A 112438-nucleotide genomic window follows, 5' to 3' on the forward strand; every position below is an offset into this window, starting at 1 on the left:
CTGAAGATCGTCCGCGAGTCCGACGGCGGCGTGCCGAGCCTCGGCGAGTGCGCGCTGCGCTGGGTGCTGCTCATCGTCGACGGCGCGTTCGCCGGCATCGTCGGGCTCATCATCATGTCGACGTCGCAGCGCAAGCAGCGGCTGGGCGACATGGCGGCACACACCCTCGTCGTCAAGGCCTGACCGGACGCCACGCGGGCGGCGTGTCCACTCCTCCGCCCGCGTGCGCACCCCCGGGGCGCCGGTGGGTGACGACTACGCCCGATCGGGCGGTGGTGACGCCGTTACCCGTCCGTAGCGAAACGGACACGCGCTCCGTGACGACGACGGAGACACCAGAGCGCGGCGTGGCGCCCTCGTGGGTCAACGGTCGAGGCCGGCGGGTCGCCGGCGCGAGGAGAACGAATGCACACGGGACAGACGGGCGCAGCAGCAGGGCCGGACCGGTCGGCGCCGGCCGGGGGATACGCCTCGTGGGTCGCGTGGATCGACGCGTTCCGGCGGGGCGACGACGGCGGCCTCGAGGCCCTGACCCCGATCGACGGCCGGATGGGCACCTACGTCGAGGCCCGGCTGCTCGAGCGGTTGTCGGCCGCGTTCTCCGAGCGGGTGCGGGTGTGGCAGAGCGCGCTCGGCGAGCGCATCGTCACCCGACCGCCCCGCGACGAGGCCGACGTGGTCGCCCTCCTCCGCGACGCCGACCCCGGCCTGGAGCCGCTCGCCCGGGTCGCCACGTCGCCGTTGCTGCCCCGGACGATGGCGGTCGCGATGCACGACCTGGTCGCCCAGACCCGGGCCGGGGCGCGGGACGCCGTCCGGGAGAGCGCGCGACGGCTGCGGGAGCCGGAGCTCCAGCCCCGCCTGCAGCGGTCCTCGCGCACGCGGCCGGAGCCCGCGGCCGCGACCGTGCCCGCCGCCCGGGCCTCCACCCCGGTGCCCGCGCCCCGCACGCCCGGCGCGGTCGGAGCCGTCCGGCCGTCGGCGCGCCCGCAGGAACGCGTGTCCTGACCGTCGTCAGCCGGAGCCGATGCGCGCCAGCACCGCGCGGTGGTCGGTGCCGGCGACCCCGACCACCTCGAACCCGAGGGGCTCCGGGCCCCCGGCAGTGAGGACGTGGTCGATCTGCGCGCCGAGGAACCCGGGGGCCCACGACGGCCAGGTGCCGGTCAGTCCGTCCCCGGTCGCGGCGCCGGCGTCCGAGCAGTTCGCGGTCGAGGACCGGAAGAGCGCGTGGTCGAGCGTGGCGTTCATGTCGCCCGCGACGACCGTGGGCCGGCCGGCGTCGCACCACTGCGCGAGCCGGCCGACGTCGCGCACCCAGCCGAAGGTGTCGCCGGGCTTGGGTGAGCGCGGGTGGTCCGCGACGAAGCGCAGCCCGGACGCGACCCCCGGGGCCGACCGCGGGAGGTCCACCACGATCGCGGGGTAGGTCCCGGCGCGGTCCTGGGTGACGCTCGGGCGCCCCAGCGAGGAGCGGACGAACACCGTCATCCCCGAGGCGTCGTCGGCGTCGTCCGCCGAGTAGGAGCGGTACCCCGAGCCACCCTGTCCCTCGTCGAGCCGGGACTCCAGCCGTCGCCGCAGGTCACCCCGGGCCTCCGGCAGCGAGATCAGGTCCGGGTCGCGGTCGCGGACGAGGTCGGCCAGCGCGTCGGGGTCGGCGTCGCCCGCGTAGGTGTTCAGCGCGAGCACCGTCAGGCCGCCGGACGTGCCGGAGACGCTCGCCGAGCCGACCGCGCGCCCCGCGGTGTCGACGACCCCGGTTCCCCCGACGAGGCCGAGCGCCAACGCGACCACGAGGAGCCCGGACGCCGCCCGGCGCCACGCCCCGAGGGCGGTCAGCGCGGCGACGACCAGCGTCACGGCCGCGAGCTGCGGGCGGAAGGCCACGACCTGCACGAACGGCGAGCGCGTGTCGAGGTCGAGCGCCTCCGGGAAGAGCACGACGCCGACGATCCCGGCGAGGACGAGGGCGCCGACGATCGCGGGTGCCCCGGGCACGCGCCACCGGGAGGTCGGGCGGGGTCGCCGCGGGGCGGGTGGCGGACCGCCGCGGGGCGGGGCCTGCGGCGGGACGTTCCAGCCGGGCGGGCCGTCGTAGCGGGCGGTCGGGGCCGGGCGGGGCGGGGGTCGTCCGGGTGCGCCCGGTGGTCGTCCGGCCGGGCGGGGGCCGGGGGGACCGTGCGGTCCCCGGGGGCCCCGGGCGTCGTCCGGCCCGGGCCCCTGCTCCCACCAGGCGGGCCGGGTCACCCTCGGCTGACGCGCAGGACGACGTCGTCGTCGCCGTTGTCCGTGGTCAGGTACAGCGCCCCGTCGGGCCCAGTCCGCACACCACGGATGCGCCCGAACTCGCCGTCGAGCTCGGGCGGGGTGGAGACCGACACGATGCGCTGCGCGTCGGCGCCGCTGCCGGGGCGCATGAACAGCAGCTTCTCATCCTTCTGCACCCCGACGGCGAACGCCCCGTCGAGGTCGCCCCACGCCGCGCCGGAGACGAAGTCGCCGCCGCTCGGCGCGATCGTCGGGTCGCCGGAGCTCCACGCGGCCGGGACCGCGTCCGGGTAGCGGTCCAGGTCGGTCATCGGCACGGACTCGTCGTACCCGCCCGGCGTCTCGCCGCCGCGCGCCGGGTCCCAGCCGTAGTTCCGGCCGGGGATGACGACGTTGACCTCGTCGTCGACGTCGGAGCCGTGCTCGACGGTCCACCCGGTGCCCGTGCCGGGCTGGAAGGCGACCGCCTGGACGTTGCGGTGCCCGTACCCGGAGATCAGGCGCTCGGCGGCGCTGCCCGAGCTCGCGAACGGGTTGCCGGGCGCGGGGCCGCCGCTCTCCGGGTCGACCCGCAGGACCTTGCCGCCGAGGGCGGTGCGGTCCTGCGCGATCGTCGCGCGGGCGGTGTCGCCGGTGCCGACCCACAGCGCGCCGTCCGGACCGAAGGTGGGCCGGCAGCCGCTGTGGCGCCCGCTCGGGTTCAGCGGCAGCCCGCCGACCAGCGGGTCCTTCGTGCGGGTGGCGCTCGCGCCGTCGGCGGAGAGCTGCCAGGCCACCACACGGACGTCGACGGGGCGGCCTCCCTCCTGGTGGGTCTGGCACGTGACGAACCGGCCGGAGTCGTCGGGATAGGCGGCCATGCCCATCAGGCCGCCCTCGCCGCGCGCGTACACGTCCCCCAGTTCGGCCGAGACGGGCCGCACCTGCCCGTCCGCGATCGTCGAGATCGACCCCTCGCGCTGGGTGACCAGCATGCGGTCGCGCACCCAGGTCACGTCCCAGGGCTTGTCCAGGCCCTCGGCGATCCGTTCCACCCGCAACGCCCCGGTGGCGGGAGCGGCGGTCGGGGCGCTCGAGCTCGGCGCCGAGGTCCCCGTCGCCGCGCTGGGCGAGACGGGCGCGGACGAGCAGGCGGAGAGGACGACGGCGGCGAGGGCCACCGACGTGAGCAGGGGAGCGGCACGCACGGGTGGATGATGCCCGCTCGGGCGTGGGCGTCCGGTGTGGGCGGGTCAGCGACCCGACGAGCGGTGGGCGAACACCGGCGGGAGGGCGGACAGCGCCGCCGCGACCTCCTCGGGGCGCCGGTACACCCCGGCGGGCAACGCCACGATCGCGTCCCGGCTGACGAGGTCGACGCCCTGCTCGTCCGCGCGGGCGAGCAGCTGCCAGACCCGGGCGGGCCACGGCGCCTCGTGGAAGAGGCGATCGAACCAGGCCTCGATCTCCCGGACCCGCCGCCCGGCGGGACCGACCTGCACCCACCCGACGTCGGGGACCTCGCGTCGCTCCGGGCGCCGGCGCCAGGGGGCGGTCTCGGGGGTGAACAACAGCCCACCGCGGGGCCCGGGGCGACGGTCCGTCGTGGTGCTCACGACTGCCGGACGCTACGAGCGGCCGGATCCGTCGGCCAGGGACCTGGGACCCGCCCCGGACGGGACCCAGGTCCCGTCGTCGTGGACCGGCCGCGCGTCGTTCTGCCACCCTGCGCCCGTGCGCAGGACCGCCACGGGCGCCCCGACGACGGCGTTGTGGCAGTTGGGTGCCCTCGGTGTGGCGTTCGGGCTGGTCGAGGCGGCGCTCCTGCTGGACGGCTCGACGATCCCGGTCGCCCACGCCCTGTTCTACACCGCGACCGCGTGGATCTATCTGTTCGCCGGCATCGTGGCGTGGTCGCGGCGACCGGCGAGCCGCATCGGCCCGCTGCTCGCGGCCGGGGGCGGAGTCTGGTTGGGCTGCGCCCTGCTGTGGACGACGGTCCCGGTCCTGTCGGGCATCGGGCTGGTCGTGGCGACGATGCCGATCGCGATCGTGCTCCACGTCCTGCTCGCCTTCCCCTCGGGTCGGTTGCGGGGTCGGGCGGACCGGGCGCTCGTCGTCGGGGGGTACGCGACGACGACGGTCCTGCAGGCGCCGCTGTGGCTGTGGTCGCCGTCGTCGCCGTTCCTGGTCGCCGACCGGCCGGACCTGCTGTTCGTCGGCCGCGCGGTGAACTCGTCCAGCGCGTTCGTCGTGATCCTCGCGACCGCGGCCGTGCTGGTCCGGCGGCTGCGGACCGCGCCGCGGGCGGACCGACCGCTCCTCGCGCCGCTCTACCTCTACGGGGGCGGGGCCGCGGTCCTGGTCGTGGTGGCGGGGAACCTGCGGCGGGTCATGACCGTGGATCCGCTCGTGGTCGACCTGGTCCAGGTCGCGGTGCTGGCCGGGATCCCGATCGCGTTCGCCGCGGGCATCCTGCGCGGGGGGTTCGCGCGGACGACGGCCCTCGAGGAACTGGGCGTGTGGCTCGGGAGCACCGAGCGGGGTCGGGGTGAGGTCGGGCCGGCGCTCGCTCGGACGCTCGGCGACCCGTCCCTGGTGCTCGCCTTCCGGGGTGCGGACGGCTCCTGGGTGGACGGCGACGGGCGCCCCGCAGAGGTACCGGAGGGTCGGGAGCTGGTGCCCGTCGAGCTCGCCGGGGAAGCGGTCGGCGCGATCATCCACGACCCGTCGTTGCAGGCCGATCCGGCGACGGTCCGGGCCGCCGGCCGGGTCGTGGCGATCGCGGTCGACCGGGAACGGCTGACCACCCTGCTGCTGGCCGAGCAGGAGCAGCTGCGCGAGTCGCGGACACGCCTCGTCGAGGCCGGGGACCGCGAGCGGCGCCTCCTCGCCCGGGACCTGCACGACCGCCTGCAGAGCCGCCTCGTCCTGCTCGCCCTGCGGGCCGGGACCTCCCGGCCGGAGGCCGCGGACCTGGAGGCGTTCCGGCGCGACGTCGACGAGGTCGCCGCCGAGGTCCGCCTCATCGTCGCGGGCGTGATGCCGGCGCTGCTGATCGAGCGCGGCCTGTCGGCGGCCGTCGAGGACATGCTCGCGCGCACGCCGTTGCGTACCGAGCTCGACCTCCGGGACGAGGCCGAGGGCGCGCGCATCCCGCCGTCGGTGGAGGGCACGGCCTTCCACGTGGTGGCGGAGGCGATCACGAACACCGTCAAGCACGCGGGTGCGACGGCGTTGGCGGTCGGCCTGCAGCGGGACGGCGGCATGCTGCGCGTCTCGGTGCGGGACGACGGGTGCGGCGGGGCCGTGCCCAGCGGAGGGACCGGGCTGCGGGGGCTCCGGGACCGGGTGGAGGCGCTCGGCGGCCGGCTCGTGGTGGAGAGCCCGGGATCCGGCGGGACGACGTTGACGGCGGAGATCCCGTGCGTGTCGTGATCGGCGAGGACGAGGCCCTGCTGCGCGAGGGGCTCTCGCTGCTGCTGCGCCGCGAGGGGTTCGAGGTCGTCGCTGCCGTGGGCGACGCACCGTCCGTCGTGGACCAGGCGCTGCGCCTCGGGCCGGACCTCGTGCTCACGGACATCCGGATGCCGCCGGAGCGGGCCGACGACGGGCTGCACGCCGCGATCCGCATCCGGGCCGCGCGCCCCGGCGTCGGGGTCGTCGTGCTCTCCCAGCACGTGCACGGGCAGTACGCCCTGGAGCTGCTCGGGACGCGGCCGCGCGGGGTCGGCTACCTGCTCAAGCAACGCGTGGCGGACGTCGGGAACTTCGTGCGCGACCTGCGGCGGGTCGCGGCGGGGGACGTGGCCCTCGACCCGGAGGTCGTCACCGCGATGCTCGCCCGCCGCGACGACGGCGTGGAGCGGCTCTCCGCCCGCCGTCGGGAGGTGCTGGGCCTCGTGGCCGAGGGGCGCAGCAACGCCGCGATCGCCCGCCGGCTCGGGATCACGGAGAAGGCCGTCGTCGCCCACGTGTCCGGCATCTACGAGGCGTTGGGCCTCTCCGACGACGCGGACGACCACCGCCGCGTGCTCGCCGTGGTGCGGTACCTGACGCGGTAGCCCCCCGGGGTGGCAGCAACGCGTCGTTGCTGTCATCCAGTGGCAGGTTCGCCGCATCGTCGATCCGCGCAGCCGACCACCTGTTCGGCGCAGCAGGAGGGGACTTGGGTCGATTGTCGATCGCTGCCCGTGATCCGACCCTTGATCACGATGCGGCGGGGTGGTCGGGGGACCGGGCCTGCCGCGAACAGATCACGAGGAGTAGTCGCCGTGGCAGGTCGGCATCGCAGGGGTTCGCGTCGTCGGACGGCAGTGGGGTCGTTGATCGGGGTGCCGGCGGCGTTGGCGCTGGCCCTCGGGGTCGCGCCGTCGCCGGCGGGTGCGGGAGCGGTCGTCGAGGGGCCGGCGCACGCGGTGGCGGTCGACCCGGCGTCGGGGACGGTGTTCCAGGCCGACCCGGTGCTCTCGGCGGTGCGGGTGTTCGTGCCGGACGGGCGGGGCGGCCTGCGTCAGGTGCAGTCCGTGGGCGTCGGCGCGACGCCGGTGGCGGTGGTCTACGACGCGGTGTCGAAGCGGGTGCTGACCGCCGACAAGGGCTCCGGGACGGTGTCGGCCGTCGTCCGGGACTCCTCCGGGAGCTGGACCTCGGGAGGTTCCGTGCCGGTCGGCTTCGCGCCGGCCGTGGTGGCGGTGGACCGGTCGGGGTCGGTGCACGCGTCGGCGCAGGAGTCGGGGACGGGGCCGGTGGCGACGCTGGCCCGCACGTCAGGCACCTCCGGTGCCGGCAATGCGTCACTGCCGGCACCCAGCGCCAGGAACGCCACACCGTCGACGGCCGCGAAGCCCGCATCGGCCGCGAAGCCCGCGCCGGCGCCCGCCCCCGCGCTGCCGGCGGCTCCGCCCGGCTGGCTGCCGAAGTCCTGGGCCGGCTACACCGTGACCCGTGGCGAGGGCTTCGTGAAGTACTCCTCGCGCACCGGGAACACCGAGTTCTGCTTCGGCACGTGCACCGACGTCGCGGTCGGCAAGGCCGGAGTGAACGGCGGGCAGGGCGGCACGGCGTACTGCATCGGGACCTGCACGAACCTGGCGACCGGCGCGAACGGCGGCGCCGGGCAGAACGGCGGGAAGGGCGGGACCGCCTACTGCCTCGGGGTCTGCACGAACGTCGCGGGCGGCGGTCGCGGCGGGGACGCCACGGGCGCATCGGCGCTCGGGGGCAACGGCGGCGCGGGCGGCACCGCGGTCTGCCTGGGTGACTGCCGGTCCCTGGCGGTGGGCGGCCGCGGCGGCGACGCGACCGCGGTCGGCGCGGACGGCCTCGACGGCACGACCACAGCCGCGGACGGCGGTGCCGCGCAGAGCGCGACCGCGGTCGGTGGCCGCGGCGGTGACGGCGGCACGACGGTCACTGCCCGGGGCGTCGGACGGGGTGTCGGCGGTCTGGGTGGCAACGCGACCGCCACCGGAGGCGTCGGCGGTGACGGTTCCGACGTCACCGCGACCGGCGAGGACGGCGACCCGGGCATGGACGGCGAGAGCGTGTCCGCCGTCGGCGGTGCCGGTGGCGCGGGCGGGAGTGCCGCCGCGACCGCGGGCCAGGGCGGCAACGGTGCCGGGGGCCGAGCGGCGTCCGGGACCGCGACCGCGACCGCCGGTGTCGGTGGAACGGGTGGCGACGCGACCGCCACCGGCGGCGACTCCCTCGCCGTGCCGTCCGGCCCGAGCGTCGTCGTCGGCGCCGAAGGCAGCGAGACGGGCGCGAACGGTGGCGCAGGCGGGGCTGCAAGCGCCACCGGCGGGCGGGGCGGTGCCGGCGGCACGGGCACGGCGACCCGGGACGGCGTCACCACCACGACGACCGGTCCCGGCGGGAACGGCGGGACCGCCACCGCCGTCGGTGGCCGTGGCGGCGACGCGAACGACGTCGACGGGACGAACGAGCAGGCCGGTGGCTCCTTCACCGCCGTCGCCGGTGCCGGCGGCACGGGCGGAGCGGCCGCGGCGACCGCGGGCCTGGCGGGTGGCCCGGGCGGACAGGCCGGCACCGCGTCCGCGACGGGTGGTGCCGGTGGCACCGGCGGCGACGCGTCGGCGACCACGGCCGACGGACGAGCGGGGACCGTGGCGTCCCCGGACGGCGGGGCGGCTGGGGCCGCGACCGCGGTCGCCGGGGTCGGCGGCAACGGTGGTGCGGCGACGACCAGCGCCGGCGGATCGGCTACGCAGGGCGTCGGCGGTGTCGGTGGCAGCGCCACCGCGCAGGCGGGCGACGGCGGCGCCGGGCGGGACGTGACGACGGTCGGTGGCACCGGACAGGACGCGTCCGCCACCGGTGGCGCCGGCGGAACCGGTGGCGACGCGACCGCGATCGCGGGCCGGGGCGGCACGGGCGCCGGCGGGACGGCGGCCTCGGGGACGGCCATGGCGAACCCCGGTGTCGGCGGTGCGGGTGGCGACGCATCGGCGACCGGCGGCGCCGGCGCCGGCGGAGCGGGCAGTTCCACCGCGACCGGCACCGTCATCGGCGGCGACGGCAGCGCCGGCGGCGCGGCCGCTGCGATCGGCGGCCGGGGCGGCGCCGGGGGCATGGGCACCCAGACCGGCGAGGGAGGCACGCTGCTGACCCGGGCCGACGGCGGCGACGGTGGCGCCGCCACCGCGACCGGCGGCCGGGGCGGGGACGGCGCCGCCGCGCAGGCCACCACCCCGACCGCGGGCGAGAGCATCGCCGCCATCGGTGGGGCCGGTGGCGCGGGCGGAACGGCGAACGCGACGGCCGGCCTCGCTGGCGGGCCGGGTGGCGGCGACGGCGCGTCCAGTGCGACCGGCGGTGCGGGGGGCCTCGGCGGGGCAGCGTCGGCGACGACGGCCGACGGGCGTGTCGGCGTCGACGGGCTCGGCGACGCCCCCGACGGCGGCGACGCCGGGGATGCGACCGCGACCGGCGGTGCGGGTGGCGCCGGCGGGACGGCCACGACCGGTACCGGTGGCACCGCCACCCAGGGAGTCGGCGGTGTGGGGGGGAACGCCATCGCCCGGGCCGGCGACGGTGGCGACGGCTACTCGGACCTGACCGCCAGGATCGCGGCCATCAGTGGTGACGGCGGTGATGGCGGTGACGCCGCCGCGACGGGGGGCCGGGGCGGCGTCGGAGCCGGTGGTCCCGCCGCGAACGGCATCGCCACGGCGACGGAGGGCGACGGAGGCCACGGGGGCGACGCAGCCGCCGTCGGATACGACGGCGAGTTCTCCCAGGGCCCCGGGCAGGGGGGACCTGGGTACGCACTCGGCGGCGACGGCGGCGACGGCGGCTTCGCGACCGAGGACGGCATGCAGGTGGGTCAGGGTGCTGGTGGAGACGGAGGAGACGCCACGGCGCGGGGTGGCGTCGGTACGCCGGGCTTCGGGCTCGTCCCTGCCGGCCGGGGAGGCGCCGCGACGGCGCTCGGCGGACACGCGGGCTCCGGGGGCACGTCCGGGCGCAGCGGCGATGCGACCGCCGTCGGCGGCGCCGGCGGCACTGGTCTCGACGCTCCTGCCGGTCTCGGCGGGCTGGGCGGCTCCGGGGGCGCCGGTGGAGCTGCGGCGGCCGTGAGCGACGGGAACGCCTCGAGCCGCGGCGGTGACGGCGGTGACGGGGGCGACTCTGGTTACGTCTACATCGACGGGAATGCCATCGGCTCCTCGGGCGGTCACGGTGGTCAGGGTGGTGACGCCAGGAGTTCGGGAGGGCAGGCGAGCAGCCAGGGCGGTGACGGCGGGGACGGCGGCAACGGAGCCGGCGAGACGGGCGGGAACGGCGGGAGCGGCGGCAACGCCACGGGCGGCCAGGCCCAGGGCGGCTCGGGCGGCAGCGGCGGATCGCCGGGCGGCTCTGACGGTGCCGACGGGACCCCGTCGTCCGACGACTGACCGGACCAGCACCCGCCGTCGGGAATCCCCTTCCCGACGGCGGGTGTTCGCGCGTCCGGGGTGCGATCCTGGGCGGGTGACGGCCACCACCACCCTCGCCGACTCGCTGGCTCAGGTCATCGCGGACCCGGAGCGGGTCAAGCGCCGGCCGATCGACCTCGCCGCCCATGCCAACGACGCCAGCCACTACCTGCTGCACCCGCAGGCCGTGGTGCTGCCGGCGGACGCGGCGGAGGTCGCACAGCTGCTGCAGCTCGGCGTGCGGGACCGGCTCAACCTGACGTTCCGCTCGGGCGGCACGAGCCTGTCGGGGCAGGGTGTCACCGACGGCGTGCTCGTGGACACGCGGCGGTTCTTCCGCGGGCTCGAGGTGCTCGACGACGGCCGCGCGGTGCGGCTGCAGCCCGGGCTGACCGTCAACGAGGTCAACGCCCGCCTCGCCCCGTACGGCCGCAAGATCGGTCCGGACCCGGCGTCGTCGGCGGCGTGCACCATCGGCGGCGTCGTCGCGAACAACTCGTCCGGCATGAGCTGCGGCACCGAGTTCAACACGTACTCGACGCTGCGTTCGATGACCTTCGTCCTCGCCTCCGGCACCGTGATCGACACCGGGAAGCCCGACGCGGACGACGAGCTGCGCCACCGGGAGCGGGACCTCTACGAGGGGCTCGCGCGGCTGACACGCCGTGTCAGGGATGACGCGCACTCCGTCGAGCGCCTGCGCCACCTGTTCTCGATGAAGAACACGATGGGCTACGGGCTGAACAGCTTCCTGGACTTCGAGCGCCCGATCGACGTGCTCGCCCACCTGCTCGTCGGCTCCGAGGGGACGCTCGGGTTCGTCGCGGACGTGGTGCTGGAGACGCTGCCGATCCTCCCGCACGCCGCGACCTCGATGCTCGTCTTCGCGAACACGAGCGACGCCACGGACGCGCTCCCGGCCCTGCTCGACGCCGGGGCGAAGACCCTGGAGCTCCTGGACGCCCGCGCGCTCGTCGTCGCGCAGTCCGACCCGCGGGCGCCGTCGACCGTCAAAGAACTCGACGTCCAGAGCCACGCCGGCCTGCTCGTGGAGTTCCAGACCGCCACCGCCGACGAGCTCGACGGCATCCAGGCCGACGCCGAGCCGGTCCTCGCCCAGCTGCCCCTGACCCGCGACGCCGGCCTGACCCGCGAGCCCGCCGCGCGCGCCTCGCTGTGGGCGCTGCGCAAGGGGCTCTACACCGCGGTCGCGGCGGCCCGCCCGAGCGGGACGACGGCGCTGCTGGAGGACATCTCCGTCCCGGTCCGGACCCTGCCGTCGACCTGCGACGGGCTGACCGAGCTGTTCGACCGCCACGGCTACGAGGGCTCGGTGATCTTCGGGCACGCGAAGGACGGCAACGTCCACTTCCTGGTCAACGAGCGGTTCGACGACCCCCGCGAGCTGGAGCGCTACCGCGTCTTCACCGACGAGATGGTCGACCTCGTCCTCGCCCAGGACGGCACCCTGAAGGCCGAGCACGGCACCGGCCGGATCATGACGCCGTTCGTGCGCCGCCAGTACGGCGACGAGCTGTACGGCGTGATGCAGGAGCTGAAGCGCCTCTGCGACCCGACGGGTCTGCTCAACCCCGGGATCATCCTGTCGGACAAGGCCGACGCCCACCTGACCGACCTCAAGACGGTCCCGACGGTGGATCCCGAGGTCGACGCCTGCGTCGAGTGCGGCTACTGCGAGCCGGTCTGCCCCTCGCGACGGGTCACGACGACCCCGCGCCAGCGCATCGTCCTGCGCCGCGCCGCCGCGAAGGACCCGGCGCTCGCCGCGGAGATCGAGGCCGACTACGCCTACGACGCCGTCGACACCTGCGCCGCCGACGGCATGTGCGCGACGGCCTGCCCGGTGCGCATCAACACCGGCGACCTCATGAAGCGCCTGCGCTCCGAGCGGCACTCCGACCGGGCGCAGCAGGCGGGGAAGGCCGTCGCGCTCCGGTGGCAGGGTGTGTCCGGGACGGCGCGCGTGGCACTGCGGGCCGCCTCGGCGGTGCCCGGTCTGGCGTCGGCCGCCTCGGCGGCGGCCCGGAAGGTGCTGCCGACCGACCTCGTTCCGCTCTACTCGCGGGCGGTCCCCTCCGGCGGAGACCACCGGCCCGAGCCGGTCTACCCGGCGAACCCGGACGTCGTCTTCTTCCCGACGTGCCTGCACCAGGTGTTCGCGCCCGAACAGGGAGACGGGTCCGCGCACGCGTTCCTGCGCCTGGCCGAGCGCGCGGGCGTCGTCGTGGCCGTGCCCGAGGGGATCGGGTCGATGTGCTGCGGCGTGCCGTGGGAGTCCAAGGGCTTCACCGAGGGCAGTCGCGCCATGGCCGCGCGGGTCGTCGACGGGCTGTGGAGCTCGACCCAGCAGGGGCGCCTGCCGGTGGTGGTCGACGCGTCGTCGTGCACGCACGGGCTCGAGGGGCTGGGAAAGCTCCTTCCCGACGACGGGCGGGTCGCGTCCCTGCGCTTCGTCGACGCCGTCTCCTTCACCGCCCACGAGATCCTGCCGAAGCTCGCCGTCGGGACGAAGGCGTCGTCGTTGACGCTGCACCCGACCTGCTCGACGACCCACCTCGGCATCGGCGACGACCTGCGGCTGCTGGCCGAGGCGGTGGCGGACGAGGTCGTCGTGCCGAAGGCCTGGGGCTGCTGCGGCTACGCCGGCGACCGCGGGATGCTCCACCCCGAGCTCACCGAGGCCGCGACCGCCGAGCAGGCCGCCGAGGTGCGCGCGCACCCGACGGAGCTCTACGCGAGCTGCAACCGCACCTGCGAGATCGGCGTCTCGCAGGCGACCGGCGCGACGTACCGGCACGTGCTGGAGATCCTGGACGATGTGGCTTCGCCTGGTGAGCAGAAATTGTCGCTATAGCGACACAAAGTGCTCACCTGGCGAACGCCACACGGTAGGTCACCGGCCAGCGCTTGCCGGTGACGAGGAACTCGTCCGTCCCCGGGATCGCCGCGATGCCGTTCAGGACGGCGTCCGGGTCGCCCCGCGTCTGCGCCGGTCGCAGGGCGGAGGCATCCACCACCGTCGTCATGCGGCCCGACGGCGGGTCGATCCCGACGATCTCGTCGGTCTGCCACACGTTCGCCCAGATCGTCGAGCCGGTGCACTCCAGCTCGTTGAGCCGCCTCACCCCGGTGTCGACGGTGCGGCGGGGCGCGAACGTCTCCGGGTCGCGGAACACGAGGGTCGACGAGCCGTCGGAGGTCACCAGGTCGGTCGCGGTGTGGCAGATCCCCCAGCCCTCGCGGTCGAGCGGGAGGGTGCGCCGGACGGCGAGCGTGGTCGGGTCGCGGTCGTACACGACGCCGTTCTTCCAGGTCAGCTGCCAGATCCGGTTCGGCGTGACGGTGATCCCCTCGCCGAACTGGTCGGCCGGCAGGTCCACCGCGCGCCGGACCGCGCCCGTCGTCGGGTCGGTCTCGCGCAGCTGGGACCGCCCGACGAGGCCCGTCCCCTCCCAGAGCGACGCCCCCGCGATCTCGAAGCCCTGCGTGAACGCCGCCGGGTCGTGCGGCACCGTCCCGAGGACCTGCACGGAGAGCCGCGTGACGTCGGACGCCGGGGCCGCCGACGTCGAGCAGCCGGCGAGGACCACCAGGGCCAGCAGGACGAACGGCACTCTCGCGCGCCTCGACGCTGCGAGAGTGCCGTGCGCGCGGACGGGGCGGTGGCGGCGTGGCACGGGGGGAGACTCCCACGCCGGGCGCGGGTCCTCGGTGCGGCACAATCGACGACGTGCAGGACCTCGCTGACACCGCCGTGCCCACCGCCGTGCTCGCCGATGCCGTCGACCTCGCGCGCGCGGCCGCCGTCGAGGCCGCCGACGGCGAGGCGGACCAGGTCGGCGAGCACCTCGAGGTCGTCCGCGAGGACGCCACCGCCGCCACGCACTACTTCGCCGCCGCCAAGCCCGGCTACCGCGGCTGGACCTGGGCCGTCACGGTCATGGGCGCCGACGAGGTCACCCTCGGCGAGGTCGCCCTGCTGCCCGGCACCGGCGCCGTCGTCGCGCCGGAGTGGATCCCGTGGAACGAGCGCGTCCGCGCCGAGGACCTCTCCCCGGGCGACCTGCTGCCGGTCGACGAGGACGACGAGCGTCTCGTCCCGGCCCACGCGTCCCTGGACGACGACGAGCCCGGTGCGGACGAGATCCGCGCGGTCGCGGACGAGCTCGGCTTCGGCCGGCCGCGCGTCATGAGCCCGGAGGGCCGGTTCGACGCGGCCGAGCGCTGGACCGGCGGGGACTTCGGCCCGGCCGCCGAGATGGCGCGCGCGGCATCCGCCCACTGCGGGACGTGCGGCTTCTACCTCACCCTCGGCGGCTCGCTGCGCGGCGCGTTCGGGGTGTGCGGCAACGGCAACGTCCCCGCCGACGGGCACGTGGTGCACGCCGAGTACGGCTGCGGCGGGCACTCGGAGCTGCAGGTCGACACCGGCTCCGTCGTGATGGTCGCCGAGCTGGTCTACGACGACGGCGTCGACATGGAGCCGGCGTCGGATGGGAACGCCTGACCCCTTCGGCACGGCCGCGCTGCGCCGCGCGGTCCTGGACACCTGGGCCGCGTCCCCGGCGCGCTTCCGGGAGGACGCGAACGCCGAGGAGGACCTCGTCCGGGGCGGCTACCGCGGGCGCTGGTTCGTCGAGCTGGCCCAGAACGCCGCCGACGCCGGTGCGGCGGCGGGGGAGCCGACCCGGCTGCGGGTCACCGTGCACGGCGACGAGCTGCGGGTCGGCAACACCGGCGCGCCGCTCGACGCGGCGGGAGTGGCCGGACTCGCCTCGCTGCGGGCCTCGGCCAAGCGCACCGGGGCGACCGTCGGACGGTTCGGCGTCGGCTTCAGCGCGGTCCTGGGCCTGACCGACGCGCCCCGGGTCGTGACACGGGACGGCGGGGTCGCGTTCGACCGCGCCCGGACCGTCGCGGCCGTCACCGAGGCCGGCGGCGAGCTCGCCGAGGAGGCCCGACGACGCGGCCCGGACGGCGTGCCGGTCCTGCGTCTCCCGTGGCCCGCCGATGACGACCTCGACGACGACCTCGTCACCACCGAGGTCCGCCTCCCGCTGACCGTGCCCGCCGACGACGCGCTCCGCGAGGTCCGCGACCAGGCCCGCGACCTGCTGCTGGCCCTGCCGTGGCTGGGCTCGGTCGAGGTCGACGGGCGGACGCTGGAGCGGGTCGACGAGGGCGGCGGCCGGCTCGTCGTCGGGGGCGTCGGCTGGACGACGCTGCCGTGCGCCGGCGACCTGCCCGCGGAGGTGCTGCGCGAGGGCGACGGCAGCGCCGCACTGGGGGTCGAGGACCGGGAGCGCACCACGTGGGAGGGGCTCTGGGCAGTCCGCGACGCCCCGGGAGGCCCGCCCCGCGACACCCTCCACGCCCCGACCGCCACCGCCGAGACGACGACGCTGCCCGCCCGCCTCGTCGTCACCGTCCCCCTCGACGCCGACCGCCGCCACGTCCGCCGGGGACGGGTCACCGACCACGTGCTGCGGGCGGCCTCGGCGCACTACCCGGACCTCGTCGTGCGGCTCGACCCCGACCGCCGCACCGCGCTCGTACCCGCCCCCGGGCTCCCCGCGTCCGAGGTGGACGCGACGCTGCGCGAGGCCGTCCCGGCCGCACTGGGCGGGGCGCCGTGGCTGCCCGGAGCGGCCGGACCCGACGTCGTGCCGTCCCGCGCGGTCGCCCTCGACGACCCCACCCCCGGTCTGCTCGCGGCCCTCGCGGACACCCTCGACGGACTGACCTCGGCGCCGTTCACCTCGGCGCTCGGCGACCTCGGTGTCACCCGGCTCGACCCCGCCGCCCTCGCCGACCGCCTCGTCGGGCTCCGCCGCCCGCCGTCGTGGTGGCACGGCGTGTACGAGGCGCTCGCCGGCCTCGAGGCGCTCGACCCCGCGGAACTCGCCGCGCTGCCGGTGCCGCTGGTCGACGGGCGCCTCGTGATCGGAGCCCGGGGCGTCCTGCTGCCCGGACCCGACGTCGCGCAGGCCGGGCTCGGCGAGGGCCTGGACCTGCGACTGGTCCATTCCGACGCCGCCCACCCGCTGCTCGTCACCCTCGGCGCCCGCCGCGCCGACGGCCCCGGCCTGCTCGACGAGCCGGAGGTGCGCGAGGCCGTCGAGCGGTCGGTCGACGACGCGGACGCGGGCCTCGACGTCGGGCCGATCGCGCGTCTGGTGCTCACCGTCGTCGGCGAGCGCGACCCCGGCGCCGGCCCCGGCTTCGGGGCCCTGGCCCTGCCCGACGACGACGGCGGGTACCGCCGCGCCGACGAGCTCGTCCTCCCCGACGGCGCGCTCCGCGCGGTGCTCGGCGACGACTCGCCGATCGGCGTGCTGGCCGACAGGGCGGTGGCGGAGCACGGCCGGGAGGCGCTGCGGGCGGTCGGGGTGCTGGACGGCTTCGCGATCGTGCTCGACGACGAGCCGACCGGCCCGGACCACGACCTCGACGACGAGGAGACGTGGTGGGCCGAGGCCGTCGACCCGGAGCCGGCGCACCCCGGTGCCGACACGGGGGCGCTCCCCGGCCCGCCGAGTGCGATGACGGCCGTCCGGGACCTCGACCTGGTCGCCGACTGGCCCGCCGCATGGCCCCTGCTGGCCGGCGACCGGGCGGTGCGGGCCGCGCTGGTCGGGCTGCCGGGCGAACCCGTGCCCTACACCGCGTGGTGGCTCGCCCGGCACGGCGACCTCGCGGGCCACCGGCCGGGGCACTGGCGGCTGCCGGGCGCGACCGGACCGGTGGCCGCCCTCGTCGACCCCGTGCCCGTCGACCTCGATCCCGGGTTCCTGACGGCGGTCGGGGTGCGCTCCGACCTGACGGTCGCCGATCCCGACGAGGCCGCCGACCTCCTCGACCGGCTCGCCGACCCGGCGCGGACCGTTCCGCCGGGGGCGGCGCTCGCGGCCCACTCCGCGCTCGCGGACGCGGTCGTCGCCGGGCGGGTCGACGTGGCCGACGTCGACCCGCCGGTGCGGGTGCGTACGGCCGACGGCAGCGTCGTCGACGCCGATCCCGCCCGCGACCCGGTGCCCGTCGTCCTGGACCGGCCGTGGCTGTCGGTGGCGCTGGACCCGGGGCGGGTCGTGCCCGTCGCCCCCGGGGCCGCGGCGACGCTCGCGGACCTGCTCGACCTGCCGGTCGCGTCGGAGACGGTGCACGGCGAGGTCCGCTCGCCGGGCACGCCGACCGCCTGGACCGCCCTCGCGGACGCCGCGGCGTGGGCGGCCGCGGTCGGGTGGGAGCTGCCCGACGGCGAGGTCGTGGTGCACGAACGGCTGCGCGTCGCGGTCAGCGTCGCCGGCGAGGTCCGCGAGGTCTTCGGCCACGTGTGGGTCACCGACGACGGGACCGTGCACACCGACGACCCGGCGCGGGCCCTGCTCGCGGCCCGGTCGCCCTAGAGCTTCTGGGCGCCCTTCGAGCCGCGCGCCACCGCGCGGCGTTGCACCGCGAGCACCGTCAGCCCCACCAGCCCGAGCCCGACGCCGACGACGCAGGCCCACAGCCACGCCGTCGACCCGCCGGCGAGCGCGACGACGACGAGCGCCACGACCCACACGGCCATCCCGACGACGACCGGTCGCACCGGCTCGGTCAGCCGACGCGGCAGGGGCGGGGGCTGCCAGTCCGGTTCGACCACACACCGAGCCTACGACCCCGCTAGCCTGCCGCCGTGCTGCAGCGACTGTTCCGTCTGGACGAGCGGCGGACGACCATCGGAGCCGAGGTCCGCGGGGGGCTCGTCACGTTCGTGACGATGGCCTACATCGTCGTGCTGAACCCGTTGATCCTGGGCAGCATCGACCCGGCGTCGGCCAGCGCGAAGCGCGACGTCCTCGGGGCCACGCTGTCCGTGCCGCAGGTCGCGGCGGTGACCGCGCTGGTCGCGGGCGTCATGACGATCCTCTTCGGCCTGATCGCGAACTTCCCGTTCGCGCTCGCGACCGGGCTCGGCATCAACACCCTCGTCGCGGTGACGATCGCCCCGCAGATGACCTGGCCGGAGGCGATGGGTCTCGTCGTCATCGAGGGGATCATCATCGTGATCCTCGGGTTGACCGGCTTCCGGACGGCGGTGTTCGCGGCCATCCCGGACGCCCTGAAGATCGCGATCGCCGCCGGGATCGGCGCGTTCATCGCGCTGATCGGCCTCGTCGACGCCGGGTTCGTGCGCCGCATCCCGGACGCCGCGAACACGACCGTGCCCGTCGGCCTCGGCATCGAGGGCTCCATCGCGAGCTGGCCGACGGCGGTCTTCTGCGTGGGCCTGCTCCTGACGGCGGTCCTGGTGGCCCGCGGCACGAAGGCGGGCATCCTCATCGGCGTCGTCGCGACGACGGTGCTCGCGATCGTCGTCGAGGCGATCGTGCAGGTCGGCCCGTCCAACGGCACCAACCCGCGCGGCTGGAACCTGGGCTACCCGGGCCTGCCGTCGTCGGTGGTCGGGCTGCCGGACCTCTCGCTGGTCGGCGACGTCTCCCTGGGCGCGTTCACGCGGCTGCCGATCATCGCGGTCACCCTGCTCGTCTTCACGCTGGTTCTCGCCAACTTCTTCGACGCGATGGGCACGATGACCGGACTCGGCCGGCAGGCGGGCCTGGTCGACGAGAAGGGCCAGCTGCCCAACATCGGGCGCGCTCTCGTCGTCGAGGGAGCGGGCGCGGTCGCCGGCGGGGCGGCGTCGTCGAGCTCGAACACGGTGTTCGTCGAGTCGGCCTCCGGCATCGCGAGCGGGGCCCGCACCGGCCTCGCGAACATCGTCACCGGCCTGCTCTTCCTGGCCGCGATGTTCTTCACCCCGCTCTACGAGGTCGTGCCGGTCGAAGCGGCCGCGCCGGCGCTGGTCGTCGTCGGCGCGCTGATGATGGGCGGGGTCCGTGACATCGAGTGGGGCGAGTTCCGGGTGGCCCTCCCGGTCTTCCTGACGATCGTGACGATGCCGTTCACGTACTCGATCGCCAACGGCATCGGCGTCGGGTTCATCAGCTGGGTGGTGCTGCACGCCGCGACCGGGCGGGCGCGCACGATCCACCCGCTGATGTGGGTCGTGGCGGTCGCATTCCTGGCCTACTTCGCGGTCGGACCGATCCAGGCCGCGCTGGTGTGAGCCGGTCGTCCCTCCGGTTGACAGGCCGTCGGGGCGCCGGAACGGTTGTGTCCGATGGGTATCGGAGCCACCACGTTGACGCGCCGCCGGCACGTCGACTTCGGTCTGTGCTCCACCCAGGCGTGTCGAGGCTGAATCTCCACGCCCCCGTCGTCTCGCACCACTCCCGCACGCCTCGAGGAGGCACCCCCATGTCCGTCGGCACCCCGTCCGACCCCCTGAAGTTCGCCTACTGGGTCCCCAACGTCTCCGGCGGCCTCGTCACCAGCGGCATCGAGCAGCGCACCGACTGGAACTGGGACTACAACCGCGAGACCGCGATCGCGGCCGAGAACTCGGGCTTCGAGTACGCGCTCTCGCAGGTCCGCTACATGGCCAGCTACTCGGCCGAGTACCAGCACGAGTCCACGTCGCTGTCCCTCGCGATCATGATGGCCACCGAGCGCCTCAAGGTCATGGCCGCCGTGCACCCGGGCATGTGGCACCCCGGCGTGTTCGCCAACTTCGGCGCCACCGCCGACCACCTCACCGGCGGCCGGTTCGCGACGAACGTCGTGTCCGGCTGGTTCAAGGGCGAGTTCACCGCCTTCGGCGAGCCGTGGCTCGAGCACGATGAGCGCTACCGGCGCACCGAGGAGTTCATCGCCTGCCTCAAGGGCATCTGGGAGTCCGACAACTTCGAGTTCAAGGGCGACTTCTACCGCTTCCACGACTACTCGCTGAAGCCCAAGCCCCTGAACACCCCGGAGCGCCCGCACCCGGAGATCTTCCAGGGCGGGAACTCGACCGCGGCGCAGAAGATGGCCGGCCGCGTGTCGGACTGGTACTTCTCCAACGGCAAGGACTTCGACGGCGTCACCGAGCAGCTCGACGTCATCAACGCCGAGGCCGCCGCCCACGACCGGTCCGTGAAGTTCGGCCTGAACGGCTTCATGATCGTGCGGGACACCGAGACCGAGGCCCGCGACACCCTGCGCGAGATCGTCGACAAGGCGAACGTCGAGCAGGTCCAGGGCTTCCGCGACGCCGTGCAGCAGGCCGGGAAGTCGGCCTCCGACGGCAAGGGCATGTGGGCGGAGTCGTCGTTCGAGGACCTCGTCCAGTACAACGACGGGTTCAAGTCCCAGCTCATCGGCACCGCCGAGCAGGTCGCCGACCGCGTCATCGAGTACAAGAAGCTCGGCGTCGACCTGAACCTCCTGTGCTTCCTGCACGTCAAGGAGGAGATCGAGCAGTTCGGCGAGAAGGTGCTGCCGATCATCCGCGAGAAGGAGGCCGAGCTGGCCGAGCGCCCGCTCGCCGCTCAGGCCTGAGTCGTCGGCCGGGCCGTCCGTCGGGCGGCCCGGCCGAGCCGGATCGCGTAGACCACCGCGCTGCCCAGGAACAGCACGCCGGTGACGAGCAGCCAGTTCTCGAGGATCCCGGCGGTGCCGAGGCCGGAGGTGAACCGCAGCGCGTCCTCGCCGTGGCTCGTGATCGTCGGCAGGTAGATCAGCCCGAGCACCGCTGACCCCAGGACCGGCGCCCGCACGTGGTTGACCGCGGGGACGAGCACCGGCCGGTCGGCCCGTCGCCGGGCCCACCGGGCGAGGCGCAACGGCTGGTCGGCCAGGGCGTACAGCGGGTAGAGCACCAGGTCGTGCCCGATCACGGCGCCGAGGAACCAGATCAGCAGCGCGAGCCAGCTCGGGTCCTCCCACAGCATCGACACCACGTAGCCGACGAGTGCGAAGCACGCGACCAGCACGAGCAGGTGCAGCGGGTTCGCGCCGTACAGACGCCGCCACACCGTCATGCCGTCCTCCTCCTGAAGTCGATCGACGCGACCCACTTCGTGTTGTGCACCCCGGGCAGCGCCGGGACGATCACCCGGGCCGGGAAGCCGTGGTCGGGCGACAGGTCGGCCAGCGGTCCGCCGTCGTCGTCGCCGACCCGCAGCGCGAGCAGCGAGTCGGGGTCCAGGACCTGGTTCGACTGCAACGTCGCGCGGGCGAAGGCCCCGGAGGTCTCCACCGACTGCACGAACGCGTTGTCCGGGGCCGGCACGCCGGCGAGGGCCGCGAGGTCGCGCAGGCGCACCCCGCTCCACGTCCGGGTCGTCGACCAGCCCTCGACGCACGCGATCGGCAGGACCGCGGTGTGCTGGGGCATGGCCGCGAGGTCGGCGCGGCTCAACGAGACCTCACCGGAGCCGCCGGTCAGCCGCAGTCGCCACCCGTCGCCCAGGGCCACCGGGTCGATGCCCGAGCCGGCCAGCGTGCGGTTGATCTGGAAGTCGTTCGGCCCGTCGCCGTAGGACTGCCCGCGCGGGGAGAGCACGGCGAGTGGCCGCAGGGCGTCCCAGGTCTGGCCGATGCTCAGCACCCCGACCAAGGCCGACCCGCCCCCGACGAGCCCGAGCAGCCCCCGTCGGGACAGGGTCGGCCGGCCCGGGGCGACCGGGGCGAGACCGTGCGCGTCCACCGGCTCGGGCTCGGTGGTGGCGGGGGAGTCGTGCAGCCAGCGGTCGAAGGCCCCGCTGCCGTGCGGCCCCCGCCGCAGTGCGCGGACCATCGTCGGGAACTTCAGGACGACGTGGGCGACGAAGCCGCCGATGAACACCCACGCCCCGTAGTAGTGCGCGGTGTAGAAGCCGAAGCCCCACGAGTAGTCGTACTGGGAGTTCATCAGGCCGGTGACGAACTCGAACAGGATGCCGCCGACCAGCGCGAGCAGCGAGACGCGTTCCAGCAGCTGCGCGACGCTGGTCACCGGGGGCCAGGCGAAGAGCTTCGGCACCACCGACCAGAGCTTCGCCAGGACGATCGGCGTCAGCACCATCCCGCCGACGACGTGCAGGCCCTGGGTCAGCCGGTAGAACCACGACGGATCCGTGGGCCAGTCGAAGAACGGCAGGTGCAGTCCGCCGACGTCGGCCGGGATCGCCTGCCCGAACTGCGGGCCGTAGGCGATGTAGGACATCAGTCCGGTCAGGACGACGACCGTCAGCCCGACCAGCAGCACCGCGCCGAACACGGACGTCAGCCACGTGCCGCGCAACGGGCTGCGCCACGTCCTCGGGTGGAACGGCGGGGGCACCGGGATGCGCCCCAACCCGCGCCACAACGCCGTCGGGAACCCGTACTCCGGCTCCGGGGCGCGCCGCTCGTTCTCCCGTCCGTCCCCGTCGAGGGTCTCCGGAGGGTCCGCCCCTGCCGCGGGGCCCGTGGTGCCGGCCGTGGTCATCGGGGGAGCCTAGCGCAGACTGGACCGATCGGTACAATCGACGCGTGACCGTCGAGGAGGCGTCCGGGCCGCCGACCGCCCGCGGCCGGCGGAGCCGGGAGGCCATCGTCGCCGCCGCGGCCGAGCTCATGGAGGCGCGCGGGATCGCGGCCACCGGGATCGGTGACGTGCTGCGGGCGAGCGGGACGGGGAAGTCGCAGCTCTACCACTACTTCGACGGGAAGTCCGATCTCGTGCTGGCCGTGATCGACCACCAGCTCGAGCGGGTCCTCGCCGCCCAGCCCGCCCTCGCCGGGCACGACGTCCGGGCGTGGGCGGCCTCGTTGTGGGAGCTGCACCGGGACGGGGGCGGCCCGTTCCCCTGCCCGCTCGGGGTGTTCAGCAGCCAGGTCGACGACGACGAGCGCTGGCGCGCCCACCAGTCCGGTGCGTTCGCGCGATGGCAGGAGCGGATCGCCGGTCTGCTCGCCCGGGGGCAGGCGGCGGGCAACGTCGACCCGACGCGCGAGCCGGCCGACCTGGCCGTCGTCGTCCTCGCGGCCGTGCAGGGCGGGCTCATGCTCGCCCGGCTCCACCGGGACCTCCACGTCCTCGACCTCGCTCTCGGGGCCGCCGTCGATCTCGTGCGCGCCGGCTGAGACGTCGCTCGCGGCGGGCGGTCACGTGGGTGTCCGGACGAGAACGGGTACCGGTTCGGTGGGTGGACGACCGTGCACTCTCACCGAGCGAGGAGGCCCGCGTGGCGGACAACATCTACCGCAAGACCGAGATCGTCGGGACGTCGGAGAAGGGTGTCGACGACGCGATCTCGGGTGCCATCAAGCGCGCGGCGGAGACCCTCCGTCAGATCGGCTGGTTCGAGGTCAAGGAGATCCGCGGCCACGTGGAGGACGGCAAGATCCAGCACTACCAGGTGACGATCACCGTCGGCTTCGCCCTCGAGGACACCAAGTCGTAGCCGGTCCGGGTCGGCGGTCCCCGGTGTGAATCCGGGGGCCGGACCCAGGATCGTTAGGTAAACTCACGACACGTGATGACCCGGTGACCGCCCCGGCGACGATGTTCGCCTCACTGCGCGTGCGCAACTACCGGCTCTTCGCGGCCGGACAGGTCGTCTCCCTGGTCGGCACGTGGATGCAGCGCGTCGCCCAGGACTGGCTGGTCCTCAACCTCTCGGGCGGGAGCCCGGTCGCCCTCGGCGTCGCCGCCGCCCTGCAGTTCGGGCCGACGCTGCTGCTCTCGCTGGCCGGCGGCGCGATCGCCGACCGCTACGACAAGCGCCGCATCCTCATGGGCCTGCAGCTCGGCATGGGCGCGTGCGCGCTGGCGCTCGGCCTGCTCGACGTCACCGGCACCGCGACGCTCGGCATCGTCTACGTGCTGTGCTTCCTGCTCGGCTGCTTCTCCGCCGTCGACGCGCCGGTGCGGCAGTCGTTCGCCGGGGAGATGGTCGGGCCCGACTCGCTGACCAACGCCGTCGCGCTGAACTCGATGACGTTCAACACCGCCCGGATCGTCGGGCCGGCGGTGGCGGGCCTCATGATCGCGGCGGTCGGCACCGGCTGGGTCTTCCTGGTCAACTGCGCGACCTTCGCCGCGGTGCTGACCGGTCTCGCGCTGATGCGGCCGGCGGAGATGTTCCCCTACGAGCGCGCCGGCCGGGCCAGGGGTGCGGTGCGCGACGGGTTGCGCGAGGTCCGCCGCCGACCCGATCTCATCCTGCTGCTGACCGTGGTCTTCTTCGTCTCCACGTTCGGCATCAACTTCTTCATGACCCTCGCGATCACCGCCCGCCTGGTCTTCGGGCGGGGCGCCGAGTCGTACGGCCTGCTGACCTCCGCCCTCGCCGTCGGCTGCCTGCTCGGGACGTTTGTCGCCGCGCGCCGGGTCGGGCGGCCGCGGATGCGCACCGTGCTGATCGCGGGCCTGTTCTTCGGCGTCGCGGAGCTCTTCACCGGCGTGATGCCGACGTACCTGCTCACCGCGCTGCTGTTGATCCCGACCGGGCTCGGCCAGCTCGTCTTCACGACGGCGGCCAACTCGGCCGTGCAGCTGGGCGTCTCCGAGTCGATGCGCGGCCGCGTCATGGGTCTGTACATCCTCGTGCTGCTCGGCGGGACCCCGCTCGGCGGTCCGGTGCTGGGCTGGATGGCCGACGCCTGGGGCGGCCGCGCGCCGCTGGTGGTCGGCGGGGCGTTGACCGTGCTGACGGTGCTCGTCGCGGCGGGGGTGCTGGTCTGGCAGGCGCGCCGGTCCCGGGTGGCGGCGGAACCGGCCTGACGGCGCCCGTCCGGGGTCGCCGGGACAGCCGGTCCCCCGGTTCATGATCCATATCCGGGCGGCAGAACGCCCGCGTGGTGGGCCACTCTGCCGCCCGGAAGTGGATCATGGTCGTACGAACGTGGATCCGGACGGCCCGGCGGTGCGTCGGACGAGGTGTGAGCACCCGTGAAGCGACCCGACGTCAGGAAGCCCGACTACGCGCCCTGCTGCGCCGTCAGGACGGGGTGATCGCCCTCGCGCAGGCGATCGCCCACGGGATCAGCGCGAAGACCGTCCGGCGACTGGTGGCCTCGGGGCGCTGGCGACGGTTGGCGCACTGCGTCTACCAGGACGCGACGCACGAGAACACCCTCCGAGCACGCGTGCGGGCGGTGATGCTGTCCCTCGGGGACCACGCCGTGCTCGTGGGTGAGGCCGCCGCCTGGTGGTGGGGACTCCAGGACCAGGCGCCGACGCGGATCGAGGTGGCCGTCGGGCACGACTGCCACCGACGGCCGCGGCCCGACACGATCCTGATCCGACGGACCGTCCCGGACCGCGAGTGCGGCCGGCGGGACGGGCTGCGCGTCACGACGGTGGCCGCGACCGTCCTCGACGCCGCCGCCGTGCTCGGCACGGACCGAGGGGCGCGCCTGATGGACCGTGCGCTGCAACGCGGACGGGTGTCACTCGAGACCCTGCGTCGGCTGCAGGTGCGCCGGTCCGGTCGCCGTGGAGCTCCGATCACCGCCCGGTTGATCGCACTCGCGAGCGGTGGTGCCGTCTCCGAGGCCGAGCGCCTCGTACAGAGTGTCCTGCTGCTGGCCGGGATCCTCGGTTGGGTCGCGAACTTCCCGATCGACGTCCCCGGGTACGGGCGGGCACGGGTCGACCTGGCGTTCCGCGAGCAGAAGGTGATCGTCGAGGTCGACGGGTGGGCCTACCACCGGGGCCTGCGCGCGTTCCTGATCGACGGCCCCCGGCAGACCGCGTTGACCGCCGCCGGGTGGGTCGTCGTCCGGACGCACTGGTACGAGCTCACCGAGGACCCGCAGGTGTTCGTCGACGCCCTCGGCAAGGTCCTCGCCGCGCGCTGACGACCTACGTCAGGGGCCAGGCGTGGACCGGGATGTTCTCGCTCATGTGGGACACGTACCGCTCGAGCATCCGGGCCATCGCGGTGGGCCGGGTGCAGCCGTCCTTCTCGAGGGCCTGGACCATCGAGGTCTGCCAGGACGCGCCCGTGCACCCCGTGCGGCACCGGGCCTCGATGACGGCGAGGTAGCGCTCGGCGACGTCCGGGTCGACGCCCCACTCGGCGAGGCCGGCCCGGGCGAGCGGGAGGAGCCGGTCGAGGACGAGCCGGTCGACCGGGACCTTGCCGGCGCCCGGCCAGTGCAGCTCCGCGTCGAGCCCGTGCTGGGCGCCGGCCACGAAGTTCTCGTGCGCGGCCGCGAAGGTCATGGAGGTCCACGGCGGGTGCTCGAGGGCCACGAGGGCCCGCACGAGCCCGTAGAAGAACACCGCGTTCGCGACGGCGTCGATCGCGGTCGGGCCGGCAGGCAGGACGCGGTTCTCGAGCCGGAGGTGGGCCACGCCGTCGGCGACGTCGTAGACCGGCCGGTTCCAGCGCCAGACCGTCCCGGAGTGCAGCCGCAGCTCGTGCAGCTGCGGGGCGCCGCCGGAGTCGAGCACCGCGAGCGGGTCCTCGTCGTCGACCAGGGGAAGCAGGGCGGGGAAGTAGCGGACGTTCTCCTCGAACAGGTCGGTCACCGAGGACGCCCAGCGGTCGCCGAACCACACCCGCGGACGGACGCCCTGGTTGCGCAGCTCGACCGGGCGCACGTCCACCGACTGCTCGAACAGCGGGACGCGGGTCTCGGCCCAGAGCCGGTGCCCGAGCAGGAACGGCGAGTTCGCGGCCAGCGCGACCTGCGCCCCGGCGATCGCCTGCGCGGCGTTCCAGTGCGCCGGGAAGGTCTCCGGCGTGAGCTGCAGGTGCAGCTGCAGCGACGTGCAGGCCGCCTCCGGCGCGATCGAGTCCACGTCGAGCACGAGGTGCTCCTCCGTGGCGGGCGCCGCGATGTCGAGGTGGAACGGTTCGCCGCGGGCCCCGACCATCTGCCGGTTGAGCAGGTCGTAGCGGGGGTCGTCGGTCAGCTGGTCGGAGTCGAGGTGCTCGGCGCCGAGGGTCGGCAGGATGCCGATCGTCACCGGCGTGGCCCCCACGACGGCGGCCGAACGGCGCGCGCACGCGATGGAGGAGACGACGTCGTCCTCGAGGTCGCAGGCCGAGGCGCCGGGCAGGGTGCGCGGCGGCAGGTTGATCTCGAGGTTCCACCGGCCGAGCTCGGTGGTGAGCAGGTCCGAGGCCGAGCGGTCGAGCACCGCGTGGTTCAGCATCGCGGGGCTCATGCCCTCGTCGACCAGCGCGAGCTCGAGCTCGACCCCGGTGCGGAGCTCGTCGGCGGCGAAGCGGCCCTCACCGACCATCCGGCGCAACGCCTCGAGGCAGCGGTGGACCTTGCTGCGGTAGGCGTCGCGGTCGGACAGGACGGTGCGGGAGACGACCCGGCCCATCAGTGGCGGGACCCGGCTCCCGTCGTCGGGCGGCAGGGAGGTGGGCTGCCGACCCGGTCCTCACCGCCGCAGGGAACGTGCGCCGAGGTGGTCGGTACGGCGGTCGGCCCCATCAGTGCCCGGCTCCCTCTCTCGACCCGCACCCCTGAGCGATCGGTCCGCCCGGGGGCCGGGACGCGGTCGTCCCCGACCCGGCAACGGTGACACAGCCGTGTGTCACGCACCAGGGTGCGCCACCGTTCGGCTCGTCATAGCGTCCGTTCAGCGGAGAGACCGGGATCACCCGACCGTCGGGCGCACGTGCAGATGCGGTGGGCGCAGACCGGGCTCAGGAGCCGCGGCCGAAGTCCTCCGGCGAGACGTTGTCGAGGAACGCCCGGAACCGGTCGACCTCCTCCTCGTCGGGCACCCCGGACCCGCTCTCGCCCTCGGTACCGGACGCGGTCTCCGACTCGTCGTCGTCGACCAGCACCCCGGCCTCGACGAGCACCGCCTCGGTGGCGTGGATTGGCACGTCGACGTGCAGGGCGATCGCGATCGAGTCGCTCGGGCGCGCCGACACCCGCAGCCCCCGGTCGAAGACGAGGTCGGCGTAGAACGTGCCGCCGCGCACCTCGGTGATCTCGATCCGCTCGAGGGTGCGGCCGAGTGCCGACACGACGTCGGCGATCAGGACGTGCGTGAGCGGCCGTTCGGGCAACCGCCCCTGCTGCTCGAGGGCGATCGCCTCGGCCTCCGCCAGGCCGATCCAGATCTGCAGGCACCGCTTGCCCGTCGTCTCCTGCAGGAGCACCACCGGATGCCGGTTGGCGTCCGACGCCGCCTGCTGCGCCGCGTCGTCGACGGCCAGGACGCCGACCACCCGCATCTCGCTCACGTCTTCGCCTCCCGTACCCGGAGATCGGTGTGCCCGTCCCCGGTCGAGCTCCGCTGAAGCCTTCCCGGCCGACTCCATCCTGTCAGCCGCGGACCGCGCCGTCAGGGCCGAACGCGGCGGGCCCCGTCCGACGGGCCCGGTCCCGGCATGCCCCGTGCCCCTCCCCGGCACACCACGGACCCGCCCGGCGGCCGGACGGGCCCGTCCCACCCGTCACTCGAGATCACATCTGGAACGATGCGGGCCGTGGCGCGGATCGTGGAACTCGGGGCGGGGGGCCTCCCGGAACCGCCCTCGCTGCTCGACGACTTCCGCGACCTCTCCCGGGCCGACCGCCGCCCCGACCGGCCCGGCGGGCGCGGTCTGGTCCTCGCCGAGGGCACGGTCGTCGTGCGCCGCCTGCTCGCCTCCCCGTACCCGCCCCGGGCCCTGCTCGGGGTCCCCCGGCGGATCGCCGAACTCGGCGCGGAACTCGACGGGCTGGACGTCACCGCCTTCGTCACCGACGCCGACACGATGGCCGGCGTCGTCGGCTTCCACCTCAACCGCGGCGTCCTCGCGAGCGCCGACCGGGCGCCGGCGCCGGACCTGGACGCGGTCCTGGCCACCGCGACGCGGGTCGCCGTGCTCGAGGGGGTCAACGACCACGAGAACCTCGGGTCGCTGTTCCGCAACGCCTCCGCGCTCGGGGTGGACGCCGTCCTGCTCGCACCGGGCTGCGCGGACCCGCTCTACCGGCGCAGCGTCCGGGTCTCGATGGGCCACGTCCTGCGGGTGCCGTTCGTCGCCGGCCCGTGGGAGGCGCTCACGGGGGCGCTGCGGCGCCACGGGTACGTCCTCGGGGCGCTCACGCCGTCCGGCGACGTCGGGCCGTCGACGCTCGCCGACGCCGACCGCGTCGCCCTCCTGCTCGGCGCGGAGGGCCCGGGACTGTCCGACGAGGCCCTCGCGCTCTCCGACCACCGCGTGCGCATCCCGATGGTCCCCGGCGTCGACTCGCTCAACGTGGCGACGGCGGGAGCGGTCGCGTTCCACGCCGTCGGCAGTCCGAGCACGGCGGGGCGCGGGTGACCGTTCTCGAGGTCGGTGCGCGGCGCGGCCGCGCGCTGGTGGGAGGGCACCCGGTCGGCGGGACCCCCGTCGACGAGGGCTGGGGCCACTACGCGCCCGGGGCCGACCTCCCGGCGGGGCTCGTCGAGGAGCTCGACGAGTGGGCCCGCGCCGCGGACGCCGCCGAGCGGGCGAGTGCCGGACCGCGGTCGTCGGAGGCGGTCCGGGTCAGCCGTACCGGTCGGCACCTGGCCGCCCGGGTGTCGGTCGTGCTGGGACGCCCGGTGGACTACCGCGACCCGGTCACCGGACTGCGCATCCCGCTCCGGGCGGTGACGACGGCCCCGCGCGTCCCGGCGGTGCCGTTGCCGACCCGCCGTCGGGGGAAGCGGACCCCGGGCGGCACCGTCTCCACGGTCTTCACCGAGCCCACGCCGTGGGCGACCGGGGTGACCCTGGCGGCGATCGTCGGCGGACTGGTCCTGGCGGTGAACGTCACGCTGGCACTCCCGCTCGTCGCGGGCCTGGGGTGGTTCGGGGTGCTGATCGACCTGGTGGTCGTCGCGGGCCTGGTGCCCGCGCTGTGGCTCAACCGGACCGTGCCGACGTGGCGTTGGGCGGTTTGGGGTGCCTTCGTCGGCATGGGCCTGGCGGTGCCGGCCCTGGTGGTGGCCGCGCTAGCTCCGGGGTGAGCGCACCCCGAGCAGGACGTCCTCCCACGACGGGACGATCGGGTGCGACTTCTGGCGACCCCGCGCGCCTCCGCCGCCGTCGTCGCGACCCGGGTCGGTCCGGCCACGGTCCCGCGGCGCCCGGGGGGTCGCCGAGCGCTCGGGGGAGCGCTGGTCGGGCACGTTGCGCGAGCCCCGCGCGCTCCCGGACCGCTTCGGGGTCGCCGTCGGGCGCGGGGCGGGTCCACCGCCCACGGCGACGGCGGGCTCGTCCTCGACCTCCTCGACGTCCGTGGCCTGCTGGGGAGTCTCCTCGGCCGGCACGTCCTCGACGACGGGGCGGGCGGCGGTCCCGTCCGCGCGCCGCGGCCCGGACGCGGGGGCGAGCCCCATGACGTCCCGGGCCGCCTCGTCCCGCGGTGCCACCGCACCGCCCGACGGTCCCGGCGTGTAGGTCCAGTGCGCGAGGTGGTCGGAGTGCCCCGCGCGCCACGACATGGCCACCACCCAGCGGCCGTCCTCGCCCTTCCAGGCGTCCCAGGAGGCCTCGGAGGCGTCCTGCCCGCGCCCGGACAGCACGGCCGAGATGATCTCGCCGAGGGTGCGCGGATCGGTCGGCCCCTCGGCCGGCGTGTGATGCGCCCGTCGGGCGATCTCCGCGACCCGGGAGCGCTCGAGCAGCACGGGGTAGGCGAACCGCTCGACGTGCGCGACCGGGACCCCCGCCCCGGCCGCGAGGTCGGCGACCGACTCGCCACCGCGCACCCGCGCTTGGATGTCACGCGGACGCAGCGGCGACGTCGTCTCGATCTCCATCTGCCCCAGCCGGCGCACGTCCCCGCGGGCCGCGGCGCGCAGCCGCTCGTCGGAGGGGACGGTGAAGCGTTCGTGCCGGATCGGGTCCTCGAGGATCACCGTCGACGTGTCGTCGCCCAGGCCCACGACCCGGAGCTCGCGCATGGTCAGGCCTCCCCGTCGGCGATGTGCACCCGCGCCGACGACGCTAGGCGAGCGTCTGCCCCCTTCGAGGGAGGCGCGCCGGTCGGGTCGACTCAGACGGGTCGAGCTCCGCTGCGCTCCGTCTCCCTATGCGCCCGTGAGCGCCCCCACGACGTGGTCGATGCACTCGGTCAGCTTCGACACGTCGTCCGGGTCGACCGCCGGGAACATGCCGACGCGCAGCTGGTTGCGGCCGAGCTTGCGGTACGGCTCCGTGTCCACGACCCCGTGCGCCCGGAGGATCCTCGCCACCGCGGCGGCGTCGACGTCGTCGGAGAAGTCGATCGTCCCGACCACCTGGGACCGGTGCGCGGGCTCGGCCACGAACGGCGTCGCGAAGGACGACTTCTCGGCCCAGGCGTACAGCCGCTCCGAGGAGTCCTTCGTGCGCGCCGTCGTCCAGGACATGCCGCCGGCGTCGTTCATCCACTCGATCTGGTCGGCGAGCATGATCAGGGTCGCGACGGCGGGCGTGTTGTAGGTCTGGTCCTTGCGCGAGTTGTCGATCGCGGTCGGCAGCGAGAGGAACCCCGGGATCCAGCGGTCGGTGCCCGCGATCTCGTCCACGCGCTCGAGGGCGGCCGGGCTCATCAGGGCGATCCACAGCCCGCCGTCGGAGGCGAAGCCCTTCTGCGGCGCGAAGTAGTAGACGTCGGCCTGCGACACGTCCACCGGCAGGCCGCCCGCGCCCGACGTCGCGTCGATCGCCACGAGCCTGCCCTCGCTGCCCGCCGGCCGGGCGACGGGGACGGCGACCCCGGTCGAGGTCTCGTTGTGCGCCCACGCGATGAGGTCGACCGAGTCGTCCGAGCGCGGCTCCGGGGCGGTGCCCGGGTCGCTCGACACCACGACCGGGTCGGCGAGGAACGGTGCGCCCTTCGCCACCCCGGCGAACTTGGCGGAGAACTCGCCGTAGGTCAGGTGCAGCGACCGCTCCCGGATCAGCCCGACCGCCGCCGCGTCCCAGAACGCGGTCGACCCGCCGTTGCCGAGCACGACCTCGTAGCCCTCCGGCAGGGAGAACAGCTGCGAGAGTCCGCCGCGGACCCGCGCGACCAGGTCCTTCACCGGCTTCTGCCGGTGCGAGGTGCCCATGACGTCGGCGGCGTCGGCCACCGCGCGCAGCTGCTCCGGGCGCACCTTCGAGGGCCCGCAGCCGAAGCGTCCGTCGGCGGGGAGGAGCTCGGCCGGGATCGTCACTGATTCAGCGGTCACGGGGGCATCCTCGCAAGGTCGGCCGGTCGCTGTCCCCTCCCTCGTCGCGGGTGGTGGGCAGGCTGCACGGTTTGTCGCATCTCTCACGGGCTTCCCGACGACCGCGCACGCTGCCTACCGTGGCCGGGTGAACGCACCAGCAACGGGGTCCATCGCCGATCTGCGCGTCGACTATCGCGAGGGCGAACTGCACGTCGAGGACCTCGCGCCGACGTGGCACGAGCAGCTCGCGGCGTGGCTGGAGGCGGCCCGGGGGGCCGAGGTGCCCGACCCGAACGCGATGGTGCTCGCGACCGTCGACGACGAGTACCGCGTGACCACCCGCACCGTCCTCGCCAAGGACATCGACGCCCGCGGGGTCACCTTCTTCACCAACTACACCTCGGAGAAGTCCCACCAGCTGCGCCAGACGCGGCAGGCCTCGGCGACCTTCCCCTGGTACGGGCTGCAGCGGCAGGCGACCGTGATCGGCACCGTCGAGCTGCTGGGCAAGGAGGAGACCGCCGACTACTGGCGCGGTCGTCCCCGGACCTCGCAGCTGGGCGCCTGGGCGTCCCCGCAGTCGGCGACGGTGCGCGACCGGCAGGCCCTCGAGGACCTGTTCGCGACCGTCGAGGCCCGCTTCGGCAACGACGAGATCCCGCCCCCGCCGCACTGGGGCGGCTGGCGCCTGACGCCGACCCACGTCGAGTTCTGGCAGGGCCGGACCTCGCGCCTGCACGACCGGCTGCGGTTCCGGTTCAACCCGACCCGCGGCGACTGGGTGGTGGAGCGTCTGGCTCCGTGATCGTCAGAGAACGGTGAGCTGGAGAAGCTCGACCCAGCGATCCCGGTCGATGATCGCGAAGATCAGGACGGCATCGCCACCGTCGAAGTCGATCGATCGCATCCCTCGTTCTGGATGTGCGGTGACGTAGGGCCGGCCGACGCTCCAGGGAGAGACCTCGAGGGCGACCCGGATCTCGGCGAGTTCGCTCTGTGCACCAGGACTCAGGAACTCCATCCCGGCGTCGACCACCGGGTCGGAGCGAACCTCGTACAACGCCGTACGCTCAGATCCCGGATCTCGTGCGCGTCCGCTCCACCGGTTCGTCCTCCGGCGGCGCCACGCCCGTCCGGAGCTCGGCGGCCCGTCGCACCGCGTGGCGCCAGCCATCGGGGTCGGACTGGGCGACGGCGAGATGGCGCCAGTCCTCGAGGGTCTCGAACACCGGGGTGAGGTCGAGCGTGTGCTTCGCCCGGTCCAGGGCGTTCGCGAACGCCTGACGGAAGCCGGCGCGGTCCTCGTCGAGGAGGGCGTCGTGGACGGCCTCGGGACCGGCGCCGCGCGACAACGGGTGTCGTGCATGTGACGACGTCCGAGCCTCCTGCGCTGCCATGGGACGACGGTAGCGCGGCACCCGGACGACGTGGGTCGAGTTCGCCGACCCCGGGGCAGGAGGTCCCGCCCGCCCGCCGGCCGATGGCGGATCTGTGCATGGTGGCCGGGCTCGCGGCCGAAGCGGGTGAGATCGGTGCTTACGATCGTTCGGTGAGCGAACCATCCCGGCCGCGCCGCGGCCTCTTCGCCGACACGACTCCGCTGCGGACGCCCGCCTTCCGACGGCTCTGGACGGCGGGGGTCGTCACCGTCGTCGGCGCCCAGCTGACCGTGGTGGCGGTGCCCTTCCAGCTCTACGAGATGACGGGCTCGTCGGCGTGGGTGGGTCTCACCGGACTGTTCGGGCTCGTGCCGCTGGTGGTGTTCGGGCTTTGGGGCGGGGCGATCGCGGACGCGGTCGACCGGCGGATGCTGCTGGTCGTCTCCGGGATCGGCATCGCGGTGACCTCAGCGCTGCTCGGGGTGAGCGCGCTGACCCACATCGGAGGCCCGTGGACGGTCCTGGTGATCTTCGCGGTGCAGACGGCGTGCCTGGCGGTGAACCAGCCGACCCGCTCCGCCGTCCTGCCGCGGATCCTGCCGCTGGACCAGTTGCCGGCCGCGAACACGCTGTGGTTCACGGTGCAGCAGTTGGGCGCGTTCGCGGGTCCGCTGCTCGGCGGGGTGGCGCTGGCGTTCATCGACGTCGGGGTGCTCTACCTCGTCGACACCGTCTGCCTGACCGTCTCGATCTGGGCGGCCTACCGGCTCCCGCGCCTGCCGGTCTCCGACGACGCGCAGGGCGGGGTGCGCGGCGTGCTGCACGCGATCCGGACGAGCGCCGGGCTCCGCTCGGTGATCGACGGGTTCCGGTACGCCGCGATGTCGAAGGTCCTGCTCGTGAGCTTCCTCGCGGACCTCGTCGCGATGGGTTTCGGGATGCCGCGGGCGGTGTTCCCGGAGGCGGCGATCGAGACCTACGGGGGTGGGCCGGCGTACGGCCTGCTGTCCGCGTCCATCGCGGGCGGGGCGGCGCTGGGCGGACTGCTCTCCGGGCGTCTGCACGGCATCGCGCGCCAGGGGGTCGCCGTGACGATCGCGGTCTCGCTGTGGGGCGTCGGGGTCGCGCTGGCCGGGCTGACGTCGATCATCTGGCTCGCCGTGCTCCTCCTCGCGGCGGCGGGCGCGGCCGACCTGGTCAGCTCGGTGTTCCGCTCGACGATGCTGCAGACCGTCGCCACCGACGAGATGCGCGGCCGCATGCAGGGCGTGTTCGTGGTGGTCGTCGCGGGCGGGCCCCGCGTCGCGGACCTGTGGCACGGGTGGGCGGCGGACGCCGTCGGGACCGGGGCGGCGATGACGGTCGGCGGGGTCGCCGTCGTCGTCGGGATGGTTGCGGTCGTGCTCGCCTTCCCGGCCTTCTGGCGCTACCGGGCGCCGACCGCGGGCACCCCGGAGGACGCGACGGCGAGCCAGACGTAGCTGCTCAGGCCGGGGGGAGCCGCCCGGCGAGGGTCCGCGCCAGCGTGAGCGCCTGGCCGCACCGGAGGTCCGCGGGCGACCCGGCGACGGCGGCGGACGTCAACTGGGTCGGCCGACCGGGCGACGCCGGCCCGAGCGACGCCCACACCCGGCAGCCGGTGTCGGTCGCGGACGCCCAGGCGAGACGCCCGTCGGGGGTGGGGAGCCGGCGGCCGTACTCCTTCGGGTCCTGGTCGTCGGTGGCGTAGTACAGGTCGACCTCGCCGCCCCGCCCGAAGGAGCACGACCAGTTCGCGAACCCGGGCGAGCCGCGGGTGACCGGGACGTCGGGGACGGCCCGCGTGAGCTCCTCGGCGGACAGCGCGGTGCACGCGTCGGAGCGGCCGAAGACGAACTGTGCCGGTCGGCCCGGGTCGGCGCGGACGCCCTCCCCGTCGATCGTGCGGGCGACCACCGCGGTCGCCGCCTCCGCCAGGGCGCACGTCCCCGCGGGGATCACGCCCCGGGACGTCGCGGTGATCCAGATCTGCGTGCCGTCGGCGATCGTCAGCACCCGGAGACAGCCGTTCGAGCTCGACGCCGGGGTGTCCGGTGTCCTCGCCAGGGTGGCGCCGCCGAGCACGGTGGTGGTCGTGCCGCCGGGCGGCGGGGTGCGGGGGGCGTAGAAGGCCGCGGAGACCTCGCCCGACCCGGACCCGCCGCGGATCGTGGCGTTGCACCCGGTCGGGGTGAAGGCGCGACCGAACGACACCGTGCCCAGCTCGTCGAGCGCGTCCGCGTCGAGGAGGGCACACGGGTCGGCCTGGTCGGCGGGCACGTCGACGGTGCGGGCCGCGACGGTCGCGGGCATCGTGAGCGGGTCTGGCGCGGCGAGCCGCACCGTCACCAGGACCCCCGCCACCACCAGCAGCACGGCCGCGGCCGCCCCTGCGAGCAGCCACACCCGCCGTCGGGACGGGGCGGGGGCTGTCGCCTCGCCGGTGAGCGTCGGAGTTCCCGACGACGGGTGCGGCTCCGGCCCCGTCCGGACGGTCTCCTCCGACGGGCGCCGTGCGTGCGCCTCCAGCAGCTCGGCGGCGGTGGCCGCGTCCGGCCGGGTCGACGGGTCGTCAGCGAGCAGGCGCAGGAGCAGCGGGGCGAGCGTGTCGGCGTGCTCCGGCGGGCGCGGCGGCTCGGTCGCCACCCGGTACATCAGCCGCAGGGCGTTGCCGTCGGTGCCGTGCGGCGGGGCGCCCTCGACGGCGCGGTAGAGCGTCGCGCCGAGGGAGTAGACGTCGGAGGCGGGCGTGGGCTCCTCGCCGCGGGCCACCTCGCGCGCCATGTAGGCGGGCGTGCCGGAGACGACGTCGGTGGCCGTGAGCTTGGTGGCCTCACCGGTGCCGCGCGAGATGCCGAAGTCGGTCAGCTTGACCGTGTCGTCCGCGCCGAGCAGGACGTTGCCGGGCTTGACGTCGCGGTGCAGCACGTCGTTCGCGTGGGCGGCGGCGAGGGCGGTGGCCACCGCCGCGCCGATGCGGGCCACCTCGACGGGGTCGAGGCGGTCGTCGACCGCGTCGGCGAGCGTCCGGGACGGGACGTACTCGAGGACCAGCCAGACGTCCTCGCCGGACTCGACGACGTCGTAGGTGGCCACCACCTGCGGCACCCCGCGCAGCCGCGCCGCCAGGCGCGCCTCCCGCAGCACGCGCGCCCGGGCCACGGACGCCTCGTCGTCGGGAAGGCCCGCGAAGCCGACCCGCTTCAGCGCGACCGTCGTCTCCAGGGTCTCGTCCCGCGCCTCGTAGACCTCGCCCATCCCGCCGCGGGCGATGAACCGGACGATCCGGTACCGCTCCGCGAACAGCTCGCCCGGTTCCACCTAAGCCTCCAGCAGCCGGAGGTCCGGCGGGACGACCGTGGTCGACACCAGCAGCTCGGTGACGAGGTTGTGGTTCAGCGCGTTGCCCACCGGTTCGCCGACCTCCTCGCGCGTCAGACCCCGCACCCCGGCCGCCGCGAGCCGCTTGCGCACCCCGACGACGCACCACTCCGCTTTCTTCGCGGTCCACCCGGCGTCGGGACGGAGCTCGGCCAGCTCGGCGGCGACCCCGGCCCACGTCTCCGGCCGCGGGTGCGCCTCGTGGCGCAGGTAGCGCTGGCCGAGCGAGACCAGCGCCAGGCGCTCGTCGTCGGTCAGCTGCCAGACCGGCGGCGCGGTGGTCGCGTCCTGCGGCTCCGCCGAGTTCCCGACGACGGGTCGGCCCGCCACGCGGACCTCCACCAGGTGCTCGCGGTCGGGCCCGGTGCGGATGAACAGCGGTGTGTAGACCGCTCCGAGGGGCTCCTCGTGCCCGGCCAGCAGGAGCGCGGAGCCGGGCAGGCGGATCGGGAGCGAGCCGGTGTTGCGCAGCGTCCAGCGGTCGCGGTCGAAGCAGAGCACCCCGTGCCGGCGGCTGACGCGCGGATCGCCCTCGCCGACGCAGACGTGCACCTCCGGCTCGTTGCGGCCGAACACCACCGGGAACCGCGGTCGCGGCTCGACCCGGATGCCGCCGCGGCCACCGAGGACGAAGAGCGTGCCGGGGACGGCGTCGGGCACGCCGCGGGCGAGGCTGCCCGAGCCCGCGGGCAACAGCTCGACCGGTGCCACCAGGTCCCCCCTCATCGCCCCGCCCCCGCCGCGAGCCGTCGCGCGGCGTCGCACGCACCCGCGGGGTCGTCCGGTGACGACACCGTGATCTGCAGCGACTCGGTCACCATTCCCCCGGACGGGGCCCGGTATGCCCGGTGCGGGATCGCCGCGGTGCACCCGTTCGCGAGGCCGTTGTCGGAGTTCGGGACGACGACGGTGCGCCCGTCCGGCTCCGTCGCGGGGCCGAGCCCGCCGGTGCGGTAGATCGCCGCCTGGACGGCGACGCCGCGCGGGTCGCCCCACCGGCAGCCCCAGTCCGCCCAGCCGTGGACGGCGGCGCGGGGGTCGAGGCCGAGCACGCGCGGGTCGACCAGCGCGCAGGCGCTGCGGTGCGTCAGGGCCTCCGGGGGCTCCGGCGCCCGGCGCGGCAGACCGGCCTGCAGCGCGGCGAGCGCCCCGTCGACGGCGGGCTCGACCAGCGCGCACGGCTGCGGGCCCGTCGCCGCGAGGTCGACGGCGCGACCGTCGGGGAGGACGACGAGGCGCTCGCACGCGGCGTCGTCGGTGCCGCGGACGACGACGAGGTCGCCGAGGGTGCGCAGCGGCCGCGCCGCGTGGGACGAGACCTCCGCGAGCTGGGCGGTCACGATCGCGCCGGACTCCTCGATCGTCCCCGCGACCGGTCCGATCACGGCCGCGCACTGCTGCGGCAGCCGGAAGTCGCCGAAGATCGTGGCCGCCGCCCCGAACGTGCTCGCGGCCAGCGGCGCGCACGGGTCCGCGGTGCGGGGGTCGCCGATCGGGTCCTGCGGCGGGCGGCCGCTCCCCGTGAGCGCGACGACCGTCGCCACCACGGCCATCAGCACCACCGCCCCGATCCCGGCGGTCAGCACGATGCCGAGCCGGTGGCGGCGGTGTCGTTCGTCGGGGTCGGGCGCCACGCGCACCGTGGGTCCGTCGTCGATGGCGTTCATGACGGCGAGGGTGGGTGCTCCTGCTCGGGACCCCTCCCGAGCCGTCGTACCCTCCTCCGGGTGACGACCCCGACCGCGCCGGCCCCGTCCGTCGACCGGTGGAGCGTCGGGTTGCTGATCGCCGTGGTCGTCGGCCAGGCGGTCCTCACGTGCGCCGCGATCGCACCGACCCTGAACCTGCCGGGAGCGGTGCTGGCGCTGGTCCTGACCCTCGTCCTGATCGGGGTCCAACTGGGATACGTCAGCCGTCCGGCGGTGCGGCGGACCCGCGAGGGCACGGTGATCGCCCTGCTGCTGCTCGCCTGTCTGGTGTACGTCCCCGCGATCGCGCTGACCGGCGCCTGGATCGCCTTCGCCGGGTTCCTCGCCGGAAGCCTGTCGCTGCTCCTGCCCGGACGCCTCGGGGTCGGCGGGTTCGCCGTCGTGGTCGTGAGCGCCGTCGCGGTGGGGTTCGGACTCGGCGGCGCGTCCGCGCCCGCGAGCCTCTTCGTGGGCCTGTCCACCGGCCTCGCCACGGTCGTCACGGGGCTCGTGATCCACGGCCTCACCCGGCTCGTCGCGCTCACCCGGAGGCCGGCCGTGGTCGCGACCGCGGAGGAGCCGGCCGCGGTGGAGCAGACCGCGGACGAGGCCCTGGACGACGAGGTTCCGCCGGTTCCCGGGGTCGCGGCACCCCTGGCCACCGAACTCGACGCCGCCCGCTCGACGCTGGACGCCGCGGGCGTCGACCTCGCGGTGCTGGGCGAGGACGCCGATCTCCCGGACGAGGTCGGGGCCCTGTTCGCCGACCTGCTGCGGGAGACCGTGGCGAACCTGCAGCGGCACTCCGGACCGACGGCCTGCCAGATCACGATCGCCCGCCGCCGGGAGGAAGCGCGTCTCGTCGTCACCCACGACGGCGCGGACGGGCCGTCGGACGAATCGGCCCTCGAGGGCCTCCGGGAGCGCTTCGCGGAGCACGACGGCACCGTGCTCCTCGAGAAGGACGGCGACGAGTTCACCGTGGCCGGGCGGCTGCCGATCCGGCAGTCGGCGCCCGAGCCCGAGTCGGAGGTAGAGCCCGAGCCGGAGGGCGAGCCTGAGTCGGAGGCCGAGCCCGAGTCGGAGGTAGAGCCCGAGCCGGAGGGCGAGCCTGAGTCGGAGGCCGAGCCCGAGTCGCAGGCCGAGCCCGAGCCGGAGGGCGAGCCGGAGCCCGACGTCGAACCCGAGTCGGACGGCGAGCCCGAGTCGGACGGCGAGCCCGAGCCGAAGGGCGAGCCTGCGGAGGCCGAAGCCGCGGAGGCCGAACCCGGGTCGGCGACCGAGACGCGGACCTGACGAGCGAGCACCCTCGGCGCTCCTCGGCAGGGATTTCCACCGCAGGTGCTCGTTGATCATGGCCCACGATCCGCCAGGATGGCGTCGTGGCGATGGACGACGACGCACGGGCGGACCGGACGGCCCGGGCGGTGGCCGCGGCGCGGGCCGTCGCGGAGGAGCACGGGATCGCGGTCGAGGCCCCGGCGGTGCTCCACGACCTGTTCTCGGTCGTCGTGCACCTCGCGCCCGCGCCCGTCGTCATGCGGATCCCGACGGTCCTCCCGCCGTCACGTCGGGCCGATCCGGCACGCACCCTGGCCGAGCGCCGGGACGAGATCGCGGTCTCCGTGGCGCTGGGTGACCTCGGCTTCCCGACGACGAGGCCGAGCCCCCTGCTGCCGGCCGTCCCGTTCGAGCTCGACGGCTTCGTCATGACGGCGTGGGAGCACGTGGCGGTGCTGCCGGACGCCGAGCTCGACGACTCGCCCGGCTACGTCGCGGACCTGCACGCGGCGCTGCGGGGCATCGACCTCCCGAGCCTGCCCTTCCTGGTGTTCTGGGACGACTGGCTCACCGAGACCCTCGACCTGCTCGCCGACCTGCCGGAGATCCTCGCCCCCGCCGACCTCGCGCTCGCCCGCCGCGAGTACGAGCGCATCGACGAGGTCTTTGGCTCCCCTGAGGCGTTCGCCGCCGCGTTCCCGCACGCGGGTGTCCAGCCGATCCACGGCGACGCGCCCACGCACAACGTGCTGCTCACGGCCGACGGTCCCGTCGTCACGGACCTGGAGCACACCTGCCGCGGGCCGGTCGAGTGGGACCTCGCGATGACCGGGCCGGAGTTCGTGAGCGCCTACGACTCCGCGGCGGTGCTGCGGGGCGGCCGCCCGGCCGACCGCGAGCTGCTGGCGCTGTGCGAGTCGGCCCGGTGGCTGCAGATCGTGTGCTGCCTCGGGCTCGCGCCCTGGTCCCCGCCCGCGCTGGTCGAGGGCATCGTCCCGCTCGTGGCGACCTGGCGGGACTACGTCAGCGCGACGTAGTAGGCCCGCGCCCGGTCGAGGACCTCGGTGTGGTCGGCGCGCTGGCGGGCCGCCTCCTCCGGCTCGTCGGCGAACCGGCCGTGCTCGTCGAGGTGACGTCCGAGGCGGTCGAGGAACTCCAGGCACCACGCGGCGTCCGCCGCCCGGGCGATGCGGGCGCCGTCGACCTCGACGTGCACCGGGGTCGTGTGGGCGAAGACCGGCATCTCCGGCGCGAGCGGGTGCGGGCTTCCCTCGAACGCCGCCGCGAGCCAGCCCGGCTCGTCGACGCGCACCGTCGTGACGAGCTCCGGCTCCTCGGTCTCCGCGATCACGCCGTCCGGCCCGACGAGCCGCAGCACACCGGGGTACCGACCGTGCACCCGGAGCCGGACCGGCAGGTCGCCCCCGACGACGACCGCGCCCGGACCACACCCGGCCACGTCCGCCGTCAGGAACGGGCCGTTGGTGGCGAGGGTGCGACCGGCCGCGACCGCGCCCTGGAACGCGTCGACCGACACCGGGGCGCCGGCGAGGTCGGCGTACATCCGGCCCCAGCCCGGCGGGTTGGACGCCACGCCGGGCCCGTGGGCGAAGGACAGGAACACGTCGCTCCCGGCCGTGGCGGCGAGCCGGAGGCCGCAGTTGAGGAGGCGGCGGTAGAGCAGGGCGGTCGGTCGCGGGTCCCAGCAGTGCACCAGGTCGATCGCGTCGACCAGGCCCAGGGCCGCGTCGACGACGAGCGCCCGGGCCTCCGGCATGCGCGCGATCGCGAACATGTCCTCGACGTCGGCGAAGACCGGGTGGGCGTACCCGACGGTGGCGTCGCGGGCGCGCAGGTCGGCGCACGCAACGGCGTTGGGTGGCCAGTCGTGCGGGTGCTCCGCGCCCTCGTGCCCGGTCTGGTAGCGCCGCGGCGGGCTGGTCGGGCCGAGGGCGTGCACGTGCCCGAGGAGGTCGTTGCGGAACTCCACACCGGCGCGGGCCACGGACCCGTCGTCGTGCCAGAGGTCCTCGCCGACGGTGTGCTCGAGCAGCTCCCGGTCGTAGACCCGGGCGCCGGAGAGGTTCCCGGCGGTGAGGTTCATCAGCGCGAGGTCCTCACCGCGCTGCATCACGCGCGCCTGGCCGGGAGCCACGACGAGGTCGCCGGAGTAGTTGAGGTGCACGTGCAGGTCGGCGGAGCGCCAGCCGTCGGCGGCCGGGTCGTGGGTGCGGGCCAGGGCGGTCTCGACGACGGGGCGCTCGCATGGATCGACGACCGTCGTCTCCGGTGCGAACTCCGGGCCCCGCGCACAGGTGATCGTCAGGGGTGCGGCGGGCACCGTCAGGGTGGCCTCGCGGGCGTGGAAGAACGGGCGGTGCCCGCCGTCCCACTTGGGCGGGACGCCGTCCGGGAACCAGGCGCCGCCGGTCCCGTCGACGACGGACCACCGCGACCCGTCGTCGGCCCGCAGGGTGAGCTCGACCGCCTCGCGCACCTCCACCGCGGGGACCTCGACGCCGTCCACCCGGATCGTCGGGTGCGCACCGTCGACCTCGAGACCGTCGAGCACGATCCCGGACGGCGGGACGGCGACGTCGTCCCCGTCGACGGCGACGACGCTGCCGGGCGGGGCCTCGAGCAGGAGGTCCACCGGGGTCGTCCGCCCGCGGACCGCGAGGCGCCGGGCACCGTCGGGAACGGGCCCGCCCACCACCACGTGCAGCACGCCCGCGTCGCCGTCGCCCAGGACCGAACGGACCGCGGCCGCCCAGTCGCCGGTCTCGGCGGCCGCCGTCATGACGTCGCCGAGACGGGAGAAGCGCGCGCAGCGGAAGAAGTCCGGCAGGTCCTCGCCGCCCCAGTCCCACCCCCGTTCGGCGAGCAGGCTCCGGTAGTGGGCCAGCGCCTCGATCACCGCCGGAGGGAGATCCAGCGCCTCGTCGTCCTGGCAGCACACGTCGTTCAGCCTGGCAGAGCGGGATCGGTGAGCAGGAGCTGCAGCAGCCGCTCCAGCTCGGCGCGGTCGTGCTCGCCGAGCCCCGCGAACACCCGGTCCGCCTCCTGGGCGCGCGCGTGCCGGATCTCCCCGGCGAGGGTCACGCCGGTGTCGGTGACGACGACGAGGGTGGCGCGCCGGTCCGCGGGATCGGTCTCGCGGCGCACGAGGCCGCGCTCCTCCAGCGCGTCGACCACCTCCGTCGCGCTCCGTGGCGCGATGCCGAGGTGTCTCGCGAGAGCGCCGGGGCGCACGGAACCGTGGCGCATCAGCGTCCCGAGGGCGCGCAGCTGCGAGGGCGTGACGTCGTAGGGCGCGAGGGCATCCCGCCAGGAGTGCCGCAGCCGACGGGCCACGGCCCAGAACAGGTCGCCGACCGAGGTGGGTTCGCCGTCCTCCACGGGAACACCCTAGCGGAAGACGCTGTTGTAGCCTCATGATGAGGTTACCTCAGTAACGAAGGAGATGCCCCTTGCCCCGCCCCTCAGAGATCTCCCGTGAGCAGCGCGCCCGCGACCGCGAGCAGGCCAAGCAGGTCTCGCTGCGCCGGATCGCCCGGCTGTTCGCCCCCCACCGGTACTCGCTCGCCGTCGTGATCGCCGTCATCGTGGTGTCGTCGATCGTCGGCCTGGCGTCGCCGTTCCTGCTGCGCGAGGTCATCGACGTCGCGCTGCCGCAGCGCGACGTCCGCCTGCTCGTGTGGCTCGTCGTCGGGATGGTCGCGGTCGCCGCGGTCACCGCCGCGCTCGGCGTCGTCCAGACCTGGATCTCCACCGCCGTCGGCCAGCGGGTGATGCACCGGCTGCGCACGGACGTGTTCGCCCACCTGCAGCGCCTGTCCCTCGGGTTCTTCACCCGCACCCGCACCGGCGAGGTGCAGTCGCGGATCACCAACGACATCGGCGGCATGCAGTCCGTCGTCACCTCCACCGCCACCTCCATCGCGGCCAACCTGACGACGGTGATCGCGTCCGCAGTCGCGATGGTCGCCCTGTCCTGGCAGCTCTCGCTCGTGACGCTGCTGGTGCTGCCCCCGGCCGTGCTGCTCTCGCGGCGCGTCGCCCGGCTGCGGCGCACCATCACCGCGCAGCGCCAGCGCGAGCTCGCCGACCTCAACGTCACCATCGAGGAGGGTCTGTCGATCGACGGCGTCCGCCTCTCGCGCACGCTCGGCACCGGCGACGCCCTCGTCTCCCGCTTCACCGACTCGTCCCTGCGCCTGACCGACCTGGAGCTGCGCAGCCAGCTGGCCGGCCGCTGGGTGATGGCGACGATGTCGATCGTCTTCGCCGCGATCCCGGCCCTGATCTACCTCGGTGCGGGCCTGCCGTGGACGGCGGGCGCGCTCTCGATCGGCACCCTGGTCGCGTTCACGACGCTGCAGGCCGGGGTGTTCCGGCCGCTGTCCGCGCTGCTCGACGTCGGGGTGAACGTGTCGGCCTCGCTGGCGCTGTTCGCCCGCATCTTCGAGTACCAGGACACCGTGATCGAGGTCGAGGAGCCGGAGCACCCGGTCGACCTGCCCGAGCCCCGCGGCCACCTGCGTCTCGAGGGCGTCACGTTCGCGTACCCGGGCGCCGACCGACCGGCGCTGGACGACGTGTCCCTCGACCTCCCCGCCGGCACCACCCTCGCGCTCGTGGGGGAGACGGGCAGTGGCAAGTCCACGCTCGGCTCGCTGGTCGCCCGGCTGCACGACCCGGACGCCGGCCGCATCACGATCGACGGCGTCGACCTGCGCGACCTGCGCCTGGACGACCTCGCCGCGATCGTCGGCGTCGTCAGTCAGGAGACCTACCTGCTGCACGACACCGTGCGGGAGAACCTGCGCTACGCGAAGCCGGACGCGATCGACGACGAGATCGAGGCCGCGGCCCGCGCCGCGCAGGTCCACCACGTGATCGAGGCCCTCCCCGAGGGCTACGACACCGTCGTCGGGCCCCGCGGCCACCGCTTCTCCGGCGGTGAGCGCCAGCGCCTGGCCATCGCCCGCACCCTGCTGCGCAACCCGCGCGTGCTGGTGCTCGACGAGGCCACGTCCGCGCTGGACACCGCCACCGAGCGCGCGGTGCAGGAGGCCTTCGACGCCCTCGCCGCGGGCCGCACCACCCTGACGATCGCCCACCGGCTCTCCACCGTCCGCGACGCCGACACGATCGCGGTGCTCGACCACGGCCGCGTCGTGGAGTCCGGGACGCACACCGACCTGGTGTCCGAGCACGGCCGTTACGCCGAGCTCACGGCGGCGTGAGACCCACCAGCACGTCCACCAGCGGACCCGGCCGCAGCTGGGCCCCGACGTGCGAGGTGGCCAGCTCCGCCGTCGTGAACGGCTCGGCCAGGACGGCGTCGGCCTCGGCGACGAACCGGTCCTGCAGGGCGGGCAGGACCGCGCGGTCGGCCGCCAGTCGCACGTAGGTGTGCGGCAGGCGGCCCCAGCGCGCCGGGTCGACCCGCACCGCGTCCTCGTCGATCGCGAGCGACTCCCGCCGGTCCATCGTCGCGAGGACGGCGAGCAGCTCGGCCCGGGTGCCGTCGGCGAGCAGGGCCTCCTGGAGGGCGTCGAGCGCGCCGGGGTCGGTCGTGCCGAAGTCGACCCGCAGCTCGCCCACCTCACCCGGGTCGGCCGTGAGCAGCCGCGGGGCGAGCGCGTCGAGCGCCGAGGGCTCGGGCGTGACGTAGGTGGACGGCCCGCCGGTGACGCAGCACCACGCGGAGACGTAGACGACGTGGGCCAGCAGCTCGGGGACCTCGTTGGCCACCGCGGTCGCCGTGAGCCCGCCGCGACTGTGCGCGACCAGCACCACGGGCCCGTCGAGCGCGCGGACCACATCGGTGACCGCGGCGACGTCGTCGTCGGTGGAGATCCCCACCATCCCGGTCTCCCGGGCGTCGAGGCCGTGCCCGGGCAGGTCGACGGCGAGGGCCCGGTGCCCGCGCAGCGTGAGCTCGCGCGCGACCGGGCCCCACGCGGCGGCGGTCGAGAACGCGCCGTGGACGAGGACGTACGTGATCGATGACAAGGGGCACTCCCGGGAGGTCGGACGGACGCGACGGCGGGGGCTCAGATCACGGCGCGGACGATAGGGCCTGCGGTGACGACCGGTCCACCGGGTTCCGACCGCTTTCCACCGCCCGGCGGCAACCGGTTGCGTGGACCGTCCCGACACACGCCGCGACCCATTACGGTGCCGCCATGGCGCCGAGCGACTACGAGATCCGCGCCGACGGTGCACGGGCGGTGGTGACCGGTGTCGGCGCCGGTCTGCGCGCGTTCACCGTCGGCGGCGCACACCACGTCGAGACCTACGAGGGCGACCCGCCGATGGGCGCCGGCTGCGTGCTCATCCCCTGGCCGAACCGCACCGCCGGCGCCCGCTTCGACTGGGACGGCACCACCCGCGAGCTCGACGTCACCGAACCCGCCCGGGGCAACGCCATCCACGGCCTCGTCCGGAAGCGGCCGTGGTCTCTCGTCGAGCACGCGGACGACGCGGTCACCCTGGCGATCGACGTCCCCGCCGAGCACGGGTGGCCCCAGCCGCTGCACGTCGAGACCACGTACGCGCTGGAGCCGACGCAGCTCACCGTCACCCACGTCGTCACGAACACCGGCGACGGCGACGCGCCCGCCGGCGTCGGTACGCACCCCTACCTGCGGGTGGGCGACCACCCGAGCGGCGAGTGCACCCTCACGGTCCCCACGGCGACCGTCCTCGATGTCGACGACGCGCAGATCCCCGTCGGCCCGGCCCGCGAGGTGACGCCGGAGGAGTCGCTGCGCCGGCCCCGCCGGGTCGCCGACCTCCGGCTCGACACCTGCTTCGGTGTCCGCCGCGGGGTGGCCGGCGTGCTGGCCGAGCTGCACGCGCCCGACGGCACCGGCACCCGGCTGTGGGGCGACAACAACGTCGGCTGGGTGCAGGCGTTCACCCCGGACAGCCCGTTCGGGCGTCCGGGGAAGGCCGTCGCCGTGGAACCGATGACCTGCCCGCCGGACGCGCTCAACTCGCGCACGGACCTCGTCGTCCTGCAGCCCGGCGCGACCTGGACCGTGCGGTGGGGACTGGAGGCGTTGTCATGATCGTGTCCGGAGACGGAGCGCAGCGGAGCTCGACCATCGTGTCCGCGGGTGAGGCCCTCGTCGACCTCGTGCCCACCGAGCAGCGGCCACTCGCCCCGCTCGCACCGCGGCTCGGCGGCGGGCCGTACAACGTCGCCGTCGGGCTCGGGCGCCTCGCCGTCCCCACGGCGATGCTCACCCGGCTCTCCACCGACGCGTTCGGCGATGCGCTGGCCGTACGCCTCACGGACTCCGGCGTCCGCACGGACCTGCTCCAGCGCGGCGACGAGCCGACCACGCTCGCCGTCGTGACCGTCGACGAGGCCGGCCACGCCCGCTACTCCTTCCACGTCGAGGGCACCGCCGACCGCCTCGTGGCCGATCCGGGCGACCTCGACGCGGCCGCGCTCGCCGTCGGGACCCTGTCCCTGCTCCTCGAGCCGGGTGCGTCGGTCTACACCGAGCTCGCCCGCCGCAGCGCCGAGCGCGGCGTGTTCGTGAGCCTCGACCCGAACATCCGGCCGGCGCTGGTCACCGACCCCGACACCGTCCGGGGCCGGCTGGACGCCCTGGCGGGCGTCGCGGGCCTGGTCAAGCTCTCCGACGAGGACGCCGCCTGGTGGGGCCGCGAGCCGGAGGAGCTGCTGGCGGCCGGTGCCGGGGCGGTGGTCGTGACCCGTGGGGCCGAAGGGCTCCGGGCCTTCACGACGGCGGGTGTGGTCGAGGTCCCGGCCGACACGTCCCGCCCCGTCGTGGACACCATCGGCGCGGGCGACTCGGTGCACGGCGCCCTGCTCGCCCACCTGCACGACCACGACCTGCTCACGCGGGACGCGGTCGCCGACCTGGACGCCGACGGCTGGCGGGAGGCGCTGGGCTTCGCGGCCCGTGTGGCGGGGTGGACGGTCTCGCGGGCGGGCGCCGAGCCTCCGACGCGGGCCGAGCTCGCAGGAGACGGGGCGACCCCGTAGGACCGGGGGTGACCGGTTCCACTGCGGTCGTCGGCGTTTCCCGTGCTGCGGTGATCGCGGCGCGGGCGCTACGGTTCGCGCAGCGTACGACGCCCCACACCCGCGGGAGTTCGCCCCGGGAGTGACGCCGCTCCGGCGCGGTGACCGACCGTCCCCGTGTGCGGTCCGGCGCCGCCCCCTCTCCCGCACGAGAAGCGTGAGAGGGATGCATTCGATGGCCGACGACGGCGAGAAGCGCACCGCGACCCTGTCCTACCCGGGCGGGGAGCACACGATGGAGATCGTCGAGGCCACGGAGGGCTCGTCCGGGATCCAGCTGGGCAAGCTCCTCGGCGAGACCGGTCTGATCACCCTCGACCCGGGCTTCGTGAACACCGGGTCCTGCCGCTCCGACATCACCTACATCGACGGTGACGCCGGCATCCTGCGCTACCGCGGCTACCCGATCGAGCAGCTGGCGAAGAACTCGACCTTCGTCGAGACCAGCTACCTGCTCATCCACGACGAGCTGCCGACGAAGACGCAGCTCGAGAACTTCACCGACCAGATCCAGCGGCACACGATGCTGCACGAGGACCTGAAGAAGTTCTTCGACGGCTTCCCCGCCGACGCGCACCCGATGCCGGTGCTGTCCTCCGCGGTCTCGGCCCTGTCGACGTTCTACCAGCGCTCGCTGGACCCGTTCGACGAGCCGAACGTCGACCTCTCGACGGTCCGCCTGCTCGCGAAGGTCCCGACGCTCGCGGCCTACGCCTACAAGAACTCGATCGGGCAGCCGTTCCTCTACCCGGACAACAACCTGTCCCTGGTGGAGAACTTCCTGCGGATGACGTTCGGGCTGCCGGCGGAGAACTACGACGTCGATCCCGAGATCGCCAAGGCCCTCGACATGCTGTTCATCCTGCACGCCGACCACGAGCAGAACTGCTCGACGTCGACGGTGCGGCTGGTCGGCTCGTCGCAGGCCAACCTGTTCGCCTCGATCTCGGCGGGCATCAACGCCCTGTTCGGCCCGCTGCACGGCGGCGCCAACGCGGCCGTCCTGACGATGCTCGAGAACATCCGCGACAACCACGGCAACACCGACGACTTCGTCGCGAAGGTCAAGAACAAGGAGCCCGGCGTCCGCCTCATGGGCTTCGGGCACCGGGTCTACAAGAACTACGACCCGCGCGCGGCCATCGTCCGCGACACCGCCCGCGGCATCATCGAGAAGCTGGGCGGCGGCGACGAGCTGCTCGAGATCGCGACCAAGCTCGAGGACTACGCGCTCAACGACGAGTACTTCGTCGAGCGCAAGCTCTACCCGAACGTCGACTTCTACACCGGCCTGATCTACCAGGCGATGGGCTTCCCGACGGAGATGTTCACCGTCCTGTTCGCGATCGGGCGCCTCCCGGGCTGGATCGCCCACTGGCGCGAGATGATCGAGGACCCGGACACCCGCATCGGCCGCCCGCGGCAGGTCTACACCGGCCCGACCGAGCGCGACTTCGTGGCGCTGGACCAGCGCGGCTGACCTGAGCGAAGGGCCCCATCGGTCGGATAGACGGGTGGTGGGCGCCCACCGCCCACGGTTGCCGGGTTGAGCGAACGGCCCCATCGGTCGAGTAGATCGACCGGAGGGGCCCTTCGCTCGTGTCCGGACGCTTCCCGACGGCGGGTGCGGGTACCTGGGTCGCATGGCTTCCGAGGACACCGCCGTGGTCTGGTTCCGCCGCGACCTGCGCGTGCGCGACCAGCCGACGTTCCTCGCCGCGCGGGAGCGCGCCGGGCGGGCGCTGGGCCTGTTCGTGCTCGACCCGACGCTCCTGGAACCCGCCGGGCCGCGGCGCACCGCGTTCCTGTACCGCTGCCTGCGGGCCCTCGACGACGACCTCGGCGGGCGGCTGCTGGTCGTCAAGGGCGACCCGGCCGACGTCGTCCCGAAGATCGCGAAGGCCCTGGGCGCGGGCAGCGTCCACGTCGCCGCCGACTTCGGCCCCTACGGCCGGCAGCGCGACGAGGCCGTCGAGAAGGCGCTCGGGGACGTCGAGTTCGTGCGCTCCGGCTCGCCGTACGTGACCGAGCCCGGCAGCATCACCAAGTCCGACGGCGACCCGTACAAGGTCTTCACGCCGTTCTCCCGCGAGTGGGCCAAGCGGATCGGCGACGCGACGCCCGCGGACACCGACGCGAAGACCCTCAGCTGGATGGACCCGTCCGACAAGGACGGCGGACCGCGCGCGGTCAAGGTCCCCGACGACCCGAAGCTCGACGCCGAACTCCCCGAGGCGGGGGAGAAGGCCGCCCGCGAGCAGTGGGAGGCGTTCGTCGACGAGCACCTCACCGACTACGACGAGATGCGCGACCGTCCCGACCGGCCCGGCACGAGCCGGATGAGCGTGCACCTCAAGTACGGCACCGTGCACCCGCGCACCCTGCTCGCCGACGCGCGCGGGAACGGGAAGGGCCCGACGTCGTTCCGCAACGAGATCTGCTTCCGCGACTTCTACGCGCACGTGCTGTGGTGGTTCCCGCGCAGCGCGCGGGAGAACTTCGACCCGAAGTTCGCGTCGATGAAGCTCGACACCGGCAAGGACGCCCAGCAGCGCTTCGCGCGATGGCAGGAGGGGCGCACCGGCTACCCGGCCATCGACGCCGCGATGCGCCAGCTGAGCGGCGAGGCGTGGATGCACAACCGGATGCGGATGGCCGTCGCGTCGTTCCTGGTCAAGGACCTGCACCTGCCGTGGTGGTGGGGCGCGACGCACTTCATGAACCTGCTCGTCGACGGCGACCTCGCCTCCAACCAGCACGGCTGGCAGTGGGCCGCCGGCACGGGCACCGACGCCGCGCCGTACTTCCGCGTCTTCAACCCCGTCACCCAGGGGGAGCGGTTCGACCCCCAGGGCGACTACGTGCGCCGCTGGGTCCCCGAGCTCGCGGGGATCGAGGGCAAGAAGGTCCACCAGCCGTGGAAGGCCGACGAGCCGCCGACGGACTACCCGGAGCCCATGGTGGACCACAAGGCGGAGCGGCAGGAGGCGCTCGACCGGTTCAACGCCCTGTAGGCCTACCGCCCGGTGAGGGCGTCCCGCCACGACACCCGCGCCCCGGTCCGCAGCACCGACCGCGCGTAGATCCGCCCGCCGAGCCACAGCACGAACGCGGTGAACGCGAGCGTCAGCACGAACCCCAGGGCCACCTGCCACACCGGGACGTCGCCCACCGCGATCCGCGCGGGCAGGATCAGCGGCGTCCACGGCGGCACCAGCGACAGCACGGCCAGCGCGGTCGACTCGGGCGCGGAGATGATGAGGTTGAAGCCCGCGACGAAGCCGATCAGCACCACGATCGACACCGGCGTCAGCACGCTCTGGGTGTCCTCCTGCCGGGAGACCAGCGACCCCAGCGCCGCGTAGACCGTCGCGTACAGGGTGAAGCCGATCAGGTACCAGACCAGCACCGACACCAGCGTCGGGACGAGCCCTGCGCCCGCGACCAGCAGGCCGGCGCTCCCCGCGACCGCCAGGCCCACCCCGCCCAGGATCACCAGCTGCGTCAGCCCCACCGCGCCGAGGCCGAGCACCTTGCCCAGCAGCAGCTGCCACGGCCGCACCGTCGCCAGCACGATCTCCACCACCCGGCTCGACTTCTCCTCGACCACCCCCTGGGCGACCATCGCGCCGTAGGTCTGGATGGAGAAGAACAGCAGGAACGCGCCGAACGCGCCGAGCCCGATGCGCAGTCCGGACGCCGGGTCCTCCGGCCGGGCGGCCACGACGACCGGTTCGGCCGCCGCGACGGCGGCGTCCGCGGCGGCCGGGTCGGGCAGCAACTGCTGCTGGGCGACGAGGCTGGTCGCAACGGTGACGACGGAGCCGGTGCCGCCGCCGAGCGAGCGGTCGACGTCGACCCGGGGACGCGTCGGCGGCCCGGACAGCGATGCGTCCGCGTCGCCGGAGGTCACGAGGGCCAGGCCGGCCGCGGCGTCCGGCACGGGCAGGACCTGCACGATCCGGCCCTGGTCGTCGGCCGCGGTCCGGAGGGCCGGGGTGATGGCCTCGGTCTCCGCGGCGACCGCGATCCGCGAGGTCCCGGAGTCGCCGGCCCCGCTGAGCGAGCCGACGAACAGCGAGTAGCCGACGAGGATCAGCAGGATCACCGCGGTCGACACCACGAAGGCCCGTCCCCGGACCCGTGCCAGGTACTCGCGGCGCGTGATGAGCAGGATCGTCCTCATGCCGCGTCCCTCCCGGTGACCGTCTCCCGGAACAACTCGGCCAGCGACGGGCGCCGGCGCGTGAACTCGTGGACCGGCCCCGTCGCGAGGGCGGCGCGCAGCAGGGCCTGGTCGTCGGAGTCGGGCGCCAGGGCGACCACGGTGCGGCCGTGCTCGAGGTGGCTCGCCGTGACACCCGGGACGGCGTCCGCCCAGCCAGCCGGCGCGTCGGGCGCGTGCACGACGACGCTGCCGCTCCCGGCGCGCAGCTCGTCGACCCCGCCCTCGACGACCATGGTGCCGTCGCGGACGATCCCGACCCGGTCGCAGAGCCGTTCGACGAGCTCGAGCTGGTGGGAGGAGAACACCACCGGCGCGCCCGCGTCGGCGCGTTCCCGCAACACCTCGCTCATCACGTCGACGGCCACCGGGTCGAGCCCCGAGAACGGCTCGTCGAGGACCAGCACGTCGGGCTCGTGCACGAGGGCCGCCGCGAGTTGGACCCGCTGCTGGTTGCCGAGGCTGAGCTTCTGGACCTCCTCGCCCACCCGCTCCGCGACCCCGAGCCGCTCGGTCCACCGGGTCGCCGCCGCGCGGGCCTCGGCGGCCGAGAGACCGTGCAGCTCGGCCAGGTAGCGCAGCTGCTCGCCCACCGCCATGCGCGGGTAGAGCCCGCGCTCCTCGGGCATGTAGCCGATCCGCCGGCGGCGGGCGGCGTCGATCGGGCGCCCGTCCAGGCGCACCTCGCCGGCGTCGGCCGCGAGCACCCCGAGGACGATCCGCATCGTCGTGGTCTTCCCGGCGCCGTTCGCGCCGACGAACCCGAAGAGCTCTCCCGGGCGCACGGCGAACGTCATCTCCTGCAACGCCCGGACCGCGCCGTAGTGCTTCGAGACGCCGTCGACCTCGAGCACCTGATCACTGTCCCGGTCGGTCGGGTGGCTGTCCACCGGAGCCGCTCCACCCGATCGTGATCAGGTCGAACCCGCGCGGGGGCTCCCTGATCGCCCCCGACGGAGCAGCATGACGAGCCGGGTCTTCGGCGGAGGGGGTGCGGGTGCGGCTGCTCGTCGTCGGGGTCGTGACGATCGCCCTGCTGGCCGCGGCGGCCCCGCTCGCGATCAGCCAGGCCCCGCGGCTGCACTCGCCGGGGCTCGCGATCGTGGCGTTCGCGGTCGCGGGGCTCGCGCTGCTCGTCGGCCTCGCCCTGCTGCTCCGCGCGGCCGTCCTGCTCCGCCGGGTGCGGCGGGCGGAGGCCGCCGCGGTCGTGGCCGAGGCGCACCCGGCCGTGGTGGCGCTCGCGGGCCAGCCGCCCGCCGACGAGGCGGTCACCGACCCGCGGCCCGGTGCGGACCGGATCGTCCTCGTCCCGACCGCCGGGCGGATCGCCGTCTCGGTCCCCGTCGCCACCGCGCCGCCGCGGCACGCGCGGGCGGACGACCCGACCGATCAGGCTCTGTCCACTCAGCGCGTGTCCGACCAGGAGCCGGTCACCGTGGGCCAGTCGGCCGGGGGTGTCGAGTCCCAGAGCCACGCCCAGGCGAGCTCGGCCGTCGACGAGCCGTCGGACCGCTCGGCGTCGTTCGCCGCGCGGTACACGACCACCCGCTCCCGGCGGTAGTCCGGACCCTCGTAGGCGTCCAGCGCGGGCATCGCGCCGGCCGGGTCGGCGAGCGTGACGACGTGCCCGCGTGCCACCCCCTCGCCCGGGACCAGCGCGGGATAGCCGCGCCCGGTGTCCACGACCAGCCCGGTCCCGACGGCGGGTGCGGTGCCGGTGGCGTGCGGCGCGAGCCGCCACCACGCGGACGCGCCCGGCTGCAGGGTGCCGTAGGTGAAGACGCGGTCCGGCCACGAGCGCGGGTCCGGGCAGCCCTCGACGATCTCCGCGGCGTCGTCGGGCACTCCGCCCGGCATGCCGGCGAGGAGACGGGCCGCGTCCTGCGACACGTCCCGCACCCGGACCGGCGCCCCGTCCACCAGCAGCGGCGACCGGTCGGTGCGCGGGGGCTCACCCGGTCGGCGCGGCGCGGGCCAGTACCCCAGGACCGGGTCCAGCCGCGCCCCGCGCTCGTCGACCACCGTCGCGGTGTGCAGCCACGCCAGGTCGTACCGGGTGCCGCGTCCCTCGCACCGGTCGAGCACCGCGACCTGCTCCGGGGTCGCCAGCCAGAGGTGGTGCACCTCCGGTGCGGCCGTACCACCCACTTGTGTGCCGTCCAGCGTCAGCATGGCCGCACTGCTGACACGTGGGGGAGGGGACGGGACCACGGCGAGCGTGGCCGGGCGGGCGTCGTCCCGGACCCGCAGGCCCGCCGCCCACACCGCGGCGACGCCGTGCACCGTCACCCGCAGCGCCACCACGGGGCCGGGCAGCCCGAGCTCGCGCCGCAACCAGGTGATCTTCGACGGGCACGCGTTCGACCCGAAGGCGAGGACCGGCACGCGGGCGGCGAGCGGCACGTCCACCAGGTCGTCGACCCCGGTGGAGCCGACCCGCCAGCCGCCGCGGGACCCGTCGTCGGGAACGAGCGGGTGGGTCAGACCGTCGGCGTGCAGGAACGAGAAACCCGGCGCGACCCCTGGGTAGGGGTCGGCCGGGTACTCGTGGTCGGGGTGGGCGATCAGTAGCCGCGCTCGCGGTACTCCTCGAGGCGCGCGGCCTCGTCGCCGACCTTCGTCGTGTCGCCGTGCCCGGTGCGCACGATCGTGTCGCCGGGCAGCGAGAAGACCTTGTCGGCCAGCTGCTCGATGAGCACGTCGAAGTCCGAGTACGACGGTCCCGTGGCGCCCGGGCCCCCGTTGAACAGGGTGTCGCCGGAGAACAGGGTGCCGATGTCGGGGGCGTAGAACACCGTCGAGCCGGGGGAGTGCCCCGGCGTGTGGATCGCCCGCAGGTCGATCCCGGCGATGGTGAACGTCTCGCCGTCGGTGATCTCGCCGTCCGGCTCGCGGTCGGGGTAGGTGAGGTCCCAGACCACCCGGTCGGCCGGGTTGAGCAGGATCGGCGCGTCGAACGCGGCGGAGATCGCCGGGGCCGCGTTCACGTGGTCGTTGTGCGAGTGCGTGCACAGGATGGCCACGACGTTCCGGTCGCCGACGGCCTTCTTGATCGCCTCGGCGTCGTGCGGGGCGTCGAGCAGGATCACCTCGGAGGAGTCACCGAGGATCCAGACGTTGTTGTCGACGTCGAAGGAGTTGCCGTCGATCTGGAACTGCCCGGACGTCGTGATGTGCTCGACGCCCTCGCCGATCTTCTCGGCCGGCATCAGAGGATCACCACCGAACGCAGCACGTCGCCGTGGTGCATCTTGTCGAACGAGGTCTCCACGTCGTCGAGCGAGATCCGCTCGGTGACGAACTTGTCGAGCGGGAACCGGCCCTGCAGGGCGAGGTCGACCAGCATCGGGAAGTCCCGGCTGGGCAGGCAGTCGCCGTACCAGGACGAGGACAGCGACCCGCCGTGGGAGAAGAACGGCTGGAAGTCGGCCTCGAGCTTCATGTCCGGCGACGGCACGCCCACCAGGACCAGTCGGCCGGCGAGGTCGCGGGCCTCGAAGGCCTGCTTCCAGGTGGCCGGGATGCCGACCGCGTCGATGACGACGTCGGCGCCGAAGCCGTCGGTGAGGTCGCGGATGCCCTGCACCGGGTCGGTGTTCTTGGCGTTGATGGTGTGGGTGGCGCCGAAGCCCTTGGCCCACTCCAGCTTCCGGTCCTCGGTGTCGACCGCGATGATCGTGGTCGCCCCGGCCAGCGCCGCGCCCGCGATCGCCGCGTCGCCCACGCCGCCGCAGCCGATGACGGCCACGGTCTCGCCGCGCTGGACCTTCCCGGTGTTGATCGCCGCGCCGGCGCCGGCCATGATCCCGCAGCCGATCAGCCCGGCCTGGGCCGGATCGATGTCCGGGTTGACCTTGGTGCACTGCCCGGAGTGGACCAGCGTCTTCTCGGCGAACGCCCCGATGCCCAGGGCCGGCTTGAGCTCCTCGCCGGTGTCCTTGAGCGTCATCGCCTGCGCGGCGTTGTGGGTGTCGAAGCAGAGGTGGTGCTTGCCCTTGCGACAGGCACGACAGACCCCGCAGACCGCGCGCCAGTTGAGGATGACGTAGTCGCCGACCTCCAGGCCGGTCACACCCTCGCCGAGCGCCTCCACCGTGCCCGCGGCCTCGTGGCCGAGCAGGAACGGGTAGGCGTCCTCGATGTTGCCCTCGCGGTAGTGCAGGTCGGTGTGGCAGACCCCGCACGCCTGGATCGCGACCACGGCCTCGCCGGGCCCCGGATCGGGGATGACGATCGTCTCGACGGTGACCGGCTTGCCCTTCTCCCGGGACACCACGCCCCGGACCTCCTGCGGCATTCTCGCCCTCCACGTCGTCGGCTCATGCGCTCATGCGTTCGCGTGCAGGGTTCCACGTGACGCGGGGCACTACGCAAGAGCGCGCCCGGAAACGACCACGGGCGGCCACCCCCGGTGAGGGGTGACCGCCCGTGGCGCGCTCGATCAGACGTGCAGGATCAGACCCGAGCCCTGGCCGCCGCCGCCGCAGAGGCCGGCCGCACCGATGCCGCCGCCGCGGCGCTTGAGCTCGTGGGCGAGGTGGATCGCGATCCGGGCGCCGGACATGCCGACCGGGTGGCCCAGGGAGATCGCGCCGCCGTCGGGGTTGACCCGCGCCGGGTCGACCCCGAGCTCCTGGGTGGACTGCAGCGCGACCGCCGCGAACGCCTCGTTGAGCTCCAGCATCTCGAGCTGGTCGGGCTTCAGGCCCTCGCGCTCGAGGGCCTTGAAGATCGCCCGCGAGGGCTGCGAGAGCAGCGAGTTGTCCGGGCCGGCGACCCAGCCGTGGTGGCCGATGCGGGCGAGGACCTCGAGGCCGAGCTCCTTCGCCTTCTTCTCGGACATGACGACGGCGGCCGCGGCACCGTCGGAGATCTGCGAGGAGGAGCCCGCGGTGATCGCGCCCTCCTTGTCGAAGGCCGGGCGCAGCTTGCCCAGGCCCTCGGCGGTGGTGTCGCCGCGGACGCCCTCGTCCTCGGTGACGACGACCGGGTCGCCCTTGCGCTGCGGGACCGACACCGGCGCGAGCTCGGCGTCGAACCGGCCGTTCTTGGCCGCGTCGGCGGCGCGCTGGTGCGAGGAGGCGGAGAACTCGTCCATCGCCTCGCGGGTCAGGCCGATCGCCTTCGAGAAGCGCTCGGTGGAGGCGCCCATCGACTCCTGGTCGTAGACGTCGGTCAGCGCGTCGTACTCGGTGGCGTCGAGAATCTTGCCGCCGCCGTACTTGTAGCCGCGGCGGGCCTTCGGCAGGAGGTAGGGCGCCGCGGTCATGGACTCCATGCCGCCGGCGACGACGACGTCGTAGTCGCCCGCCTGGATCATCTGGTCGGCGAGCGCGATCGCGTCCAGGCCGGAGAGACAGACCTTGTTCAGCGTGAACGACGGCGTCGACATCGGGATCCCGGCGTCGGTCCCGGCCTTGCGGGCCGGGTTCTGGCCGGCCCCGGCCTGGATGACCTGGCCCATGATCAGGTACTCGACCTGGTCACCGGAGATGCCGGCCTGCTCAAGGGCCTTCGCGATGGCGGTGGTGCCGAGCTGCTGGGCGGTGAGGTCGGCGTACGCCCCGGAGAGCTTGCCGATCGGCGTGCGGGCGCCGGAGACGATGACGGAGCCGGGCATGGACTTCCTCCTGGACGTTGTCGGGGGTTCTCACGATCACGACGTCGGGTGAGGACCACGACGACCGCCGGGTCCTCGAACCTACCCGTGTCGGGCCCCGCACCCCAGGGCCGAAGGTGCCCCCGAGGTGCAGGACCGCTCACGAGGATCGGTTCAGTGCGCGGTGACCCCCGAGTAGCGCGCCACCTCGTCGAGCAGCGGCGGCCACTCCTGGCGCAGCGCCTGGTTGCCCATGAACAGGCCGAGGTGCCCGCCGGGGGCGGTGCGCTTCCAGACCTGGTCGGAGGGGGTCGACACCGCGTCCGCGGCCCGGAAGACCTGGACCGGCGGGGTGATGTGGTCGGTCGCGCCGCCGAGCAGGAACAGCGGGCAGGACAGGTCGGCCATGTCCAGGCGCTTCCCGCCGACCTCGAGCCGGCCCTCGATCAGCTCGTTGCCGGAGAACAGGTGCTCGACGAGCCAGAGGTAGAACGTGCCGGGGACGTCCTGCGTGTGCTTGAACCAGTCCTCGAAGGCCTGGTAGCGCGCGATGGCGGTGGGGTCGTCGAGGTGGCGCAGCAGGTCGACGTGCTTCGCGATCTCGGCGTCCGGGCTCATCGCGATGAAGCCGTTGAGCACGAACTGGCCGGGCATGTTGCCGCGACCCATCGCGACCATGGTGCGGTACGGGAGCTTCCCGTAGCGCCGGGTCAGCACCCGCGACGAGGCGCCGATGGCGGTGTCGCCGGCGTGGAAGTCGATCGGGGCGCCCGCGAGGGTCAGGGTGTTGACGCGCTCCGGGTGCACGCAGGCGTAGATCGTGGAGAGCCACCCGCCCTGGCAGTCGCCGACGAGGTTCACCGTCGTGTGCCCGGTGCCCTCGAGCGCGGAGTCCACGGCACGGTCGACGACCGCGACGTAGTCCTCGATCGTCGTGCCCTTCGTGGCCTGCGTGGCGCCGACCCAGTCGAGGGTGAACGCGCGCGTCAGCCCCGCCTGCCGGATGACCTGCATCTGCGACTGGGTGGGCTGGAAGTCGACGATGCACGAGTCGTGGCCGGCCTGCGGCGGCAGGACCAGCGTCGGCACGACGTCGTCGGTCGCCCCGGCGGTGAAGTCGCGCAGCCGCGCGATCGGGGTCTCCCAGACGACGGTGTGCTCGGTCGACCAGGACGGCTTCCGGCGCCCGAGCACGTGCCGCCACCAGCGGGCGGCGTCGTAGACGGTGCGGTGCGGGGTGGCGGCCTGGGCCAGGGCCCGGGTGGTGACGTAGGCCCCGCCCTCGACGAGCGCGGTGGTCGCCTTGCGCAGCGTCTCGCCGCGGAAGGTCCGCAGGTAGGCGGCGGGGTCGACGGGGTCGATGGCCGGGGCGTCGGGCGCTCCGGTGGCGTCGGTGGCGTCGCTGACGGGGGCGGTGGTCATGGGGGCCTCCTCCTCACCCAGCCCGCGACCGTGGATCGCCGGGCGGCCGGGTCGGCCCCCGGCCACGTCGCCAGGCTGCTAGGCGAACCGTATGTCCGCTAGGGATGGTTCGCAACGCACCCGGCGGAGCGGGGAGGGCCGTGACCTGGACGAACGGTCGGAGTGTCGTCACGGCTGTGTCCCAAGACGCACGAAGGTGTGTGACGGCTGACACCAATGGGCAGGCTGAGGCGCGGGGTGAGCCGCGGCGGACGCGGACGATGACGACGGAGAGGGTGTCGTGATGGCGGACATGACAGGTCAGGTCGCCGTGGTGACCGGCGGTGCACGGGGCATCGGCAAGGCGATCTCGGAGCGACTCGCCAACCGCGGGTGCAAGGTGGCGGTCGGGTACTCGAGCGGACGCGACGCCGCGGCGGAGCTGGCCGAGAAGTACCCCGGCATGACGATCCACCAGGGCAACATCGGCAGCCGCGAGGACTGCGAGCGCGTGGTCCAGGAGGTCTACGACCAGCACGGGCGCATCGACATCCTGGTCAACAACGCCGGCATCACCGCGGACAAGATGCTGCACAAGATGGAGGTGGACGACTGGGACAAGGTCGTCCAGGTCAACCTGTCCGGCACGTTCTACATGTCGCACCTGGTCTTCCAGCACATGCGCGAGCGCGGGAGCGGCCGGATCGTGTCGATCTCCTCGGTGATCGGCGAGCGCGGCAACGCCGGGCAGGCGAACTACGCCGCGACGAAGTCCGGTCTGTTCGGCCTGACGATGTCGCTGGCCATGGAGGGCGCGAAGAAGGGCATCACCGCGAACTGCGTGGCGCCCGGCTACATCGAGACCGACATGGTGGCGGGAGTCCCGGAGTCGGCGCTGGAGAAGATCGTGGCCCAGGTCCCGGTCGGGCGCCTCGGGCAGCCCGATGACGTCGCCCGGGTGGTCGAGTTCCTGTCCGACCCCGACTCGAACTACATCACCGGGCAGGTCTACTCGGTCAACGGCGGGCTCTTCATGTCCTCCTGAGCGGGCCCGAAGGCCCCGCCGAGCTCGTCGCAGATCTCGTCGAGCGCGGCGGTGGCCGCCCGGCACATGCCGGGGAAGGTCATGAACCCGTGCACGGCCCGGGCGTGGTCGGAGTGCCGCGTCGGCACCCCGGCCGCGCGCAGCCGGTGCGCGTAGGCGACCCCGTCGTCGTGCAGCGGGTCGACCTTGGCGGTGATGACGAGCGCCCGCGGCAGGCCGCGGTGGTCGGGCGCCAGCAGCGGGGAGCAGAGCGGATCGGTGGCGTCGCCGTCCGGGCCGAGGTAGTTCGCGCAGAAGACGTCCATGTCCGCCTTCGTCAGCAGCGGCCCGCGCTCGAAGGCGGCCGTCGAGGGCGCGTCCAGGGTCAGGTCCACGACGGGGTAGATCAGCACCTGCGCGTCGATCCCGGGGCCGGACTCCCGCGCCATCATCGCGACGACGGCGGCGAGGTTGCCGCCCGCGCTGTCGCCCATCACCGCGACCCGGTCGGCCCGCCCGCCGAGCGCCTCGGCGTGGCGGACCGCCCAGACCAGCGCCGCGTACCCGTCGTCGCGACCGGCCGGGTAGGGGTGCTCCGGCGCGAGGCGGTAGTCGACGGACAGGACGAGCGCGCCGATCCGCGCGGCGACCTGGGCGCAGAGCCAGTCGGACTGGTCGAGGTTGCCCAGCGACCCGCCCCCGCCGTGGTAGTTCACGACGATCGGCAGCCCGTCCTCCCGGCGGCGCCCCCCGGGCAGCGCGCCGTGCGGGCGGTAGAGCCGCAGGGTGGTCGGATCGGGGTCGGTGCCGCCGACCTGCCGGAGGTCGACCCGCAGGTCGGTCAGCGAGACGTCGGCCGGCATCGGTCCGAAGACCCGGGACGTGACGACGTTGTGCGTCAGACGCCGGCTGCGGGCGCGCGCGAGGGCGGCGGGGTCCATGCGGCTGATCGCGATCACGCCGGCCCGGTCGGTGAACCAGGTGAACAGGCGGGTGCGGACGTCGATGTCGACCGCCGCGTCGTGCCCGCTCACGTCACGGTCCTCCCGCGCCGGGCGGAGGCGGCCGAGGCCCGGTCGGGACGGCGACCGCGGCGGGGTCGGCTGCGCGTCGGGCAGCGTGAACGGCTGCGTCGTCGGACCCGTCATCACGCCTCCTCTCCCTCGCTGGGCGGTGCCACGGGACGTCCCGCCCGTTCGGCGGTCGACGAGGGCATCGCTGCTCCGTTCGAGAACGTGACATCGATCATGGCCGCCGCGGGTTCCCGCCGCCAGGCGATGGCGGTCGCCCGTTCGTGGTCGCTCGGTGACCGGTGTCCGGATGACGTGCGCCCGGGTGGGTGACGGCGCGTCGGGACGACGACATGCCGTCACGGCCGGACGAGCGGGTCGGCCGGCGGTGATCCTCGTCGCGCGGGCGAGCTCGCCCGGCCCGAGCTGCTAGGGTGCTGAATCGAACGAGGGGGAGTAGCTCCCAACACCGCGGTCGACACGCTGATCGCGCCCCGGACCCGTCCGGGGTGTGGATCCGGTCGCGGCGGCCACCGTCCACCGGTGGCGGGCGAGACCTTCGGTACCGATCCGTTGCACGTACGGGTCGGGCCGGAGACCTGTGCCCGAGGCCCTCCGGTCCGTCCCGGAGGACGAGAGGACCCTCGTGAGCCCCATCGTGGCCACGTTCCTGGCCGCCACGGCCGTGAGCTTCGCCGTGATCTTCGTGGCCGAGCTCGGCGACAAGAGCCAACTCATGGCGCTGACCTTCGCCACCCGCTTCAAGGCGCTCCCGGTGCTGATCGGGATCACCGTCGCCACCGCGGTGGTGCACGCGGTGTCGGTGGGCGTCGGCTACCTGCTCGGGGCGGCGATCCCGACCTTCTGGATCAGCCTCGTCGCCGCGGTCGCCTTCGTCGGGTTCGGGCTGTGGACGCTGCGCGGCGACGAGCTCACCGCCGACGAGCAGACGAAGGCCCGCCGCTCCGGCGGGTCCGCGGTGGCCGCCGCCTCGGTCGCGTTCTTCCTCGCCGAGCTCGGCGACAAGACGATGCTCGCCACCATCACGCTGGCCACGCAGTACCAGGGCTGGGGCGGCGTGATCGGCGTGTGGGCCGGATCGACGGTCGGCATGGTCGTCGCGGACGGGCTCGCGATCGCGGTCGGGCGGCTGCTCGGGCGCAAGCTCCCGGAGAAGGCGATCCGGATCGGGGCCGCGGTGCTGTTCTTCGCCTTCGGGATCTGGCTCGCGGTCGAGGCGCTGGTGACGCGCTGACCAGGCGCGTCGTTCAGGAGCCCGAGGCCAGCGACGAGGCCGCGTCGCGGCTCGTCGCGATGACGACGTCGTCGTAGAACACCGAGCCGTCGGCGTCGATGTCGGACGAGCGGTACAGCCCGGTCTTCAGGTAGGAGACCTCGTCCGGGTAGAGCGTGCCGCCCCGCGGCCGGTAGTCCGACACGACCTCGCGGCCGTCCTGGACGACGTCGACGCTGCCCTCGTCCGGGTCGTCGGAGAAGTGGACGCGCAGCACGAGGTCGGTACGCGCCCCGGTCCGTGCCGGGCCGATGTCGCGCGTCCAGTGCTCGCCGATGCCCTCGCCGCCGTCGAGCACGAACCGGCCGCCGCGCACCTGCACCGACAGCGGGGGGCTGCCGTCCCCGGAGTTCTTCCACTGTGCGATGACCTGCCAGTCGGAGGTCCCCGCGGGGAAGTCGGGCGGCAGGTAGACCGCGAACCCGAACCAGTACTCGTCACCCGGGCGGAAGCTGCGGTACGCGGGCTCGAGCTCCGAGCGGGTGCCGCCGGCCGGGACCGAGTACTCGATCGCGGCCCGCCCGGGCACGTCGGGAGAGGAGACGGCCCGTGGGTCGTCTCCGTCGTCGGTGTTCCACGGCGTCACGCGGTAGGAGTCCAGCGCCGAGGCCGTGTCCGTGCCCGACCGCCAGACGACGCCCTGCCCGGTCGGCCCGGAGGACGGGCCCCGGGACGACGAGTACGGCTGCGCGCACCCGGCGACCAGGAACGCGAGGACCACCCCGACCACGAGCGGCAGGGCGGGGACCCGGGACAGGGAGCGCACGTCCCCCAGGCTACGGACGCCGGGGTGAGCGGCCGGTCTCGTCAGGCGGTGCCGGTCACCCGCAGCCGCACGTGCCGCTCCACGAGGATCGGCAGGAACGAGCGGATCCGGGCGCCGGAGAGGCGGGCGGACGCCTCGGCGACGGCGCTGCGGACGGTGTCCGGCGCGACGCCCTCGGCGGACCAGCGGGCGACGAGGCGCTCCTCGGTCTCGGCCAGCTGCGCGCGGTCGTCGGGGGCGGCGGCGGTGGTGGACTGCGGCATTCCCGTATTCAACGACCGGACAGCGGCCGGGCACCAGAGAACGACTCGTGACTCACAGGATCTCCACGCACGGGCGGCGGGAGCACCTCGACACCCACGGAGCCACCCGCGGCGAGGGCCGCTCCGACGGGGTACGAGCGGGCCGCGGCGGGCAGCGGTCCCTCGTCCCCGGACAGCACCACCGACACTCCGGCGGGCTCCGCGTCGGGGGCCGGCTCGAGGCCCAGGCGGCGCAGGGTCTGCCCGGCGACGGCCCCCGCGCTGTCGTAGAGCCGCACCCCGGGGAGCGCCGCGGCGATCAGGTCCGACACCAGCGGGTAGTGGGTGCAGCCGAGCACGATCCCGGTGACGTCGTCGGGCGTCCGGGCGGCCCCGGCGTCGACGGCGGCCGTGATCGCCGCCGGGTCCGCGGTCTCGACGGCCCGGGCCAGCCCGGGGCACGGCACGGCGGTCGCCTGGCCGGGCGCGGCGAACAGCGCGACCAGGTCCGCCTGGTAGGCGCTCGCGCTGGTCGCCTCGGTGGCCCAGACCCCGAACGGCTCGCCCGAGGCGGCCGCCGGCTTGATCGCCGGCACGGTCCCGACGACGGGTCGGGCCGGTTCGAGCTCGGCGCGCAGCGGGACGAGCGCGTTGACGCTCGCGGTGTTGCAGGGGACGACCACCGCGTCGGCGCCCCGGGCGATCGCGAGCCGGGCCGCCGTCAGGACCCGCTCGACGATCCACTCGCCCGGCCGGGCGCCCCACGGCATCCCGTCGGGGTCCATCAGCAGGTCGAGGTGGGCGTCCGGGCGCAGGTGGCGGAGCCATCCCGCCGTCGGGAGCATGCCGAGACCGGAGTCGATGAGCGCGATGCGCACGGCCCCGAGAGTAGCGGGAGCGCTACACCATGGCGGCGCTGCCCACCTCCGGGTGCGCGCGGAAGAACTCGACCATCGGCCCGACGTGGTCGGCGAAGGACGGGCAGGAGACGCCGACCTCGGCCAGGAGCGCCGTCGTCGCCGCGGTGTCGTAGAGCGTCGGGTGGGTGAGGTACTCCAGCGTCGACGAGGGAACCTGGAACAGCCGGCCGACGCCGGGGACGTGGTCGATGGAGAACGCCGCCAGCGGGGTCGGCATCGGCACCACCCGCAGCCGCTTCCCGCCCTGCGCCGCGAACGCCTCGCTCATCTGCGTGACGGTCGGCGGGTGCGGCTGGGCCAGGGCGACGGTGCGCCCGACGGCTGCGTCGTGCCCGGCCAGCGCAGCGATCCCGTCGACGACGAAGTCCGACGGCACGAGGTTGAACGCCACCCGGTCGGCACCGCGGGGCAGCGGCATGAACGCCGTCGAGCCCTGGCGCAGCAGCAGCTGCAGCACGTAGTACGGCCCGTCGAACTTCTGCGTCCGCCCCGTGGTGGAGTCGCCGACCACCAACGGGCGGTAGATCGTGACCGGCAGGCCCGCGTCCCGGGCCTTCGCGACGATGCGCTCGGCCTCGTGCTTGGTGTGGTCGTAGTGGTTCGCGAACGGCTGGCCGAGCTCCAGGTCGTCCTCGAAGAAGAGCCCGTCGTAGCGGCCCGAGACGTAGCAGGTCGAGACGTACTGCAGGCGGCGCAGCCCGTGCCCGTCCGCGGCGCGGCGCGCGAGGTCCACGACGTGGCGGGTCCCGTCGACGTTGACCCGCCAGGCGATCTCGGGTGCGACGGAGAGGTCGTACACCGCGGCCAGGTGGAAGATCTCGAGCTGCTCACCGAGCAGCCGGTCGGTCACCGCGGGGTCGAGCCCGAGACCCGGCGTCGTGATGTCCCCGACGACGAGGTCGGTGCGGCCGGCGATGTCCGGGTCGTCGCGTTCGAGGTCCGCGAGCGCCTCGCGGGCCCGGCCCAGCCAGCGCTGCTGGACGAGCGCGACCGCGCGGGCGTCGGGGTCGCGGCGCAGGGTGCGCGGCAGGAGGGCGGAGCCCAGGAAACCCGGGAACCCGGTGAACAGCACGGCACTCACGCCTGTCTCCTCTCGGACGCCGGGAGGCTATCCGGTACCGGGCGTACCGCGACATGAACTCCGGCACAGCGATCGCGAAGGGTGTCATCGGGCGCGCCGTGGGGCATCTTGGCGCCCAACGGACGTCGCGCACCGCCGCCGGCGTGACGAGGGCGGAGAGAGGGACGAGATGGCAGAGCGGATCGTGGTCGTCGGTGCGGGGTTCGCCGGGCTGGAGACGGTGAAACGTCTCGAGAAGGTCCTGCGGCACGAGATGGCCGACGGCTCGGTCGAGGTCGTCCTCGTCGCCCCGAACGACTACATGCTCTACCTGCCGCTGCTGCCCCAGGTCGCGGCCGGCGTCATCACCGCCCAGTCGGTCACCGTGCCGCTGCCGCGCGCGGTGAAGCGGGCGCACCGGCTGCCCGGGACCGTCGTCGGGGTCGACCTGGAGCGGAAGAACTGCGTCGTGCGCAAGATCTCCGGCGACGAGGTCGACCTGCCGTTCGACCGGATCGTGCTGGCCCCCGGGAGCGTCACCCGCCAGTTCGACATCCCCGGCCTGGAGGACCACGCCCTGGGCATGAAGAACCTCGCCCAGGCCGCCTACCTGCGCGACCACGTGCTGGCCCAGCTCGAGCTGGCCAACGCCGCGACCGACGACGAGGAGCGCGCGGCCCGCTGCCGCTTCGTGGTCGTCGGCGGCGGCTACGCCGGCACCGAGACCGCCGCGTGCCTACAGCTGCTCACCGAGTCGGCGCTCAAGCGGTTCCCGCGGCTCGACCCGGGCATGGTGCGCTGGACGCTGGTCGACATCGCACCGCGTCTCATGCCCGAGCTCGGGAAGCGGCTCGGCGAGCAGGCGCTGGACCTGCTGCGCCGGCGCGGCGTCGAGATCAAGCTGGAGACCGGCGTCAAGGACGTGACCGACGAGGCCGTCACCTTCTCCGACGGCGAGGTCGTCGCCTGCCGGACGCTCGTCTGGACCGCGGGGGTCACGTCCAGCCCGCTGGTGAAGAACCTCGGCGTCGAGCTGAACCGTGGCCGCGTCCGGGTCGGGGCGGACCTGCAGATCGAGGGGCATCCGGGGGTGTTCGCCCTCGGGGACTGCGCCGCCGTCCCCGACCTCACCCAGGACGACGCCGACGCGATCTGCCCGCCGACCGCGCAGCACGCCTCGCGGATGGCGACGACGGCCGCCGACAACGTCGTGGCCTCGCTGCGCGGTGAGCCGCTGACGCAGTACAAGCACCACGACCTCGGGCTGGTGGTCGACCTCGGCGGGACCCAGGCCGTGGCGCACCCGCTGAACCTGGAGCTCAAGGGTGCGCCCGCGCAGGCCGTGACCCGCGGCTACCACCTGTTCGCGCTGCCCCTGATGCGCACGCGGGCCCGCGTGGTGGCGAACTGGATCCTCCACCTGTTCGGCGGCGACGACTTCATCCGCATCGGCTTCCTGTCCGACCGCAAGGCCACCGTCGACGAGTTCGAGGGGACGCAGTCCTACCTGTCCCACGACGAGATCCGGGCGCGCGCCTCCTGAGCCGCCGTAGGCTCGCGGGAATGCCCCGCCTCGACGACGTCGTCAGCGCCGACGGCACCCGGATCCGCTGGTGGGACAACGATCAGGTCGGTCGTCCGGCGCCGGACGTCGTGATCTCCAACGGGCTCGGCGCCTCCCCGGCCGCGTGGCCGTGGCTGGGGGGCGACGGCCGCCCGTCGTCGTCGACGCCGCGGGCCGTGACGTGGCACCACCGCGGTCTCGGAGGCTCGGACCGGCCCGCGGACCCGGAGCGGATCCGGATCGCCGACCACGTCGACGACATGTTCGCGGTGATGGACGCGGCCGGCATCGACTCCGCGGCGGTGGTCGGGTGGTCGGTCGGGGTGGCGGTGGCCTTCGAGGCGGCGCGCCGCGCCCCCGAGCGGGTCTCCTCGCTGCTGGTGCTGGGCGGGGTCGCCGGTGGCGGCTTCCGGGCCGGCCCCTCGTGGGCGCCGGAGTTCCTCTCCCGCGGGCTCTCGACGGCGAGCGCCTGGTCGCTGCGCGTGGTCGGTCCGCCGGTGGCCGGACTGATCTCGCTGCTGCCGCGCAGCCTGGACGCCTCGACGATGGCCGCGTTCGCGCCACCCCCGCTGCAGACCCTGGCCGAGGTCGCGCGGGAGTTCTCCCACCACGACTGGACGTGGTTCTCGCAGATGGTGCTGGCGGCGGGGAAGGAACCACCGATCCCGGTCGACGCGGTCCGGGTGTCGACCACGGTCGTCGCGGGCGAGTTCGACACGATGGCGCCGGTCGAGGACATGGTCGCGCTCGCCGACGCGGTCCCGGGCGCCCGCCTGGTCCGGGTGCCCGGCACGCACTTCGTGCCGCTGCAGTTCCCGGACCTGCTCGCGGCGGAGCTCGACCGGCTCAGATCCTCGTAGCGACGAGGCGCAGCGCGAGGTCGTAGCCGAGCGTGCCCGCCCCAACGATCACGGCGGTGGCCACCGGCGAGACGTAGGAGTGGTGCCGGAACTCCTCGCGGGTGTGCACGTTCGAGATGTGCACCTCGACGACCGGCCCCGGGATCGCGGCCAGCGCGTCGCGGATCGCCACCGAGGTGTGCGTGTACGCCGCGGGGTTGACGACGACGGCGGCGAAGTCGCTCATCGCCTCGTGGATCGCGTCGACGAGCACGCCCTCGTGGTTGCTCTGCCGGGCGTCCACCTCGAGGCCGAGCTCGGCGCCCAGCGCCGTCGCTCGCTCGTTCACGTCGGCGAGGGTCTCCGACCCGTAGACGTCGGGCTCGCGCCGCCCGAGCAGGTCGAGATTGGGCCCGTGGAGCAGGAGCACCCGACGCGGCCCTTGCGCTTCACGATTCTGCGACACGGACACTCCAGACGATCACACAGCGATAACAACAGGTGTGTGATTCGAGGGTCAAGGTCCCGGGCGGGGACGCCGATGGAAGGACAGCGCCCACCGTGGGCGGCCCTGCCGCAGGGGGCAGGACTGGGACGGGAGTCTGTATGAGGACGGTTCTGATCTGCGACGACCGGCGCAGTGTCCGCGAGGGCCTGACCCGTGTCATGTCGGCCGTGCCGGGGGTGCAGCGCATCGACTGCGTCGCCACCCCGGAGGACCTGCTCGCCCGGTACGCGCGCCAACCCGTCGACGTGGTCTTCGTCGGCACGCAGCGCGCGGTCAGCTCGGGTGCGGAGGCCACGCGCCGGCTCGTCGCGGCCCACCACCAGGCGAACGTCATCGTCTTCGGGGCCCCCGACGACGCCGGCAGCATCGCCGCCGCCATCGCCGGCGGGGCCCGCGGCTACCTGCGCTGGGACGCCTCGCGTCCGGAACTGGTCGCCGCGCTCGCGTCGACGACGATGGGCGACGTCTTCCCCGCGCAGCGCCAGTCCTCGGAGCCCGGCGCCGGCATCAACCTCACCGAGCGCGAGATGCAGGTGCTCCGGGGCATGAGCCAGGGCAAGAGCAACGGTCAGATCGGGCGCGAGCTCTACCTGTCCGAGGACACCGTGAAGACGCACGCGCGTCGGCTCTTCCGCAAGCTGTCCGCCTCGGACCGCGCGCAGGCGGTGGCCCAGGGCTTCCGCTGCGGCCTCGTCAGCTGAGGCACCCCCACCCGCGTGCGGTGCACCGGACGACCCGCCGAGTCGGAGGCGGCGGCGTCGGACCCGGAGCGCGACGACGGGAGGTCTCCGCGGGCTCGCGTCCGCGGCGCCGGGAGCACGTCCGACCGGGCAGGGTCCGGACGTGCTTCCTGCTCGGGCCCGCTCAGCCCTGCAGCGGGCCCACCATCGCGGCGATCCGGTCGTCCCGGATCTCCGTGCGGCCGCGACGCAGCGCGCCGAAGCGGTGCCGGATGCCGTCGGGACCGGCCAGCCACCCCTGGTAGGCGTCCAGGCGGTGGTCCTGCCGCCCGCCGTCGTCGTCGGTCACGGTGACGAGGTAGCGGGTGTCGCGCTCGAAGCGGTAGCGCGGCGTGGGCGGGGTCGTCAGTTGCCTGGCCATCGCGGCCGATCGTACGGGCCCGGACGGAGCATGCGGCGCTTCTGAGGTGCGCGTCGCGTGGCGGACGGAACTCGTCCGCCTCCTGCGGCACGATCGGTCCGTGCTCGAGACGTCCGCCCGCCTGCTGCGCCTGCTCTCGCTCCTGCAGAGCCGGCCGGAGTGGTCCGGCCCGGAGCTGGCGGAGCGCCTGGGCATCTCGGTGCGCACCGTGCGCCGGGACGTCGACAAGCTCCGGTCGCTCGACTACCCGGTCGAGGTCGACCTCGGCCCCACGGGCGGCTACCGCCTCGGCGCAGGGGCCGCCCTGCCGCCGCTGCTCCTCGACGACGACGAGGCCGTGGCGGTCGCGATCAGCCTGCAGACGGCGGCCGGGTCGGGTGGCGTGGGCGTCGCCGGGCTCGGCGAGACCGCGGTCGCCGCCCTGGTGAAGCTGGAACGCATCCTCCCCGAGCGGTTGCGTCGGCGGGTCGCGGCGGTCGGGGTGTCCACGGTCGCCCCGCTCCGCCCGACGCCGTCGGTCGAGCCGGCCACGCTCGTCGCGGTCGGCGCCGCGTGCCGCGACCGCCGGGTCCTCGAGCTCGACTACACCGCCTTCGACGGGACCGGTTCCCGACGGCGGGTCGAGCCCCACCACCTCGTCTCCTGGGGCCGGCGCTGGTACCTGCTCGCCTTTGACCTCGGCCGCGACGACTGGCGCACGCTGCGCCTCGACCGGGTCGTCCCCCGCGTCGCCCCGGACGGCCTCGCCACCGGGCCCCGTTTCACCCCGCGTGCCGTGCCCGGGGGCGATCCGGCCGAGTACGTGGCCTCGAAGGTCCGGGACGTCCGCCCGCTGCGCTGCCGGGCCCGGGTGCACGCGGGCGTCGACGAGGTGCGTGCGCGCATCTGGACCGACCAGGTGCGCCTCGAGGACCTCGGCGACGGCACCTGCCGCGTGCACCTGTCCGCGGACGAGGTGCACGGCGCCGCGGTCATCCTGGTCGCGATGGGCCTGGAACTCGAGGTGGAGGCGCCCGACGAGCTCGCCGTCGCGTGCCGCGAGATGGGCGAGCGCAGCCTGCGGGCGGCCGGGGCGCAGAAACTCCCGGCCCGGGGTTGCGCACCAGCGGAGGACTTAGGCTAGGCTCACCTCAACGAGATCGACCGAGAGTCGAATCTCCGCACAGACCGGCCGCGAGGGTGTTGTGGTGGCGCCCGAGGTGGCTGCGCAAGAGGAGGGCGCCGGGCTCGAGGGACGAGCCCGGCGCCGTCCTCGTCATCGTAACCCCTGAGGCCGATGACGGCCCGGTGTGCCGCGAGCGCAGGGTCGGCGGCCCGGAATCCTGCGTCATGTCGCACTCGGTGCGGCATCGAGCCGGCCGGCCCCACCTTGTCGCGGTCTCCTGACGGGCTCGGTTCACCTTGTCACTGGGATTCAGCACGACAAGGTGAGTCGGGACTGCCGGAAACCCGCGACAGGGCGATCGAGGGACGGCCCGTCGCCCCGCCGGGTGTTGCCCGTACCGCGAGTGCGACGTCAGGCAGGGTCGGCGGCCCGGAAACCTGCGTCATGTCGCACTCGCCGAGGATTTCCGAAACCGCACCCACGGCGCGAAGCGCGCTCCTACCGTGAGGACGTCGATCATCCGACGAGCGTGAGGAGCAGCGGATGTCCCAGCCGTTCGACGCCGCCACGGGCGCGATGCAGGGCGGGGCCGCGCAGCTCGAGGCGGCCGGGAGTCAGGTGGGGTCCGCGGGCGGGCAGGCGTCCGGGGCGGCGTCGTCGGCGGGCGGCGGGGTCAACGGCGGAGCGCTCGCGGGCGCGTTGAGCGCGCTGGGCGCCGAGCTCGCGGCGAAGGCGCAGGAACTGGCGGCGGCGGCCTCGGCCACCTCGGCGAACGTGAGCGCCGCGGCCGCGGGCTACCAGACCTCCGACGCCGCGGCGAGCCGTGCGATCGACGGCGCCGTGCCGGGCTAGAAGCGGGCGCCGGCGTCGGCCGCGGCGGCGTAGAGGCCGAGGACCCCGGCCAGCAACGGCAGCACCGCCACGGCGGCTGCGGTCTCCAGGCGGGCCAGCAGCCGCTGCGTGCGGGGCCGGCGCCACCACGCGAGCACCCCCTCGTCGGTGACGGAGGCCGTCCGCAGCGCGCCGCCGAGCCCCACGAGTGCCCCGATCAGCGCGACGCCGACCGCGACCACCACCGCCCGCGCCCCCGGCCCGCCCGTGAGCACCACCGACCAGCCGGTCCCGGCCAGCCCGACCGTCCCCGCGCCGATCGCCGCGGCGGACTCCACCACGAACACCGAGCGCCGGGCCCGCAGCACCGCGGTGACCGACACCGCCGCACAGAGACCGAGGACCATGCCCCCGCCCGACGAGGTCGCGAGGACCCACAGGCCCGCGGCGGCCGCCGTGCCGCCGGCCAGCGCGGCCGTGTCGACGGTGCGCCGGGTGGCCTCGGCGAGCTCGACGAGGTGCTCGGCGTCCGCGCGCGGCTCGATCCACGTGCGGCCGCGGGTGACGAGCCACGGCAGCGCCAGCACGAGGACCAGCCACACCGTGAGCCCGACGGCGATCGCCCGCGGCGTCGGGAGCACCCCGCCCGCGACCAGCGCCGACGGCAGCGAGACCCCGATGCCGAGCGCGCCCGCCCCGGCCCACCAGGGCCCGCGCTCGCCCACGACCAGCCAGGCCGACGCCGCCCCGACGGCGAGCGCGGAGCCGGCCAGGGTCAGCACGAGCGGGAGCCCGCCGCGCGCGACGAGGCCGCCCGCGACCCCCGCCGCCGTCCACGCGGCGAGCGACGCGAGCCCGGCACCGAGCGTCGGCAGGTCGGCGACCGGGTCGGCGTCGAGCGGCGTCGTGGGGCGCGACCGTCGCTGCAGCGCGGCCAGCCCGAGCAGCATCAGCGCGAGCACCAGCGGCACCAGCGGCCCGCCGGGGAGCGCCAGCGACAGCGCGGTGCCGACCGCCGACACCGCCACCAGCAGCGCCGTCACCAGCACCCCGACCCGCCGGGCGGTCCAGCGCGGCACGCGGGCGGCACCCTCGGCGAGTGCGACCAGGCCGTCGTCGACCGGCTGCGCGGGCCGGGGCATGGGCCAGGGCCCGAGGTGCAGGACGTCGCCGTCCCGCACCCCGGCCGCCTCCAGGGAGATCCCCGGCGGCATCGGGCCGGCGCCCGTGCGGTGCAGGTACCAGGGACGCCCGTCCGCGCCGCGGACGAGCGGAGCCCCGGGCAACAGGCGCCCGGCCAGCTCGTCGACGACCTCGGCGACGCTCGCGCCCGCCGGGAGGGCGGCGTCGACGGCCCCCTCCGGCCCCCGGACGCGCACCGTGCACCACGAGCCGTCGGGCGCGTCCCAGGTCGCGGACGGGGAGGGCTGACGGGCCATGGCCATGAACGACATCCTCGTCCACCGACCCCCACGCGGTGGGCCGGTTCGACCAACTCCGGAGCCCGTCCGGCTCGTCGAGCCGCCCGCGAGCACCGGCGGCGGCCCGCCCACGCCGTGGACCTACGCGCTGTTCCCCCTCCTCGGCAGCGGCGGCATCCTGGTCTTCGCGATCGTCAACCGGAACCCGGTCTACTTCCTGGCCGGCGGCATCTTCGTCCTCGGCGCCCTCGGCATGGGCGTCATGATGTTCCTGCAGACGCGCGGGCGGACCACGGAGCAGGGCACGGACGCGCGGCTGCGCTACGTCGCGCACCTCGCCGACGTCCGCGCGCAGCTACGGGCGGCTGCGGACGACCAGCGCCGCGTCGCCGAGGAGCAGCACCCCGACCCGCCGTTGCTCGTGGGGTTCCCCGACCGCGCCGAGCGGCTCTGGGAGCGCCGTCCCGACGATCCCGACTTCCTGGTCCTCCGGGTCGGCCGGGCCCGCGTGCCCGGGGTCGCGGCACCCGCGCCGGGCGAGGCCGACCCGAACCAGCCCCGCGACCCCGGGACCGAGGCGGCGGCGACCCGGCTGGTGGAGCGCCTGGGACCCGTGCCGGACGTCCCGGTCGCCGTCCCCGTGCGCGGGGCGGTCGCGATCGCCGGCGACCCCGTCCGCGGACGGGCCCTCGCCCGGGCGGTGCTCGCGCAGCTCGCGGTGCTGCACGCCCCGGACGACGTGCGGGTCGCGGTGTGCTGCCCCGAGGGACCCGACGCGGCGACGGCCCGCGCCGCGTGGGACTGGGTCAAGTGGCTGCCGCACGCCCGGCACCCGTCCGGCGGGGGCGCGGACGGCACCGGCCTGCTCGTCGCGGAGGACCCCGACGGCCTGCTCCACCTGATCGGCGCCGAGCTCGACCGCCGGCGGGCGGGTGGGCGCTCCCCGTTCCCGACGTCGGGTCCTGCCGGACCCGCGCTGGTCGTCCTCGTCGACGGGCCCCTGCCCGTGCCGGACCCGTTCGACGAGCTGCCCGCGCTCGGGATCGGGGTGCTGCACGTCGTCGCCGACCCGCTCGACCGCCCGGCCGCCGCCGACGTCACCGTGCACGTCGGCGCCCGGCACGGCCTCGAGATCCGCCGCGGCCGGGACGGCGCACCACCGGCGCACCTGGCCCCGCTCGCCGTCGCGACCGACCTGGTGCCCGACGTGCTGGGGCTCGCCGAGGCCGAGACGCTCGCCCGCCGGCTCACCCCGATGCGCCTCTCCCGCCGGCCCGGCCGCGCGGCGCTGTCCGAGGTCAACGGTCTGGCCGACCTGCTCGGCGTCGACGACGTAGCCGCACTCGACCCGGCCGTCACCTGGGCCCGCCGCCCGGAGTCCGAGCTGCTGCGGGTGCCGCTGGGCGTGGACGGCGAGGGCGTGCCGGTGGAGCTCGACCTCAAGGAGGCCGCGCTCTCGGGCATGGGGCCGCACGGGCTGGTCGTCGGGGCGACCGGGTCGGGGAAGTCCGAGCTGCTGCGCACGCTGGTCACCGGGCTCGCGGCCACGCACCCGCCGGACGACCTCGCGCTCGTCCTCGTCGACTACAAGGGCGGCGCGACCTTCGCCGGGATGTCCGGGCTGCCCCACGTCGCCGGGTCGATCACCGACCTGGAGGACGACCCGGACACGGTCGAGCGCTTCGGCGACGCCCTGCGGTCCGAGCTGCGCCGGCGCGAGCAGCTGTTGCGCGACGCCGGGCTCGCGGGCATCCGCGAGCACCGCCGGCTGCGCCTGGCGACCGGCGGGGACGACGTCGGCCGGCTCCCGCACCTGCTCGTGATCGTCGACGAGTTCTCCGAGCTGCTCACCGCGCAGCCGGAGTTCATCGACCTGTTCGTGCAGGTCGGGCGCGTCGGGCGGTCGCTCGGCGTGCACCTGCTGCTCGCCACGCAGCGGCTCGAGGAGGGGCGGTTGCGCGGGCTGGACTCGCACCTGTCCTACCGGCTCGCGCTGCGGACCTTCTCCGCCGCGGAGAGCCGCACCGTCATCGGGAACACCGACGCGTTCGACCTGCCGCCCGTGCCGGGCTCGGCCTACCTCAAGGTCGACACCAGCGTCTACCGGCGACTGCGGGTCTCGACGGTGTCCGCGCCCTACGTCGAACCGGTCCGCGGTCGCGTGCGGCACCCGCACGCCCGGGTCTTCCGCGCCTTCGACGGGCGCGGCGGGGCGGGGGACGAGCTCCCGGCGCTCGGCCTCGACCTATCCGACCCCGGACGACGGTCCACGCTCGACGTCGTCGTCGACCGGCTCCGCGACGCCGCCGAGCCGGTGCACCAGGTCTGGCTCCCGCCGCTGCCCCCGGCGATGCCGCTGACGGCGGTGCTGCCCCGGCCGGAGCTCGTGGCGGGCACCGGCCTGCGCGCCCCGCGGCCGGGGCCGCTCGCGGTCGGCGTGGGGATCGTCGACCGGCCCGATCGGCAGTCCCAGGAACCGCTGGTGGTGGACCTGTCCGGCACCGGCGGGCACCTCGGGATCGTCGGGGCGCCGCGGACCGGGAAGAGCACCGCGCTGCGCACGCTGGTGACGGCGGCCGCGCTCACCCACACCCCCGACGAGCTCGCGGTCTACGCGATCGACCTCGGCGGCGGCACCCTGTCCGGGCTCGAACGGTGGCCGCACGTCGGCGGGGTCGCGGGCCGGACCCGGCCCGACGTCGTCCGCCGGCTCGTCGCGCAGGTGGAGTCGCTCGTGGCCGAGCGGGAGCGCCGGGTCGCGGAACACGGATCCGGGGCCGAGCGGCACGAACCGCCGTCGAGGGACCTCGCCGCGTATCCCCCCGTCGCTCCGCTCGCCCCGGTCGCGGCACCCGAGCCGGACGTCCTGCTGCTCGTCGACGACTGGGGCGCCCTGCGGGCGGAGTTCGAGGACCTCGAGCCGCGGCTGACCGCGCTGGCCGCGCGCGGTCTGGGCCACGGCGTGCACCTGGTGGTCACCGCCGGGCGGTGGTGGGACATGCGCCCCGCGCTGCGCGACGCGCTCGGCACCCGGATCGAGCTGCGCCTCGGCGACGCGGCCGACTCCGTGATCGACCGGCGGGCCGCGCGGACGGTCCCGACGACGCCGGGTCGCGCGCTCGTCGGAGCCGGCTACAAGGCCCAGCTGGCGCTCCCCGTGATCACCGACGACGCCGGGCGCACCGAGGACGCCGCGACGACGGCGGGCCGTGCGGCGGCGGCGTGGTCGGGTGCCGGTGCGCCGCCGATCCGCATGCTGCCCGCGCGGGTGCCGATGGCGGAGCTCCCGCCCGGCGCGATCGGGCGCCGCGAGAGCGATCTCGCGCCCCTGCCCCTGGACCTGCTCGACGGACGCGACCCGCACCTGCTCGTGTTCGGCGACGCCGGGTCGGGCCGCACCGCGACCCTGCGCGCCGTCGTGCACGCGCTGTGCGCCGCGCACCCACCCGAGCGGCTGCGCGTCGTCGTCGTCGACTACCGCCGCGCCCTGCTCGACGCCGTCCCGCCCGAGCACCTCTCGGTGTACCTGGGCTCCGCGCCCGCGGCGGCCCGGACGCTGCCGGCCGCGGCGCAGAAGATGGCGGCCCGCCTCCCCGGCCCGGACGTGACGCCCGCCCGGCTGCGGGCGCGGGACTGGTGGGAGGGCCCGCACATGCTCGTGGTGGTCGACGACCACGACCTCGTCGCGACCCCGAGCGGGGACCCGCTGGCGGCGCTGCTGGACCTGCTGCCGCAGGGCCGCGACATCGGGCTGCACGTGGTGCTGGCCCGCTCGGCCGCCGGCGCCTCGGCCGGGATGATGCAGCCGGTGCTGCGGCGGCTGCGCGAACTGGGCGGGCCCGGCCTACTGCACTCCGGGCCCCGCGACGAGGGGGCGCTGCTGCACGGGGTGCGGGCGAAGGACCTGCCCGTCGGGCGCGCGCAGTACGTCACGCGCCGGGCCGAGCCGGAGACGGTGCAGATCGGGTGGGTGCCGGAGACGGCGGAGTGACCCGCCGTCCCCGGCCCGCCGTCAGACCTGGAACGACTGCATCGCCGCCCGCTCGGTGTCGTTGTAGCCCTGGTTCGCGCCCGCGGTCGACTGCCCGAGCTGCGCGAGCGCGGACTGCAGCTCCTGCCAGCCCGCGTCCCACTGCGCCTGCGCCGCGGCGTACGACTCGCGTGCCGCGCCGTCCCACGTGGCGAGCATCGGGGCGATGTCGGAGCGCAGCTGCTGCATGCGCTGCTCCATCGTCGCCGCGCCGCCCTGCACGTCGGCGACCGCCGTGTCCAGCGCGCCGAAGGAGACCTTGATCCGGTCGGCCATGGTGGTTCCTCTCAGAAGCCGGGGACGGGGACGTCCATGGCGGCCCCGGACTGGTTCAGTCGCGTGCTCGCGTCCGCGTCGCTGGACTCGTAGCCGCCCTGGGCGCGCTGGACGAGGCCCGAGATCGTGTCGAGGGCCGCGTTGAGCTTCTGGTTCGCCGCCTCGTAGCGCGCGTGGGCGCCGGTGAACGCGGTGTTCCCGTCGCCCATCCACTGCCCCTCGAGCGCGCCGAGCTTCCCGCGCAGGGCGGTGAGCTCGGAGCGGATGTCGGCCACACCGGCCACCATGCGCGACTGCGACTGGGCCATCGTCGCGGTCGAGACGTCGTACTGCCCCGCCATCAGGGCCCCCTCCCGGATCGGTACCGCGGACACCCCGAACCATGACCGACCGGATCGGCGCGTGGGTGCCGTTTCGAGAAACTCAGTCCGGGACGGCCAGCCGGGGCCCGGCGGCGAGCAGCGCGAACCAGCCTGGCCTGATCGGCAGCACCTGCTCGCGCGCGTAGCCCAGCGCGCGCAGCGCCTCGTCGTCGTCCACCCCGAACCCGAGCCCGGCGTCCACCAGGACGATGCCCTCGGGGTCGTCCCGCCGTGCCGCCGCGTCGAACCCCGGCGGTGCCAGCAGCGCCCCCCCGCCCGGCGGGACGTGCCAGGTCACCCGCGCCGGCCGTTCCCCGCCGGCGAGCAGGCGTTCCGGACCCGCCGCGAGACCGGGCGAGGCCACCGCCCCGAACACCTGCAGCGTCGGGGAGTCGCCGCCGCGGGTCACGCACGGCACCACGGTGTCCTCGCGCGCCGGCACCACCGGCGGGGCGCTGGGGACGTCGGCGATCCCGGCGACGGGTCCGGCCGGCAGCGCCAGCACCTCGTCCGGGACGACGGTGCGCGCCGGGGTGGGCAGCAGCCGGGCCGTGGTCTCGTCGGCGACGAGGCGGGCGCGGCCCCGGTCGAGGACGTAGCGCGCGCCGTCGGTGGTGGCGACGACCGCGCCCGGGGCCTCGCGCGGCGACAGCGTCCCGCCCCGGGGGAGCAGGCCGAGCCACGGCCCCGGCACCTCGCGCACCTGGGTCGGTGACCAGCCGAGCAGCGGCAGTGCCCCGGGGTCGACGGGGTGCGCGCGCCCCCCGGCCACCAGCACCGTCCCGGCCGTCCCCGACGCCCGGGCGAGGAACCCGGTGAACGCCGTGGCCGGCCCGACGACCGGTCCCGCGTAGACCGCGACCCGGTCCGGGGCGTCGCGGTCCGGGCCGGTGGCGCACGCGGCGAGCGGCACCGGCGCGCCGAGCGCCGGCGGGAGCTGGGGGAGACCGTCCCCGGGCAGCGCCGTGCCCACGGGCATCGTCAGGACCCGGGAGTGCGGCACGAGCACCGGCTCCCCCCGACGACCGCCGGCGAGCAGGGCCGCGGTCAGCGTCGGGGCCGGGCGCAGCAGCCCGTCGGTGGCCAGGTAACGGGCGCCGGTCTCCCGGTCGACGACGACGGCGCCCTCGTCGCGCCAGCCGTCGGGCGGGCGGTCGGTGAGGAACGCGGACGCCGCCGAGATCGCGGCGACGAGCACCACGACGACCACCCCCACCACCAGCGCGGCGTTCGGCCGGCGGGGGACGTCGTCGATCGCGAGGTCGTCCCCGCGCACCAGGGCGGCGACGCCCCGGCGGCGCTGGAAGTCCTCGGACTCGATGAGTTCCCGCCTGCCCGCCACGCCCGTGGATGCTGACGAATCGGACCGCGCGGCGGGGGCGGAACGGGCGAACACAAGGCGTTTGTGACGTTCAGCGTCAGCATGGCCGCACTGCTGACACCGGCGGAGCCGCAGATAAGGTCAGCCTCACCTGACCGACGGGGGCGAGGAGGCATCCGTGCGCGTGGTGTTGTTCGGCTACCAGAAGTGGGGATCGAGGCTGCTCGCCACCCTGCTGGAGAGTCGCCACGAGGTGGTGCTCTGCGTGAGCCACCCGGAGAGCCTCGGGGGGCACGAACCGGCGATCTTCCAGGAACCGGTGGCCGACCTCGCCCGCGAGCACGGCATCCCGGTGCTCTACCGCGACAAGGCCGTGGACGACGAGCTGGTCGCCGCGATCAAGGAACACGACGCCGAGATCGGGGTCGCCTGCAACTGGCGCACCTGGATCTCGCCGGAGGTGTTCTCCGCGCCCACCCACGGCACCGTGAACACCCACGACGCTCTGCTGCCGAAGTACGCCGGGTTCTCGCCGCTGAACTGGGCCCTGATCAACGGCGAGTCGCAGGTCGGCATCACGGCGCACTGGATGGACGCCGACCTCGACCGCGGCGACATCATCACCCAGCGGACCGTCCCGGTGACGCCCACCGACACCACCGAGGACCTGTTCTTCCGCACCGTGGAGCTGTTCGGCCCGCTGACGATCGACGCCCTCGACCGCGTCGAGCACGGCCCGCACGACTGGCTGCGCCAGGACCCGGAGCACGCGAGCTTCTTCCACCGCCGCCAGGACCCGGACAACCGGATCCACTGGGACCGGTCGGCGAAGGACCTGGTCAACCTGGTGCGGGCGCAGACCGGGCCGTACCCGAACGCCTGGTGCGAGCACGAGGGTCGCCGGCTGCGCGTGCTCGAGGCGAGCGTCTCGCGCAACCGCTGCGGCGGCACGAACGGCCGCGTGTTCGCCCGCGAGGGCACCGGCGTCATCGTGGTGGCGGGGCCGGACGCGTGGCACGGCGACCAGCACGGTCTCGTCCTGCAGCGCGTGAAGGACGACAACGACGTCGAGCACGTGGCCGGGGACTACTTCCGGCGGATGGGCGACTACCTCGCCTGAAACATGCGTAACACCATGTGGTGACGCAGCGTCACGAGTCGATCACCCCGGGGTCACCGTCACAAGGACGTGACCGTCACGTCCCCGACGACCTCGGGGGATCGATCTCCTATGACCGCCAACCGCAAGCGACTCGCCGTCCTGGGCGGCATCCTGCTCGTGCTCGCCGGCGCGGGCGTCGCGTTCGCCGCCTACCTCTCGACCGGGACCGGCACCGGGGCCACCGCCTCGAGCGTGGCCGTGAACTCCACCATCACGCCGAACACGCCGGGGGCGCAGCTCTACCCGGGCTCGACGTCGACCTACACGGTGACGATCAACAACCCGAACCCGTACCCGGTGAAGGTCACCAGCATCAGCGCGAGCACCTCGGACAAGACCACCGGCAACTGCCCCGCCGGCACCGTCACGAGCCCCGCCGTCACGAACCCGACCGGGACCATCGCGGCGAACGGGACGGGGTCGTACTCGCTGACCGCGACCATGATCGCGAACCCGGACAACAGCTGCCAGGGGCAGTCGTTCACCATGCCGCTGACCGCCCAGCTCGCCTCCGCGGCGGGGTGAAGGTCGAGTCGCTGCTCCAGCGGGAGGGGCGGGGCCCGGTCGAGCGCACGGGCCCGATCCCGCTGCCGGGCAGGCGTCCCCGCCACTCCGCGGGCGCCGGGCGACCCGCCCACCCGGCGCACCCGGACGCGCTCACCGAGCCGATCGCCGTCGGAGGATCCTTCCCGACGACGGGTGGGGTCGGGTCCCGGGCGGGCGCCGCGTTCGCGGTGCCGTCCGGGGCCTTCCCCGCGGTCGTGGGCATCGACACGGAGTCCGGGACCGACCCCGTCGGCCCGGCGCCCGCGGTGCCCCGCACCCGGGACCCCCGACCGACACCCGCGACCGGGACGCCCGCGGGACCGGCCCTGGTCCGCGCCCGCGGCGCCCGGCCGGCGCCCCCGCGGCGATCCGACGAGGAGCCCCCAGCCGTGCGCCGAGTCCCCGTCCCCGACGACGACGTCGCCCCGGATCCGGACGAGACCCCGCCCCGCCCGATGCGGCGTCGGAGCCGTCTCCGGACCGCGCGCCGGCAGGGGCGGACGACCGTGCTCGTCGTCCTCGCCCTGGTCCTCGCGGCGCTCGCGGCCGCCGGGGTCGCGGTCGCGGCCTACCTCGCGTCCGGGTCGGGCGCCTCGGGGGTGAGCGGCGGGACCGCCCTCGCCCCGACGACGTCGGCCGTGGCCGGCAGCGCCGTCACCACGGGGCTGCTCTCGCCCGGGGCGTCGGGTACGGCGCTGCTCTCGGTGACCAACCCGAACCCGTACAAGGTGCAGGTGGCGACGGTCGCGCCGGCCGGCGCCGCGACCGCGAGCGGGGGCGTCGGCGCGTGTGCCACCACGGGCGTCACGTTCACGGCGCAGACCGTGCCCGACGTCGTCCTGGCCCCGGCCGCGAGCACCACGCTCACGCTCGGCGGGGCCGTCGCGATGTCGAACGCCTCGGAGACCGGCTGCCAGGGGGCGACGTTCTCCGTGCCGGTGACGGTGTCGGTGGTGAGCGCGCCGTGAGCCGCGCGCTGATCGCGCTCGCGACCGTCCTCGGTCTGCTGGTCGGCGGCGGGGTCGCGTGGGCGGCGTGGACGAGCAGCGGGCCCGGCAGCGCGACCGCCCGGGCGAACACCCTCGGCACCCCCACGGCGACCGCGTCCGCGTGGACGTGCGGCACCACGCCCTCCGGCTTCGCCGCGAGCGGGCGCGGGGTCGAGTCCTTCGGCGAGCAGGTGGTGACCACGACGACGGCCACGCCGCGTGCGGCCACGACGACGACCACGACCGCCGCGCCCCCGCCGGCGACCACGACGACGACCACCCCGAGCATCACGACCGCCGTCCCCACCTCGACCAGCAGCGCGGCGCCGACCACGACGACCACGGTCTCGCCGACCACGTCGACCAGCGGCGCGGTGAGCGGGCTGGGCGCGGCGGCCGCGACGCTGCGCTGGTCGGCCGTCCCCGGGGCCGCCGCCTACCAGTTCCAGGCCGCTCCGACGGCCGACTTCGCCGTCCCGAGCACCGGGGGCACGACGAGCGGGCTCTCCTCCACCGTGACCGTCCGCGCCCTCCTGGTGCGGGTCACGGTGTACCTGCGCGTCCGCGCGGTGTCGGGAGCGTGGAGCGGTCCGTGGAGCCCGACGCTGACGACGACCGCCGGGCCCTGCCTCGCCGGATGAACGTCGTGTTGCGGGCCCGACGCGCGGGCGGGCGGCGTGGCAGGGTCGGCCCATGGGTCTCCCGGAGCACGACCGCCTGTCCGCCGGCCGCGAGGTCGTGTACGCCAAGGACGCGAAGGGGCTGAGCTGGCAGCAGCTCGCGGACGCCCTGGACCGCTCGCTAGTGTGGACGACGTCGGCCCTGCTCGGCCAGCAGCCCCTGGACGCCGAGCAGGCGCAGCGGGTCGGCGGGCTGCTCGGGCTCGACGACGACACGGTCGCGGCGCTCTCGCTCCCACCCGTGCGCGGCGAGGCGGCCCTCGACCCGACCGAGCCGGTGACCTACCGGCTGCAGGAGGCCCTGCAGGTCTACAGCGGCGCGCTGCACGAGCTGATCCGCGAGGAGTTCGGGGACGGCATCATGTCGGCGATCGACTTCAGCATGAGCTTCGAGCGCGAGGAGGACCCGAAGGGTGACCGGGTGAAGCTCGTCTGGAGTGGCAAGTTCCTGCCCTACAAGGTCTTCTGAACGGCGTGACCGAGCTCGTCGTCCTCCTCGATCCCGCCGGCTCCGCGATCGGCACCGCCGCCAAGTCCGAGGTGCACCACGCCCAGACCCCGCTGCACCTCGCGTTCTCCTGCTACGTCGTCGACGAGGGCGGGCGCCTGCTGATGACGCGCCGGGCCGCGCACAAGCGCACCTTCCCGGGCGTGTGGACCAACAGCTTCTGCGGCCATCCCGGCCCGGGGGAGGCGCTCGACGAGGCCGTGCGCCGCCGCGGTCGTCAGGAACTGGGTCTCGACGTCGGGGACGTGCGGCTCGTGCTGCCCGGCTTCCGCTACCGCGCCGAGCAGGACGGCGTCGTCGAGCACGAGATGTGCCCGGTGTTCGTCGCCACCGCGTCCGGCGACCCGGCGCCCGACCCCGCCGAGGTCGACGAGGTGCGGGCCGTGCCGTGGCGCACGTTGTCCGACGGGGCCCGGCAGGGGTCGTGGCCGGAGCTCTCGCCGTGGTGTGTCGAGCAGGTCGCCCAGCTCGCCCTGCACGGTGACCCCGCCCGCTGGCCGACCGGCGACCCCTCGGCCCTCCCGCCGGCGGCGCGCCTCAGCCTGTAGCGGGGTGTCCCGGGTAGGTCCCGAACTGCCAGTGGTTGCCCTCCGGGTCGAGCACCGTGCAGTCGTGCGAGCCGTAGTCGGTGTCGTAGGGCTCGGCGATCGGCTTCGCCCCCGCGTCGACGGCGCGGGCGAAGATCTCGTCGGTGTGCGCGGCGTCGCGGGTGACGGCGTAGCCGCCGAACGTGCCCGGGGCGAGCGACCAGTGGCGCCCGGAGGCGTCCTCCCGGTCCTGGCCCAGCATGATCCCGCCGCCGGGCGGCCAGGCCAGCTCGGCGTGGTGGACCACGCCGTCGTCGCCGGTGTACGCGACGGTCTCGGTGAAGCCGAACGCCGAGACGTAGAAGTCGATGAGGGCCCGGGCGTCGCGGGCGCGCAGGGTGGGCCAGACCTGGGGCGGGGGCGCGTTGTCGCTCATGCCGCCGAGGATGGCGTACCGGCGTCCGGCGGTGCTTGGACGAAACCGATCTCGCCCCCGATCTCGACCCCGGTCTCGACCCCCACCAGTCCGGACCGCACCTCCTCCTCGACCCACCGCGTCGCCGAGCAGCCCGCGAGGGCCCGGAACTCGCGGGCCAGGTGGGCCTGGTCGGCGTAGCCGAGGTCGGCCGCGACGCCGGCGAGGTCGAGCGTCCCCGCGACGGCGCGCGCGGCGATCACCCGGCGTGCCCGGTCGAACCGCGCCATGCGGCCGGCCGTCTTCGGGCGCACCCCGACCTCGGCGCGGAACCGCCGCGCGAGGTGGTCGGGGCTCCACCCCACCTCGTGGGCGGTCTCGCGGACGCTGCGGCCCCCGACGATCCGCCGCCACGCGTGGCGTACCTCGTCCTCGGCCCGGCGACGTTCGTCGTGGGCGGCGCGCAGCCGACCGAGGACGTCGTCGATCACCGCGATCCGGGCCGGCCAGGTCCCCGCCGCGTCGACCCGCTCGGCGATCTCCGCCCCGACCCGGCCGAGCACGTCCGCGGCCTCGTACGAGTCTCCGGCCAGCGCGGCGGCCGGCAGCCCGAACAGCGTGCGCGCCGCCAGCGGGTGCACTGCGACGTGGATCCCGGCCTGGTGCCCCGGGTCGATGATGTGCTCGGGAGTGTCGTGCAGGCCGCCGAGGCAGACCCGGAACGGCACCGACCCGCCGTCGGGAACAGCGAGGCGCAGTGGCTCCCCGATCGTGACGACGAACGTCAGGTACGGCGAGGGCAGGCCGCGGTGCACCCCGGGCGCGTCCGAGCGCACGTCGTAGGGGTGGCACTCGACCATCCCGGGCAGCGGCATGGTCCGAGTGTGGCCCGGCGCCGTCCGGACGACCAGGCTCGTGCTGTCCCGGGCGCGGTCGCCGTGCCAGGATCCGGGCCATGATCTTCATCGCCGTGAAGTGGACGATCAAGCCGGAGTACGCGGAGCGCTGGCCGGAGCTGTCGCGGGAGTTCACCGAGGCCACCCGCAACGAGCCGGGCAACATCTTCTTCGAGTGGAGCAGGTCGCTCGAGGAGGAGAACACCTACCAGCTGGTCGAGGCCTTCCAGGACGACGCGGGCGGCGACCACGTCAACTCCGACCACTTCCAGAAGTTCGTCGCCGAGGCCCCGGACTACGTGGCCACCACGCCGAAGATCGTCAGCATCCAGGGTGTCGACGGCAACGGCTGGGGCGAGATGGGCGAGGTGAAGCCCCGCTAGGCACCCGGAGATGCTGAGCCTGGAGCTGTCCGCGCTCGGACTCGTCGACCTCGCGGCGACGATCCGGGCGCGTCGGGTGTCGTGCGTCGAGGTCGCCCGGGTCGCGCTCGCGCGGATCGACCGCGTGAACCCGGCGGTCGACGCGATCGTCGCCCGCCGCGACCCCGAGGTCGTCCTCGCCGAGGCCGCCGCGCTCGACGACGAGGTGGCCGCGGGCCGGTGGCGTGGAGTCCTGCACGGCGTGCCGCAGGCGGTGAAGGACCTCGCCGAGACGGCCGGTGAGCCGTTCGCAGCCGGATCGCCCGTGTTCCGCGACCGGGTCGGGGTGGTCGACGCCCCGCACGTCGCGCGGATGCGGGCGGCCGGGGCGCTGCTCGTCGGGCGGACGAACACCCCGGAGCTCGGCTTCGGCTCGCAGACCTACAACCCGGTGTACGGCACGACCCGCAACCCGTGGGACACGTCGCGCACCGTCGGCGGATCCAGCGGTGGCGCGGCCGCCGCGCTCGCGTGCCGCATGCTGCCCGCGGCCGACGGCAGCGACTACATGGGCTCGCTGCGCAACCCGGCCGCGTGGTCCTCGGTGTACGGGCTGCGCCCCTCGCGCGGCCGGGTGCCGGGGGTCCCGGGCTTCGTCGCGCAGATGGGCGAGGCGGGGCCGATGGCCCGGTCGGTGGCGGACCTCGCGGCGCTCCTGGGGGTCATGACGACGGGTGGCCCGGTCGGGCCGCTCGACCGTGCCGATGCGCTGGATCTGACCGACCTCCGTCCGGCGGACCCGTCGTCGTTGCGGGTGGGCTGGCTGGGCGATCTCGGCGGGCGGTTGGCGTGCGAGCCCGGGTTGCTCGACCTCGCGCGCGCCGGGTCGGTGGACGTGCTCGCGTCGCTGGGAGCGGGCGTCGAGGAGGTCGTGCCGCCGTTCGACCTCGACGCGCTGTGGGACGCGTTCCTGGTGTGGCGGTGGTGGAACGCGTGCGAGATGGCGCCGCTGCTGGAGGCGGGTGCGGAGCTCAAGCCGGAGCTGGTGTGGGAGATCGAGCACGGGGTCGCGTTGACCGCGCTGCAGGTCCACCGGGCGGCCGCGGTGCGGGCGGAGTGGTTCCGGGCGGTCGTGGGCCTGTTCGAGCGCTTCGACGTGCTGATCGCTCCGGCCACGCAGGTGCACCCGTTCCCCGCCGACGTGACGTGGCCCCGGTCGATCGCCGGACGGGAGATGGACACGTATCACCGTTGGATGGAGACGGTGGCGCCGTGGTCGATGGCCGGGGTGCCGGTGCTGGGGGCGCCGGCGGGGTTCACACCGGGCGGCCTGCCGGTCGGCGTCCAGTTCATCGGCGCGCCCGGGGCCGACCGCCGTCTCCTGGAGGTGGCGCTGACCCACGAGGCCGCCACGGGCCACGCCCGCCGAGTGCCGCCGCTCGCGGCCTGAGCGCCAGACGACCGGCTCGGCCGTTGCGTCGCGCACACGGCCGGCCGCGTCGGACCGCCGCGGATCGGCGTTGCGTCACGCACACGTCCGCCCGGAACGGCTCCCGAGCGCATCGTTGCGGCACGCACACGGCTAGTCGCGTCGGACCTCCGGCGGATGGGCGTTGCGTCCCGCACACGGCCAGCCGTGTCGGAGCTCCGGCGGTCCGCCGTTGCGTCACGCACACGGCCGCCCGATACGGCTCACGACCGCATCGTTGCGGCACGCACGACGTCGTCGAGCCCACGGTCGCGCGTGCGCGAGAGGCCGCTGGCCCGCCGGAGTGCCAAGATCGACATCCGGGCGGCGGAGTGCCCCACCACGCGGGCGTTCTGCCGCCCAGAAGTGGATCATGCCTTCGGTGGGCGTGCCGCCGCTCCATCACGGTTGCCGCCACGGGGACGAGGCACCTCCGCCGGCCGTGTGCGCGACGCAACGCCGGTGCCGCACCGTGCGGACTCCGCTGGCCGTGTGCGGGTCGCAACGCTGGTGCCGCACCGTGCGGACTCTGCTGGCCGTGTGCGGGACGCAACGCGGATTCGGTGGGAGGCGACGTCCCCCGGCCGTGTGCGCCACGCAACGCAGAGCGCCCCGAGCAGCGACCGAGGCCGTTCCTGGCGTCGGGTGTCAACAGCGGGCCACGGCGGACGCCGGAGCGGCCGGTTCCTCCACCACCGGGCGCAGGAACCGTGCCTGCCAGGCGGCGTAGGCCAGCACGACGCCCGCCACCACCCCGGCCACGGCGAGTGCCGCGGTGAAGGCGGCACCCGCCGCCGTCGCGGAGCCACCCGCGGCGAGGGTGCCGCCGAGGGTCTCGCCCGGCGTGCCCGCCGGCAGGCCGGCGCGGTAGACCGCCGCCGTGATGCTGCCCAGCACCGCGATGCCCAGCGCCCCGCCGAGCTCGAAGCCGGTCTCGGAGATCGCCGAGGCGGCGCCGGCGCGGTCGGTGGGGGCGGACTCCAGCACGAGGTCCGTCGTCAGCGTCTCCACCATGGCCACGGCCAGACCCGCGACCGCCATCCCGACGACGATGGCCACCGGCCCGGCGCCCAGCGCCAGCAGGCCGAGCGCCGCGAATCCGACCGCGGCCACGGACAGCCCGCCGACCACGAGGCGCCGCACCGCGAACCGCCGTGCGAGCCGGGCCGCGACGAGCGCACCGGCCACGCCCGCGAGGCTCCCGGGCAGCAGCCACATCGCGGAGGTCAGCGGCGACATCCCGACCACCAGCTGCAGGTACTGCGGCACCAGCACGAGCAGGCCGACCAGGGCGAACACGCACAGCAGGTTCGTCGCGACGGACACCGAGAACGCCCGCCGGGAGAACAGCGTGAGGTCGATCAGCGGGTCGGGGAGCGTCCGCTGGCGGTGCACGAACACGGCGCCGGCCGCGAGGCCGACGACGGCCGCCGTCACACCCGCCGTCGAGAACCCGTCGGTGGCGACGGACTTGACCGCGTAGACGACCGGCAGCATCGCCGCGAGGGCGAGGGCCGCGGAGACGAGGTCGAACCGGCCCGGCTGCGGGTCGCGGCTCTCGGGGAGCAGGAACGGCCCGGCGGCGAGCAGCACCAGGCAGACCGGGACGTTGACGAGGAAGACCGAGCCCCACCAGAAGTGCTCGAGCAGCCAGCCACCGATCACCGGGCCCGCGGCGGCGCCCCCGGAGAACATCGCGGCCCAGACGCCGATCGCGCGACGGCGGGCGTCCGACTCGGGGAACACGGTCTTGATCAGCGACAGCGTCGAGGGCATCAGGGTCGCGCCGCCGAGCCCGAGCAGCGCCCGCGCGGCGACCAGGGCGCCGGCCGACGGCGCGAAGGCCGCCGCCACGGACGCGAGACCGAAGGCCGCCGTGCCGATGAGCAGCAGCCGGCGACGGCCGATCCGGTCGCCGAGCGACCCGGCGACCACGAGCAGGCCGGCGAGCACGAACGAGTAGACGTCGACGATCCACAGCTGGGTCGCCGCGCCGGGTCGCAGGTCCTCGGAGATCGCCGGCAGGGCTGCACCCAGGACGGTCATGTCCAGGGTGATCAGCAGGACGGGTGCGGTGAGGACCCCCAGGGCGAGGGCTCGCCTGCTCATGGCGCGACTCCGAGTTTCTCGACAGTCCGGACGGTACAGTTAAGAAACTGTACCAGCTGGACGGTGTACGGTCCCGCCCATGCCCCGACCGTCGCAGCGGGACCGCATCGTGGACGCCTACGTCGACCACGTCGTCACCGACGGCCCGGAGACCGTCACGCTCGACGCGGTGGCCGCACGGGCCGGGGTGTCCAAGGGCGGGCTGCTCTATCACTTCGGGTCCCGCGAGGCGCTGCTCGACGGGCTCCTGGAGCGGGTCCGGGCGCTCACCGAGGCGGACATCGCGACGGCCCGGACCGCCGCGGAGGCGGGGACCGAGTCGATGGCGCACTACTACCTGCGCACCTCCGCCGACGATCCGGCGACCGACAGCGGGTTCTTCCGGGCCATGGTCGCCGTGCTCAAGCTCGCCGGCACCGAGGAGGCCGCCGCCGCGACCGCGCGGGCGTCGATGGCGGCGTGGCAGGCGGTCCTCGCCGAGGAGACCGGGGACGAGCTGACGGCCGACCTGGTGGCCGCCGTCGGCGACGGCATCTACCTGCGCGCCATCGCGGGAGAGCGGGGCACCCCGCTGACCCGGGACTGGGACGTGACCCTGCAGCGGCTCCTCGGGCGTGTGTAGCGCACCCCACGGTGTGGTCATGACGGGCCGGGGGCCACCCTGGAGGGGTGACCCCGTCTGACGAGGACGACCAGCGTCCGGACACCGCGCGCGCCGACGGCGGGAGGGCGCCGGTCGACCGGCGCTTCGCCGCCCTCGTCGGGCACCTGCGCGCGTCCGACCCGCACTTCGCGCGGCGCGTGTCCGAACCGCACCGGCTGCGCAGCGGTCAGATCATGACGCTGCTCGGCTTCGTCGCGACCCTGGTCCTCGGGATCGTCCCGCTCGTCGTGGGCATCCACCTCCAGGCCGCGGGGCTGCTCACCCTGGGCGCGATCGGGACGGCCTTCACCCCGGTGGTCGTGCCGCCGGTGGTCGGCCTGGTGCTCGGGCGGCTCCGTCCGCTGTGGTGACCAGCGGGCTCCCGCTCAGCGCCTCAGGGCGCGGGTGAGCCACGCGACCAGCTCGTCCTCGACGACGTCGCGGTCGAGCTCGTTGAGGATCTCGTGGCGGTCGCCGGGCCACACCCGGAACGTCACGTCGGTCATCCCGGCCGCCTGGTAGCGGTCGACGAGGGCCTGGGCCAGGACGACTGGTCCGCCGACGGGGTCGTGCTCGCCGACGGCGACGTACACCGGCAGGTCCTTCTGCATCGCGTCGAGACGCTGCTTGTCGGCCACGTCCCGGCCTCCGGCGAACATTCCCGCGCCGCCTGCCGGGTCGAGACCGAACCCGCACCACGGGTCCGCGACGTAGGCGTCGACCTGGGCCTCGTCGCGGGAGAGCCAGTCGTAGTCGGTGCGTGCCGGGGCGAACGGTGCGTTGAAGGCGGACAGGTCGATCGGGCCGCTGGTGTCGATGGCGCCCTCGAGCTGGTCGAGCAGCGTCGTCCCGGTGAGGATCGCCGCGTCGACCTCGGCGGAGTGGTCGAGCAGGAACTGCTGGGCGGCGAACGAGCCCATGCTGTGCCCGAGCAGCACCACCGGGACGCCCGGGGCGTCCTCGCGGCCACGTTCGAGGACGCGGCCGATGTCGGCGACGAGCTCGGCCCACCCGCCCTCGCCGAGGACGCCGGGCTCGGTGCCGTTCGCCTCGGCCGTGGCCCCGTGCCCGCGGTGGTCCTGGCCGTGGACGAGGAACCCGAGGTCGGTCAGCCGGTCCGCGAGGTGTTGGTAGCGGCGCACGTGCTCGCCCATGCCGTGGGTGAGCTGCACGACGCCCCGGGCCTCACCCTTCGGCAGCCACCGGAAGGTGGCCAGGGTGTGTCCGCCCGCGGACGGCAGGTCGACTCGGGTCGGTTCGCTCATGCGCGCACTCCTTCGGGCTCGGGCGGACCAGGAGTCTGGCCCGCCCGGTCCCGTGGCGCCAGTGGTGATCTACGACGAGGTCGTGCCCGTCCCGGTCGTGCCCGTCCCGGCGGTGCCGGTGTCGGCGCCGGTCCCGGACTGCTGGCTGGTCCCGGGCGGGCCGCCCGGCCCGCCGTCGCCGGGTCCGCCGGGGCCGCCGCCGAGCAGCGGGCCGGTCAGCATCGACAGGCCGGCGCCGAGCAGGAAGGCGACCACGCCGACGACGGCGGCGATCCGCGCGCTGACGGTGCGCGCGGGCTTCGTGGCGGCCGGGGTCGCCTGGTCGGCCGGGGCGGCGTACACGGCGTGGGTACGGACGGTGTCGGTGTCGGTGTCGTGCCAGGCGGGGGACTGCGGTCCGGTCGGTGCTGTCATGACACGGAGCCTGGGTCCCGGGGCTGGCCGCGCCGTGTGGTGCCGCTGTGCAGCGCGTGTGGCGTCAGCCGGACCGACGCCGGCGCGGCCACCAGCTCCGACGACGCGTTGCGGGAGCGGCCGCCGGCGGCTCCGGCGTGTCGGCCCGGCCCGCGCGCCACCGCTCGACCACCGCGTCGGCCGAGGGCCGCCGGATCGGCACCTGCGGGCCCTGCGGCGACCGCAGGAACGCGATGACCCGGCGGTCGAGGTCGGCGACGACGGCGCGCACGGCGGCCTCGTCGGGGAGGTCGCGCACGTCGTCGTGCAGGCGCTCGATCTGCTTGCGCAGCAGCAGGGAGGGCGGCAGCAGGGCGTCGGGGGACACGCCCTCGGCGCGCATCTTCGAGCGCACCCACCAGTTCTCGTCGTCCCGGGCGGGCAGGTCCAACGGCTTGCCGGAGCCGGGGAGGTCGTCGAACGCCCCCTCGGCCGTCGCTCGGCGGATCTGCTCGTCGATCAGCGACTCGTAGCGTTCCCAGTAGCTCTCGCCCGGCTCCCCCCGCATGCACTCCACGGTGCACGACGGGGGGCGCCGACGCACGGGACTACTCGGCGGTGAGCACCACGGTCTGCACCGCCCAGGCGCCGAGCGGCGCCGAGGGGGTGACCGACACCGGAGCGGCCGGGTCGGCGTCCAGGGCGGGGCGCACGACCAGCGCGGTCGTCGCCTTGACCCGGTCGTCCGCCTTGACCGTCCACGCATCGGCCAGCGGCTCCGGCGGCACGATGTCGGCCACGTTGGTGCCGGCGACGAAGTAGAGGACCTGGGTGGCGCTGTCGGCCGGGGCCGGGGCGGCGGTCACGGCACCGCCGGCGCCGGTGGTCTCGCCGGGTGCGGCCACCGCGGCGACGTGCGACCACGCACCGATCCCGCCGAGGAGCGTGGCGGGCGTGTCCGAGGTGAAGGTGACCGGCCCGGTCGCGCCCTGCGCGGTCGAGGTGAACAGCGACACCGAGCCGACCCCGCCGGGCAGCGCGGTCGTCCGCAGCGCGGTCCAGCCCGCCGGCGGCCGGATCTCGCCGGCGCCGGAGCGGAACACCTGGGCGACCATGACGTCGCCGTCCTGCACCCCCGCGGGCGTCGAGAGCGTCACCTCGGTGGCGGCGTCGGCGGTGGTGTAGCCGACGGCGCGCGACAGCGGCAGGAACGGGACGGTCGCGGCGACGACCACGCCGGCCACCAGGCCGAGGGCGGCGAGCACGGCGGCGGCGCCCCACAGGGCCGCGGGACGCGGCGCCGAGCGGCCGGCCGCGACCCCGGCGACGACCAGCAGGCCGCCGAGGCCGGCGGCGACACCGAGCAGGGCGGCCGTGGAGTCCGTCCGGAACCCACGGACCCCGAACTCCGCGACCGCGACGACGATCGCGACGAGCCCGAGCACCCCACCGAGGCCGACCAGCACCCGCTGCAGCGTCGGGGTCAGCGTGACCACCGCGACGACGGCGGCGGTCACGACGACGAGGACGGCCGCGGCCGCCCAGGCGACCGGGCTCCCGAGCGCCGCGGCGGACACCACCGCCAGCACGGCGACCACCACGGCCACCACGATCGCGACGGTCTTGCGCACGTCCACCCCACTCCTCCTGCAGGGCTCGGTGGCCCTGGTGCCTTCGGCCGAGCCGCGGCGCGGCGATCGGCGGTGACCCTGCGGTCGCTCCCCCTGCGTGTCGTTCCGGGAGGTTCCACCGTTTCGGACGCGCGGAGGTGCACGTGGAGGGCCGAATCAGGTCACGGTTGCATCACGAAGTCGTGCACGGTGGATGGCGGCCCGGACGTCCCGGGCTCCGTCGATCACTGTGCGTAGCAACGCTCTACCGCTCGGTAGAGGACCGTGACCTGCGGTCTTCCGACCTCGGCGGGCGGGCTCGGAACCGGTTACCTCGTGCCGGTGTGACCTCACGGAGATCTGTTCCGCCGCTCACTCGTCCGTTCGGCGGCGTTACGCAACGTGGCTCGACGGCGATGCCTTCCGGGGGACGACGACGAGCGACGGGGGGTCGAGGTGCTGCGGGGCTACGCACGGGTGGCGTCGACGACGGACGATGCGGGGGACCAGGTCGAGCGGCTCGAGGCCGCGGGCGTGGCGGCCGGGACGATCCGGGTGGACACCTCGCTCGGCACCCGCGGTGCCCGGCCGGCCCTGGAGACCGTGCTGGGAGAGCTGCGGCCCGGGGACGTCCTGGTCGTCACGGGGCTCGACCGGCTCGCCTCGTCGGTGCTGCACCTCGTGCAGGTCGGGCAGCGCCTGCACGCGCTGGGAGCGGACCTGCGGTCGCTCGACGAGCGGGTCGACACGGTCGGGGAGGGCGAGGTCGGGGTGCTGCCGACGCTCGAGCTCCTCGCCGGGCTGCAGCGCACGCTCGTCTCGGCCAGCACCCGGGCGGGCCTCGACGCCGCGCGGGCCCGGGGCCGCCGGGGCGGACGCCCGCCGCGGCTGACCGCCGAGTCCGCCGCGGAGGCGCAGCGTCTCTACGACGAGGGCCGCTCGGTCACCGAGATCGCCGAGAAGCTCGACGTCCCGCGCACGACCGTGTACGGCCACCTCCGTCGGCCGACCTGATCTCCCGCCCCCGCGGCGTTAGGGTCGGCGCCGGCGAGTTCTTCGAGGAGGAGGCGGACGTGGAGGTCCTGACCGGGGCGGAGGGGGTGCGCGCGGCGATCGGGCGCGACCTGGGGCCGGGGGAGTGGTTCGAGGTCGACCAGGCGCGCGTCGACGGCTTCGCGGACGACACCGAGGACCACCAGTGGATCCACGTCGACCCCGAGAAGGCGGTGTCCAGCCCCTTCGGCGGCACCATCGCCCACGGCTTCCTGACGCTGTCGCTGCTGCCGCACCTGGCGAACTCCGCCCGCCGCCTCGACGGGGTGCGGATGGGCGTGAACTACGGGCTGAACAAGGTGCGCTTCCCCTCCCCGGTGCGCGTCGGCAGCCGGGTGCGGGCGACCGTGACGATCACCGAGGCGGAGGACCTGCCCGACAACGGGGTGCAGGTCGTCTCGAAGGTCACCGTGGAGATCGAGGGCCTGCCCAAGCCCGCCTGCATCGCCGAGTGGGTCACGCGCGCGTACTTCTGATGTCGCGGATCCACCTGAACGCCTTCGCCATGATGTGCGCGGGCCACCAGTCGCCCGGGCTGTGGCGGCACCCGTCCGACGCGGGGTTCCGCTACACCGACCTGGACCACTGGACCGGCCTGGCGCGGCTGCTCGACGACGCCGGGTTCGACGCGCTGTTCCTCGCCGACGTCCTCGGGGTCTACGACGTCGCCGGCGGCTCGCGCGACGCCGCGGTGCGGGCGGGCATCCAGATCCCGCTGGGCGACCCGATGATGCCGGTGTCGGCGATGGCGGCGGCGACGGCGCACCTCGGCTTCGGCGTGACGGTCTCGACGTCCTACGAACACCCGTACGCGCTGGCCCGCCGCTTCACCACCCTCGACCACCTGACGAAGGGCCGGGTCGGCTGGAACGTCGTCACCGGCTACCTGGCGAGCGCCGCGGCCAACCTCGGGCTGGGCGACCAGCTGCCGCACGACCAGCGCTACGAACAGGCCGACGAGTACCTCGAGGTCTGCCGGCGGCTGTGGCACGAGTCGTGGGAGGACGACGCCGTCGTCCGTTCCGGCGGGACCTACACCGACCCGGCGAAGGTGCACGACATCGCCTTCCACGGGCGCTGGTACGACGTGCCCGGCCCGTTCCTCTGCGAGCCCTCCCCACAGCGCTCGCCGGTGATCTTCCAGGCCGGTGCCTCACCGCGCGGGCTGGAGTTCGCGGGCCGGCACGCCGAGGCGGTGTTCGTCTCCGGGCCCTCGACGGCGGTCGTCGCCGGCCAGGTGGACCGGCTGCGCGCCGCGGTGTCCGACGCGGGCCGCGACCCCGCGTCGGTGACCGTCTTCTCGCAGCTCGCGCCGGTCGTGGCGTCGACCTCGGGCGAGGCGGACGCGCTGTACGCCGAGTACCTGGAGTCGTTCTCCCTGGAGGGCGCACTGGCGCTGTTCGCGGGGTGGACGGGCCTCGACCTCACCGGCATCGACCCGGACGCGCCCCTGCGCTACGTCGAGTCCGACGCGGGGCGGTCCGCGCTCGCGTCGTTCACCACCGACGACCCGTCGCGCGAGTGGACCGTCGGCGAGGTCGCCCGGCACCTCGCGGTCGGCGGCCGCGGGCCGGTCGCCGTCGGGTCCGGCCCCGAGGTGGCCGAGCAGATGATCGACTGGATCGACGGGACCGGCGCCGACGGGTTCAACCTCGCCTACGCCGTCACCCCGGGCACGTTCGCCCAGGTCGCGACGCACGTCGTGCCCGAGCTGCGACGTGCCGGACGGATGCCGGCCGACCCCGTGCCCGGGACGCTGCGGGAGCGGCTCGCGCTGCGGTGAGGATCAGCCGGCCGGACGGACGACGAGGTCCGTCAGGTGGGCGTCGCGCGTCGCCGTGACCGCGGCCAGCACCGTCGCGGCCACCGACTCCGGACGCATGAACCGCGTCCCGTCGTACGTGCCGCCCTCGTACGCCACGACCTGGCGCTGCATGTCGGTGTCGGTGCGTCCGGGGTGCACCGAGCACACCCGCAGGTCCGGCTCCTCGCCGCGTAGCGCGTCGGCGAACGCCCGCAGCGCGAACTTCGAGGCGGCGTAGGCGCCCCAGCCCGGGCGGGCGGCGAGACCCGCGCCCGAGTTGACGCACACCACCGTGCCGCGGGCGGCCCGCAGCGCCGGCAGCAGCAGGCGCGTCAGCTCGGCCACGGCGACGACGTTCACCTCGAACTGCCGACGCCACGTCTCGACGTCGGACTCCGCGACCGTGGCGAGCATCCCCACGCCGGCGGAGTGCACCAGGACGTCGAGCTCGTCGATCCGCTCGGTCGCGGCCGCCAGGGCGGTCGTGTCGGTGAGGTCCACCGGCCAGGGGAGCGCCCGGTCACCGAGTCGGGCGGCGACCGCGGAGAGCGCCGCGGCGTCCCGGCCGCCGAGCAGCAGGTCGTGGGTGGGCGCGAGGGCGGTCGCCACGGCCGCGCCGATGCCGCGCGAGGCGCCCGTGACCAGGGCGAGAGGACGCTGGGAGCTCACGCCGACGACCCTAACGACGCAGCGCGCCTCCGGTTCACACCTGGATCCGGACGATCCACCCCTCCGTGTGCTCCGGGGACGGATCGCGTCACGACCACGGTATCGCCCCGTTGGGCAGGGCATCTCTCCGGAGCACGGAGGGTGACGAGCACCGGCGTGGCGTTTCGTTCCCCAGCTGGCCCACGCCCGCTCGTCGGGGGCTGCCCCGAACGGTCCCCGGACGACCCGGCGCCTCGCCCCACGAGGCGCCGGGTCAGCTCACCGGGTCACGACGACCGTGTCGCCGACCGACAGCGTCCGGAAGAACCGCTTCGCGACCGCGTCGGACAGGTGGATGCACCCGGCGGACTGCCGCGACAGGCTCCCGGTGTGGAAGGCGATGCCGCCGTGGAAGAAGACCGACCACGGCATCGGCGCGTCGTCGAACTCGCTGGAGCGGTGGTCGGCGTCCTTCCACGTCACGTGGAACGTGCCCGTCGGGGTGCGCTCGCCCGGGCGGCCGCTGGTGATCGGGGCGCTCGCGACGACCTCGCCGCCCTGCACGAGCCACGCGCGCTTCGCGGAGAGGGAGACGCAGGCTCCGTCGCCGTCGATCGAGCAGGGCATCGGGTGGGCGGAGGTCGACGTCGACGTGGTCCGCGTGGCGGTTCGCGTCGTGGTCGACCGGGCGGTGGTCGGGCGGGTCGTGGTCGGCCGGGTCGCGGTGGTCGACGGCGCCGAGCCGGCGTCCGCGAGGACCGGCACGACCGGCGGTGCGACGGCGAGCGGCGCGGCCGGCGTCGAGACCGTCGCGGGCCGCTCGAGCGACACGTCGGTCAGCGCCAGGCCCGTCGTCACCCCGAGCGTGCCCAGGGCCATGACGGCCGCACTCGCGGCTCCGAGCCTCGTCATCCGCATCGTGGCCCCCTGACCTCGTCCCGAGCGTTGTGCCCGGGACATCGCAGGACTGGGCCGAGTGCGTTAGCCGCCTACCCCGAAGGGATGATCTCGGTCGACAGAGCGAGGGTGCTGTCGGGCCGGGTCCGTCGCTAGGGTCGGGCCGTGGCGGATCTGGTGGTGGTGGGCGCGTCCCTGGCGGGTCTGCGGGCGGTCGAGGCCGTGCGCAACGACGGGTGGTCCGGGTCGATCGCCCTGGTCGGCTCCGAGGAGCACCTGCCCTACGACCGGCCGCCGCTGTCGAAGGAACACCTCGCCGACGACGAGCCGGGCGACCTCACCTACCGCGAGCGCGAGAAGCTGGCCGAGCTCGACGTGGAGCTGGTCCTGGGCGCCCCGGCGGAGGCGCTGGACCTCGAGGGCCGCACGCTCACCGTCGGCGGGCGCGACCTCTCGTGGTCCGGACTGGTCGTCGCCACCGGCGCCCACGCGAGGACGTTGCCCGCCTCGGTGTGCGACCCGGACCTCCGCGGTGTGGTCACGCTGCGGACCCTGGACGACTCGCGGCACCTGCGGGACCTGCTGCGCGACGGGACCCCGCGCGTGACCGTGATCGGCGCCGGGTTCATCGGCTCCGAGATCGCCGCGGTCGCGCGCAAGCGGGACCTCGAGGTGACGATCGTCGAGGCGCTCCCGGTGCCGCTGGTGCGCGGGGTCGGCGAGCGGATGGGTCGCGCGCTGACGGCGATCCACGAGCGGCAGGGCACGACCGTGCGCACCGGGGTCTCGGTGGAGAAGGTCACCGGGAACGGGCGCGTCGAGTCGGTCGTCCTCGCCGACGGCACGGAGATCCCCACGGACGTCCTCGTCGTCGGCATCGGCGCGGCCCCGAACACCGGGTGGCTCGAGTCGTCCGGGCTCACGATCTCCGACGGCGTGGTCGCGGACGCGACGCTGCGCGCCGCCCCCGGCGTCTACACCGCCGGCGACGTGGCGCGCTGGCCGAATGCCCTGTTCGACGACGTCCTGACGTCGCCGATGCGTCTGGAGCACTGGACCTCGGCCTCCGAGCAGGGCGCCCTCGCGGCACGCAACGCCGTCGACCCGTCGTCCGCGAAGGAGTACACGACCGTCCCGTACTTCTGGTCGGACTGGTACGACAGCCGTATCCAGTTCGTCGGCGTCTCCCGCGCCGACGAGGGCCGCCCCGAGGTGGAGACCGAGATCGTCATGGGCTCCGAGGACGACGGCGCCTTCGTCGCGCTCTACCGCAGCGGTGACCGCCTCGTCGGGGCGCTCGCGGTCGACAAGCGCGCCGAGGTCATGCAGTACCGCCGGCTGATCCTGAACCGGGCGAGCTGGGAGGACGGGCTGGCGAAGGCCGAGGAGCGCCGGGAGCGGGCGGCCAAGAAGGCCGCCGCGTCGTGAGGACGCCGGGCGTCGACCACCTGGTCGTCGCCACCTCCGCGCTCGAGACCGGCGTCCCGTCCCTGACCGACCGGCTCGGCGTGGGTCCCTCGGGGCCGGGCCGACACGAGCGCTTCGGCACCCACAATGCGCTGTGGAACCTGGACGACGGCGCCTACCTCGAGCTGATCGCGATCGACCCGGAGGCCGCCGCGCCCGGCCGCCCGCGGTGGTTCGGGCTCGACCGGTTCGCGGGCCCGACGCGCCTCGTCCACTGGGTCCTGCGCCGTGCCGACCTGCGCGCCCCGTTCGTGCCCGAGCACGGGGCGACGTCGCGCCTGGCCCGCGACGACCTCCGCTGGTCGCTCACCACACCCGTGGACGGTTCGTTCCCGGTCGACGGCTCCGGCGTCTGGCCGTCGCTGATCGCCTGGGACGGCGCGCACCCCTCGTCGGGACTCGGCCACGACGGGCTCGCGCTCCGTCGCCTCGTGCTCTCGACGCCGTCGGCCGACGCCCTGCGCGCCCGGTTGGTCGAGGCCGGGCTGACCGGGCACCTCGGCAGCCGCGTGACCGTGACGCCGGGACCGGTGGGGCTGCGGGCGGAACTGTCGACGCCGGGTGGTCCGGTCGTCCTCTGAGCCGCGAAGCGCGTTGCGTGCCGCACACGGCTGGAGGGTGAAGCGTCGGGCCGCGGGGGCGTTGCGTGCCGCATACGGACGACGGGCGAAGGTCGGCCCGGATCGGCGTTGCGCGCCGCATACGGACGACGGGCGAAGCGTCGGGCCGTGGAGGCGTTGCGCGCTGCACACGACTGGAGGGTGAAGCGTCGGGCCGCGGGGCGTTGCGTGCCGCATACGGACGACGGGCGAAGGGTCGGCCCGGATCGGCGTTGTGCCGCACACCGTCGCGGGCACAGGGTCGGAGCCGCGGTGCGCCGCGACGTCGTGCGGGACGCAACGCGCTTGCCGGGCGGTGCGCCCTCGGTCGGCCGTGTGCGGGACGCAACGCGCTTGCCGGGTGGTGCGGCCCCGGTCGGCCGTATGCGGGACGCAACGCGCTTGCCGGGCGGTGCGCCTTCGGCCGGCCGTGTGCGGGACGCAACGCGTTCGCCGGGTGGTGCGACCTCGGCCGGCCGTGTGCGGGACGCAACGCGCTTGCCGGGCGGTGCGCCCTCGGTCGGCCGTGTGCGGGACGCAACGCGCATGCCGGGTGGTGCGACCTCAGTCGGCCGTGCGCGGGACGCACACGCCGAGCAGCTCAGCGGAGCAGACCGACGACTGCCGCGCCGACGAGGCCGCCGCTGGTGAGCGTGAACGAGACGATGCTGAGCACCTGGAACCACGGCCGGGTCGCGGCACGGGGCGAGAAGGCGAGCGGGAGGAAGAGGGTCGGGTTGACCCAGGTCCCGATCACGATCGCCACGGCCAGCCACGTCGGCAGGCCCGGCACCGCGAGCCCGACCGCGATCAGGATGATCCCCATGATGACGTAGTCGAGGTGCGCCTGGAGGATGCGCCGCGGCTTGCGGACGCCCGCCCGCTCCACCAGCTTCGGCGTGATCATCGTGGCCGCCACCGCCCACCCGAGCACCGCGCCGAACGCCAGCTCCACGAGACCGATCCGCGTCAGTGCGTCCACGGCGGTGATCCTGACCTAGGTCAGACCATTCCGTCGAGCAGTGCCGTCAGACCGGTCCGGAACACCCGGTCGAGGTCGTAGGCGTACGGCCCGGCCCGGCGGATCGCGGGCCCGGCGAGGCGCGACATGCCCCGCGCCGTCGCCGGATCGTGGTCGATCCACCAGTCGGCGTCGACCCCGGTGTCGGCCTCCGCGTCCCGTTCGGCGGCGAGCGTCATGGCCATCCCGCGGACGTACCCGACGAGGACCATGTAGAGGTCGAAGCGGCGCTCGGCGTCGGCGACCACGCTCTCGAGCGCGGTCAGGTCCCACTCCGCGATCGCGAGCAGCGCCGGCACCGGCTGGGGCCGGTGCAGCGAGATCGCCCGCGCCGCCCAGGGATGCCGCGAGTACACCGCCCACTGCCGGTGGGCGGAGACCTCGAGTCGCGCGCGCCACCCGGCGTCCACCGCGACGGACGGCCAGGGCTCGGCGTCGAACACCTCCTCGAGCATGGCCATGACCAGCTCGTCCTTGCCGCGCACGAGCCCGTGCGCACTCATCGTCGGCACCCCCAGCTCAGCGGCGAGGCGCCGCATGGAGACACCCGCGAGCCCGTCCGCGTCGGCGATCTCCACCGCCAGCGCCACGACGTCCGCGCGGTACGGGCCGGTCCCGCGCGGTCGGACCCGGCGTCGGGACGGGGTCCGCGACGCGACCACCGTCCCGACCCGCGGCACGGACTCGACGAGGCCCTCCTCGCGCAGCAGCGCGAGGGCGCGCGAGGCGGTCGCGGAGGCCACGCCGAAGTCGGACACGATCGCGCGGACCGACGGGAGCCGGTCGCCGGGCGCCAGGTCGTCGACGCGGGCCCGCAGCGCGGCGGCCACACGCCGGTACGGCGGCTCGTCGCTGTCCCCGCTGTCCTGCGACACGCTGGTGCTCCTCCCCGTCGGACGGGCACGGTCGCCGTCGTTCGTACACCGTCCGAGAGCACACCGGGAGTCCCCGTGCACGTCCTCGTCTCCGGCGCCGGCATCGCCGGTTCGACCCTCGCCCACTTCCTGACGCGCGCCGGGCACCGCGTGACCCTCGTCGAGGCCGCCGCCGCCCCGCGGCCGGGCGGGCAGGCGGTCGACGTCCGCGGTCCCGCGCTCGAGGTCGTGGACCGCATGGGCGTCGGCGCCGAGCTCCGCGCCGCGGCCACCGACATGCGCGGGATGTCCGTCGTGGCCCCCGACGGCACGGAGCTGGTGAGCACGACGACCACGACCCTCACGGGCGGCCCCCTGGACTCACCCGACGTCGAGATCCTCCGCGACGACCTCACGAACCTGCTCGCCGGCTCGGTCACCGACGCGGAGTGGGTGTTCGGGGACCGGGTGGTCGGGATCGACGACGACCGCGTCCGGCTCGCGAGCGGGCGGACCGAGCAGGTCGACGTCGTCGTCGGGGCCGACGGCCTGCACTCCGGGGTGCGCCGCCTCGTGCTCCCCGACGCCGAGCTGCGCCCGCTGGGCTCGCAGCTCGCCGTCTTCACGATGCCCAACGTCTTCGGTCTCGACCGCTGGCAGGTGTTCTGCCGCTACCCGGACGCGATGGCGGGTGTCTACACGGCGCGCGACAACGCGGAGGTGCGGGTCAACCTGGGGTTCGAGGACGACGAGGTCGACGACCACCGTGACCTCGACGCGCAGCGCCGGCGGGTCGCCGCGGCCTTCGCCGGGAGGGAGTGGTGGATCCCGCGGATGCTCGAGGGGATGGGCGCGGCGCCAGACTTCTACCTCGCGCCGATGACGCAGGTGGTGCTGCCGCGGTGGTCCGCGGGGCGCACGGTCCTGCTCGGCGACGCCGCCTGGTGCACCACGCCGCTGTCGGGCCAGGGCACCACGCTCGCGCTGATCGGGGCGTACCTGCTCGCGCACGAGCTCGGGGCGCGCCCGGTCCCGGAGGCGTTCGCCGCGTGGGAGGAGCGGCTGCGCCCGGTCGTCGAGGCCGACCAGCGCCTGGCGGTGGAGAACGCCGAGCGGGTCGCGGCGATGGCCGAGGACCTGGCGTCGGGCGACGCGGTCGCGGCGATCGGCGGGGGCGACGAGCACTGGTCGGCGACGAGCGCGGCGACCTCGCTCGAGCTGCCGTGATGCCGGTCAGGCGCCCCGGGCGGTGCGGATGTGGTCGAAGATCAGGCTCGTGACGGTGCCCGCGACGTCGCGGTGACCGTTGAGGGTCGCGACCAGGTCGCGCAACGCACCCGTCCCCGCCGTCGCGACGTGGAGGAGGTAGTCGTCCTCGCCGGCGACGAAGTAGACGTCGCGGACGGCGGGGAGGCGGCGCACGAGCGCGGTGAACTCGCCGAGGCGGTCGCGGGCGTCGCTCTGCAGGCGCACCGAGATCATGGCCTGGAGGGGGAGGCCGACGGCCGCCGGGTCGACGTCGGCGTGGAAGCCGCGGATCACCCCGCGTTCGCGGAGCGCCCGGACGCGCGTCAGGCACGTGGACGCCGCGATCCCCACCTTCTCGGCGAGTGCCGCGTTCGTGATGCGGGCGTCGGCCACGAGGTGGGTCAGCAGGGCGCGATCGACCTCGTCCAGCGGCCGCAGATCGTTCGGCGGTGGCTGCGAACGGACCACGGGATCATCGGGAGCTTCACCCACAAGCGCAGGTTACAGAAGCTTCTTCACGTCGCTACCGCCCGAAACGCAGGACGTTCATCATGGTGGGAGGACACGACGACGAACGGAGGACGACCATGAAGGTCGCGGTGCCCACCGAGGTCAAGGACAACGAGTTCCGGGTGGCCCTGACGCCCGGGGGTGTGCGCGAGCTGGTCGCCCACGGCCACGAGGTCACGGTCCAGGAGGGCGCGGGCACGGGTTCGGCCTTCGCCGACCACGAGTACAAGGAGGCCGGGGCCCGCCTCGTCGCCGACGCCGACACGGTGTGGGGCGAGGCCGAGATGGTCGTCAAGGTCAAGGAGCCGGTCGCCTCGGAGTACCACCGCCTGCGCCCCGACCTGACGCTGTTCACCTACCTGCACCTCGCCGCGTCCCGCGAGTGCACCGACGCCCTGCTCGACGCCGGGACCACCGCGATCGCGTACGAGACGGTGACGCGGCACGGCGCGCTGCCGCTGCTCGCGCCGATGAGCGAGGTCGCCGGGCGGCTCGCGCCCCAGGTCGGCGCCTACCACCTGATGCGCTCCCACGGCGGGCGCGGCCTGCTGCTCGGCGGGGTCCCGGGCGCGCCGGCGGCGCACGTCGTCGTCATCGGCGGCGGGGTGTCCGGCGCGGCGGCGACGCAGATGGCCGTCGGGATGCACGCCCGCGTCACCGTGCTCGACAAGAACCTCGACACGCTGCGGGCCCTCGACGCGCGCTACGCGGGCCGGGTGCAGACGCTGTACTCGAACACCGACAACCTCGAGCGCGCCGTGCTCGACGCCGACCTCGTCGTCGGGGCCGTGCTGGTCCCGGGCGCGAAGGCGCCGAAGCTCGTGAGCAACGAGCTGGTGTCCCGCATGAAGGCGGGCGCGGTGCTCGTCGACATCGCGATCGACCAGGGCGGCTGCTTCGCCGACTCGCACCCGACGACGCACTCCGACCCGACGTTCGCGGTGCACGACACGCTCTTCTACTGCGTGGCGAACATGCCGGGCGCGGTGCCGAACACCTCGACGCACGCGCTGACGAACGCCACGATGCCGTTCGCCCTCGCGCTGGCCGACCGGGGCTGGCGGCAGGCGCTCGCCGACGACGCCGGGCTGGCCGCGGGCCTCGCGACCCACGCCGGCGAGCTCTACAGCGCCACCGTCGGCGAGGCCCACGACCTGCCGGTCGCGTCGCTGGGCTGACGCGGGGCGGGCACCGTCCCGCGGTGGGCCCGGGCGCGGCGGTGGTGCGCGTCGGTCATGCCGCGCAGCGCCGCGGCGGTCGCGCTCGCGGCGTCGACCGAGGCGAGGTCGAGCACGGTGACGATGCCCGCGGCGCGGAGGGTGAGGCGACCCAACCGCCCGCCCTCGGCCCGCGCGCGGGTGCTCGCGTCGACCTCGAGGGTGTCGTAGCCGACGACCGTGTGGAACCGGCCGTCGCGCAGCACGACGCGGTCGGGGAGGAACGCGATCTCGCGCCGCGCCCCGGAGAAGGTGGGCACCGGGAGGTCGGCGCGCAGGTGCCGGGGCCCGTCGGTGCGCCGGGCCACCGGGCTGTGCGCGCGCCGGCCGGCCTCGGCCCGGACCTCCCAGACGGCGGGCTCCCACGACGTGGCCGCGCAGCGCAGCCGCTCCCAGGTCGCGACCAGGTGCTCGTAGCGGGCGGTGCGGTCCCGGTCGGCCATCTCGTGGGTGGCGACGACGGTGCGGCGGGCCCGGTCGTGCAGGGCGGTCACCGCGAGGACGACCCCCGTCGCGACCAGGCCGACGAGCAGGGTCAGCACCGGCAGCGGGGACGGCAGGTCGGCGACGGACGGCCCGACGAGCACGGTGGCGACCGCGACCGCGACGAGGGCCCCGGCACCGACGAACGGCGCCCGGGCGCGGGCCGAGGCGGCGAGGTCGAGCCCGCGCCGCAGCCCGTCGAGGCCCGTCGGGCACAGCTCGCCGCGCGCGTCCGGGCTCGCCAGGTAGTGCGCGCCGCCGGCCTCCAGGCAGGCGTGGTGGCGGGCGCGTCGGGGACCGCGCAGGGTCGGTGCGGCGTCCGGGACGGTCGTCACGGTCGGCCTCCGCTCGTCGGGGACTCGTCACCGTGTGTCGCCGTTCAGCCGCAGATCGTTACGGCAGGTGGCGTCACCCGATCGGCTGTTCGGCGCAATCTCCCCGGCCGTGGCCCTCAGACCGAGAGGCGCCAGCCCCGGGTGTCCGGCACCCGCCCGAACTGGATGTCGAGCAGCTCGGCGTGCAGGGCGAGCGTGCGCTCGCCGGGCGTGCCGTCGCCGACGACGACGTCGCCCGCCGTGGAACGGAACGCGACGATCGGGCTGATCACCGCGGCGGTCCCGGTCGCGAAGACCTCGGTGATCGAGCCGTCGGCGCACCCCGCGCGCAGCTCCTCCACCGAGATCGGGCGTTCCACGGCGGTCAGCCCGTGCCCGGCCGCCAGCTCGAGGACGCTGCGCCGGGTGACGCCGTCGAGGATCGTGCCCAGCGGCGGGGTCACCAGCTCGCCGTCGGCGGTCACGAGCAGGACGTTCATCGTCCCGGACTCCTCGAGCCAGCGGTGCTCGCGGGCGTCGAGGAAGAGCACCTGGTCGCAGGCGTGCTCCTTGGCGAGCGCCTGCGCGGCGAGCCCGGCCGCGTAGTTGCCGCCGCACTTCGCGTCGCCGGTCCCGCCGGGGGCGGCCCGCGAGAGCGTGTCGGAGATCCACAGGGTCACGCCGGCCTCGCGCCCGGCGAACAGCGGTCCGGCCGGCGAGGCGGTGACCAGGAAGCGGGCCTCCTCGGCCGGGCGCACCCCGAGGAAGGCCTCGGTCGCGACGGTGAACGGGCGCAGGTAGAGCGACGCGGGCGGCTCGGGCACCCAGGCCTCGTCCGCCCGGACCAGCGCCGTGACGGCCTCGACGAACGACTCGGCCGGCAGCACCGGCAGGGCCAGTCGGCGGGCGGAGTGGGCGAAGCGGGCGGCGTTGAGGTCGGGCCGGAACAGGGCCACGGACCCGTCGGGCTGGCGGTAGGCCTTGAGCCCCTCGAAGATCTCCTGGGCGTAGTGCAGCACCGCCGCCGCGGGGTGCAGCGTCAGCGGCTCGGCGGCGCGCACCGCCGTGTCGTGCCAACCCTCGCCGGCGGTCCAGGTCGCCGTGGCGACGTGGTCGGTGAACACCCGGCCGAACCCGGGGTCGGCCAGCAGACCGTCCCGCTGGGCGGCGGGGGTGGGGTTCGCGGTGGCGACGTGGGGGAACCGGGCCTGGGCGATCGGACGGCTGCTCACCCTCCGGAACGGTGGCAGATCCGTCGCCGCGATTCGACTGGCACGTCCGGGGTAGTGGCAGGAACGTGACCGCCACCGACGACGAGCGCGACCGCGACGCGCAGATCGACCGGTGGCTCGTCGGGCGCGCGCGCGACGGCGACCCGGCGGCCTACGAGGAGCTCATCCGTCGTCATCGGGACCGCATCTACCGCATCGCGCTGCGGATCACCGGGGACGCGGCGGACGCCGACGACGTGACCCAGGAGGTCGTCATCCAGCTCTGGACGGCGCTCGCCGGGTTCGCCGGCACCTCGGCGTTCACCACCTGGCTCTACCGTGTGGTGGTCAACCGCAGCCTCGACCACCGCCGGCGGCACCGTCCGCAGGTCGAACCCCGGGAGTCCGACCTCGCGCCGGTCGCCGGGCCGGAGCGCTCGGTGGTGGCCGGGGAGGCGGTGCGGGCGGGGCTCGCCGCGATCGCGCGCCTCCCCGAGACCCAACGGGTCCCGCTCGTGCTCTGCCAGATCGAGGGCCTGTCCTACGCCCAGGCCGCCGCGATCACCAAGACCTCCGAGGCCACCGTGCGCGGGCGCCTCGCCCGCGCCCGCGCGACCCTGCTCGCCGAGATGAGGAGCTGGACATGACCGAGACCCTCGCGTGCGGCCGCGCCACCGCGCCGCTGGTCGAGCAGGTCGCCGAGGGCCGGGGCCAGGTCCTCGACCCCCACCAGGCCCGCTGCCCGCACTGCCGGGCCGCCCTCGGGGAGATCGAGCGGCTCTGGGCGCCGGTCCGCGCGGTCGCCGCGGAGCGCCCGGAGGCGCCGCCCTCGCTGGTGGAGTCGGCGCTGCGCCGGGTGCGCGGGTCGGGCGGCGACGTCGAGTACGGCCGCATCGAGACCCCGCAGGGGCACACGCGGGTGGCCGCGCGGGTCGTCGTCGCGCTGGCCCGCCACCTCGCGGCGCAGGTCCCCGGGGTCGAGGTCGCGCTCGGTCGGCTGGCCACGGAGGGACACCGCCCGGCCGGCGAGCTCGTGCCCGACGTCGAGGCGGGGGTCGCCGGCGGGTCCACCGCCGTGCAGGTCACGCTCGCCGCCGCGTACGGGCAGGACCTGCAGGCGCTGGGGGAGCGGATCCGGACGGTCGTGGCGCGCGGGGTACGCGAGGTGACCGGGCTGGAGCCGGTCGACGTCACGGTGCACGTGGACGACGTCTTCGACTGAGCCCCGGGTCCGAACGGGTCATGTGGGTGACACCGCCCGCGATCACGGGCAGGATGGGTGAACACTCAACGAGCTCGGAGGGGATCGGGCGATGGCCACGGTCGACGTGCGCCGCGCGACCGCACGCGGCGTGCTGCACGGCGCGCCCGGGGTCGAGTCGCGGCACTCGTTCTCCTTCGGGGCCCACCTCGAGGAGGGCAACAGCCACTTCGGCCTGCTGCTCGCCCACCACGAGGACCGCATCGACCCCGGCGCCGGGTACGACGACCACCCGCACCGCGACACCGAGATCGTCACGTGGGTGCTCGAGGGCGCCCTCGCGCACGACGACGACGCGGGCCGCTCCGCGCGCGTCACGCCGGGGACGGTGCAGCGCCTGTCGGCCGGGCGCGGGGTCGTCCACTCCGAGCGCAACGCCGCCGGTGACGAGCCGGTGCACCTGGTCCAGATGTGGCTGCTGCCCGACGAGGCCGGGACCGAGCCGGTCCACGAGACCGCGGACGTGTCCGCGGCGCTCGACGCCGGCGGGCTGGTCCCGGTCGCCGGGCGGGGCGCCGCGGCCGGGCTCGGTATCGCCGATGCCGTCCTGCACGTCGCCCGACCACCGGCGGGTGATCGTCTGGACCTCCCGGACGCGCCGTACCTGCACGTCTTCGTCGCGCGGGGGGAGGTCGACCTCGGTGATCACGACGACCGGGACGACCTCGCCGCGGGCGACGCCGCCCGCATCGCCGAGTCCGACGCGATGTCCCTGACCGCCCGTACCGACGCCGAGGTCCTCGTGTGGGAGATGCACTCCGACCTCGCCACACCCGAGGAGAGCGCGTGACCACCACCGAGTCCGAGACCCCCGAGCCGACCCGCAACGAGTACGAGCGCACCGAGAAGGCGTCGCTGATCTCCGAGGAGCAGCGCCGCGAGCTCGCCGAGATCCGCGACCGGGTGCGCGCGGAGTTCCTGTTCTCCAAGGAGAAGCGGCCGAAGAGCTACGGCCAGGGCGTGCACCACGTCGCCCTGATCTGCGCAGACGTGCGGAAGACCACGGAGTGGTACCAGAACGTCGCCGGGTTCCCGGTCACGGTGCTGTTCGAGAACCGCGACCTGGCCGGCTCGACGCACTTCTTCTTCGACGTCGGGAACGGCAACCACCTGGCGTTCTTCGACCTGCCGGGCGTCGAGCCGGGGCCGTACCAGGAGGTGCTCGGCGGGCTGCACCACCTGTGCCTGTCGGTGTCCGAGGAGCACTGGCACGAGATCAAGGGCCGGCTCGACGAGCGCGGGATCGAGTACATGCTCGAGTCCGGGACGTCGATCTACACCTTCGACCCCGACGGCGCGCGCATCGAGTTCATCCACGACCCGCTCGGCCGGATGTACGGGCACGACACCATGTGACGGTGGATCCGAGTGGTGAGCGCGCCGCGATCGTGCGGGCCCTGCAACGGCTGACGGCGTCCGCGCGGCACCTGTCCGACGCGTTCGCCGCCCGGCAGGGTCTGCACCCGACCGACCTCGAGGCCCTGCTGCACGTCATGCAGGCCGAGTCGCAGGGCGCGCCCCTGACGGCGGGTGGGCTCGGTGAGGCGCTGGCGCTGACGTCCGGGTCGGTCACCGGTGTCGTCGACCGGCTCGTCGCCGCGGGCCACGTAGCCCGATCGCGCGACGCGTCCGACCGGCGCCGGGTGCTGCTCGTCCACGCCCCGGAGGCCCGGGCGGTCGCCGAGGACTTCTTCTCGCCGATCGCCCGGCTCTCCGGCGCGGTGATGGACACCTTCGACGACGCCGAGCTCGCGACGGTGCGCCGCTACCTCGAGGCCATGACCGACGCCGTGACCGAGGCGCGCCAGGGCTGAGTCACGGGACGATCTGCACCTGGTCGCCGGGCGCGAGGGTGTCGAAGAACCGTTGCGATGCGGCCCGGTTCAGATGGATGCAGCCGTTCGAGGCGATGCCCGGGCTCCCCGCGTGGAATGCGTACCCGGGCTTGAAGAACACCGAATTGGGCATGGGCGCGTCGAATGCCTGGCTCCAGTAGTTCTTCACCTTCTTCTGCACCGTGAAGGTGCCCGTCGGCGTGGCCGCCCCGGACTTCCCGCCCCGCGCCGCGAACGGCCCCGCGATCACATGACCGGCGCCGTCGGTGAGCCACGCCTGCCGGGCCGAGAGGTCCATGCAGGCCTTGGCGGTCGGTGCGCAGGGCGTCGCCGAGGTCGTGGCGTCGGCGATCCCGGTGCCCAGGCCGAGGGTCGCGGCGACGGCGACCGCCGTGGCGCCGAGGCGGGTCAGAATGCGACGATTCCGCGCTGGGACATTCTGCTCGGCCACGGCGATCAGCTCCTCGGTGTGGGGCCCGTTCCCTGAGGAACGTCTTCCCCACCTACCGCGGGACCATTCCACCGGGAATTCCCCACACCTGCGGTGATCGGATCGTTGCGGAATCGTCGTCGATTCTCCGTCACCGGTCCGTCGTCAGGCGACCGCGTGCCGACCTCGGTCCCCGGGGTGGGGCAGGTGGTGGCGGACGACGGTGACCCCGACGTCGTCGAGGTCGCCCTGGTCGAGCTCCTGGCGTCGACGCTCGGCGTCGAACAGCGCGGTCGGGCCGTCGAAGGGCCCGTAGGAGTCCAGCGCCCCGGTCGCCGGGTCGGCGACGAGGACGACGTAGGCATCGCAGGAGTCCAGGCGGTCCTCGAGCCCCTCCTGGTCGGCGAGCACGTCGTCGACGAGATCCTGCACGGTGCGGGTCGCGGTGAACCGGGTGGTGTCGCCGACACGGTCGGGCGCGCGGTCGTCCACGGTTGGAGCCTTCCCCTCGGTCTGACTGCGGACGCTTCCCGACCCCGACATCGTTCGGCATCCTGACGAACGCGGGGCAGGCTAGTAGGCACCCGCAGTACCGCCACAGCCCGCGGACCGGCATCACGAATCGGCCACGGACGGGTGTCGACACGCTTCGTGAACGGCTCCACCGAGGTGGGTGACGCCCTGCCCTGCGTCCGGGGTCTCCGAGCGCGACGAACGGCGAGGGGGCTGCCCGTCGACGCCGGTCCGACCGCCCGTCCTGGTGAGGTGCACGTCACATTGCGCACATCGTGCAGCCGACCACGCGCTGCAATCAGTCGTGACCGGACGTAGCGAAACGTGTCGGCACACCGGCAAATGTCGTGGCGCTCGCCACGGCACGAGCGCACGCTCGGCGTCATGGCCGACCTCGCGCACCCGCCCGTCACGCTCCGGGTCCTCGATCCCGACGACGGGTCCGACGTCGCCGCCGTGGTCGCCGCCGCGGTCGGCGGGGCGCTGCCGGCCGACGTCATGCCGCCGGACGGCGCCTCCGATCCGGAGGAGTGGACCCTGCCGCGGGAGCGGGCCTACGCCCGCTTCCTGCGCGGCCGCCCACCCGCGGAGACGTCGTACCTCGTCGTCGAGGGATGCGCCGTCGTCGGCCTGGCCCGCCTGCGTCGCGACGGTGACGCCGCCGAGACCGGCGTCTGGCTCGCCCGCCGCGCCCGGGGTCGCGGGATCGGCGTGACGGTCCTCGGCCTGCTCGTGGAGCGTGCGGCGACCGCCGGGGCCGACCGCCTTGTCGCGGACACCACCGCCGACAACGTCGCGGCACTCGGGTCCCTGCGCCGCCACGGTGCGACGGTGCAGGAATCCGGGAGCGACGTCTCCGCCGTCGTGAGGATCAGAGCCCGAGGGTCTTCCCGATGATGTCGCGCTGGATCTCGCTGGTGCCGCCGTAGACGGTCGAGACCACGGACAGGCGCAGCAGGCGCTCCATCCCGTACTCGGTGGCGTAGCCGTATCCGCCGAGCATCTGCATCCCCTCCAGCGAGAGGTGCTTCGCGAGCTCGGTGGCCTTGAGCTTGGCCATCGACGCCTCGCGCGGGAACAGCGCCGTGGGGTTCGCGTCGATGGTCGCGGCGGTGTCGTGCACCAGCAGCTTCGTGGCCGCGAGCTCGGTGGCGTTGTCGGCGATCCGGTGGCGCAGGGCCTGGAAGCTGCCGACCGGCCGCCCGAACTGCTCGCGCTCCTTGACGTAGGCGAGCGTGTCGTCGAACGCGCGGCGGGCGAGCCCGAGCATCAGCCCGGCCAGGATCATCCGCTCCAGGTTCAGCCCGGCCATCAGCTGGCGCCAGCCCTGGCCCTCGGTGCCGACGACGGCGTCCGCCGGCAGGTGGCAGTTCGTGAAGTAGAGGTCGTTGACCTCCTTGCCGCCCATCGTCTCGATGCCGCGGATCTCGAGGCCGTCGACGTCGGTGGGGACCACGAACATCGTCAGGCCGTCGTGCTTGCCGCCCTCGGTGGACGTCCGCGCGACGAGCAGGATGTGCGAGGCGATGTGCGCGTTGGAGCACCAGGTCTTCTGGCCCTCGACCAGCCAGCCGTCCTCGGTCTTGGTGGCCTTGCAGGTCAGGCCGCCGACGTCGGAGCCCGCGCCCGGCTCGGACATCGAGATCGCGAGGACGTCGCCGCGGGCCGTCCCGCCCAGCAGCTCCTGCTTCTGGGCCTCGGAGCCGAACTTCTGGATCGCGGCGGCCGTGATGATCGTCGTGCCGAAGCCGCCGATCGGCAGGCGGTGGTAGCTCGTCTCCTCGAGGAAGACGAGCAGGTCCGTCATCGACCCGTCCGCGCCGCCGTAGGACTCGGGCAGCGAGATCCCGAGCCACCCGAGGTCCGCGATCTTCCGGTAGACCTCCTCCGAATGCGGGCCCTCGACGGTGAGGCGGTCCAGCGCGGCCTTGTCCGGCACCTCGCGCCGGGCGAACTCGCCGATCGCCTCGGCGAAGGCGGTCTGCTCCTCGGTGAGCGTGACGGGCATGAGGGGTCCTTCCCGACGGCGGGTCTTTGCGGTCGATCCTGACTGTTTCTGCGCCCGCCGTCGAGACCCTCTTCCCTCAGACCTCCGGATAGCGCTGGTAGCCCGGGAAGTTGCCGAACAGCGACTCGCCCTCCGGGCCCACCGTCACCGCGTGGACCAGCAGCTCCCCGCCGACGAACGCGCCCTTCCACGACGCGCCGCGGCCGCCGAAGGGCTCGTCCTTGTCCCCCCGCGAGCGGAGCTTGTTGATGCCGACCTTGAACGCCTGGACCTGCTCGGCCATGCGCGCGGCGGCGTCGGTGTCGTCGCAGGCGATGGAGGCCACGAGCGCGCCGTTGGAGGCGTTCATCTGCGCGAGCAGCTCGGCCTCGGTGTCGACCACGGTGATCGAGTCGATCGGCCCGAACGGCTCCTCGTGCATCAGTCGGGAGGCGCCCGGAGGTGCCAGCAGGGTCACGGGGGCGTGGTAGGCCGAGGTGTCCTGGTCGGGCAGGAACTCGCCGCCCTCGAGGCCGGAGCGGTACAGCGGGATCGCGCCGTGGCGCAGCGCCTCGTGCACCGAGTCGTCGAGCTCCTTGGCCTTCGCCGCGG

Annotated in this window: 111 protein-coding genes (2 of these 111 running past the window's edge); 56 read left to right on the forward strand and 55 right to left on the reverse strand. The window is 74.8% G+C overall.

Features of this window, described 5'->3' with window-relative positions:
* Together QRT03_RS07240 and QRT03_RS07245 are read left to right on the forward strand one after the other, a co-directional pair.
* Nucleotides 1-183: the 3' portion of an RDD family protein gene (locus QRT03_RS07240; protein ID WP_286051842.1), read on the forward strand. Its footprint begins 618 nt before the window's first position; the window shows 183 of its 801 coding nt (coding positions 619-801); its start codon lies beyond the left edge, outside the window; the stop codon is at nucleotides 181-183.
* Nucleotides 184-405: 222 nt separating this feature from the next.
* A complete protein-coding gene (locus QRT03_RS07245) occupies nucleotides 406-1008 on the forward strand; it encodes a hypothetical protein (protein WP_286051843.1) in 603 nt (200 codons plus the stop codon).
* A gap of 6 nt (nucleotides 1009-1014) precedes the next feature.
* Here QRT03_RS07245 and QRT03_RS07250 read toward each other — a convergent pair whose 3' ends face one another.
* The 3 genes from QRT03_RS07250 to QRT03_RS07260 form a co-directional block, all read right to left on the reverse strand.
* Complete coding sequence (locus QRT03_RS07250) at nucleotides 1015-2001, reverse strand: endonuclease/exonuclease/phosphatase family protein (protein ID WP_286051844.1); 987 nt, start codon at nucleotides 1999-2001, stop codon at nucleotides 1015-1017.
* A gap of 245 nt (nucleotides 2002-2246) precedes the next feature.
* Entirely contained in the window at nucleotides 2247-3458 is a 1212-nt protein-coding gene (locus QRT03_RS07255; protein ID WP_286051845.1) for a PQQ-dependent sugar dehydrogenase, read from the reverse strand.
* Between the two features lie 45 nt (nucleotides 3459-3503).
* Nucleotides 3504-3866, reverse strand: coding sequence for a hypothetical protein (locus tag QRT03_RS07260; protein ID WP_286051846.1), 363 nt, complete (start codon nucleotides 3864-3866; stop codon nucleotides 3504-3506).
* Nucleotides 3867-3984: 118 nt separating this feature from the next.
* Here QRT03_RS07260 and QRT03_RS07265 point away from each other — a divergent pair, with 118 nt between their 5' ends.
* From QRT03_RS07265 to QRT03_RS07280, 4 genes are all read left to right on the forward strand, one after another.
* On the forward strand, nucleotides 3985-5688 hold the full coding sequence (locus tag QRT03_RS07265; protein WP_286051848.1) for a sensor histidine kinase: 1704 nt from the start codon (nucleotides 3985-3987) through the stop codon (nucleotides 5686-5688).
* On the forward strand, nucleotides 5676-6314 hold the full coding sequence (locus QRT03_RS07270) for a response regulator (protein ID WP_286051850.1): 639 nt from the start codon (nucleotides 5676-5678) through the stop codon (nucleotides 6312-6314). The genes QRT03_RS07265 and QRT03_RS07270 overlap by 13 nt, the downstream gene beginning before the upstream one ends.
* A gap of 261 nt (nucleotides 6315-6575) precedes the next feature.
* Nucleotides 6576-10169 (forward strand): hypothetical protein, encoded by a 3594-nt coding sequence (locus tag QRT03_RS07275; protein WP_286051852.1) that lies wholly within the window; start codon nucleotides 6576-6578, stop codon nucleotides 10167-10169.
* 76 nt (nucleotides 10170-10245) lie between these two features.
* Nucleotides 10246-13065, forward strand: coding sequence for an FAD-binding and (Fe-S)-binding domain-containing protein (locus tag QRT03_RS07280; RefSeq protein ID WP_286051853.1), 2820 nt, complete (start codon nucleotides 10246-10248; stop codon nucleotides 13063-13065).
* A gap of 13 nt (nucleotides 13066-13078) precedes the next feature.
* Here the strand turns inward: QRT03_RS07280 and QRT03_RS07285 are convergent, their stop codons facing one another.
* A complete protein-coding gene (locus QRT03_RS07285; protein WP_286051854.1) occupies nucleotides 13079-13825 on the reverse strand; it encodes a glutaminyl-peptide cyclotransferase in 747 nt (248 codons plus the stop codon).
* 116 nt (nucleotides 13826-13941) lie between these two features.
* Between QRT03_RS07285 and QRT03_RS07290 the strand changes: the two genes are divergently transcribed.
* Both QRT03_RS07290 and QRT03_RS07295 read left to right on the forward strand, forming a co-directional pair.
* The gene (locus QRT03_RS07290; RefSeq protein WP_286051855.1) at nucleotides 13942-14718 is read left to right on the forward strand and encodes a DUF3027 domain-containing protein; all 777 of its coding nucleotides are present in this window, start codon (nucleotides 13942-13944) and stop codon (nucleotides 14716-14718) included.
* Nucleotides 14705-17617 carry a sacsin N-terminal ATP-binding-like domain-containing protein gene (locus QRT03_RS07295; protein ID WP_286051856.1) on the forward strand — a complete coding sequence of 971 codons (2913 nt, stop codon included), beginning with the start codon at nucleotides 14705-14707 and terminating at the stop codon, nucleotides 17615-17617. Before QRT03_RS07290 ends, QRT03_RS07295 begins: the two co-directional genes overlap by 14 nt.
* On the opposite strand, the gene QRT03_RS07300 is transcribed toward QRT03_RS07295, so the two are convergent.
* Entirely contained in the window at nucleotides 17614-17856 is a 243-nt protein-coding gene (locus QRT03_RS07300; RefSeq protein ID WP_286051857.1) for a DUF2530 domain-containing protein, read from the reverse strand. The two genes, QRT03_RS07295 and QRT03_RS07300, sit on opposite strands and share 4 nt — an antisense overlap.
* Nucleotides 17857-17889: 33 nt before the next feature.
* Here QRT03_RS07300 and QRT03_RS07305 point away from each other — a divergent pair, with 33 nt between their 5' ends.
* A complete protein-coding gene (locus tag QRT03_RS07305) occupies nucleotides 17890-19323 on the forward strand; it encodes an NCS2 family permease (RefSeq protein WP_286051858.1) in 1434 nt (477 codons plus the stop codon).
* A 191-nt stretch (nucleotides 19324-19514) separates the two neighbouring features.
* Nucleotides 19515-20636 (forward strand): dimethylsulfone monooxygenase SfnG, encoded by a 1122-nt coding sequence (gene sfnG, locus QRT03_RS07310; RefSeq protein ID WP_286051859.1) that lies wholly within the window; start codon nucleotides 19515-19517, stop codon nucleotides 20634-20636.
* Here sfnG and QRT03_RS07315 read toward each other — a convergent pair.
* Nucleotides 20627-21118, reverse strand: coding sequence for a hypothetical protein (locus QRT03_RS07315; protein ID WP_286051860.1), 492 nt, complete (start codon nucleotides 21116-21118; stop codon nucleotides 20627-20629). The two genes, sfnG and QRT03_RS07315, sit on opposite strands and share 10 nt — an antisense overlap.
* Nucleotides 21115-22548 carry a molybdopterin-dependent oxidoreductase gene (locus QRT03_RS07320; protein ID WP_286051861.1) on the reverse strand — a complete coding sequence of 478 codons (1434 nt, stop codon included), beginning with the start codon at nucleotides 22546-22548 and terminating at the stop codon, nucleotides 21115-21117. Before QRT03_RS07320 ends, QRT03_RS07315 begins: the two co-directional genes overlap by 4 nt.
* Before the next feature lie 44 nt (nucleotides 22549-22592).
* Between QRT03_RS07320 and QRT03_RS07325 the strand changes: the two genes are divergently transcribed.
* The 4 genes from QRT03_RS07325 (at nucleotide 22593) to QRT03_RS07340 (ending at nucleotide 25907) form a co-directional block, all read left to right on the forward strand.
* On the forward strand, nucleotides 22593-23186 hold the full coding sequence (locus tag QRT03_RS07325; protein WP_286051862.1) for a TetR/AcrR family transcriptional regulator: 594 nt from the start codon (nucleotides 22593-22595) through the stop codon (nucleotides 23184-23186).
* 101 nt (nucleotides 23187-23287) lie between these two features.
* Nucleotides 23288-23506 carry a dodecin gene (locus tag QRT03_RS07330; RefSeq protein WP_286051864.1) on the forward strand — a complete coding sequence of 73 codons (219 nt, stop codon included), beginning with the start codon at nucleotides 23288-23290 and terminating at the stop codon, nucleotides 23504-23506.
* An 83-nt stretch (nucleotides 23507-23589) separates the two neighbouring features.
* Nucleotides 23590-24828 (forward strand): MFS transporter, encoded by a 1239-nt coding sequence (locus tag QRT03_RS07335; protein ID WP_286051865.1) that lies wholly within the window; start codon nucleotides 23590-23592, stop codon nucleotides 24826-24828.
* A 158-nt stretch (nucleotides 24829-24986) separates the two neighbouring features.
* The gene (locus QRT03_RS07340) at nucleotides 24987-25907 is read left to right on the forward strand and encodes a type IV toxin-antitoxin system AbiEi family antitoxin domain-containing protein (RefSeq protein ID WP_286051866.1); all 921 of its coding nucleotides are present in this window, start codon (nucleotides 24987-24989) and stop codon (nucleotides 25905-25907) included.
* 4 nt (nucleotides 25908-25911) lie between these two features.
* Here the strand turns inward: QRT03_RS07340 and QRT03_RS07345 are convergent, their stop codons facing one another.
* Both QRT03_RS07345 and QRT03_RS07350 read right to left on the reverse strand, forming a co-directional pair.
* Nucleotides 25912-27390 carry a glutamate-cysteine ligase family protein gene (locus QRT03_RS07345; protein ID WP_286051867.1) on the reverse strand — a complete coding sequence of 493 codons (1479 nt, stop codon included), beginning with the start codon at nucleotides 27388-27390 and terminating at the stop codon, nucleotides 25912-25914.
* Between the two features lie 328 nt (nucleotides 27391-27718).
* On the reverse strand, nucleotides 27719-28267 hold the full coding sequence (locus QRT03_RS07350) for a bifunctional nuclease family protein (RefSeq protein ID WP_286051868.1): 549 nt from the start codon (nucleotides 28265-28267) through the stop codon (nucleotides 27719-27721).
* Nucleotides 28268-28513: 246 nt separating this feature from the next.
* On the opposite strand from QRT03_RS07350, the gene QRT03_RS07355 reads away from it, so the two are divergent.
* Together QRT03_RS07355 and QRT03_RS07360 are read left to right on the forward strand one after the other, a co-directional pair.
* On the forward strand, nucleotides 28514-29338 hold the full coding sequence (locus QRT03_RS07355) for a TrmH family RNA methyltransferase (RefSeq protein WP_425604789.1): 825 nt from the start codon (nucleotides 28514-28516) through the stop codon (nucleotides 29336-29338).
* Complete coding sequence (locus tag QRT03_RS07360) at nucleotides 29335-30009, forward strand: DUF2537 domain-containing protein (RefSeq protein ID WP_286051870.1); 675 nt, start codon at nucleotides 29335-29337, stop codon at nucleotides 30007-30009. Before QRT03_RS07355 ends, QRT03_RS07360 begins: the two co-directional genes overlap by 4 nt.
* Here QRT03_RS07360 and sepH read toward each other — a convergent pair.
* Both sepH and serC read right to left on the reverse strand, forming a co-directional pair.
* On the reverse strand, nucleotides 29995-30948 hold the full coding sequence (sepH, locus tag QRT03_RS07365) for a septation protein SepH (protein WP_286051871.1): 954 nt from the start codon (nucleotides 30946-30948) through the stop codon (nucleotides 29995-29997). The genes QRT03_RS07360 and sepH overlap by 15 nt on opposite strands.
* Before the next feature lie 126 nt (nucleotides 30949-31074).
* Nucleotides 31075-32202 carry a phosphoserine transaminase gene (serC, locus tag QRT03_RS07370; RefSeq protein WP_286051872.1) on the reverse strand — a complete coding sequence of 376 codons (1128 nt, stop codon included), beginning with the start codon at nucleotides 32200-32202 and terminating at the stop codon, nucleotides 31075-31077.
* Between the two features lie 127 nt (nucleotides 32203-32329).
* Here serC and pdxH point away from each other — a divergent pair, with 127 nt between their 5' ends.
* Nucleotides 32330-32989: a pyridoxamine 5'-phosphate oxidase gene (pdxH, locus tag QRT03_RS07375; RefSeq protein ID WP_286051873.1), complete on the forward strand. Its 660-nt coding sequence runs from the start codon at nucleotides 32330-32332 to the stop codon at nucleotides 32987-32989.
* Between the two features lie 3 nt (nucleotides 32990-32992).
* Here the strand turns inward: pdxH and QRT03_RS07380 are convergent, their stop codons facing one another.
* Together QRT03_RS07380 and QRT03_RS07385 are read right to left on the reverse strand one after the other, a co-directional pair.
* On the reverse strand, nucleotides 32993-33220 hold the full coding sequence (locus tag QRT03_RS07380; protein ID WP_286051875.1) for a hypothetical protein: 228 nt from the start codon (nucleotides 33218-33220) through the stop codon (nucleotides 32993-32995).
* Nucleotides 33221-33254: 34 nt separating this feature from the next.
* Nucleotides 33255-33581: a DUF6247 family protein gene (locus QRT03_RS07385; protein ID WP_286051876.1), complete on the reverse strand. Its 327-nt coding sequence runs from the start codon at nucleotides 33579-33581 to the stop codon at nucleotides 33255-33257.
* A gap of 152 nt (nucleotides 33582-33733) precedes the next feature.
* Between QRT03_RS07385 and QRT03_RS07390 the strand changes: the two genes are divergently transcribed.
* The gene (locus QRT03_RS07390; protein ID WP_286051877.1) at nucleotides 33734-35044 is read left to right on the forward strand and encodes an MFS transporter; all 1311 of its coding nucleotides are present in this window, start codon (nucleotides 33734-33736) and stop codon (nucleotides 35042-35044) included.
* Nucleotides 35045-35048: 4 nt separating this feature from the next.
* Here QRT03_RS07390 and QRT03_RS07395 read toward each other — a convergent pair whose 3' ends face one another.
* From QRT03_RS07395 to QRT03_RS07405, 3 genes are read right to left on the reverse strand one after another with little or no spacing between them, the layout of a single operon-like run.
* Entirely contained in the window at nucleotides 35049-36902 is a 1854-nt protein-coding gene (locus QRT03_RS07395; RefSeq protein WP_286051878.1) for a protein kinase domain-containing protein, read from the reverse strand.
* Entirely contained in the window at nucleotides 36903-37673 is a 771-nt protein-coding gene (locus tag QRT03_RS07400) for an FHA domain-containing protein (RefSeq protein ID WP_286051880.1), read from the reverse strand. It abuts the gene before it with no gap.
* A gap of 11 nt (nucleotides 37674-37684) precedes the next feature.
* Complete coding sequence (locus tag QRT03_RS07405; RefSeq protein ID WP_286051881.1) at nucleotides 37685-38629, reverse strand: hypothetical protein; 945 nt, start codon at nucleotides 38627-38629, stop codon at nucleotides 37685-37687.
* A 60-nt stretch (nucleotides 38630-38689) separates the two neighbouring features.
* Between QRT03_RS07405 and QRT03_RS07410 the strand changes: the two genes are divergently transcribed.
* On the forward strand, nucleotides 38690-39946 hold the full coding sequence (locus QRT03_RS07410; protein WP_286051882.1) for a sensor histidine kinase: 1257 nt from the start codon (nucleotides 38690-38692) through the stop codon (nucleotides 39944-39946).
* Between the two features lie 92 nt (nucleotides 39947-40038).
* Entirely contained in the window at nucleotides 40039-40968 is a 930-nt protein-coding gene (locus QRT03_RS07415; protein ID WP_286052086.1) for an aminoglycoside phosphotransferase family protein, read from the forward strand.
* On the opposite strand, the gene QRT03_RS07420 is transcribed toward QRT03_RS07415, so the two are convergent.
* Together QRT03_RS07420 and QRT03_RS07425 are read right to left on the reverse strand one after the other, a co-directional pair.
* Nucleotides 40950-42890 carry a CehA/McbA family metallohydrolase gene (locus QRT03_RS07420; protein ID WP_286051883.1) on the reverse strand — a complete coding sequence of 647 codons (1941 nt, stop codon included), beginning with the start codon at nucleotides 42888-42890 and terminating at the stop codon, nucleotides 40950-40952. The two genes, QRT03_RS07415 and QRT03_RS07420, sit on opposite strands and share 19 nt — an antisense overlap.
* Before the next feature lie 5 nt (nucleotides 42891-42895).
* A complete protein-coding gene (locus QRT03_RS07425) occupies nucleotides 42896-43330 on the reverse strand; it encodes a MarR family winged helix-turn-helix transcriptional regulator (protein WP_286051885.1) in 435 nt (144 codons plus the stop codon).
* A 71-nt stretch (nucleotides 43331-43401) separates the two neighbouring features.
* On the opposite strand from QRT03_RS07425, the gene QRT03_RS07430 reads away from it, so the two are divergent.
* Complete coding sequence (locus QRT03_RS07430) at nucleotides 43402-45180, forward strand: ABC transporter ATP-binding protein (protein WP_286051886.1); 1779 nt, start codon at nucleotides 43402-43404, stop codon at nucleotides 45178-45180.
* Here QRT03_RS07430 and QRT03_RS07435 read toward each other — a convergent pair.
* The gene (locus tag QRT03_RS07435) at nucleotides 45167-45952 is read right to left on the reverse strand and encodes an alpha/beta fold hydrolase (protein ID WP_286051887.1); all 786 of its coding nucleotides are present in this window, start codon (nucleotides 45950-45952) and stop codon (nucleotides 45167-45169) included. The two genes, QRT03_RS07430 and QRT03_RS07435, sit on opposite strands and share 14 nt — an antisense overlap.
* Nucleotides 45953-46125: 173 nt before the next feature.
* Here QRT03_RS07435 and QRT03_RS07440 point away from each other — a divergent pair, with 173 nt between their 5' ends.
* The 4 genes from QRT03_RS07440 (at nucleotide 46126) to QRT03_RS07455 (ending at nucleotide 51016) form a co-directional block, all read left to right on the forward strand.
* Nucleotides 46126-47013 carry an aldose 1-epimerase family protein gene (locus tag QRT03_RS07440; RefSeq protein WP_286051889.1) on the forward strand — a complete coding sequence of 296 codons (888 nt, stop codon included), beginning with the start codon at nucleotides 46126-46128 and terminating at the stop codon, nucleotides 47011-47013.
* Nucleotides 47010-47963, forward strand: a complete 954-nt coding sequence (locus QRT03_RS07445; protein WP_286051890.1) for a carbohydrate kinase family protein — start codon at nucleotides 47010-47012, stop codon at nucleotides 47961-47963. Before QRT03_RS07440 ends, QRT03_RS07445 begins: the two co-directional genes overlap by 4 nt.
* Nucleotides 47964-48177: 214 nt before the next feature.
* On the forward strand, nucleotides 48178-49482 hold the full coding sequence (locus QRT03_RS07450; protein WP_286051891.1) for a citrate synthase: 1305 nt from the start codon (nucleotides 48178-48180) through the stop codon (nucleotides 49480-49482).
* A gap of 163 nt (nucleotides 49483-49645) precedes the next feature.
* Nucleotides 49646-51016: a cryptochrome/photolyase family protein gene (locus QRT03_RS07455; protein WP_286051892.1), complete on the forward strand. Its 1371-nt coding sequence runs from the start codon at nucleotides 49646-49648 to the stop codon at nucleotides 51014-51016.
* 2 nt (nucleotides 51017-51018) lie between these two features.
* On the opposite strand, the gene QRT03_RS07460 is transcribed toward QRT03_RS07455, so the two are convergent.
* The 7 genes from QRT03_RS07460 to QRT03_RS07490 form a co-directional block, all read right to left on the reverse strand.
* A complete protein-coding gene (locus tag QRT03_RS07460) occupies nucleotides 51019-52188 on the reverse strand; it encodes an ABC transporter permease (protein ID WP_286051893.1) in 1170 nt (389 codons plus the stop codon).
* Nucleotides 52185-53024, reverse strand: a complete 840-nt coding sequence (locus QRT03_RS07465; protein WP_286052087.1) for an ABC transporter ATP-binding protein — start codon at nucleotides 53022-53024, stop codon at nucleotides 52185-52187. Before QRT03_RS07465 ends, QRT03_RS07460 begins: the two co-directional genes overlap by 4 nt.
* A 607-nt stretch (nucleotides 53025-53631) precedes the next feature.
* On the reverse strand, nucleotides 53632-54636 hold the full coding sequence (locus tag QRT03_RS07470; protein ID WP_286051895.1) for a gamma-glutamylcyclotransferase family protein: 1005 nt from the start codon (nucleotides 54634-54636) through the stop codon (nucleotides 53632-53634).
* 155 nt (nucleotides 54637-54791) lie between these two features.
* The gene (locus QRT03_RS07475) at nucleotides 54792-55436 is read right to left on the reverse strand and encodes an MBL fold metallo-hydrolase (RefSeq protein ID WP_286051896.1); all 645 of its coding nucleotides are present in this window, start codon (nucleotides 55434-55436) and stop codon (nucleotides 54792-54794) included.
* Nucleotides 55436-56524, reverse strand: a complete 1089-nt coding sequence (locus QRT03_RS07480; RefSeq protein WP_286051898.1) for an S-(hydroxymethyl)mycothiol dehydrogenase — start codon at nucleotides 56522-56524, stop codon at nucleotides 55436-55438. The genes QRT03_RS07475 and QRT03_RS07480 overlap by 1 nt, the downstream gene beginning before the upstream one ends.
* A 144-nt stretch (nucleotides 56525-56668) precedes the next feature.
* On the reverse strand, nucleotides 56669-57847 hold the full coding sequence (locus QRT03_RS07485; protein WP_286051900.1) for an acetyl-CoA C-acetyltransferase: 1179 nt from the start codon (nucleotides 57845-57847) through the stop codon (nucleotides 56669-56671).
* A 153-nt stretch (nucleotides 57848-58000) separates the two neighbouring features.
* The gene (locus QRT03_RS07490; RefSeq protein ID WP_286051901.1) at nucleotides 58001-59248 is read right to left on the reverse strand and encodes an alpha/beta fold hydrolase; all 1248 of its coding nucleotides are present in this window, start codon (nucleotides 59246-59248) and stop codon (nucleotides 58001-58003) included.
* Between the two features lie 283 nt (nucleotides 59249-59531).
* Between QRT03_RS07490 and QRT03_RS07495 the strand changes: the two genes are divergently transcribed.
* Nucleotides 59532-60272, forward strand: coding sequence for a beta-ketoacyl-ACP reductase (locus QRT03_RS07495; protein WP_286051902.1), 741 nt, complete (start codon nucleotides 59532-59534; stop codon nucleotides 60270-60272).
* On the opposite strand, the gene QRT03_RS07500 is transcribed toward QRT03_RS07495, so the two are convergent.
* Nucleotides 60236-61399, reverse strand: a complete 1164-nt coding sequence (locus QRT03_RS07500; RefSeq protein WP_286051903.1) for an alpha/beta hydrolase — start codon at nucleotides 61397-61399, stop codon at nucleotides 60236-60238. The two genes, QRT03_RS07495 and QRT03_RS07500, sit on opposite strands and share 37 nt — an antisense overlap.
* Nucleotides 61400-61907: 508 nt before the next feature.
* Between QRT03_RS07500 and QRT03_RS07505 the strand changes: the two genes are divergently transcribed.
* Nucleotides 61908-62516, forward strand: coding sequence for a TMEM165/GDT1 family protein (locus QRT03_RS07505; RefSeq protein ID WP_286051904.1), 609 nt, complete (start codon nucleotides 61908-61910; stop codon nucleotides 62514-62516).
* A gap of 13 nt (nucleotides 62517-62529) precedes the next feature.
* Here QRT03_RS07505 and QRT03_RS07510 read toward each other — a convergent pair whose 3' ends face one another.
* The 4 genes from QRT03_RS07510 to QRT03_RS07525 are packed head-to-tail and all read right to left on the reverse strand — an operon-like array spanning nucleotide 62530 to nucleotide 65564.
* Nucleotides 62530-63321 (reverse strand): polysaccharide lyase family 20 protein, encoded by a 792-nt coding sequence (locus tag QRT03_RS07510; RefSeq protein ID WP_286051905.1) that lies wholly within the window; start codon nucleotides 63319-63321, stop codon nucleotides 62530-62532.
* A gap of 41 nt (nucleotides 63322-63362) precedes the next feature.
* Complete coding sequence (locus QRT03_RS07515) at nucleotides 63363-63584, reverse strand: three-helix bundle dimerization domain-containing protein (RefSeq protein ID WP_286051906.1); 222 nt, start codon at nucleotides 63582-63584, stop codon at nucleotides 63363-63365.
* Between the two features lie 8 nt (nucleotides 63585-63592).
* Nucleotides 63593-64441, reverse strand: a complete 849-nt coding sequence (locus QRT03_RS07520) for a glutamate racemase (protein WP_286051907.1) — start codon at nucleotides 64439-64441, stop codon at nucleotides 63593-63595.
* Nucleotides 64442-64463: 22 nt separating this feature from the next.
* Complete coding sequence (locus QRT03_RS07525) at nucleotides 64464-65564, reverse strand: SDR family oxidoreductase (protein ID WP_286051908.1); 1101 nt, start codon at nucleotides 65562-65564, stop codon at nucleotides 64464-64466.
* A 169-nt stretch (nucleotides 65565-65733) separates the two neighbouring features.
* On the opposite strand from QRT03_RS07525, the gene QRT03_RS07530 reads away from it, so the two are divergent.
* Together QRT03_RS07530 and QRT03_RS07535 are read left to right on the forward strand one after the other, a co-directional pair.
* The gene (locus tag QRT03_RS07530; RefSeq protein ID WP_286051909.1) at nucleotides 65734-67086 is read left to right on the forward strand and encodes an NAD(P)/FAD-dependent oxidoreductase; all 1353 of its coding nucleotides are present in this window, start codon (nucleotides 65734-65736) and stop codon (nucleotides 67084-67086) included.
* 20 nt (nucleotides 67087-67106) lie between these two features.
* The gene (locus tag QRT03_RS07535) at nucleotides 67107-67967 is read left to right on the forward strand and encodes an alpha/beta fold hydrolase (protein ID WP_286051910.1); all 861 of its coding nucleotides are present in this window, start codon (nucleotides 67107-67109) and stop codon (nucleotides 67965-67967) included.
* Here QRT03_RS07535 and aroQ read toward each other — a convergent pair.
* Nucleotides 67954-68376 (reverse strand): type II 3-dehydroquinate dehydratase, encoded by a 423-nt coding sequence (aroQ, locus tag QRT03_RS07540; RefSeq protein ID WP_286051911.1) that lies wholly within the window; start codon nucleotides 68374-68376, stop codon nucleotides 67954-67956. The two genes, QRT03_RS07535 and aroQ, sit on opposite strands and share 14 nt — an antisense overlap.
* A 176-nt stretch (nucleotides 68377-68552) precedes the next feature.
* Here aroQ and QRT03_RS07545 point away from each other — a divergent pair, with 176 nt between their 5' ends.
* Nucleotides 68553-69155, forward strand: coding sequence for a response regulator transcription factor (locus tag QRT03_RS07545; protein WP_286051912.1), 603 nt, complete (start codon nucleotides 68553-68555; stop codon nucleotides 69153-69155).
* 163 nt (nucleotides 69156-69318) lie between these two features.
* Here QRT03_RS07545 and QRT03_RS07550 read toward each other — a convergent pair whose 3' ends face one another.
* On the reverse strand, nucleotides 69319-69555 hold the full coding sequence (locus QRT03_RS07550; RefSeq protein WP_286051913.1) for a hypothetical protein: 237 nt from the start codon (nucleotides 69553-69555) through the stop codon (nucleotides 69319-69321).
* 100 nt (nucleotides 69556-69655) lie between these two features.
* On the opposite strand from QRT03_RS07550, the gene QRT03_RS07555 reads away from it, so the two are divergent.
* Complete coding sequence (locus QRT03_RS07555) at nucleotides 69656-70678, forward strand: helix-turn-helix transcriptional regulator (RefSeq protein WP_286051914.1); 1023 nt, start codon at nucleotides 69656-69658, stop codon at nucleotides 70676-70678.
* Nucleotides 70679-71203: 525 nt separating this feature from the next.
* Nucleotides 71204-71512 (forward strand): hypothetical protein, encoded by a 309-nt coding sequence (locus tag QRT03_RS07560; RefSeq protein ID WP_286051916.1) that lies wholly within the window; start codon nucleotides 71204-71206, stop codon nucleotides 71510-71512.
* Here QRT03_RS07560 and QRT03_RS07565 read toward each other — a convergent pair.
* Entirely contained in the window at nucleotides 71509-72936 is a 1428-nt protein-coding gene (locus QRT03_RS07565) for an EsaB/YukD family protein (protein WP_286051917.1), read from the reverse strand. The genes QRT03_RS07560 and QRT03_RS07565 overlap by 4 nt on opposite strands.
* Here QRT03_RS07565 and eccCa point away from each other — a divergent pair.
* Nucleotides 72929-76903, forward strand: a complete 3975-nt coding sequence (gene eccCa, locus QRT03_RS07570) for a type VII secretion protein EccCa (protein ID WP_286051918.1) — start codon at nucleotides 72929-72931, stop codon at nucleotides 76901-76903. The two genes, QRT03_RS07565 and eccCa, sit on opposite strands and share 8 nt — an antisense overlap.
* A gap of 21 nt (nucleotides 76904-76924) precedes the next feature.
* Here eccCa and QRT03_RS07575 read toward each other — a convergent pair whose 3' ends face one another.
* The 3 genes from QRT03_RS07575 to QRT03_RS07585 form a co-directional block, all read right to left on the reverse strand.
* A complete protein-coding gene (locus tag QRT03_RS07575) occupies nucleotides 76925-77218 on the reverse strand; it encodes a WXG100 family type VII secretion target (RefSeq protein ID WP_286051919.1) in 294 nt (97 codons plus the stop codon).
* Between the two features lie 11 nt (nucleotides 77219-77229).
* Nucleotides 77230-77559, reverse strand: coding sequence for a WXG100 family type VII secretion target (locus tag QRT03_RS07580; protein ID WP_286051920.1), 330 nt, complete (start codon nucleotides 77557-77559; stop codon nucleotides 77230-77232).
* A gap of 82 nt (nucleotides 77560-77641) precedes the next feature.
* Entirely contained in the window at nucleotides 77642-78922 is a 1281-nt protein-coding gene (locus QRT03_RS07585) for a type VII secretion protein EccB (protein ID WP_286051921.1), read from the reverse strand.
* A 157-nt stretch (nucleotides 78923-79079) separates the two neighbouring features.
* On the opposite strand from QRT03_RS07585, the gene QRT03_RS07590 reads away from it, so the two are divergent.
* From QRT03_RS07590 to idi, 6 genes are all read left to right on the forward strand, one after another.
* Nucleotides 79080-80021, forward strand: coding sequence for a methionyl-tRNA formyltransferase (locus QRT03_RS07590; protein WP_286051923.1), 942 nt, complete (start codon nucleotides 79080-79082; stop codon nucleotides 80019-80021).
* Between the two features lie 111 nt (nucleotides 80022-80132).
* Nucleotides 80133-80588: a hypothetical protein gene (locus QRT03_RS07595; RefSeq protein ID WP_286051924.1), complete on the forward strand. Its 456-nt coding sequence runs from the start codon at nucleotides 80133-80135 to the stop codon at nucleotides 80586-80588.
* On the forward strand, nucleotides 80585-81577 hold the full coding sequence (locus tag QRT03_RS07600) for a hypothetical protein (protein ID WP_286051925.1): 993 nt from the start codon (nucleotides 80585-80587) through the stop codon (nucleotides 81575-81577). Before QRT03_RS07595 ends, QRT03_RS07600 begins: the two co-directional genes overlap by 4 nt.
* Nucleotides 81574-82239, forward strand: a complete 666-nt coding sequence (locus tag QRT03_RS07605) for a hypothetical protein (protein ID WP_286051926.1) — start codon at nucleotides 81574-81576, stop codon at nucleotides 82237-82239. Before QRT03_RS07600 ends, QRT03_RS07605 begins: the two co-directional genes overlap by 4 nt.
* Before the next feature lie 52 nt (nucleotides 82240-82291).
* Nucleotides 82292-82747 carry a cyanase gene (gene cynS / locus QRT03_RS07610; RefSeq protein ID WP_286051928.1) on the forward strand — a complete coding sequence of 152 codons (456 nt, stop codon included), beginning with the start codon at nucleotides 82292-82294 and terminating at the stop codon, nucleotides 82745-82747.
* 5 nt (nucleotides 82748-82752) lie between these two features.
* A complete protein-coding gene (gene idi, locus QRT03_RS07615) occupies nucleotides 82753-83334 on the forward strand; it encodes an isopentenyl-diphosphate Delta-isomerase (RefSeq protein ID WP_286051929.1) in 582 nt (193 codons plus the stop codon).
* Here idi and QRT03_RS07620 read toward each other — a convergent pair.
* Entirely contained in the window at nucleotides 83324-83749 is a 426-nt protein-coding gene (locus QRT03_RS07620; protein ID WP_286051930.1) for a VOC family protein, read from the reverse strand. The two genes, idi and QRT03_RS07620, sit on opposite strands and share 11 nt — an antisense overlap.
* Nucleotides 83746-84603: a helix-turn-helix domain-containing protein gene (locus QRT03_RS07625; protein ID WP_286051931.1), complete on the reverse strand. Its 858-nt coding sequence runs from the start codon at nucleotides 84601-84603 to the stop codon at nucleotides 83746-83748. The genes QRT03_RS07620 and QRT03_RS07625 overlap by 4 nt, the downstream gene beginning before the upstream one ends.
* A gap of 80 nt (nucleotides 84604-84683) precedes the next feature.
* Here QRT03_RS07625 and QRT03_RS07630 point away from each other — a divergent pair, with 80 nt between their 5' ends.
* Both QRT03_RS07630 and QRT03_RS07635 read left to right on the forward strand, forming a co-directional pair.
* On the forward strand, nucleotides 84684-85007 hold the full coding sequence (locus QRT03_RS07630; protein WP_286051932.1) for a putative quinol monooxygenase: 324 nt from the start codon (nucleotides 84684-84686) through the stop codon (nucleotides 85005-85007).
* A 10-nt stretch (nucleotides 85008-85017) separates the two neighbouring features.
* Entirely contained in the window at nucleotides 85018-86436 is a 1419-nt protein-coding gene (locus tag QRT03_RS07635; RefSeq protein WP_286051933.1) for an amidase, read from the forward strand.
* A 666-nt stretch (nucleotides 86437-87102) separates the two neighbouring features.
* Here the strand turns inward: QRT03_RS07635 and QRT03_RS07640 are convergent.
* Nucleotides 87103-88563 (reverse strand): MFS transporter, encoded by a 1461-nt coding sequence (locus tag QRT03_RS07640; RefSeq protein WP_286051934.1) that lies wholly within the window; start codon nucleotides 88561-88563, stop codon nucleotides 87103-87105.
* Between the two features lie 79 nt (nucleotides 88564-88642).
* Here QRT03_RS07640 and QRT03_RS07645 point away from each other — a divergent pair, with 79 nt between their 5' ends.
* Nucleotides 88643-89185 (forward strand): TetR/AcrR family transcriptional regulator, encoded by a 543-nt coding sequence (locus QRT03_RS07645; protein WP_286051935.1) that lies wholly within the window; start codon nucleotides 88643-88645, stop codon nucleotides 89183-89185.
* Nucleotides 89186-89232: 47 nt separating this feature from the next.
* On the forward strand, nucleotides 89233-89577 hold the full coding sequence (locus QRT03_RS07650) for a DUF3040 domain-containing protein (protein WP_286051936.1): 345 nt from the start codon (nucleotides 89233-89235) through the stop codon (nucleotides 89575-89577).
* A 15-nt stretch (nucleotides 89578-89592) separates the two neighbouring features.
* Here the strand turns inward: QRT03_RS07650 and QRT03_RS07655 are convergent, their stop codons facing one another.
* From QRT03_RS07655 to QRT03_RS07670, 4 genes are all read right to left on the reverse strand, one after another.
* On the reverse strand, nucleotides 89593-90471 hold the full coding sequence (locus tag QRT03_RS07655; protein ID WP_286051937.1) for an alpha/beta fold hydrolase: 879 nt from the start codon (nucleotides 90469-90471) through the stop codon (nucleotides 89593-89595).
* 69 nt (nucleotides 90472-90540) lie between these two features.
* Nucleotides 90541-90885 carry a hypothetical protein gene (locus tag QRT03_RS07660; protein ID WP_286051938.1) on the reverse strand — a complete coding sequence of 115 codons (345 nt, stop codon included), beginning with the start codon at nucleotides 90883-90885 and terminating at the stop codon, nucleotides 90541-90543.
* Nucleotides 90886-90949: 64 nt separating this feature from the next.
* The gene (locus tag QRT03_RS07665) at nucleotides 90950-91432 is read right to left on the reverse strand and encodes a DnaJ family domain-containing protein (protein WP_286051939.1); all 483 of its coding nucleotides are present in this window, start codon (nucleotides 91430-91432) and stop codon (nucleotides 90950-90952) included.
* A gap of 40 nt (nucleotides 91433-91472) precedes the next feature.
* Nucleotides 91473-92495 carry a hypothetical protein gene (locus tag QRT03_RS07670; protein WP_286051940.1) on the reverse strand — a complete coding sequence of 341 codons (1023 nt, stop codon included), beginning with the start codon at nucleotides 92493-92495 and terminating at the stop codon, nucleotides 91473-91475.
* 435 nt (nucleotides 92496-92930) lie between these two features.
* Between QRT03_RS07670 and QRT03_RS07675 the strand changes: the two genes are divergently transcribed.
* Genes QRT03_RS07675 through QRT03_RS07685 form a run of 3 tightly spaced genes read left to right on the forward strand, consistent with a single transcriptional unit; the run spans nucleotide 92931 to nucleotide 95310 of the window.
* A complete protein-coding gene (locus QRT03_RS07675) occupies nucleotides 92931-93488 on the forward strand; it encodes a recombinase family protein (protein ID WP_286051941.1) in 558 nt (185 codons plus the stop codon).
* 59 nt (nucleotides 93489-93547) lie between these two features.
* Entirely contained in the window at nucleotides 93548-94003 is a 456-nt protein-coding gene (locus QRT03_RS07680; RefSeq protein ID WP_286051942.1) for a MaoC family dehydratase, read from the forward strand.
* Nucleotides 94003-95310, forward strand: a complete 1308-nt coding sequence (locus QRT03_RS07685) for an LLM class flavin-dependent oxidoreductase (protein ID WP_286051943.1) — start codon at nucleotides 94003-94005, stop codon at nucleotides 95308-95310. Before QRT03_RS07680 ends, QRT03_RS07685 begins: the two co-directional genes overlap by 1 nt.
* Before the next feature lie 3 nt (nucleotides 95311-95313).
* Here QRT03_RS07685 and QRT03_RS07690 read toward each other — a convergent pair whose 3' ends face one another.
* On the reverse strand, nucleotides 95314-96000 hold the full coding sequence (locus tag QRT03_RS07690; protein ID WP_286051945.1) for an SDR family oxidoreductase: 687 nt from the start codon (nucleotides 95998-96000) through the stop codon (nucleotides 95314-95316).
* Between the two features lie 258 nt (nucleotides 96001-96258).
* The gene (locus tag QRT03_RS07695; RefSeq protein ID WP_286051946.1) at nucleotides 96259-96891 is read right to left on the reverse strand and encodes a L,D-transpeptidase; all 633 of its coding nucleotides are present in this window, start codon (nucleotides 96889-96891) and stop codon (nucleotides 96259-96261) included.
* A 150-nt stretch (nucleotides 96892-97041) separates the two neighbouring features.
* On the opposite strand from QRT03_RS07695, the gene QRT03_RS07700 reads away from it, so the two are divergent.
* Nucleotides 97042-98304 (forward strand): NAD(P)/FAD-dependent oxidoreductase, encoded by a 1263-nt coding sequence (locus QRT03_RS07700; protein WP_286051947.1) that lies wholly within the window; start codon nucleotides 97042-97044, stop codon nucleotides 98302-98304.
* Nucleotides 98301-98924, forward strand: coding sequence for a VOC family protein (locus QRT03_RS07705; RefSeq protein WP_286051948.1), 624 nt, complete (start codon nucleotides 98301-98303; stop codon nucleotides 98922-98924). Before QRT03_RS07700 ends, QRT03_RS07705 begins: the two co-directional genes overlap by 4 nt.
* Before the next feature lie 619 nt (nucleotides 98925-99543).
* Here QRT03_RS07705 and QRT03_RS07710 read toward each other — a convergent pair.
* Both QRT03_RS07710 and QRT03_RS07715 read right to left on the reverse strand, forming a co-directional pair.
* Nucleotides 99544-99924, reverse strand: coding sequence for a hypothetical protein (locus tag QRT03_RS07710; RefSeq protein ID WP_286051949.1), 381 nt, complete (start codon nucleotides 99922-99924; stop codon nucleotides 99544-99546).
* Between the two features lie 20 nt (nucleotides 99925-99944).
* On the reverse strand, nucleotides 99945-100838 hold the full coding sequence (locus tag QRT03_RS07715; protein WP_286051950.1) for a GntR family transcriptional regulator: 894 nt from the start codon (nucleotides 100836-100838) through the stop codon (nucleotides 99945-99947).
* A gap of 75 nt (nucleotides 100839-100913) precedes the next feature.
* On the opposite strand from QRT03_RS07715, the gene QRT03_RS07720 reads away from it, so the two are divergent.
* On the forward strand, nucleotides 100914-102044 hold the full coding sequence (locus QRT03_RS07720) for an FAD-dependent monooxygenase (protein WP_286051951.1): 1131 nt from the start codon (nucleotides 100914-100916) through the stop codon (nucleotides 102042-102044).
* 6 nt (nucleotides 102045-102050) lie between these two features.
* Here QRT03_RS07720 and QRT03_RS07725 read toward each other — a convergent pair whose 3' ends face one another.
* Nucleotides 102051-102533 (reverse strand): Lrp/AsnC family transcriptional regulator, encoded by a 483-nt coding sequence (locus tag QRT03_RS07725; protein WP_286051952.1) that lies wholly within the window; start codon nucleotides 102531-102533, stop codon nucleotides 102051-102053.
* Nucleotides 102534-102652: 119 nt separating this feature from the next.
* On the opposite strand from QRT03_RS07725, the gene ald reads away from it, so the two are divergent.
* On the forward strand, nucleotides 102653-103753 hold the full coding sequence (gene ald, locus QRT03_RS07730; RefSeq protein ID WP_286051953.1) for an alanine dehydrogenase: 1101 nt from the start codon (nucleotides 102653-102655) through the stop codon (nucleotides 103751-103753).
* On the opposite strand, the gene QRT03_RS07735 is transcribed toward ald, so the two are convergent.
* Together QRT03_RS07735 and QRT03_RS07740 are read right to left on the reverse strand one after the other, a co-directional pair.
* Complete coding sequence (locus tag QRT03_RS07735; RefSeq protein ID WP_286051954.1) at nucleotides 103699-104610, reverse strand: hypothetical protein; 912 nt, start codon at nucleotides 104608-104610, stop codon at nucleotides 103699-103701. The two genes, ald and QRT03_RS07735, sit on opposite strands and share 55 nt — an antisense overlap.
* A 116-nt stretch (nucleotides 104611-104726) precedes the next feature.
* Complete coding sequence (locus QRT03_RS07740) at nucleotides 104727-105821, reverse strand: branched-chain amino acid aminotransferase (RefSeq protein ID WP_286051955.1); 1095 nt, start codon at nucleotides 105819-105821, stop codon at nucleotides 104727-104729.
* 65 nt (nucleotides 105822-105886) lie between these two features.
* Between QRT03_RS07740 and QRT03_RS07745 the strand changes: the two genes are divergently transcribed.
* The 5 genes from QRT03_RS07745 to QRT03_RS07765 all read left to right on the forward strand — a co-directional run bounded on the left by QRT03_RS07745 (nucleotide 105887) and on the right by QRT03_RS07765 (nucleotide 108875).
* Nucleotides 105887-106447 carry an RNA polymerase sigma factor gene (locus tag QRT03_RS07745; protein WP_286051956.1) on the forward strand — a complete coding sequence of 187 codons (561 nt, stop codon included), beginning with the start codon at nucleotides 105887-105889 and terminating at the stop codon, nucleotides 106445-106447.
* Nucleotides 106444-107022: an Asp23/Gls24 family envelope stress response protein gene (locus QRT03_RS07750; RefSeq protein WP_286051957.1), complete on the forward strand. Its 579-nt coding sequence runs from the start codon at nucleotides 106444-106446 to the stop codon at nucleotides 107020-107022. Before QRT03_RS07745 ends, QRT03_RS07750 begins: the two co-directional genes overlap by 4 nt.
* Before the next feature lie 91 nt (nucleotides 107023-107113).
* Nucleotides 107114-107851: a pirin family protein gene (locus tag QRT03_RS07755; RefSeq protein WP_286051958.1), complete on the forward strand. Its 738-nt coding sequence runs from the start codon at nucleotides 107114-107116 to the stop codon at nucleotides 107849-107851.
* On the forward strand, nucleotides 107848-108417 hold the full coding sequence (locus QRT03_RS07760) for a VOC family protein (protein ID WP_286051959.1): 570 nt from the start codon (nucleotides 107848-107850) through the stop codon (nucleotides 108415-108417). The genes QRT03_RS07755 and QRT03_RS07760 overlap by 4 nt, the downstream gene beginning before the upstream one ends.
* A 2-nt stretch (nucleotides 108418-108419) precedes the next feature.
* Nucleotides 108420-108875 (forward strand): MarR family winged helix-turn-helix transcriptional regulator, encoded by a 456-nt coding sequence (locus QRT03_RS07765; protein WP_286051960.1) that lies wholly within the window; start codon nucleotides 108420-108422, stop codon nucleotides 108873-108875.
* Nucleotide 108876: 1 nt separating this feature from the next.
* On the opposite strand, the gene QRT03_RS07770 is transcribed toward QRT03_RS07765, so the two are convergent.
* Nucleotides 108877-109347: a L,D-transpeptidase gene (locus tag QRT03_RS07770; protein ID WP_286051961.1), complete on the reverse strand. Its 471-nt coding sequence runs from the start codon at nucleotides 109345-109347 to the stop codon at nucleotides 108877-108879.
* Nucleotides 109348-109491: 144 nt separating this feature from the next.
* Entirely contained in the window at nucleotides 109492-109818 is a 327-nt protein-coding gene (locus QRT03_RS07775) for a hypothetical protein (RefSeq protein ID WP_286051962.1), read from the reverse strand.
* Between the two features lie 405 nt (nucleotides 109819-110223).
* Between QRT03_RS07775 and QRT03_RS07780 the strand changes: the two genes are divergently transcribed.
* On the forward strand, nucleotides 110224-110736 hold the full coding sequence (locus tag QRT03_RS07780) for a GNAT family N-acetyltransferase (RefSeq protein WP_286051964.1): 513 nt from the start codon (nucleotides 110224-110226) through the stop codon (nucleotides 110734-110736).
* Here the strand turns inward: QRT03_RS07780 and QRT03_RS07785 are convergent.
* Together QRT03_RS07785 and QRT03_RS07790 are read right to left on the reverse strand one after the other, a co-directional pair.
* Entirely contained in the window at nucleotides 110711-111847 is a 1137-nt protein-coding gene (locus tag QRT03_RS07785) for an acyl-CoA dehydrogenase family protein (RefSeq protein ID WP_286051965.1), read from the reverse strand. The two genes, QRT03_RS07780 and QRT03_RS07785, sit on opposite strands and share 26 nt — an antisense overlap.
* 76 nt (nucleotides 111848-111923) lie before the next feature.
* Nucleotides 111924-112438, reverse strand: the 3' portion of a protein-coding gene (locus QRT03_RS07790; RefSeq protein ID WP_286051966.1) for an aldehyde dehydrogenase family protein. Its footprint extends 1048 nt past the window's final position; only the last 515 of its 1563 coding nucleotides appear in the window; the start codon falls outside the window, past its right edge — the gene reads right to left on this strand; its stop codon occupies nucleotides 111924-111926.

Origin of the sequence: Actinomycetospora termitidis (assembly GCF_030286555.1) — a bacterium.
Taxonomy (GTDB): domain Bacteria; phylum Actinomycetota; class Actinomycetes; order Mycobacteriales; family Pseudonocardiaceae; genus Actinomycetospora; species Actinomycetospora termitidis.

Excerpts from the sequence above, each read along its gene's own strand:
- QRT03_RS07245 (WP_286051843.1), top strand. The coding sequence starts at position 406 with ATGCACACGGGACAGACGGGCGCAGCAGCAGGGCCGGACCGGTCGGCG.
- QRT03_RS07295 (WP_286051856.1), top strand. The coding sequence starts at position 14,705 with ATGGGAACGCCTGACCCCTTCGGCACGGCCGCGCTGCGCCGCGCGGTC.
- sfnG (WP_286051859.1), top strand. The coding sequence starts at position 19,515 with ATGTCCGTCGGCACCCCGTCCGACCCCCTGAAGTTCGCCTACTGGGTC.
- QRT03_RS07315 (WP_286051860.1), bottom strand. The coding sequence starts at position 21,118 with ATGACGGTGTGGCGGCGTCTGTACGGCGCGAACCCGCTGCACCTGCTC.
- QRT03_RS07320 (WP_286051861.1), bottom strand. The coding sequence starts at position 22,548 with ATGACCACGGCCGGCACCACGGGCCCCGCGGCAGGGGCGGACCCTCCG.
- QRT03_RS07345 (WP_286051867.1), bottom strand. The coding sequence starts at position 27,390 with ATGGGCCGGGTCGTCTCCCGCACCGTCCTGTCCGACCGCGACGCCTAC.
- sepH (WP_286051871.1), bottom strand. The coding sequence starts at position 30,948 with ATGCGCGAGCTCCGGGTCGTGGGCCTGGGCGACGACACGTCGACGGTG.
- QRT03_RS07385 (WP_286051876.1), bottom strand. The coding sequence starts at position 33,581 with ATGGCAGCGCAGGAGGCTCGGACGTCGTCACATGCACGACACCCGTTG.
- QRT03_RS07405 (WP_286051881.1), bottom strand. The coding sequence starts at position 38,629 with ATGAACGCCATCGACGACGGACCCACGGTGCGCGTGGCGCCCGACCCC.
- QRT03_RS07415 (WP_286052086.1), top strand. The coding sequence starts at position 40,039 with ATGGACGACGACGCACGGGCGGACCGGACGGCCCGGGCGGTGGCCGCG.
- QRT03_RS07440 (WP_286051889.1), top strand. The coding sequence starts at position 46,126 with ATGGCGCCGAGCGACTACGAGATCCGCGCCGACGGTGCACGGGCGGTG.
- QRT03_RS07445 (WP_286051890.1), top strand. The coding sequence starts at position 47,010 with ATGATCGTGTCCGGAGACGGAGCGCAGCGGAGCTCGACCATCGTGTCC.
- QRT03_RS07450 (WP_286051891.1), top strand. The coding sequence starts at position 48,178 with ATGGCCGACGACGGCGAGAAGCGCACCGCGACCCTGTCCTACCCGGGC.
- QRT03_RS07455 (WP_286051892.1), top strand. The coding sequence starts at position 49,646 with ATGGCTTCCGAGGACACCGCCGTGGTCTGGTTCCGCCGCGACCTGCGC.
- QRT03_RS07460 (WP_286051893.1), bottom strand. The coding sequence starts at position 52,188 with ATGAGGACGATCCTGCTCATCACGCGCCGCGAGTACCTGGCACGGGTC.
- QRT03_RS07465 (WP_286052087.1), bottom strand. The coding sequence starts at position 53,024 with ATGACGTTCGCCGTGCGCCCGGGAGAGCTCTTCGGGTTCGTCGGCGCG.
- QRT03_RS07475 (WP_286051896.1), bottom strand. The coding sequence starts at position 55,436 with ATGCCGGCCGAGAAGATCGGCGAGGGCGTCGAGCACATCACGACGTCC.
- QRT03_RS07480 (WP_286051898.1), bottom strand. The coding sequence starts at position 56,524 with ATGCCGCAGGAGGTCCGGGGCGTGGTGTCCCGGGAGAAGGGCAAGCCG.
- QRT03_RS07485 (WP_286051900.1), bottom strand. The coding sequence starts at position 57,847 with ATGCCCGGCTCCGTCATCGTCTCCGGCGCCCGCACGCCGATCGGCAAG.
- QRT03_RS07490 (WP_286051901.1), bottom strand. The coding sequence starts at position 59,248 with ATGACCACCGCCCCCGTCAGCGACGCCACCGACGCCACCGGAGCGCCC.
- QRT03_RS07495 (WP_286051902.1), top strand. The coding sequence starts at position 59,532 with ATGGCGGACATGACAGGTCAGGTCGCCGTGGTGACCGGCGGTGCACGG.
- QRT03_RS07500 (WP_286051903.1), bottom strand. The coding sequence starts at position 61,399 with ATGACGGGTCCGACGACGCAGCCGTTCACGCTGCCCGACGCGCAGCCG.
- QRT03_RS07515 (WP_286051906.1), bottom strand. The coding sequence starts at position 63,584 with ATGCCGCAGTCCACCACCGCCGCCGCCCCCGACGACCGCGCGCAGCTG.
- QRT03_RS07530 (WP_286051909.1), top strand. The coding sequence starts at position 65,734 with ATGGCAGAGCGGATCGTGGTCGTCGGTGCGGGGTTCGCCGGGCTGGAG.
- QRT03_RS07535 (WP_286051910.1), top strand. The coding sequence starts at position 67,107 with ATGCCCCGCCTCGACGACGTCGTCAGCGCCGACGGCACCCGGATCCGC.
- QRT03_RS07545 (WP_286051912.1), top strand. The coding sequence starts at position 68,553 with ATGAGGACGGTTCTGATCTGCGACGACCGGCGCAGTGTCCGCGAGGGC.
- QRT03_RS07550 (WP_286051913.1), bottom strand. The coding sequence starts at position 69,555 with ATGGCCAGGCAACTGACGACCCCGCCCACGCCGCGCTACCGCTTCGAG.
- QRT03_RS07560 (WP_286051916.1), top strand. The coding sequence starts at position 71,204 with ATGTCCCAGCCGTTCGACGCCGCCACGGGCGCGATGCAGGGCGGGGCC.
- eccCa (WP_286051918.1), top strand. The coding sequence starts at position 72,929 with ATGGCCATGAACGACATCCTCGTCCACCGACCCCCACGCGGTGGGCCG.
- QRT03_RS07565 (WP_286051917.1), bottom strand. The coding sequence starts at position 72,936 with ATGGCCATGGCCCGTCAGCCCTCCCCGTCCGCGACCTGGGACGCGCCC.
- QRT03_RS07575 (WP_286051919.1), bottom strand. The coding sequence starts at position 77,218 with ATGGCCGACCGGATCAAGGTCTCCTTCGGCGCGCTGGACACGGCGGTC.
- QRT03_RS07580 (WP_286051920.1), bottom strand. The coding sequence starts at position 77,559 with ATGGCGGGGCAGTACGACGTCTCGACCGCGACGATGGCCCAGTCGCAG.
- QRT03_RS07595 (WP_286051924.1), top strand. The coding sequence starts at position 80,133 with ATGACCGCCAACCGCAAGCGACTCGCCGTCCTGGGCGGCATCCTGCTC.
- cynS (WP_286051928.1), top strand. The coding sequence starts at position 82,292 with ATGGGTCTCCCGGAGCACGACCGCCTGTCCGCCGGCCGCGAGGTCGTG.
- QRT03_RS07620 (WP_286051930.1), bottom strand. The coding sequence starts at position 83,749 with ATGAGCGACAACGCGCCCCCGCCCCAGGTCTGGCCCACCCTGCGCGCC.
- QRT03_RS07625 (WP_286051931.1), bottom strand. The coding sequence starts at position 84,603 with ATGCCGCTGCCCGGGATGGTCGAGTGCCACCCCTACGACGTGCGCTCG.
- QRT03_RS07630 (WP_286051932.1), top strand. The coding sequence starts at position 84,684 with ATGATCTTCATCGCCGTGAAGTGGACGATCAAGCCGGAGTACGCGGAG.
- QRT03_RS07635 (WP_286051933.1), top strand. The coding sequence starts at position 85,018 with ATGCTGAGCCTGGAGCTGTCCGCGCTCGGACTCGTCGACCTCGCGGCG.
- QRT03_RS07640 (WP_286051934.1), bottom strand. The coding sequence starts at position 88,563 with ATGAGCAGGCGAGCCCTCGCCCTGGGGGTCCTCACCGCACCCGTCCTG.
- QRT03_RS07645 (WP_286051935.1), top strand. The coding sequence starts at position 88,643 with ATGCCCCGACCGTCGCAGCGGGACCGCATCGTGGACGCCTACGTCGAC.
- QRT03_RS07655 (WP_286051937.1), bottom strand. The coding sequence starts at position 90,471 with ATGAGCGAACCGACCCGAGTCGACCTGCCGTCCGCGGGCGGACACACC.
- QRT03_RS07660 (WP_286051938.1), bottom strand. The coding sequence starts at position 90,885 with ATGACAGCACCGACCGGACCGCAGTCCCCCGCCTGGCACGACACCGAC.
- QRT03_RS07665 (WP_286051939.1), bottom strand. The coding sequence starts at position 91,432 with ATGCGGGGGGAGCCGGGCGAGAGCTACTGGGAACGCTACGAGTCGCTG.
- QRT03_RS07685 (WP_286051943.1), top strand. The coding sequence starts at position 94,003 with ATGTCGCGGATCCACCTGAACGCCTTCGCCATGATGTGCGCGGGCCAC.
- QRT03_RS07695 (WP_286051946.1), bottom strand. The coding sequence starts at position 96,891 with ATGACGAGGCTCGGAGCCGCGAGTGCGGCCGTCATGGCCCTGGGCACG.
- ald (WP_286051953.1), top strand. The coding sequence starts at position 102,653 with ATGAAGGTCGCGGTGCCCACCGAGGTCAAGGACAACGAGTTCCGGGTG.
- QRT03_RS07750 (WP_286051957.1), top strand. The coding sequence starts at position 106,444 with ATGACCGAGACCCTCGCGTGCGGCCGCGCCACCGCGCCGCTGGTCGAG.
- QRT03_RS07755 (WP_286051958.1), top strand. The coding sequence starts at position 107,114 with ATGGCCACGGTCGACGTGCGCCGCGCGACCGCACGCGGCGTGCTGCAC.
- QRT03_RS07780 (WP_286051964.1), top strand. The coding sequence starts at position 110,224 with ATGGCCGACCTCGCGCACCCGCCCGTCACGCTCCGGGTCCTCGATCCC.
- QRT03_RS07785 (WP_286051965.1), bottom strand. The coding sequence starts at position 111,847 with ATGCCCGTCACGCTCACCGAGGAGCAGACCGCCTTCGCCGAGGCGATC.